We start from the raw sequence: 86,391 nt of genomic DNA on the forward strand, positions 1-86,391 counted from the left end.
CTTAATAACACCGCATCACAACCAATATGATGGGCATGTTGCAAAGAGACCGCATCATGACAAGCTGCGATAAAGCGCTTCCCAACGACCAAGCCAGCTTTACTGAAACTCATCAATTGTGATTGCTTCAAGTGAATGGTTGGAATCTTATCGCGCAATTCAGCATCCAGTTGCTGCCACAGATCGACATTGATCATCAATTTCTGCAATTGCGCATCGCTCAAGCTTAAAAGCTGCGACTGGATCTGATCAATATCAGCAGCATCAGTACGCCAATATAAGAGCGCCTGTTGTTGCGGCAAGGCATCAATTTGATCACTGATCTTGATGAGATGAGGCCAGATCAAACGTTGTAAAATGGCATCATTGGCTTTTGGAAAATTTAACTCAGCCAGTTGCTCACGTTTGTACCAGCCCCACGGTTGATGAATCAGTTCGAGCAATTCATCGGGCACATAGGCATGAAACAAATGCAGATTCACAATAATGTCGTCATATTCATGACGGATCACATCAAAAACATGCCAGTCCTTTAAACCGATGCCTACTTCTTCATAAATCTCACGGCGGCAAGCCTGCTCTGGTGTTTCACCGGCTTCAACTTTTCCACCAGGAAACTCATGTTTATTGCCCTGATGCTGGCTGGCCTGTCGCCAGCCGACCAATACTTTGGTTTTGTGTAATAAAATTGCGATTGCGACATCAACTGTAGCTTTGGTCATAACAGACTAAAATCTCTCATCTTTTATCCCGATTTTAAGGCGTTTAAACACGAATTCACATCACCAAAAACAAAATTAATCACTGATTTTGTAAATTGTTAAAATTTCCGTTGACAGGTCTATTCGATAATGATTATCATTTAAAACGTTAAAGAACACACCACGGAGCATAACAAATGAACGCACCATTCAACCTATTTACTCGTAGTACAGATGCAGCCCAATCATTGCCAATGTTGCATTCAAACAATCTTTTTGCCTTGGGACGCGAAATCCGCATTATGCATGCGGGTGAAGAATACCGTTTACGTCTAACGCGTAATAATCGCCTGATTTTAACGAAGTAATATAATAACAACCGCATAATAATAAACGTGGGAATAAGCAGTATGTCAGCGCATGCTGCTTTTTTTTATGTTGCTTATGAGAAAATTTATACAGGCAGCTGAATACTCACCTTGAGTCCGCCATAGCAGGATTGGGAAAACTTGATTTTGCCCTGATGCAATTCAACAATTTTTTTACAAATCGACAGACCTAATCCCGAACCTTGGGTTTTAGTTCCTAAGGCACGATAAAAACGCTCACCTAAACGTTCCAGAATTTCAACATCCACGCCTTGCCCTTCATTTTCGATCACAAGTTCTATTGCATCTTGTTGCTGCTTCAAACTGATATAAATCTGTCCGTGCTCAAGGCTATAGCGGATCGCATTATCAATTATGTTGCGGATACAGGTAAATATCAGTTGTTGATTAGCATGCAACATCTTGGGCTGCGTTGAGACATCCAGCTGTATTTGAATCTGCTTTTCCTGCACAAATAATGCCAAGACTTGCATTGCCTCTTGTATTACCGTATTTAGGTCAAACTGAGTTTTCGGCAGATTATTGGCATGCTCAGGATCGAGACGCGCCAACAGCAGTAAATTTTCCAGCGTTTGAATGCCGCGATTGACATCTTGCTGCATCTGGACAAAATCACCCGCCCGTTCAGGATACTTACGTTGTAACAACTGCAATCGAAGCTGAATTGCAGACAAAGGCGAACGCAATTCATGGGAGGCATCCGCAGTAAAACGCTGTTCTGCATGCAAGGATTGTTCGAGGCGCTGTAACAGGCGATTGAGCTGACCCAGCATGGGCTGTAACTCTTTCAGCTCTACCTCTCCAGTTGATATCGGGCTTAAATCATCTGCATTCTTTGCTGAGATTTCTGAAGATAACTGATGCATTACTTTAAATTGTCGTTTAATCAGGAAATGCAACATGATCCATTGCATCAGCCATACCAGCAGCAAGATCAAGGTATAACCTGCGAAATGATTCAGCAAATCTTTAAAACGTTCGCCTAGGGGTTGTAGAAGCAATACCTGCATAGGCGCATGCTCATCTTCGCCCGCATAACTCCGCCATAACTGACCTTCTTGCCAAATCAGGCCAAAGTTACCCTGCTTGGCTGCAATCAAGCTGTGATGCTGTGGATCAAGCTGAAAATCTGTGGATTGGGTCAACACCTGCTGCGAATTGCGCAACTGGTATTGGATATCAAATTCATCACTCAGTTCATCAATCTGCTGTCCTGAGGATTGGGTTAAGTCGGTTATCTGCAACATATCTGAAATCTCGTCCATGATCTCATCTTGCATCTGCATGGTTTGATACACCGAAATTGCCGCGAACAAAAGTAAGGCCACACATCCAGCAATGATTGAACTGATTAATGAAGTTTTAACCAGTCTGGTTTGTAATGACACGACTTTCATCCTATTCACCCTGATGCATGCGATAGCCTAAACCGCGAATGGTCTTGATATATTGCCCGCCAATCTTTTTACGAATCTGATAGATAAACACCTCGATGGCATTACTTTCAATTTCATCACCCCATGCATACAGGGATTCTTCCAGTTGCTCCCGTGTCACAATATGTTCAGGTTGCTGCATCAGCTTATATAGAATCTGAAACTCTTTGGCCGTAAGATTCACCGCTTTCCCCTCCTGAATCAGGGTCTTGGCTTGGGGATCAAGTTGTAAATTGGCAAAATAAAGATATTGGCTGGCTTGGGCTTGATGTTGACGCAATTGGGAACGAACCCGGGCAGATAATTCTTCCAGATTAAATGGCTTGACCAGATAGTCATTGGCCCCCAAATCCAGCCCCTCTACCCGATCATGAATGTGGTCTTTGGCAGTAATAAAAATCACCGGGGTTTTGCTATTTTGCCGGCGAATGCTTTTAAGAATTTCATCTCCTGACGCTTGCGGTAAGCCCCGATCCAGCAGAATACAGTCGTATTGATGCTGTTCGACTGCCAGAATCGCATGATCGCCACGTTCCACCCAGTCAACACTATAACCGTCCATTTCCAGCCAGGCCTTGATACTTTCCGCCTGTGAGGCATCATCTTCAGCCAATAAAATTCGCATTTAATCGCGCACCAAGTTGATCTTTCACATGATTTTAAAATAAATCATCAACAAAAAACCACATGATGATCATGTGGTTTTTTTATATTGATTCATCAATCTTTAGAATTGAACCTGATCGACATCTACTTCAACACGTTTCGCTGGCTTATAGTCGATGTCGATTTCACCAATTAAGGTCACTGGTGTTTTTGCTGATACGGGCTTACCTTGCCACAAGTCATCATCAATATCGACCGTCATTGAACCCGTCTGGTCGCTAAACTGATATTTCTCATCACCCGTTGCTTTGACCACATAACCTTTCAATTTGACTAGGGTATCATCTTTCAGGGTCAAAGCCTGTTTGACTGTGGTGATTTGAGTCGGCGCCAATGCTTGCTGATTTACCGCGGTGGTATTGGCTACAGCAAAAGTAGTTGCACCAACCAAGCCAGCAACGACTGCACATTTAGATAATACATTCATCTTGTTTCCCCTCATCGTGGTTTCATCATTTCGATGCAGTCATTAAAACAAACCAAGATGAGGTGAATCTGAAGATGATGCTGTATGTTAATTTAATGGTACCACGCGCAATACTTCTTCTAAGGTGGTTACGCCTTCAATCACTTTACGTGCACCCGCGATCCGCAAAGGCTCAACGCCTTCTTTTTTCGCTTGTGCTTTTAAATCATTGAGTGTGCCATGCGCACTAATCAGTGACTTGAGCTCCAGACTAACCGGCATAAATTCGTAAATCCCGACTCGGCCCTTATAGCCGGTGTGGCGGCAAGCTTCACATCCCACAGCTTTATACATGCTGGTCGGCATGTCCATCATATAATCAAAGGTCAGATGTTCCCACTCTTGCTCATGAATTGGCGTTTCCTGTTTACAATGCGGACAAAGGCGACGAACCAGACGTTGGGCCAGAACACCGAGAATTGTGGCAGCCGTGAGGAATGGCTGCACGCCTAGATCATGTAAACGCGTCAAACTGGACGGTGCATCATTGGTATGTAAAGTAGATAATACCAGATGCCCTGTTAATGCAGCCTGAATCGCCATATTTGCGGTGTCATGGTCTCGGATCTCACCGACCATGATAATGTCAGGATCTTGACGCATTAAGGCACGAACGCCATCTGCAAAGCCTAATTCAATGTTTGGATTGACCTGCATCTGGTTAAAACTCGGCTCCAGCATTTCAATCGGGTCTTCAATGGTACAGACATTGACCTGTTCGGTGGCCAGCTGCTTTAAAGATGAATACAGCGTGGTGGTCTTACCTGAACCTGTTGGTCCTGTGACCAAAATGATGCCATGACTATGTTGCGTCAGCTGCTGCCAGCTCTGCAATAAATGCCCTTCAAAACCCAGTTGCTGGAAACTCCGCACCAATACTTCCGGATCGAAAATACGCATCACCAGCTTTTCACCAAAAGCGGTCGGCAAAGTCGAAAGACGTAATTCAGTTTCCTGTCCTTTCGGGGTACGGGTTTTTAAGCGTCCATCCTGTGGTTTACGCTTTTCCGCCACATTCATGCGGCCAAGAATCTTGATACGGGAAATTACTGCGGTCAGTGTATTGGCAGGCATGTTATAGATGGTATGCAGCACTCCATCAATACGAAAGCGTACCTTACCTTTGTCTTTACGTGGTTCCAGATGAATATCACTGGCACCTTGCTCAAACGCAAATTGCAGCACCCAGTCCACCAGTTTGACAATATGCTGGTCATTGGCATCAGGATTCTGGGTATCGCCTAACTGTAATAAAGCCTCAACGCCTTTATTTTCGCGGTCATAGATACTGGCATTTTGTGAGGAACTGACTGCTCGACTGACCTGATAGTACTCAACAATATAACGTTGAAGCTGTTCAGGATTGAGCAAAACTTTTTCAATCTTTTTAGGTGCCAGACTCCGTTCCAGATTATTCAACCATTCGCTGATAAAGGGTTGATCGGTGCCAATCAGAATCCGGTCTGCATGTACTTCTACCGCCAAAATATGATTTCTGGCGGCAAATTCTTGTGACATGACGCTGGTTAACGCCGCAACATCGGCTTTAAGTGGATCAATGATAAATAAGGGAAGATCAGCTTTCTCAGCCAGCCATTGACACAAACGATTCAACGATAAGGTACTACCGGCATTCAGCTGGTCTTTGAGACTGAAATTGGCAATCCACTGCAAAGGATGCCATTTCAACTGATCCTTTTGCCGATGTGTGGTCTGTACCAGCAGTTTGTCCCGTTCCGTGATACGGCCATCCTGCACCAATTGTTCCAGACACCAGGTCACATCGATCGAAAAAGAAAAGTTTGCGAATTTTGCCTGAGCTTGCATCACCGTTGATTCCCCAAATTTTTAACGAAATTTATATTTTTAAAGTTTTAACTTTGTTCCACTGCAACAATGGTGACATCCTGTTCACCCACCGTGAAACGTACATTCAATACTGCAAAGCGCATTCCATACACACGTTCAGCATCATTTTGATAGGCAGGTCGAGGATCTAAAGATAACACTTGTTCAAGTTCATCGAATATCTTTTTATCCAAAATCCCCTGCTTTAATAACTGCTGTTGTTGCTGTTGTGCATTTTCCAACCAAACCACCGTTTTACGCTGTGGCTGCTCTTGGGCATAACCACTGACCGCCTCAGTCACCGCATCCGAATATTGAATATACGGCTTGATATCTAAAATCGGGGTACCATCCAGCAAATCACTGCCCGTGACATAGACCCGTACTGCTTTGCCATGCTTTTCAACGCGTAAAAACTGTACTACCGATAAACCAATCGGAGATGGGCGATACATGCTTCGGGTCGCAAACACCCCTATTTTCTGGTTTCCTCCCAGCCTAGGCGGTCGTACTTGTGCACGAAATTTAGGCATTTGATTCAAGGCGTTATCTGAATTTTTATTCTCATGAAACTGCCATAGCAGCCATAAGTGGCTAAAATCTTCAATGCCTTCAAATGCCAGAATATCGCTATAAGCCGTCGTCATCTCTATATATGACTCGACCTGCACCAGATTTGGCTGGCGCGGGATACCGAATTTCTCACGATAAGGCGAACACATATGACCAATGATTGGCATCACTACTGAACTGTTCATCACTTTTTCTTATAAACACAATTAAATATATTCAGTTTATCGAGAATGATTTTAGATTAGAATAGCGATCTGTTTCTTTTAACTGTGATCGAGACCTTTAATGGCTGCTTTTAACGTTGAACGCATTACTCATGTTCACCACTGGAATGACACACTTTTCAGTTTTAAAACTACACGCGACGTCAGCTTACGTTTTAAAAATGGTCAGTTTGTAATGATCGGCCTTGAAGTGAATGGTAAGCCTTTAATGCGTGCTTATTCGATCGCCAGTGCGAATTATGAAGAAGAACTTGAATTCTTCTCTATTAAAGTACAAGACGGTCCATTAACTTCTATTTTACAAAAAGTACAAGTGGGCGACGAAATCCTGATTTCTAAAAAGCCTACAGGCACTTTGGTACACGACGATTTACTACCAGGTAAAAATTTATATCTGTTATCTTCTGGTACCGGCCTTGCCCCATTCCTTTCTTTGCTTCGTGACCCGGAAACTTACGAGAAGTTTGAAAAAGTGATTATGGTGCATGGTACACGTTATGTGTCTGAACTTGCCTACCAAGATTTAATCTTGAATGAACTTCCGAATCATGAATTCTTTGAAGAGTTAGGCATCAAAGACAAGTTGATCTACTACCCGACTGTGACACGTGAACCGTTCCACACCCAAGGTCGTGTAACTACGGCAATTGAGACTGGCGAACTGTTTGAAAAAATTGGTTTACCACGTTTTAACCGTGAAACTGACCGTGCCATGCTCTGTGGTAGCCCGGCGTTCCTGAAAGACGTCGCTGCGCTGCTCGATCAACACGGTTTGGTTGAATCACCACGTATGGGCGTGATGGGCGATTATGTGATTGAACGCGCATTCGTTGAAAAATAATATTGCTCTATAAAAAGAACCGAGGATAAATCCTCGGTTTTTTATTTTAAGTTTTATAAAAATGTAATTTTATTTATCTAAAGGTTATTATTTAGCATAACTACAATAATAAGTTTTTATGCTGCATCTAAATGGATTAATCGCTCGATATAATACCAGCACTCTTCGATCTGGGCATGATCTTTATTTACTTTTGCATATGAGGTCATCCCGTCCAGAATATTAATATACATTGCTGTTAATACATGAGGCTGATAAACCTGTGCCTTTACAAACAAGTCTTCTACCAATGCCATTAACCACTCACGATATTCCATGATTGGACGAATAATGGAAGGATACTGTTGTAAAATTTCTAATGAAGCTTTTTGAAACATACAACCATGAAAATCATCTGAATTAAACCAGCCGAGATGCCAAAAATAGACGGCTTTAATTTTACCTAAATAATCATCTGCTGCTTTCAGGCTAATTTCGTTTTCGATAGACGCCTGGATACTTTTATTCCTTCGCGACAGACACTCTTCAATCAGGTTCTCTTTAGAAGGAAAGTATTTGTAGAACGTCATTTTGGCAACGCCCGACTCACTGATAATTCGATCCACACCCACAGAGCTGTAGTTATGACGGTTAAAAAGGTCTAGAGCCGTTACAATGATATCTTCTTTTTTTGACATTTTATTATCCTTTTAGAATTCTATCAAAAAACTTAACATATTATTAAGACATAGTTTACATGCTGGAAATTTCTGGCCACTATGTATATTTATCTTATTTTAAGAGCAGTATAGAAAAGTCATACTTTCTTTATTGTTCCTGTTATAGGGTATGAAAAAAACGGCTGCTACACAAGATGATTTGTAAAAAAATCTTTCTATTTTTTAAATAAAAAAATATACCGTGAATTACTTCACCTTTTATTTACAGTTAAGTTAAATAATAAGCTTTCTTGCGATTTTTTAGCCGCTTTAATAAATTGATTTCACAAAAAAATAATTTTATATTTAAATCATCCAATAAAAAGATGTTTGGCTGAAACAATAGTTATATTCATAATCAGCCAAAGAAAATCTAACTAAATAATTGGAAAAGCAATAATATTATTAATTCATCGAGTACAAGACTATGCCAAAAAAATTTGAAAACTTTAACAACCCGAGACAGAAAGCTATTGAAGGCATGAAAAATAGTATTTCTGCGGATCTATGGAACAAGAACCTGGATTTTCTGAACAAACTAAGAGCAGAAATTTCAAATCATCCTGTTTCAAGACATCCTGCCATTCAACTTTTAAATGACGGTGTAATTGACAAAGAAACTTTAAAACATATTCATCTTGAATATCGCCATGCCATTGTTCAGGTATTTACCGATGCCTTATTGATGGCTCAATTCCAGACCAAGCAGTTAGAACCACGTTTATTGTCCGGTTCCAAAATGTTCCCGCGCTTTTTATTGAACCTGAACATTCTGGACGAATTTGGTTTCCGTCCAGGTCTGGATCAGGAAGGTTATTATTCCGGCAATCCTGAATATGCACATTATCCATTATTTGAAGATGTGCTCAATGACTTTGATTTGAGCCAGTCTGAACGTAATGACTATCAACCTTCACTGATTGCACAACGGGTACGTCATTATCTGGAAAATTCGTTTAACAGCTATCAGGCAGTTTCAGCTTTGCTCGCCGTTGCAGAAGAAGAAGTGATTTTATTCAGTCCTGCGCTACGTCAGGCCACCAAAGCGGTCGGTTTTGATGTAGATAGTGGTTATTACTATGTCCATGGTGTTTCACATGATGCGACTGCCGAAGCGGCTGATGACGACCATGAAGATGATTTATGGTTTGTACTGGCACAGGCCTGCGTTGAATCTGAATACGATTCAATCCGTCAAATCTGTCTTGAATACTGTGATTTATGGGAACAGTTCTGGGATGAACAAATTGCTTACTACGGAACCTTCAAAAAACTGGCCTAATTTTCTCAGGAAAAGCCATTTCTAATTTTGGAAATGGCTCCCTTTATTTTTATTATTTTTCAAATGTTTATTTCTTTAAACCTGTATCTATAGATGAGAAAAAAGTGCTTTTTAAAATAAACCTCGATAAATTACGATATAATTCAACTTTATTTCCCTTCCCCATGCCCTGCGATGTTCTCTCAATTCGATATCAATTTAGTGGTGCTGCTGGTCTTATTAGGTTGCGGTATCTTTAGTCAAAACACGGCCGTCACTGTAGCAGCAGCGTGTCTGATCCTGGTCAAACTGACTCCTTTAAACCAGTTTTTTCCTTATATTCAGAATCATGGATTGAATATTGGTATTATTATTCTCACCATTGGCGTACTTGCACCGATTGCCAGTGGCAAGATCAGTGGCGAAAGCATTCTTAAATCATTTATCAGTATCAAATCTCTGGCGGCAATTGCCGTTGGCCTGCTGGTGGCATGGTTGGGCGGACGAGGCGTTAAATTAATGAGTAATCAACCTGATGTGGTTGCCGGACTTCTGATCGGTACAGTAGCAGGTGTCGCCTTGTTAAGAGGGGTTCCAGTTGGCCCACTGATTGCTGCTGGGATTTTGTCGCTACTGATCGGGAAATCTTAACGCGTATTACATCTGCATAATCACCTCATAAAAGTAAAGGGAGCGCATGGCTACCTTTATCATAAAAAGAACTTGAATTAATTTTCATAATACACGGCACGCATCTTGGAAAACTTTTCCAGTTGCTTGATAAAGCCTTCAAAATAGTTCTTCTCTTTATCCTCGACCCGATAACCCGCATACAATGTACGTCTGAGACCTTCCGAGGCGACACAATCCAGACGGCGGCTGACTACCCAGCCTTTTTGCTCATATTCATTGACCACCCAATCCGGCAATGCCGCAATACCGCGTCCACTTGCCACCAGCTGGATCAGCATTTGAGTCAGATCTGTAGTGCGGATGTGCTTCGGGTAAACATTGGCAGGAATAAACAGATGCGCCATGATATCCAGGCGATGTTTATCAACCGGATATGTAATCAGGGTTTCTTCTGCCAGATCCTGCACGCTCACCTGCTCGGCACGTGCCAAAGGATGTGTGCTAGAAAGAACCAAGCGTGATTCATATTTGAAAATTGGGAAATACTCAATTCCCTTCAATGCAATCGGATCTGCCGTGATCAATAGATCAAACTCGGCATTTTGCAACAGTTCGTGAGGATTCGACTCGAAACCCGCGGCAAAGTCCAGATCTACATCCGGATACTGATGACGATACTGATTCAATAACGGCATCAACCAGTCAAAACAACTGTGACATTCTGAAGAGAAGATAATCCGCCCCGTCTGGCCGTGCACGATACGGGTAATATCAGTCTGTGCGATCTGAACTTGCGGCAATACATCATCTGCCAGTTTAAGTAGACGTTCCCCAACATTGGAGAAGCTGACAGGACGACTACGGCGATTCACCACTTCTACCCCGTACCAATGATCAAGTTCCTTTAACTGGTGAGAAATTGCAGACGGCGTCAGGCATAAATCGGTCGCGGCAGCCACGAGTGAGCCATGTTCTCTTAGCGCAAGTAATGTTTTTAAATGACGGAGTTCTAGCACAACAAAAACCAAAATTGAATTTATTTCATCTTAACATAAAATTAATTAGCAAGCCTCAACTTAAGTTTGATTTCCATATTTTTCTGATACGTGAGGTTTTCTCATTAAAAGAAGCGATATTTTTTAACAAAACTCTACAACCTCATCTCAACAGAAAAGTTCTTTGATAATCGTATCTGTTTTTACGCTTTAAAAATTTTTCAGCTTGAACTGAGAATATTTCAGTTAATTCAAACGTTTTGCCAATTTAAAACTTTTACAATATCAAATTATTTTTATAGACCATGTCGCCTATGACCCGTCAAAGTCAAAAGACGCTTGAACGCCAAAAACTAAGCTTACCGGAAGGACATGACAAGTTACTGCTGCACTCATGCTGCGCACCATGTTCCGGTGAAGTTATGGAAACCCTGATTGAATCAGGTATCGACTTTTCGATCTTTTTTTATAATCCAAATATCCATCCGGTGAAGGAATACCTCATTCGTAAGGAAGAAAATATTCGCTTTGCCGAAAAACACAATATTCCGTTTATCGACTGCGATTACGATACCGATAACTGGTTTGCACGTGCCAAAGGCATGGAAAATGAACCTGAGAAAGGTATACGCTGCACCATGTGCTTTGATATGCGTTTTGAACGGACCGCCCTTTATGCCTATGAACACGGTTTTAGCCTGATCAGCAGTTCGCTGGGGATTTCGCGCTGGAAAAATATGCAGCAGATTAATGACTGTGGTGTGCGTGCTGCCGCGCATTATCCGGACATTCAATATTGGGATTATAACTGGCGCAAACATGGCGGTGCAGTGCGTATGCTGCAAATCAGCAAACGTGAAGAGTTTTATCAACAAGAATATTGCGGCTGCGTCTATTCACTCAGAGATACCAATCGCTGGCGTATGAGCAATGGCCGTGACCGGATTCAACTGGGTGTGAAATTTTATAGTAACGCCATGGATGATGAATCCAGTCAATAACAATGCAGTTGAAATAAAAAGGCTAATTCAACAGAATTAGCCTTTTGACATTTTAATGTACAGCTACACTGATAATGCTATAGAACTGATTGCTCGGCTTTTGTTTCACATCCACCGTTTCACTGACTTCAATCAAGTATTCCGCTGCTTTTGGAAATAACAGTTCAGCACTGCCATCCGCTGCCGTTTTCAAGCTGATTCCTTGCTTATCGGTTGCTCCTTTAGCACGAATCACCACTTCAGCATTGGCTAAAGCCTTATTGGCCTTCGATACTTTAATTTTTACCGCCTGATTGGCTTTTAATTCATTTGGATGGGTGAAGAACTCCACCTGAATCGGCGCTGTGCTGGCCTGAACGGGTGTATGTTTCTCCTTACTGACGTAAGTCAATAATGTCCATTCGCGCGTGATTTCAACTGGTTTGATATTCTTAGTGTTTAGATCGGCAGGAATCACAAAATCGCGCTCAGCTTTTGCAGGCGCTTTATCGGCCGGCATATCAAAAAACATCTTCCATTGTTTTTGATCTTGCACGTATTTCAATGGATATGAAGCTTTGGTTTGCACCAGATAAGTCCCTGCTTCAGGCAGTTTCAAATCAAATACGGTCGCTGAGTCCAGTTTAGTATTTGCTTGAATGGTGGTTTTGGTATTGTTCGGCGCAGTGATCTCAAATTTTGCATCTTTCAGGGCATATTCGCTATTTAGGGCTTCCTCTGCATAACCGGAAATAATCGCGACCTGAGTCTGCTCGGTCTGATAAGCAATCGGTGCCACATAGGGTTCATGTGCAGCGCTATACCCAGAAACAAGTAGCAATGAACTGATTAATAATTTTTTCACTTTTCCACCCCGAAAGTTGTCATTTAAAATGTATGACCTGCAGTATACACAAATGTAAATAATTATCATTAATATTATTATGATCATCCATTAATTTCACACCCTCTGCTGGCTATTTATATTGCAATACCTCCATTTTTTACGGTTTCAGTAGCACCGACACCGGTTACCAAGTCTTTACAAAATATGTCGTGATTGTTCAGAAGCCAGTGAAGCTTAACCCTATGCTTATTATTCGTGTTCTAACGATGGATTCATAATAATGAAGAAACTTTTTATTTTAACCACCCTCCTGCTTCCTTTAGCCCTCAGCGCCTGTAATGATGATTCCAAAGCCCAGCAAGGTTCTCAAAATAGCAGTGATACCCAGCAACAACAAACTGAGCGTAATAAATCACTGGTCACCAGCTACTATGAAGGTGTATTTAAGGACAAAAAAGTTCGAGAGTTCTCTGAACGTTATATCGCGGAAAATTATATTCAACACAACCCCTATGTAGCCGATGGCAGACAACCCTTTAATGATTTTTTCGAGAAACGCCTGGCAGATAATCCAGAAGCGCAATACAACATTTTACGCACCATTGCCGAAAATGATCTGGTGCTATTACAGGTCAAGGGTAAACTAAATGCAGATACGCCGACCAATGCCGGTTTCGATCTGTATCGGGTTGAGAATGGCATCATTGTAGAGCACTGGGATGTCAATCAGGCTGTCCCAGAGAATGACCGAACCAAAGCCAATCCGGAAGTAATGTTTGATGGCCGCAATAAAACGAATTTGTCGCCTGCAGAAACCGCTGCCAATAAACAGCTGGTCACGGCTTTTGTCAAAGGTGCCTTTGAACAACATCAGGTCAGGGAGTTTTCCGACCGTTATCTTGCCGATCATTATATCCAGCATAATCCTTGGATTGGAGATGGTAAAGAGCCCTTTGTGACCTTCTTTGAGCAGCTCTTCCAAAATGATCCGGCAGCTCAATACGAAGTCAAACGGGTCATTGCTGAAGGTGATCTGGTGGCGGTGCACCTCCGCAGCAAGCAAAGTAATAAGCCAGAAAATGCGGGCTTTGATATTTTCCGGGTAGAAAATGGCAAAATCGTAGAACATTGGGATACCAATCAGTCGGTTCCAGAAAACAGTGCCAATAGTAATACCATGTTCTAAGTCTCACCCACGCCACAACGCGATAACTCAGGATAAAGCTCATTTTTACAATGGGCTTTCTTTAGGTATTATTTCTCTACGCCGCTACAATAGCTACCCTATTCATGCCGCACCTAGCTTTTATGCCGTGCCTCCCTAATTTTATTTGAAAATTCCACTTTCCTCTCTATCGGTTTTGACAGAGGTATGAAAAAATAATCCCTGCTCCAGATATTATTTTTTAGCGACACATGACCTCTCCAAGTTCTCCCACACCCGTGGTGTCAACACCACCCCACTATTCCTTATTTCTGGTAATTTTCTCACTCGCCGTCGGTAGTTTCTGTATTGGAACAACTGAATTTGTGGCAATGGGACTAATTCAGGAAATCGCCACTGATTTAAATGTCAGTGTCCCGCATGCAGGCTATTTTATTAGTGCTTATGCATTGGGCGTGATGGTCGGCGCGCCGATTATTGCTATCCTCGGCGCTAAAGTTCCACGTAAGAGCTTATTGCTGGGCCTGATGCTGTTTTATGGTCTGGCCAATGCAGCGACAGCGTTTGCCACAACACCAGAAACCATGCTGGTATCCCGCTTTATTGCCGGTTTTCCGCACGGGGCTTACTTTGGTGTAGCGGCACTGGTTGCAGCTGAACTGGCAGGCAAACAACGCCGTGCCACGGCGATTGCACAAGTGATGATGGGTTTAACCATTGCCAATGTGATTGGTGTACCCATTGCCACATGGTTGGGGCAACAATTTGGCTGGAAAGCAGGCTTTGAATTTTCTGCCGTGATTGCCTTTATTACCCTGATTGGGGTCAGTTTATTTGTTCCGAATATTCCATTGCAAAAAACCGCCAGTATCAAAGCGGAACTGGCAGGTTTAAAGAATATCAATATGTGGCTGACCCTTGCGGTTGGCGCCATTGGTTTTGGTGGCATGTTCTCGGTGTATAGCTATGTTTCTCCGATTCTCACCGAATATACCCACGCCAATATCAGTGTCGTGCCAATTGCTTTAGCGATTTGGGGCATAGGCATGGTCATCGGTGGCTTGGTGGCCGGCTGGCTGGCCGATAAAAACCTGTTTAAAACCATTATCGGGATTCTGATCAGCTCCGCGCTCGCCTTTGTGGCGGCCAGCTTTATGATGTCTCATCTGTATACCGCGATTGCAGCCTTATTCCTGATTGGTTTTACCGTAATTGGTCTCGGTGGTGCCTTACAGACCCATCTCATGGACATTGCGGGCGACGCACAAACGCTGGCAGCTTCCCTCAACCATTCGGCATTTAACTTAGCCAATGCTCTGGGTGCTTTCCTGGGTGGATGGGTTTTGAGTCATAATATGGGCTGGTTAGCACCGATCTGGGTCGGCTTTGTCTTAAGTCTAGGTGGTTTAGCGATTTTATTGATTGCCTTGGCTTATGCCCGCTATTCACAGAACAATGAATCTGCTGTGTCTTAACAGCAGATTCCGCTATTGATATTAATGCATTAATTTCACAATCTGTCGATCATGCCATTTTGATAAGAGTAACAAGGCCGTGATCGACCCGATCAGGGCAAAAAACATATCCGATTGTGTATCCCACTCATCCCCTTGTGTTCCAATGAATTCTTCTGCACCCTGTCCCAATAACAATGCAGCAGCCCATTCAATCAGCTCATAACTGGCACTGATTGCCAGTACAATACAGATCACAATGAAACTGAGCATTTTGCCTTTGCTTAAAATATGATTGCGAATCAGGATTTCACGCGCAACCATAGCAGGTACAAAGCCCTGCATAAAATGCCCGATCTTGTCATAAGGATTGCGGTCCAGCCCTAACCATTGTGCCATCTCAAAACCCAACGGTACACGCGCATAGCTGCGCGCGCCACCGACAATCAATACAATGGCATGCAAGAAAATAAGCCCATATAACAACGGACTGAGCGGAAAAGCTTTATGTGTCGCATACAATATCGGTATCACAATCAATACCGGTGTGACTTCAAGCCACCATGTGGTCCGGTCAAAAGGCTGAATCCCAGAAATGACCAATAAAGAGATTAAAATCGCGGTGCCCAAATACAGTAAAGAAATACGCATCATCTTATAAGGCCGTGTTTATTTCCCACTATCATATAAAAAACCCGAAGCAAGCGCTTCGGGTTTGTTGTTATCACGCTGACAGACTGGATTTTACTTCACCGCATCGGCAACTTCTTTCAGCATGGCTTTCATCCCATCCAGACCATTGTTCATCAAATACCAGTTACTCGAATCCAGATAGACAATGTTGCCGTTTTTAGCCGCTTTAGACTGGTTAATGATCTGGTTATTTAACACCTGTTTTGCACCTTGCTGATTTTCAGTAATGGCTGCTCCACGGTCAATCACAAACAGGTAATCAGGATTTTTCTGGGCAATAAACTCATGTGACACCGCCATACCATGCAATCCCACCTTGATTGAAGGATCTGCTGGGGTAAAACCATAGAGGTCATGAATATTACCAAAGCGCGAACCTGGGCCATAGGCCGCAATCTTGCTGTTATTGACCAGAACCACCAACGCGGTTTTACCTTTGGTCTTGGCTTTTAAGGCTGCGATCTCTTTTTCTAAAGTTTGCAATTGTTGCTTCGCTTCAGGCTTTTTTCCCACCATTTCAGCAATATTCAAGGTTTGCTGTTTAAACGAATTGAACTGGTCGTTATAATCCACATCAACAAAGTAAGTCGGCGCAATCTGCTTGATCTGACCGACCAGATTTTCCATGCGTCCACTCATCAGAATCAGTTCAGGCTGACTGGCTGCAATCTTTTCCAGATTTGGCTCTTTCACCGTCCCTACATCCAGATATTTACCTTCACTGAAATTTTGCAAGACTTTCGGTAACGGCGTACCTTTTGGCAAGGCCACCACCTTATCATCCGCACCCAAGGCATGAATGGTATTTAAAGCACTGGTATCCAGTACAGCAATACGGGACACATTCGTAGGAATGCTAATCTGACCAGCTTTGCTGTTAAAACTTAAGGTATCCTGTGTAGCTGCAGTATGACTGTCCTGATTTGCCGAAGGTGTACTGGAATTACCACATGCAGCCAAAGCTACACTTAACATCATGACTGGCAATGTTTTTTTGAAAAGCATAACAAGCTCCTAACTAATAAAATACAAACCTAATTTATGTTGCTGAACCTGCTGGATCGGAATATGGAAATCGAAAATATCTTGCAGAATATGTTCATCCATCAACTGTTGTGGATGCCCTTGATACAGCAACTCACCTTCTTTCATGGCAATGATGTGATCGGCATAGACGGAAGCAAAGTTAATGTCATGAATCACCACAATGATGGATTTGCCATGATTCTCGGCCAGATCTTTTAACACCCTCATAATCTGGGAAGAGTGCTTCATATCCAGATTGTTCAAGGGTTCATCCAGCAAGATATAGTCGGTGTCCTGTGCCAGAATCATGGCGATATAGGCACGTTGCCGCTGCCCACCCGACAATTCGCTGATTTGTCGGTGGCGTAAGGCATCTAAATCCATATAGGCAATGCAACGGTCAATCACTTGATGGTCTTGTTCAGTCAGGCGTCCTTGTGAATACGGGAACCGGCCAAAAGCCACTAGATCCTCAATACTGAGACGCAGCTCGGTATGGTTGGACTGCTTTAAGATCGCCAGTTTTTTAGCAATATCGGCACTTTTCATCTGTTGCAAGTCCTGACCATCCAGCAAAACCTGCCCCTGATCTGCTTCGATTAAACGACTCATCATCGAAAGCACGGTACTTTTGCCTGCACCATTCGGCCCAATAAATGCGGTAAATTGCCCTTTGGCAATATTCAGCGATAGGTCATTCACGACCCGCTGTTGCTGATAGCTTTTACTTAAATGCTTGAGCTCTATTGCCATTTTTTATTTTCCTTCAATAAAATCCAGAAGAAATAAATTCCACCGACAAAGTTAATAATCACACTGAGCGTAGTTTTGAAATTCAGCACATGCAGCACCATGAACTGTCCAAGCATCAGACATAAAATGCTGACCAGAATGATGCCCAGTAGTAAAACATGATGTTGATGGGTCTTAAACAGTTCCAGGGTAATGTTGAGTACCAACAGACCCAGGAACATCATTGGGCCAGCCAAAGCTGTTGCAGAAGCCAGTGCCAATACCACCAGAATCAACAGCAAGCGACTGGTCTTGTCATAATCCAGTCCCAGATTCAGTGCATGATCGCGTCCCAACGCCATCACATCGAGCGTGTGATAATGCTTTAAGCCATACAACAGAATCGGCACAATGGTAAGTAAGGACAAGCCCACCGTTTCCATCTTCACCACATTAAAACTGGCAAAGCCGGCATAGGCAGCAATCTGGAATTCATCCGGATCGAGCAAGACCTGAAAAAAAGTGGTCATGTTGTCGAATAAAGTCGAACAGATCAGCCCTATCAACAGCAGGAAATAAATATTTTGCTGCGCCACTTTCTGGAAAATAAAGCGATACAGCAGCAAGGCAAAAGTCACCATGAGCAGCAGACTGATCAGATAATCCGTCACAAAATTCAGTGACAATAACGTACTGGCACCAAAGAAATAGATAATCGCCGTTTTGGACAGTTCATATAATTTATCCAGTCCCAAAGCCTGCGGTGTCACCACCCGATTATTGACAATGGTATGGAAAACCAGAGTCGAAACACCGACCGCAGTTCCCGCTACCACGATGGCTGCAACCGTTTTTAAACGCAGATTCAAGGCATATTGCCAGGCCACACCCAGATTCCAGCCAAGATAGAGTGCAATACTTGCAATCACAGCTACAGCTAAAATCATTAACTTGATTTTATGTGGCATAGCGATATCTCCTAAGCAGCAGCCATAGGAAAATGACACTGCCCACTACCCCCATAATCAGACTGACAGAGACCTCATAAGGGAAAATCACCACCCGACCAAATACATCGCAAAGCAGAACCAGCAAAGCACCCAACAATGCAGTATGAGAAAGGGTCTTCCGGATATTGTCACCGAGGTATAGGCTTACCAGATTCGGTACAATCAAACCGAGAAATGGAATCGCCCCGACGGTCACAATCACCACACCGGTAATCACTGACACCAGTAACAGGCCAATAAAAAGCGTCTGTTTATAATTCAGCCCCAGATTGGTGGCAAAATCCTGTCCCAAGCCAGCCAGAACAAAACGATTGGCAAAGAAATAAATCAGGATCAGAACGGGTACGCTGAGATAGATCAGCTCGTATTGCCCATTTAAAATGGTGGAGAAGTCGCCTTGAAGCCAACCCGCCAGGTTCTGTAATAAATCCAGTTGTAGCGCGATAAAGGTGGTAAAGGCTGAAATGATACTGCCAAAGATCATCCCCACCAGTGGCACAAAAACCGTATCACGGTGCTTGAGCGTCGCCAGAATACTCATAAAGGCCATCGCACCAATAAGTGTTACCGCAATGGCAAAACCGGTTTTAATAAAAATTGAAGCACTCGGCAGTAAAATGATTGAAACCAGAACACCTAAACGGGCACAGTCATATAGACCTGCGGTGGTGGGAGACACAAAACGGTTACGACTCAACGACTGCATGATCAGACCGCAGACACTCAGCCCCGCACCCGCCACCACAATTGCCATCAGACGCGGTAAACGGCTAGTCCAGAACAGTTGCCAGTCTTGAGGGTTACCCGCCCACAAGCCCGCGAGACTCATCTCGCCTACACCGACAAATAAGGAAATCATTGCCAGTGGAAGTAATAATAAAATCAGGTAACGCCGCTTAACCATGTTGGGAGAACTTCATAGGATGCGTAAACTTAAAATAAGCTTAAAAAATACAAATCAGATAATAAGAAACTATCACAAATGATAAAGATTATTGTTAAGTTTTTTAAATGGAATTTAATCTCAATGAAGTACAACTTAATACTGATCGAATTTTACTTTTAGGAATAAAAAGCGCTAAGCACTCACACACCGAAGTTATAGCGCATTAAAATTATTCAGATTTGGAAATGATTAAGAACTTGAGCTTAACCCTGCTCTACATTTCTATAATAAATTTTTGAATTATTCAGGAAGCTTTTCACCACAATGCGGGCAAAAATGGTAATGCTTCTTTTCCTGCTCCTGATCTTCAAGCAACTTTTCCCTGACCAGTTGCATGATAATTTCATGGGTCTGCTCTTTGGGTAAACCGACTTTCTTGCGAATCCGTTCAATTTCAATCTGATCATGCAGCAAGTCTAGCCCCTTGGCCTGCAAGACTTCACGAAACTCCTGTTCCAGTCGCTGATTTCGCATATTCAATTCATTGGCCAGACCCGAAGCCAGAATACCCGCGGGCAAAGCGGCAATACCGACACCGAGAATGGTAATAAATGCACCCAGTATCCGCCCCAAATTAGTCACTGGGGTCACATCGCCATAACCGACCGTGGTGAGGGTGACCACCGCCCACCACATCGATTGCGGTATCGAACTAAAGGCTTCGGGCTGGGCTTTATTTTCAACCACATAAATCGCAGATGCAGTCATGACAATCATAATGACCAGAATAAAGATGACCGCCTGAAATGAACCTTTTTCACGCTGGATGACACGTAATAGAATTTGCAAGGAAACAAAGTAGCGCGTCAGCTTGAGTAAACGGACTAAACGCAAGACCCGCAAGAAACGTAAGTCAATCGGCACAATAAAGTTGAGATAGGCAGGTAGAATCGCCAATAAATCAATAATGGCCCCGCCACTTTTCATCCAGCGAATGCGTTGCTTCCAAGCCGCCTCTTGTGGTTCCTGCTCAACAATACTCCACAGCCTGAGCAGGTATTCGCCACTAAAAATCATGATCGAGAGATTTTCAAAGATATCGAAATAAGGCTTATACAGTTGATAAAACTCGTTCACAGACTCCAGCAGAACGGCAGCAACGTTACCAATGATCAAGGCAATCAGCAGATAATTTACGCAGGTACTGACGGTACTTTTATAGTCATCATTATGCAGATTGTCATACACAAAACGTCTTAATTGCTGCCATGAAAGTTGAGTCATACCGTACTTATTGTCTGTTCAAGCAAGCTCAAAATGTAGCATGTTGTTTTCAAATTTGATAAGGGATTTTCACTTGAAGCCCTATTTTCAGGTTTAAAACAAGATCATTTGCCAATACATTGAGCTATCTGACGCTGTTTCAACAAAACTTTCTTTGCAGTTGGGCCTCCGCTTCAACCATAATAAAAGCTTCGTGGTTATTTCTTTAACGATTCATTCATAAAGAACTATAAATTTTATTAAACCCGTGACAACAAGGGGAATTTAACATGGGATTTAAAGCTCTCCCGACGCTGATCTCTTTATTTATTGCATTGATTATCTGGTTCGTAATTCCTGTACCTGCTGGCGTCGATCCTGATACATGGCATTTATTGGCGATGTTTGTCGGTGTGATTGCCGCCATTATTGGTAAAGCCATGCCGATCGGTGCAATTGCGATTATTGCCATTACTTTGGTCGCCGTGACCGGTGTCACCAACGATAGTCCAAGTGGTGCCATTCAGGATGCGCTCAGCAGCTTTGCCAATCCGCTGATCTGGTTGATCGGTATTTCGATCATGATCTCCAAAGGATTGCAAAAAACCGGACTGGGCGCACGCTTAGGCTATTTATTTATTGCGGTATGGGGTAAGAAAACCATTGGTATCGGTTATAGCATGGTGCTGTCTGAACTGATTCTTGCACCAGTGACCCCAAGCAATACGGCACGTGGTGGCGGGATTATTCACCCAATTGTCCGTGCAATTTCGACCAGTTACGACTCTGACCCTGCTAAAGGCACCGAAGGTCGTATGGGGAAATATTTAGCTTTGGTGAACTACCAAGCCAATCCGATTACTTCTGCCATGTTTATTACCGCAACCGCCCCTAACCCTTTGGTGGTGGATCTGGTAGCGAAAGCAACCAACAGCCAGATTTCATTGAGTTGGAGTACTTGGGCACTGGCGATGTTATTACCAGGTTTAATTGCCTTGATCATCATGCCGTTAATCATGTACTGGATGTACCCACCTGAAGTCAAGGAAACCCCAAACGCAGCGCAGTTTGCCAAAACCAAGTTAAAAGAAATGGGGCCTGTCAGCAAAAATGAAATCATTATGCTGGGTGTATTTGGGATTTTACTGCTGTTATGGGCAGGCATCCCTGCCATGATTTTCGGTTCAGCTTGGGCGGTTGATCCGACCACGACAGCCTTTATTGGTTTAGGCCTGCTGCTGATTACTGGCGTACTGACTTGGGAAGATATTCTGACGCAAAAAAGCGCATGGGATACCATTACCTGGTTCGCAGCTTTGGTGATGATGGCGACTTATTTAAATAAACTCGGTTTAATCACATGGTTCTCAGGCGTACTAGAAACAGGGATTGGTCATTTGGGGCTCAGCTGGATGCCTGCCTGTTTATTATTAATGCTTGCCTATCTATATGCACATTATATGTTTGCCAGCACCACGGCACACATCACTGCCATGTTTGCAGCCTTCTATACGGCTGGACTGGCATTAGGCGCACCACCGATGTTATTTGCCTTAATGATGGCAGCAGCGTCAAGCATCATGATGACCTTAACCCATTATGCAACAGGTACATCGCCTGTGGTATTCGGTTCTGGTTACACCACACTGGGTGAATGGTGGAAAGCTGGCTTTGTCATGAGTGTCATTAATATCATCATCTTTGTGGTGATTGGCGGACTGTGGTGGAAAGTGTTGGGTTATTGGTGATTTAAAAAGCAGAGGAACATTCTGTACAATTAGGAATGTTCCTCTAAATTTAGATTCCCAAATGTAGAACATATAAACTATTATTAGAATCAATGACCTTCTGCATAAGTTCTGCCAATATTTCAATTTTTTGTATAATTTCATTCTTTTGCATAATGATTTTTTCATAACCTGCTGTTTGTCTTAAAATACGATCAACATTTTCATTTGGGTCAATCACATCATCATATGCATGAATAAAAGTATACTCGCCTGTTAAGGTTAAAACTTTTGGCGATAACTTTAAAATATTAACTAGACTAGAAAACAATTGAAATGCTTCTTTAGCTCCATCTCCATCAATCACTGTTACACCATAATAATTTAAACCAGTATGCCTAACTTTTAAACTTGGATTATAGGCAGGTATCCATTTTAAAAAATCATTAAAATAAATAATAAGATCATCATGGATTGAAACATCATGAGAAACCTTACCGACTAGCTCGCAGCAATCATCATAAGAGAATTCATTTTTATTTAATAAAACAAAATCATGTAGTAATGCCATAAATAGAACCTCAATTTAAATGGTAGTTATCTCTATCTATGAAAGCTTTCCACTCTTCATGGCTATAAAGTTTAAGATTTTCTAGCTGAGTTCCTACCAACAAAAAACGATCATCCCATGTAAGAACCTCCCTATCATCTTCTAGTTTTCTTTCTGAAAACTTTGGACAAAAATTAGCATCAAAATCCATTATACCTATTTCAAGTAGATGCTTTACCTCTCTAGGATTTTCAGGAAGAGAATGAAATACAGGAATAATTTCTATTAATTTGCAGGCAATTTGATATGGCTCAGAATAAAAATCATCTAAATACCATTTCTGATCAGCCCCTTTCCATATATATGCATCTGAACCATTTTGCTCGATTAACAATGTCTCAGCAACAGCATTTGGATCTTGATACCAAACGATAAACTCTAAACTTTTAGTAGGAATAATTGAAAACGTTGGAGGTTTTAGATACGGATACGCTTTTAATATCTTAGAAAATAATTGTTGGATTGAGATTTTTAACTCTTCAAGATTTTGCTCTTTATAAAAAATATTTTCTAACTCAAGGATATTGTCTTTTAAATTTAAAATGCTTTTCATTTTATAAAAAATAAGGGCTGATTACTCAGCCCTTATTTTTAGCTAAATCAATAAATTAAGTCAATTGAACAAATTCAGGTTTCTTATTCTTTATCAAATTTCCCGCACTACACGAAAGCCCCACATGGTTGAGCTAGCTTGTGACGAATAATAGGCATTACGATAAGCAGTACGGACATTATGTACATTGTAAATCCATGCACCACCACGTAATACAGGGAAATGACATAAGCCATTATTCTCAGCACCCCAACGTACCTGAGTAGTCGGTGCACCTTGATAATTGGCATGCCAACAATCATCTACCCATTCACGGGCATTGGCAAGGACATCATATAGTCCAAAAGCATTCGGTAAAAATGAACCTACAGGTGCGGTATAAGCATAGCCATCACTACAGTTAAATGAACGCCATGCCGCAGTATTCTTTTCGGTTGAGGTCGTGGTGATATCCAGAACATTGGCATATTTACACGCTTGATCACGCTCAGGATCATTGCCCCAGTAAAAGGTCGTTGAGGTGCCTGCCCTAGCTGCATACTCCCATTCAGCCTCGGTCGGTAACCGATAGGTTTTACCTGTTTTTTCAGACAACCATGCAGCAAAAGCCTGTCCATCTTCGCGACGTACACATACGACCGGATCTTGGGCAGTTTGAGCAAATCCCGGGTTACTTGGATTCAGATCCTTTCGATACCACATGTTAAAATTGCCATCACGGACCTCCCAATTGCGGCAGCCTTGCACTTCCCAACCGGTTTCTTTCTGGAATTGCTGAAACTGGGCTACAGTGGTTTCGTGGGATGCCATTGCAAAAGGCTGGGTAATATTGACCTGATGTTGTGGCAATTCATAAGGTCTTGCCTGAGCTGGCACCTCTTCTCTTTCATGCTCGGCTGGTGTACCTCCCATCTGATAGCTGCCCTTTGGAATAACTGTTAACTCAGGGCAAAAACTATCTGAACAGTCCTTAAATTTAACCAAGGCCGCAGTATCTACATTTACTTTAGTATTTGTCAGTTTTGCTGGTTGAATTACCTTGTTCATTTGAGGAGGGTTATCTAACTGCCGAGTTAATAAATTAATGGTACCTTGCCACTCACTGACCATTTCACGCAGCATGGCTGGGCGCTCCATACTGACACCTGAACCATCATAATCTGGTGCATTACAACGTTGTTGAAGGAAGCTGGATTCTGACTCAAGTTGTAATAATTTGGGTAACATTCGCTGATCAATAAAAGCAGCCAAATTATTTTCGGAGCTGGTTAATGATGCCCTCAATTCTTGCAATGCTTTTTTTGCCTTAAGGTTTTGATCAAGAATCCCACTGTATACAGCATCACATTGATTATTTTGCCATACCAAACGTTCGCTCAGAACTTTTAATGCGGCACTGGTTTCCTGTCGCTTGTATTCTGAACCGATTTCATTTTTATCATCATTACAAGCAACCAGAAAATATCCTAAAAAAAGAATACTTGCTGCCTTGAGATAACTCTTGGATAAAGTTTCCATAAGAAGTTCCATTTTTAAATTGAACAAGTGTTTATAAGCTCAATAGAATGCGGATAAGAATCATCTTTTTAAGCCAACTAGCCGTATTTATTATTAACAAAAATTAATAATATTTTAAAAAATTATAGGTTCTTAATTATCTTATATAAAAAAATTTAAATATGATTTTGTTGATAAAAAATACAGAGAATGCTTATTCTGTGAAATAATTATTCATTTTCAATACAAACACTTGGCCTGAATTGTTAAGTATGGATTCAGCTTACTTTATCCCAAAAAATAAGGGCTGATTACTCAGCCCTTACGATGTACTAAATCAATAGCTTGTGCCAGGGAAAAGCCTTTCGGCTTTTCTTGATCCTAACTCATTAAGTCAATTGAGCAGCCTGGATTTTCTTGGTATCAATTTGATCAGCTTCTTTGGTATATTCGCTCATCTTGTCGAAGTTCAAGTATTTGTAGATATCAGCAGAAGCGCTGTCGATTTGCGACGCGTACTGTTGATATTCTTCAGGGCTTGGTAATTTACCAAGAACCGCAGCGACTGATGCAAGCTCAGCAGAAGCCAAGTAAACGTTTGCACCTTGACCTAGACGGTTCGGGAAGTTACGAGTAGAAGTCGATACACATGTTGTGTTCGGTGCTACACGTGCCTGGTTACCCATACACAATGAACAGCCTGGCATCTCGGTACGCGCACCAGCACGACCATAGATGTTGTACATGCCTTCTTCCATCAATTGATGCTCGTCCATACGTGTTGGTGGAGCCAACCATAAACGAGTAGACAATGAACCACCAGGTACTTTGTCAAGTAACTGACCCGCTGCACGGAAGTGACCGATGTTGGTCATACAAGAACCGATGAATACTTCATCAATCTTGTCGCCTTGAACATCAGAAAGAAGTTTCGCGTCATCTGGATCGTTCGGGCAGCAAAGAATTGGTTCTTTGATGTCAGCAAGATCGATTTCGTAAACTTTTAAGTATTCTGCATCAGCATCTGCTTTTAACAGGCTTGGGTTGTCTAACCACTTCTGCATGTTTTCAGCACGGCGTGCAAGTGTACGCGCATCGCCATAACCTTCAGCGATCATCCACTTCAACATGGTGATGTTAGAACGTAGGTATTCAGCAACTTTCTCTTCAGAAAGCGTGATTGAACAGCCAGCAGCAGAACGTTCAGCAGACGCATCAGAAAGTTCAAATGCTTGCTCAACAGTCAAGTCATTTTCCATTTCTGAAAGATCGATCTCAAGGATACGACCAGAGAAGATGTTTTTCTTACCTTTCTTCTCTACAGTCAAGTCACCCGCTTGGATTGCGTAGTAAGGAATTGCATGTACAAGGTCACGTAAAGTGATACCAGGTTGCATTTTACCTTTGAACTTAACAAGTACAGATTCAGGCATATCCAGTGGCATAACACCAGTCGCAGCTGCGAACGCAACAAGACCAGAACCCGCCGGGAATGAAATACCGATTGGGAAACGAGTATGTGAGTCACCACCAGTACCAACAGTATCTGGAAGTAGCATACGGTTTAACCAAGAGTGGATAATACCGTCACCTGGACGTAAAGATACACCACCACGGTTCATGATGAAGTCAGGTAATGTATGGTGAGTTGTTACATCAACTGGTTTTGGATACGCAGCAGTGTGACAGAAAGACTGCATCACCAAGTCAGACGAGAAGCCCAAGCACGCCAAGTCTTTTAACTCGTCACGAGTCATTGGACCTGTTGTATCTTGAGAACCAACAGTCGTCATCTTAGGTTCACAGTAAGTTCCTGGACGGATACCTTGACCTTCCGGTAAACCACATGCACGGCCAACCATCTTCTGAGCTTGGGTGAAACCTTTGCCAGTGTCAGCAGGTTGTACTGGAGTACGGAACAATGTAGAAGGTGCAAGACCTAATTCTTCACGTGCTTTTGCAGTTAAACCACGACCAATGATCAGGTTAATACGACCACCCGCACGTACTTCGTCTAAAAGTACAGGGGTTTTAAGGTCAGCTTCTGAAATTTGAGCGCCGTCTTTGAATGCAGTTACTTTTGCAGCAGCGTGGTCAATTTTCAATACAACTTCGTCGCCCATGTTCATGTTGGCAACATCGATTTCTACAGGTAATGCACCTGCATCTTCCATTGTATTGAAGAAAATTGGCGCGATTTTAGAACCTAAGCACACACCACCGTCTTTTTTGTTTGGAATGTGTGGAAGTTCGTCACCGAAGAACCAAAGAACCGAGTTAGTTGCAGACTTACGAGAAGAACCTGTACCAACAACGTCACCTACGTAAGCAACCTGGTTGCCTTTCGCGATGAGTTCTTTAATTTGGCTTAATGGACCAACTTCACCTGGTTTTTCAGGGTTGATACCATCACGCTCGTTTTTCAACATAGCGTTTGCGTGTAACGGGATGTCCGGACGGCTCCAAGCATCTTGAGCTGGAGACAAGTCATCGGTATTAGTCTCACCAGTTACTTTGAACACAGTGATTTTGATTTCTTCTGGAACATCTGGACGGCTTGTGAACCATTCAGCATCAGCCCAAGATTGTAAAACAGCTTTAGCCGCAGCATTACCTGCTTTGGCTTTATCTGCTACGTCATGGAATGCATCAAATACAAGAAGTGTTTTCTTTAACGCTTCAGCAGCTAGCTCAGCAAGTTCAGCATTATCAAGAAGCTCAACAAGTGGCGCTACGTTATAACCACCAAGCATCGTACCGAGTAAGTATACTGCGCGCTCTTTGGTTACGAGTGGAGAGGTTGCTTCGCCTTTTGCAACGGCAGCTAAGAAAGCAGCTTTTACATATGCAGCTTGGTCAACACCTGCTGGAACACGGTTTTCTAGCAAATCAACCAGGTATGCTTCTTCACCTGCTGGTGGATTTTTTAATAGGGCTACAAGTTCAGCAGTTTGAGCATCATCAAGCGGCTTCGGTGGGACTCCGAGTGCGGCACGTTCTTCAACGTGTTGGCGGTAAGCTTCTAGCACAGTGTTATTCCTCTTTTTTAAAAAATTACTTGTAAGTTCCAGCTTTGTACAAGCTTTACAAGCAATGTGGACAGCAAAATTTTACTAGACTTCGCGTCAAATGTTAATGCAACTACCGTATTTCTACGTGATGTCCATTATTTTATAGCGAAATGATCCCCTCTTTTAAATACCGCTTTGGTCTAAGGTTAATGTCTAATAAAACAATAAATTACATCTATAAAAAAAGACAAACGATGTTGTCTTTTTTATGAACACATTAAAAAAGTTTATAGTTCGGTAGCTTGTCATATGGTGTAGACAAGCATTCGTCCATAAATTTTTTCTTTAAATTTTCACGTAATGCTTCTGGATCTTTTTTCAGTTCATCAACCGGGATTGCATAAACTTTATCCAGAATATTAAAGATGAACTTACGTGTCATTTCATCTTCAATTTTGCCCGCATGTTCCGTTGCCTGCTTTTGGTCAATTCCATTTTGACGATCTAAAGTGATTGAGCGTGCAGCGTTCCCGACACTGACACAGTAACCGTGCCATTGTTCTTCAGGGGTTAACGGCTTTTTCTCAGCACAACCAGCCAAAACTAAACCTAGTGCAATCAACAAAACTTTTTTCATCTTCATACTGCGGCTAATTTGATGCCCACCATCATACTGAAACTTGTTTATTTTGCAAAAAGGAAGCAGCTAAAAGCTTGCTTTCCGTAATAAAAACATACAAATCATTTATTACATTGCATGTTATTGGCGATCTTTTGACACTTCCCTCCATGTGCTGAAAGATAAGTCGTGCCCGCCACTAAATTATAAGACTTGCCTTTTGTATCCCAACACCTTACGCCATTGCAGTTTTTTACGGAAATCAGGACTCCACTTGCTGCCGTCAGATTGCTGGCTGTGGCATTGCTTACGGGTTTGGATGTCGTTGCTGGGGTTGCAGTCATTGTGGCCGCTTTTGGTTCTTTGGGAGCATTTGACTGCTGTGCTGCGATATTGTTGTTGTTCTTGACCGGATCGAGTTGTGGTTCGGTTTTTTGTGCAGGTGGTGGCGTTGCTGAATAGGTGGTAACGCCTTTGGCATCGACCCATTTATAGTATTCCTTGGCATTGATTTGGAGTGTGGAACTGAGCAGTATCAAGCCAAGCACTGCCCAAAGCTGACCGAAAGTGACAGTTTTCATGTATTTTCTCCAAAAAATGTCTTAAATTCATTTATTATCAATGTCTTATAAAAATTCTATCATACTTTTATTTGCTAAAATAACGTCTTTTAGAAAAACTGTCTTAACAGATTAAAGCAGTTTTGTATTCAGTTCACACGGACTGTGGTGCTACAGCCAGAGTAATAGACATCACATTTTTTACTCGTTGCCTTTACGCAACGCTCAAGCGCTAGCTGCTCAGCTTCAGCTTGAGTTGGTGCACTATAAGAAAACGAGTTTATATTATTTGAGCCAACTGCTGCACATTGATTGTAATATGTGAGATTAACGTTGCATGCCCCACCACCTCTATTCTTGCACTCTTGAATAGCCGCCTTTGATGCTTTTCGCTTGCTTGTCATATCACTAACGATACCGTAGGTGCCCTTACCGTCACTAGCGATTGCACCCCAGCGATCAGCCCAAACTGGTGGCGGCGGTGATGCAGATGGTAGATTATTCAAAGGTGAGTTTTGATGATCGGGTGGTAGGCAAACTCCTCCCGGCAATTCAACCATGCCCGCAGGACAAGCATAGATAGAGCTACTTACTCCTAGAAACATAACGCTCAACACTATTAATCGCTTTATAAATTTGTTCATTTAATCTCTCCCGAGCAAAAAAGATCTCATGATCAGTTCACACGGACTGGCATACTGCAGCCAGAGTAATAGACACGACAATTAACGTCTTTCGCTTGACACTTCTGCATAGCAATTCGGGTAGCCTCTTCTTTCGACACAGTACCCTGTGATAGGTATGAATTATCCCCCGTTATTATGACTGCACATTGATTGTAGTAAGCTAAATCCACTTCACATTTCCCCCCGCCATTAGCTCTACATTCAGACAATGCAGCTTTTTCAGCTTGTTTCTTGCTTCGCATGTCTACAACTGTGCCTACACTAGCATTATGGCTGTCTGTAGCGATCGCTCCCCAACGCTTTGCCCAAACTGGTGCCAGAGGTTGATTACCTCCAGCATTCATCGTCGTACAGCCCATGGTCGTGCCATATTGCTGAGGAAATTGCCCCTCTGGACATCCACCCTCTGCTAACGCTAACGTACTCCAAGTCATACCCATCAAGATCAATAAAATACGTACACTATTTTTAGCAATCGTGCCTATAGAACTCGATATTCTTAGAAATATCACGCTCAACACTATTAATCGCCTAAGAAATTCACCCATTCCAAATCCTCCTTATCACGCACCTCCCTCTATTGTGCAGTTGTACAAACATCACAACAGATGCACTCAAAAAGTGGATTGATATATTCCACTATAGAAATCAACACGATTCGGAACAATGATTTTAATTTCTAACCAAGAGATAAAACGTCCTAAATGACAGGATCAAAACTTTAAATTATGAAAATAAAACAATGACTTGAATCTAAAATTTTCAGCATCACCCTTAGCATAGCCTCTAAAAAATTGGCATAGACTGTTAATAGATCTGTCCTCATTATTTCTTTGTGACGATCAGATCTTAAAGGTTTCAGACGTGATTTTAGCCCATAAAAAAAGAGGAACTATTTCAGCGAAATAATTCCTCTTTCCTGTTCTAAGCCTAGCTTAAAGAAAGCTTAGAACCGCCAGTTATAGAATACGTCAATTGCACGTTCTAAGGACTGACTTGCTTCCAGATATAAACGGCGGTTCATCTGATAACGCAAGGTCAACTTGTTCACTGGGGTAAATACACCAATACCATAACGAATAAACAGGTCTGGCGTGATATAGCCTGTCAGGCTGACTTGCGTATCATCACCGGTACCCTGTGCATCCAGCGCCAGACCACTTAAACCGAAGGTTCGGCCAATCTGGTTAGTCAAGGCACGAGTACCACCCAAGCCCATACTGATCCCTGCGGCAGCAATGGTATTGTTTACATCCGACTTAAAGCCCTCCGTATTACTTAAACCGCTGTTACCTTCATTAATACGGCCAGTCAGTAAGGCATTCAATGCTTCCTGTTCAGACAAGCCAGCATCGTTATAAATCTGAATATTCGGCACGGTTGCGGTACCTGTAACACGGACACCGACCATGCTGCCCTGAACCGGTTTATTGGCATCAATATCCAGTGTCGGGTTCGCCAACGGTCCGTTGAAACGCGCAATCGCACGATTCAGGTCAAGGCTTTGACCGTAGGCTTCGATCTTGACTTTCTGGCTAACACCAATGGCACCATTAGCACGCATGGCTGTTTCCAGACCACGTTGCGATAAATGTAAACGTCCGACCAGTGGAATAGTACTTTCGAAGCCCTGGAAGATTACCTGATTTCCAAGTGTCACGGTCATATCTGCACGAATATCCCAAGGCTTGGCCGCTTTCAGCGTAGCCAGCAAATCTTGTCCCTGTTGTACTACACGCACATCCGGTGAAAGATTGACAACACTTTCAGAGGTTTCTGGCATGGAAATACGCGCACGCGGAACATCCACCGTACCTTTCAGACTTAATCGCTTGTCAAATGGATAAACATCCAGACTCAGATCAGGCTTCACAATAGCCGTAATCATAGGCGCCTGACGAACCAGCAAATTATCGCCTTTCAAAGTCAGGTTTAAATGTGGATCATTCTTCCAGTCAAAGTTACCCTTTAAGCGCCCCACACCTTGTCCGCTGTTAAATGCACCATCAATCGTGGCATAGTCTTGGCGAATCGATGAATACAGCTGGATGTTGCTTAAATTGACCGGCAGTGAAATCATGCTGATTGCACCATTTTTCAAGCGCATCTCACCGGTAATCTGTGGCTGGGTCAAAGTACCATTAACTTTTCCGGCCAAGGACAAGGTGCCCGCCATCGAACGCACATCCTTGATAAATGGCTTGAATACTTTGAGCTGTACATCATCAAATGCTACTTCACCACGCATCGGCATATTGTTCTGGAATGGATCAATAATCACATTGGCATAACCCGTTCCGATATCCGGTGTCTTCATATCGACACGGAATAACATGCCTTCGCTGATACTTTTGGCAATCAGGCTCAGTTCATCATAAGTCACTGTCGTGGCAGGATCTTGCGGATCATCTGCCGCCAGACCAATCTCACCTTTACGTGTGACTAAACGCGCATCCAGTTTTGGATGACTGCCGTTCGCCCAGGATGCTTTGGCATAACCGTTGAGTTGACCTGTAACAGCCAAACCCTCTGGCATAAAGGCGGTAAAGTCTTTTAGATCCAGATTTTTGGTAATCAGCGAGAAGTTACCTTTGGCCTTACTGATACGGGCCGGTTGATCCAGACACAACTGACTGTTTGAACTCTGCCAGCAGTGCTGGCCAATATAGAGTTGCTGTTGTGCTGCGGTATAGATAATCGGCGCATTCTGGTTTTGCACCAGACTGATATTACGCGAGGTAAAGTTACCTTTCTGAACCAGTCCTAACCAGTCATTGTTTGGATTAAAGCCCCCCGCCAGTTGTACATAGAAATTAGATTGTCGGTTTTTACTTTCAACCTTCAATACATGCGCTTTACGCGTTCCGGCCAGATTTACGGTGGCATTCTGGATTTCACGATTACCGTTACGTAACTGGGTTAAGGTCGCCGTTAACTGGGTTGGAGTGGTTTCAGATGTCGGCAGTTCACCTTGTACACGTAATGACTTGATACTGACAAGATCATTAAAGGCAAAGTTATCGACCGCCATGTTCGCGGTTGCTCTTAAACGCGGTTGTGACTGGACGTTTAGGCTACCATAGGCACGGCCACGTAAGCCCGGATATAACTCATATAATGCAGGAGCATTAAGTTTAATTCTCAAGCTTTGTGCATTGCCAGTGGCCTGTAACTGATTCTGTGCATAAGCCAGGAATAGGTCGTTAGCCTCAAATTGCTGCGGTAAAAAACCTTGCTGATTTGAATCAAGTAACAGGCTAAGATTACCACGACCACGAACTGGCTTATTGTTGATGAAACCGGCTGCGTTAAGCTGGCGAATATCAATCCGTTTCAGCTTGTCGGACCAGACCCCTTGTGTTTTCACATGCCCGGAGACTTCACCTTTAACCGTAGAAACAAAGTATTGCGGTTTGAAACGTACCAGTGAGGCATCAATATCCCAGCCCAGCTTGTCTTTCAGATTCACTGAACCGGTCGCAAATACTTTACCTGCGACACCATCATGTTTTAATTCTTTAATATTAATGTATTCAGGCGTTCCGGCTACATTAATCTTTAATAAGCCATCTCCCTGATTCAAGGCGTTAAGCGAACCGTCATAGTCCACGGCAAAGCTCTTGAATCCGCCACCCGCTTTTTCATCATGGAAAATTAAAGCGGCTGTACTTTTACCTTTCAGCGCAATGGTTTCTTTCTGGTTGGCCTGTGCCAGCTGACCTTTTAAATCAATCTGTTCAAACTTGATCACTTGCTGATTCGGTTTGGCAAAACCATTGGCTTTGATTTCCCCATTGAGCACATTGACCGGTGCAGCTGCCGCAATCGTTTGCGGATTAAAATCTTGTGCCTTAAGCTGCGCTTGCCAAGAAAGTTGCTGCTTTTCGGTAGGTAATTTTACTTTGGCCTGACCAGACAAACTGCCTTTTTCAGCCAGATAACGGAAATTTTCAACATTTAACAGATTGTCTTTTAAATCCAAACGCGCTTCATATTTACCCGTTGGCAATAAACCCTGTTCATGCGGACGTACCGTGGTCGCAACATAAATATCCTGTTGACCCTCTTTTAACGCCACATTGGTATGACCTTCTTCACTGCTTAACCAGCCGATATAAGGCATGGCACGATCAATGCCTTTCCATGAAATATCCAGCAACATAGGCTGAGCTTTGTTATTTTTTTCTTCGGCCTGATCCAGCTTGAGTGCCCAGCTTTCATATTTGTCAAAAGCCACTTGAGCAGTCAGTGCCAGACCTTTTTGCAAGGAACCGGAAGAACTGATATTGGCATCCAGTTTCGGTGGTAAAAAGTCCTGTGCGATCTGCGGTACCGTAGTATTTTCAGGATCTAAATGGTCCAGACGCCCTTTCAGATCCCAGGTGACATGCTCATGCCAGTTTACAATACCGTTCAGGCTCACTGCACCTTTCATTAGCTGGCCATTTAAATCACGGATATTTAACTGATGCGTTAAATCGGTATCCATCAGTGCCGTATATTTACCTTCCGGAATCTGCTCACCTTTTAAATCCGTATCAAGATTCAACACCAGTTTTTGTATATCACCGTTAAACTTGACCACACCATCTTTGGCAAACAGCTTCTGGTCTTTCAATAAAGGCAAATGATAATTTTTTAAGAACAATTCGCCCTGCATCGGCACATGTTCACGCACCGGATGCAGAATCGCCCGACCTGTGAGCAGATCAGGAGTGGTAGTCGCAACCCCCAGTCTTAAGGTATCTAAAGAACCGCGCGCTGCCACCTTAATGGTTTCGATATCCAGACTTTTTAATGAAGGAATGATCAGATCAGCCTTGGCATTTAAAGGATATTTCCCACTGAAATCCATATGACCTGAAGCATTCTGGACAGCGAGATAACCCATGTCCATGCGCGAGTCTTCAAACTCCAGCTTGGTCTCAGACCATAAGGCATCTTTCAGATAGACATCGTTAAAATCAACTTTTGAAGTTGCGGTCTGGATTTGCAGATGATCCAGACTGGCTTCATCAATCCGTAAGACAAAAGGCAGCTTGATCGGCTCGAATCCAAAAGGTTCATCCGAAGGTGGTTTCTTATTGATAATTTTTAGGTTCCGGACATCGGCATGACTCAAATGTACTTCTTTATTTAGAATCGCGCGCCAGCCCAAAGAGACATCCGCCCGATCTAAAGAAACATCTACCGCCTGTAACTGCACCAGAATATTTTTCAGGATAATACCCTTGAGCAGATTACCGCCTTCATATTCATATTTAATAATTTTCTGGCTTTGCAATACGCGATCCAGTAGAAAGCGGCTACCTTTATCGGTAGACATCATCACAATTAAAGAACTGACCAATAACAAAAGAATGATCAGCACGATCAGCGCAATATTACGACCAAGGTGCCGTTTTTTTCTTGGTCCAGCGGGAGGTGTCAGTTGCTGTTCTACTTCCGTCATAATCAACCTGAAATTGTTTTGCCGCGTTAGCAGGCTAAATAAAAGTTTTTAAAGTTGTGGACCAATAAAGAAATGCAATCGAATCGGATGATTCTCATTGGAAATACCTGAAGCAACATCGAGACGAATTGGCCCAATTGGTGATCTCCAGCGAATACCGACACCCACACTATATTCTGTTGGATTGCTAAACTGTTTGTCATAAGCATTACCAAAATCCGAGAACACGGCCGCACGCCAACCATCTTTAAACTGGTAGTTATATTCGAGCGAGCCAACCCCTAAAGCCTGTCCACCCAATTTATAGCCATTTTCTTCTGGTGATAAGCTCTTATAGTCGAAGCCCCGTAGTGACTGATCCCCACCAGTAAAGAAGCGCAAGTTATAAGGTACTTTATTAAAGTCATCGGTAAAAATATAGCTGGCATCGCCACGACCGACAAACTGATGATTGTCATTTTCACCCAGTGAATAAATAAAGCGCCAGCCGGCACTCACAATCGCCATATTGGCGTCAGACAGCAGCGATTCTGTGCCCAGTTCAACTTTATAGGTCTGTTTAAAGCCTCGGGTTGGATTCAAACGGGTATTACTATTGGTTTTAGAAGCTTCATACCCCAACAGCAAAGACTCTTGTTCCGAATCAATACCAGATACTTTAAATGCATCAGGTAATTCATCAATATCAACATCGCCTTTTTGAGTTAAACGGTCTAGGCGGTAACGCAGGCCAAAAGTATGTTGCCAGTCTCCCAGTGGATTCTTGATAACACGTTCGCCACCCAGTACGGCTGACTCGATCAGCAAGTTGACATCCGGACCAATGTCATCACGCGTTTCACGCTCATAACCACCCACAAGGTTGAAATAGTCATTTAACGGATGTTTATAAGGAATGCTGTAACGACCATCAATCGACTGACGAATTTCGGAAACCTCGACGTTGGCATCAAAAGAATGACCATATTTATTGACAATAGCACGACGGTACTGGCTACGAATACGCGCCCCGGTATCGGTCCCATAACCAATACCTGTTTCCAGACTGTTTAAACGGTCAGCATTCAAGGTCACCACTACCGGAATCTTCTGGTCAATACGCGCTTGCTCTTCCTGCTTCTGACGTGTCTCGTCATCATCCTCATGCGTTGGCATCGGCATTGACCGGGCTAACGAATAGGTCTGTGCCTGTTCGGCCCCCGAGAATTGCGATTCGTCTACAACATCCTGAGTGACTTCTTCAGCAGAGGTAATTTTCGCACGGGCAAGATCCGCCTTTTGCTGGCTATTTAACAGCTGGGACTGTTCAATACGTTGCTGGTCGACCAAAGCTTGCAGATCAGGCGGCAACTCCAGCGGAGGCTGGATAGCATCCGGCTTGATGGTATCCACCAGCGTATAGTTAAAATAACGGGTATTGGTTAAGTTATTTGCCAGAGCATTTACACGCCAGAAGGCATAATCATCATCTTCATTCCACGGTGCCAGACTATCCAGCACTTTTTGGGTCAAAGGCAATGGTTTGCTCGGATCACTCATCCGGTATTCCACTTTCTTGAGTTTGTAACGCTCACCGGTTTCATATTTCAGATTAATATCGGCAGTCTTTTCCGGCTGGCTGATCTTCACGTCATGCAAACGCCAGAACGCATCAAAATAACCGTTATCTGAGGCGACTGTGGTAATTTTGTTCTTGGTTTCTTCATATTTGCCGTGGTTAAAAATATCACCTTCATCTTGTTCCGGAATCAAACTGATGACCTGGAACTGCGGAATGTTAGCCCCTGCACCGGTAAATTCGATATTCTGTTCTTTGATTTTCACCGGTTCATTCGGCACCACAATCACCTTGACCTTGTTGTCACTTTCTTTGACAAAAGTGTAAGTGGCATTGTAATACCCCACAGCCTGTGCTGCCTGATTGGTTAAAGCACGCAATTGCGGTAAGGCGACATTGAATTCTTCAAAAGATTCCTGTGTAAAGCTGGATAACTTGGCCTTGATATTTGCGGCCAGAACAGGTGGTGCCCCTGTCACATCGGCGGTAATACGCGGCACCTTATCTGGATTAAGCAAATTCTCTGGACGGAACCGATGCCAGATACGTTTAAAGAAACCTTCTTTTTCAGCATCCTGCTCAGTTTGAGTCTGAAATTCAGGTAAGGTCCGGCCGGCCTCGTTGGCTTCAACAACAATTTTACTGTCGGTCTGAATGTCGTGCATTAACTTGTCAATATTGACGGGTGCACTTTTAATCTCGGTCAGTTCGGTTTGAGAAACATCGCTCACCGAAACTTCGGGTGTTTTGGCCGTATTTTCACGATAATTTTTTGCTTCATTTTTTGCATCTTCTGCTACACGGAAGATTTCATTGGCCATACCTTGATCCACCGGAATCACCGGCAGATCTTCCAGATTATCGTCGAGCTGAATCGGTTTTAACTCGTCAATCTGGTTGGCCGCCTGCTCCTGATGTTTTAAGGCAGACAAACTGTCCTGCACAGACAACGGATTCTCCGGGCTATTGAGAAGCGCTTGCCGTTGTTTCATCAGTGCAGCTGCTGCATTCGCCTGTGGCTCAGTCTGATCCGCTGTCTGATTTTCAGGCGAGTCCGGAATTTGCTCTTGTGCACAAGCAACTGATATACAAGAACTAATTAAGAAACCGCTACAAATAAGTTTAGGAAAACCCTGCATTTTAAAGATTAAATGCATAGAATGAACCAGTGTTGACTGTTTAAACTTCGATTTAGATGGCATGTAGAACTCTAAACTTATTTTTTAATTTATCGTTTTTGATGGCTGAAATAACTTCAAATCTTTGATTTTTCATCCAATCAGACAGGGATATCATACATGCATTTCATCACATTTTTACAGTTCGTCACATTTTTTTATAAAACACAATGAAGTGAACACACGATGAAACAAGATGAGCGCTTAATGACATCACGTCGGTTTGCACCGATGTTTTTCACGCAATTTTTTGGAGCACTGAATGATAATGTTTATAAACAAGCGCTCTTATTGGTCATCACTTATGGCTGGATACAACAACAAAGTGCGCCAGTCAGTACTTTAAATAATTTAGCAGCTTTACTGTTTATTCTGCCTTACTTTTTCTTTTCGGCTACAGCCGGGCAAATTGCGGATAAATATGAACGTTCCCAACTGATTCGCTTCATTAAAATATTAGAAATCGTCATTATGCTGATTGGTACTGCAGGTTTCTTGCTGGGCAATCTGTGGTTATTGTTATTTGCGCTTTTTCTGATGGGAACGCATTCCACCTGTTTCGGGCCGATCAAATATGCCATTTTACCTGAGATTTTAAAGCCACAAGAGCTAATGTCTGGTAATGCCTTATTCCAGTCAGGTACATCGATCGCTATTTTACTGGGCATGATTCTGGGCGGCGCGGTAATTGCTTCTTCTAAAGGCAACCTGCTCTGGATCAGCGTAACTGTGGTGACTATTGCTTGCTTAGGCTATTTGTGTAGCCGTTTTATCCTGCCGCAAAAAGTTGCTGCACCTGATTTAAAAATTGACTGGAACTTTTTCCGCACCAGTTTCCAGACCATTGGCTATGCCAAAAGCATCCCGGTTGTGTTTGTGATTCTGTTAGGTAATTCTTGGTACTGGTTCTATGGTGCAACCTACCTGACCCAGATTCCGCAACTGACACAACAAAATTTACATGCCTCAGAAAATGTGGTCAGTCTGCTGTTAACCTTCTTCTCGGTCGGAATTGGCGTTGGTTCTCTGTTATGCCGACGTATTGGCGGTACGGAAATCAATATCAAGATGGTGCCCTATGGCGCAATTGGCCTGACGGTTTTTGCCCTTTATCTCGCTGCCAGTCTGGCATTTGTACCCGAACGTACAGGTGACCTGCTGACGTTGAAAGATATGTTTACACAAGGCGCAGTCTATTATCATGTGATGCTTGCCGTGACCTTATTGGGCATCAGCGGCGGTTTTTATATCGTACCGCTTTATGCCATGATGCAGGCCTATTCACCACGTTCTCATCGGGCGCGTGTGGTGGCAGCAAACAATATCCTGAATGCTGTATTTATGGTCTCTTCAGCAATTTTTTCAATTTTAATCTTAAGCATTTTAAAAATTGATATTAAAATCTTATTCACTATTACTGCTGTTTTAAGCGCAATTTTTTCGTTCTGGTTATTAAAACGACTCAAACCGTTACTGCAAAATGCGCCCAATACTCTAGAGGATTAATATATGCGTCAATACACAGGTCTCGATAAAGTTATTAATTCTTTTGATCAGGCTTTACGTAGTCTGGTACCGGGCGCGACCAGTGCCCAACGCGCCAATCCAGCCAGCGATGAACCTTCACAGCTGTGTGTCAGCGATGCACGCCATGTTGCAGGTTTGATGCGCGTTAACCATAGCGGTGAAGTGTGTGCCCAGGCGCTTTATCACGGTCAGGCATTGACTGCAAAACTGCCCCATGTACGTGAAGAAATGCAGCAGGCTGCAATTGAAGAACAGGATCATCTGGCCTGGTGTGAAGATCGTTTAAAAGAACTGGATAGCCATACCAGTGTCTTGAACCCGATCTGGTACGGCTTGTCTTATGGCATGGGTGCAATTGCAGGGATTGCAGGCGATAAATACAGTTTAGGTTTTGTTGCAGAGACTGAACGTCAGGTCAGCCAACATTTACAGGAACATATCCAGCAGTTGCCAGCGCATGATGACCGCTCCCGCAAAATCCTTGAGCAGATGAATGAAGATGAGTTGCATCATCGGGATACCGCATTGAATGCAGGTGGTGTGGATTTACCAGTGCCTGTGCGGATTACCATGACCGCGATTTCAAAATTAATGACAAAAACCAGTTATTATCTATAAATCATTCAAGGGAATTATGAATTTTTAATTCCCTTTTTTATTTTAAAATCTTCGTAAACACGCTTCTTCAAAGATCAGCGAAACACAATTTTTCCTTTATCTGTTGAATAACGGTCCGACCAGAAACTTTGTGGCTGCTTTTCCAGATCAGTAAAAATCGTATAGTTAATCTTGCCTTGCCTAAACTCAAACTGGCCATTTTTCTGAGTGGCTGCCACTCGGGTATCATTCACCCAGACACGTTGCTGCGGGTCAATTCGGATGGTCGCCAAGGTCGAGCCATCTGATCTTTCGGCAATCCATTGCGGTTGATTGACCGCAGGTTCCGGTGTCGCAACTGCATCGGGTATGCTAAAGCCAGCCTTGATATTTTCTTCTGCAGTCTTATTGATGTCACAGCCTTGCGCTTCACTGATTTGCGTACAGCCTGAACGTTCGAGTTGTTCTCTATATTTGGCATCAATGGCATAAGCGGAGTTCATGACTACATAGGCCATCACTCCAACCGTAATAAATTTGATGTGCATGCTGCATCCCTTGCGGTTGATTCAATTGAATATTTAAACATTGATCTCGGCATGGGTCTGTAATTTAAATGTTTAATTCACAAAGCAAAACGCCTGTGACCAAAATCACAGGCGTATGAGAGCAAGATGCTTGCAACTTAATTCAGGCCATGTTCAGCCTTAAAGCGTTCCATATTGCGGACTGCATTATGATAGCGTGACTGGACACTGCTGCTATTGATACGTAGATCATACAAACGCTTCTTATAATCATCCCGGACTTTAGAGGATAGATCAGTACGCTCCAGTTCCTTTAAGTAACGGTTCATCTCGCTCTGTGAGCGACTGAACTCTGAATCAGCCAGATAATATTCATTGGCAGCCTGATAATAAGGTCGTAAAGTCTGGCGCTTTTCCGCCGGACAGACCCTGTAATCACCCCGTCCATCCAAGGCTTCACTAAAGATATTCTCAGGCTGGCAGTAATAGCCCAGACCTTGTTGATAGCCTTTTTCATACAGGCTTTGATTGGGAACAATATTGGCTTTCTGACAAGAAGAATAATACTTATCTAGACGCGATTCATGCCCGGCCGAACCGTCTTTTTCACCCACACTCAACCAATTGGCCGTTTTACATTGCTCAACACTCATGGCTGCACAACCAGAAAGTAATACCGTCAAAGCCGATAAAATTAAAATACTTTTCATGAACAATGGTCCTAATTATTATGAGATTACATTCAAACAAATTACATTGTAATGACAGGATAGTTTATCTTTTGATCATAGCTTAAATCAGCATGTGGCCATAAATCAAATAAAGGAATTTTCACATCCAGCGCCAGAGGTAACTTCTTAGGATTAAACTGCATAGTGTCTAAATCCTTTCCCCAGGCAATTACATCAATATCTAGCGTGATCTGGTGTGATGGACGAATCCGTCCCGATTGCTGTTCCAGTTTTTTAAGCAATTCGATGACTTCATCAACGCCGAGTCGACTGCTTAACAGACATGCCGAGTTCCAATAATCTGCCCCAATTCCATCCCGACAAGGAATTTCATAAATCGGAGAAAATACCACTCTACCGAGCTGGGCAATCTGCTCATAAGCAAAAGTGAAATTTTGTTGCTGCTGAAGATTACTCGCCAGTGCGAGCGCAAAAATTGTTTCTGTTGCGTTCAAGGCGAATTCCTACTGCATTAGCTTGAGCAATAATGGCGGGTTTACGAATGGTGATAGTGATCGACTCGATCGAAGGAAAAGTGGTAAATAGGCATTCAAGCACCAGTTGGGCAGCATGCTCAATCAGTTTGGGTTGTGCCTCTTGAATGACTTGAGCTGCAAGCTCGCAAATTTGAGCATAGTTGAGCGTGTCTTCCAGCTCATCCGAGAGTGCAGCTTGGGATAGATCATTATGAATGGTGAGATCTAGCATTAAAGGTTGAATAATCTGGCGTTCCCAGTTGAAACAGCCAACGACCGTATCCACCTTTAACCCTTCAATAATAATGGCATCCATAATGACCTATTGAACCGATAAATAAATTAATGCTTTAAAAACGAAGCAGGTTCAATATTGTGAACCATTTTCAAACGTTGGTCAGCATAAATATCGGTATAAGGTGCGAGAACACGCATGAAACGATCAAAATATAACATTTGCTTGAATAATAACGCGAAGTCACGCGGGAACTTAATGCCATGACGTTCACCCACAGCCACCATATCCATCATGATGTCATTCAGATCTGCCGGATTCGAACTTAGAATTTCTTGTGGATCTGCCAGCAATACCCCACTAAACAAACGCTCCAGATCATCCGCCAATACCTGAGTATCAATTTTCTGATGGGTCATGCCCATCTTGAGCATATTCTCAGCCATTGCCACATAGTTGGTATGCTGTAACGCATCCATAAAGGCCATACATGCCGTCCAGACTTCCGGCTTTAACTGACCGACAATACCGAAATCGATAAAGCCAATACGACCGTCTTCCAGCAGCATCAGGTTACCGGCATGTAAGTCTGCATGGAAACTCTTGCACAACATCAAGCTACCAAACCAGGTATTCATGGCTGTAATCAGGACTTGGGTAGGATCTTTAGCATACTGCTTAACCACATCAAAGTCGGTTAATGGCACACCATATAAACGCTGCATGGTCAGTACACGACGGGTCGAAAATTGATGATAAACTTTGGGTGCAGTCGCAGCCTGATTGCCTGAAATGTTCAGGTACTGGATAAAGTCATCCAGATTTTGCGCTTCTTCAATAAAATCAACTTCACGTACCATGCGTGTCTTGATCTCATCCACAATTTCAGAAAGCGATGCAAACTTGATTTTCGGCACGGCTTTTTCCAGTAATTTGGTTGCCCAGTGCACGACATTCAGATCGGTATACAGAATCGTTTCCACACCGGGTTTCTGTACTTTTAAAACCACGTCTTCACCGGTGACCAGTCTGGCCGGATGTACCTGTGCAATTGAGGCAGACGCCAATGGTTTTTCATCAATAAAACTGAAGATTTCATTGAGGTTGCGACCTTCGAACTCTTCTGCCAAAACCTTTTGAATATAGCTAAACGGTAAAGTCGGTGTTTGATCTAGACAGCCCTGAAACTCCTGCACATATTCTCGCGGGAATAAAGACGGCGTACTGGCAATAAACTGACCCAGCTTGATATAAGTCGAACCAAGCGACTCAAAGGTTTCACGCATGAGTTTGGCATTGCTTGGTTTCTCAGTTGCATATTTCACACCTGCTTGTGCTGCAACCACCACTGTTTCACCGATACGTGCAACAGAGCGTAATCCATCGAATAAAATATTTCTTTTCATAATCTTTCTTGCCTCACAGATGGCATTAGTTTAGCAAATTTTGCTCATTTTACCGATCAAGTTGCCTGACAAACTGGACAATTTACATCTTTTTCAAATTTAAGAATACGTTGCGATAGGTTTAGGCCATTCCAGAGCAACAGTTTTTGCTTCAGTGGGGTTAAACCTAATCCTAAAAATAGCAAAGTGTGATGTGCTTGTAATGACGCGATCATTACAGGCGTAGTTGCCAACACGCCAGACTCGGCACAGCGTAACCCTTCATTGGCATGCTCTTCCTTTGGAAATAAGCATTCATAACAGGCTGAATCTGACTCAACCATAAACATTTGCCCTTCAAAGCCAATGGCTGAAGCACTAATTAACGGAACCTGATATTCTTTACATACTGCATTGACCAGATAACGGGTGGTAAAATTATCACAACCATCTAACACTACATCCTGATGCTGTACGAGTTCATGCGCATTTGTTGCATCGAAACGTATATTTTGATAGCTGACCTGTATATGTGGATTAATGGCTTGGAGATGTTTTGCCAAGATTTCAGCTTTATATCGACCTAAATCATTTGAGGTAAATGCAATTTGACGTTGTAGATTACTGATCTCAATGGTATCCGCATCGATAATCGTAATTTTACCTACCCCGGCACGTGCCAACAGTTCGGCACTGGTACAGCCGATTCCACCTGCACCGATGATCAGTACATTGGCAAGTTTCAGCCGTTCTTGTGCCTCGAGATCCCAACCATCCAGTAAAATCTGACGGCTATAGAGATGCATTTCCTCATTGCTTAGCTCAAATTCGTTTTCTAAATGGTCTGACACGTGGCTTTACTTCTTTGTTCAAGGGAATGCTGATTCTAAGTCGATGGAAGGTTGGAGGAAAGTAGTAAATTGGAACGAACCCTGTTTTCTTTTGGCGCAGCTTTATTTTTATCTCGCTAATTTCTACTTGTCTTAATGCAACTAAAAAGATTAATACTGCAAAATACATTTTTATTAACAGTTCATTCCATTATTCCACGTCCACTAAAGTAGATAAAATTGGGACCAACTCGCTATAGCATCTGGGTAAATCATCTTAATGTCCACTTGCCGCACTTTTTTTAAAAACATATTTAATTATTTAAAAACAAAAGCCTAACTGTTATAAAAAACTATTATTTATTACTCAACCCAGTTGTGTCCAGCACGAAATTATTTCGTCTTAAACAGCTGATATCCCAGTTCAACGCTTCTGCTCCAATTGACAAGCCTCCTCTCAATTTCTGTAATAAAGGATCATTTTAAGACCATCATGGAGTTGATATATGTCTTTGCTTAGGAATACTGCCTTTTTAATCTTGTTATTTTTGGCATTTGATTGCAGTGCAAAAATAATTCCAATCCCTACACAAGAACAATGGGTACATGCCAAGAAAAAAATACACCTCGATAATGGCATCAACCTGTCTTATATCGAAGCAGGTAACACTGACGGTAAACCGTTATTATTCATACACGGCTATACCGATAGCAGCCGCACCTGGTCTTTAATCATGCCCTATTTCAAAAACAGACATATTTATGCGATTGATTTACGTGGCCATGGCCAATCTGACGCGCCTACATGCTGTTATGCCTATACAGATTTAGCCAGTGATGCCAACCTGTTCCTTAAAAAATTAAAAATTGCCAAAGCCGACGTGGTTGGACATTCATTAGGTTCTTTAACGACTCAAGTATTAGCTACGGCTTATCCAGATCGCGTGAATAAAGTCGTCCTGATATCCTCTACATTGAATATTGGAATAAATGGGCCAGGTAATTGGTTATGGGATAATATTCACCCTCTTCAAGCGCCGATTGATCCCCATGGGAAGTTTATGCAGGAATGGAGATGGAACCCCAATCCGATTGATTCAAAACTTGAAGAAATATTAAGTCAGGAGAGCGCAGTTGTACCTCTGCATGTATGGAAAGGTGTATTGAGTGGAGCCATGTATGGAGATTTGAGCAATGCCGCAAAGCTGATGTCCGCTCCAATGCTGATCTTATGGGGTGATCAGGATCAACTTCTTGGAGCAGATCATCAAAAGAAACTTCAAGCAGCCTATCCTAAAGCCAAATTTATTGCTTTTAAAAATGTAGGCCATAATATTAATTTAGAGCAACCGAAACAGACCGCCGAACTGATCGAAGACTTTTTAAATACTCGTTAGAATGACTTCCCTATAAAAGATAAAGTGGAATGTTGATTCTGTCCAACTTAACTAAGCCTATTATTTGTATAGGGCCTAAACTGCTTTAGGCTCTATAAAATTCTCTCTAACCTCAATCTTGAATGGCTGATTTCAATACAGGTTATTCAAACGAGCTATTTCATTTGCGATCATGCATCATTTCATAAGATTGCGCTCTTAATAACTCTTCCTTGGTGGCAAAAGACTGAGTTCTTAACTGGTTAATCGACTGCTGTTTACTGGCATCACTCGCATTACTTTTTAAAATCTGGTCACGCTCAGCCAGATATCCATTGACCTGTGTTTGCCAGTCAGCTTCTTCCTGATCAACCTTTTCCAGACGGTCCGCAGCCTCTGGCCCCAATAAACTTTCACGCATATTGCGTAGCTCTTGCGCAGAGCCACCTTTCTCACGGATTTCCTGCGTCAATTGCTGTAATTCAGCAAATTGCATGGAAACCCGAACACCATCCGCCATGGTGGCAGGAAGTTGATCAATCAATTTTGCCAGTTCAGCCGCTTTTTGCTGTGCCGTTAAAGTCTTATTGGCATGAATACGCATCTGTTCAATATTAAACTGGTTCAGCTTACGTTCATTACCAAACAAGGCATTGATCTCAGCCGCATTAAAAAACTGCTGCTGGACTTTATACATCTGATCAAGAACTTTCTGAAAGCCCTCAATATCACCTGTTTTAAAATTACCATTGGGTTTTAAATTTTTGAGGGTATGGCTATACGCCACATATTGATCCAACAAATAAATGGCATAACCTGAAGCCGTCTCTGGTAATGTCCCGGTCAGATATTGACGAATATCAGCGATCAGTTCAGTTTCTGTTTTTTCACCCAGACTAGAAAAGAAATAATCAAAACAGCTACGGATACCAACCGTCAGTATCAGTTTACCGTTGGCATCCACCTGAATCGGACAATCAATTTCGGTGCCTTGTAATGAAGCCGCCAGAACAGGTAATTTTCCCTTTTGATGATCTTGTGTAGCACCGCCTGCAATATTGCTTTGTGCGGACTGTTGTTGAGCCTGCTGCCCTAAAGGATATGGAACCGCTTGAGTATCTGGTTTAAATATCCAGTAAATCAAAGCCAATATCAGCAATAAACCGATAATGACACACAAACTGATGGTTTTATTATTTAAAAATTTACCGTTCATCATCCCTTGCTCTATTGATCCTTTTTTAAAATCATCCTGGCTAAAGGAGCACAGATGCCCCTTTAGCGCATTGATTATAGCCCCTGATTTTTTAAACGGTTGGCTTGTGCACGGAACGGCGTAACCGGATTTTGCAAGAAACCGACCAAACCTAATACCTGATTCACCTCATCCAAATGGTTAAATGCATAGTTATCACGAATGACCGTGCCTAAATGGCTCGAACAACGCGGTACCAAGCCATCATTTTCACCTGAAATGAGTAAAGAAGTTGCCGTTAACGCATAGTCCATCGGATCAGCCGCATTGGTAAACGGGCTGGTACCACTCCACGAATAATAACGGACACCATTCACCAGTTCGGCGCCTGATCCACAGGCTGTGGTAGGTACACCTGCCGGGAAGCGCTGGTTAAAGTCTGCAGAACCCTTGGTGGTGAGTGAGTTTAACCCCGCAAGGGCATCCTGATCATAATAATGACCTGAGCCAATGCCGACCAAAGAGAAGAACGCATTAACGCCTGCTGCAATAACAGGTGCAAGTGCTGGACCAACTGGTGATTTCACCACTGAGTCGACCACATCTGCAACATCTGAACCTTTGGTTGGGCCTCCTACTGCTGTTACTGAAGCAATCTTATTCGGCAATAAGCTTGCCACATAACGAACCGACTGTGAGCCATGACTATGGCCAATTAAATTGATTTTTTCAGCACCGGTAATTGCCAGCACCTGTTTTGCCTGTAACAGTAGCTGTTCACCACGTACTTCCGATGAGTTAAAAGAAGCTTGCTGTGCCACAAATACACTGGCCCCGTTTCCAACCAGATCTTCAGTAATCCCGTTCCAGTATTGCAATGGGCCAACCGCCGAGAAGCCGGCCATACCATGCGCCAGCAGAATCGGATACTTGGTTTTTGCATAACTGGAAGTGATGTTCGTACTACCGCCGACTGAGCAACCGTTCACATTACAGTTTTGCCATGAGGCCTTGGGTGATAGAAAATCAAACAAACCTGCATGAACCACGGTACCACTACTCACAAACATGCCTGCCATTAACGCCATAGCATTTAAATATTTCTTTTTCACGTTTTTGCTCCGAGCATTTTTCATTTTTATTACAAAGTGTTAGTCCTATACTTTTGTATGTGGAATCATTCCTACCATACAAAAACAATGTAAAATTTCCCCTCCCTGTATATTGTTTGATTTTTAGACTAAAGCAAACTGCGCCAAAATCATAACAGTTCAGGCCAAAATTACGATCGATTGATAAAATTCCGATGAATGTACATGCGCAAAGCTGCAATAAGGGCGGTGCTCATCTGGACTACCGCATAAGAGTATAAGTCGTGATAGGTATGGTAATGAATTGTCTTTCTGAATGTTCTAGACCGGAAAATCTGAATCACGCTTCCATTTTTATTGCGTTTAACGTTATAAATACCGTAAAAATGAATCTTATTCCCTTAGAGATTATGCAACAATAATCCGTGTTATCTCCTTTCTGGATCGCGTATGAGTGCCCAACATATTACCGCCGTTGAACTTTCCAAAGCTTATCGTCTACTCAACCACGGCCCAACCGTACTGGTGTCGGCGCAACATAAGCAGGATACGGATGTCATGGCAGCAGCATGGGCATGTGCACTGGAACTTACCCCAGCAAAGGTCACGGTTGTGCTTGATAAAAGCACCAAGACCCGTCAACTGGTTGAACAAAGCGGCTACTTTGCGCTACAAGTGCCGTGTTACGCGCAAATTGACATGGTGCATCAACTCGGTACGATTAGTAAATTTGACCAGCCCACCAAACTGGCAGATTGCAAAACCGAACTGTTTTATCAGGACGCCTTTCCTGTACCGCTGGTCACAGGTAGTCTGGCATGGTTGATTTGCAAAGTGATTCCAGAACCACATAACCAGCAAGCACACGATTTATTTATTGGCGCTGTGGTTGCAGCCTGGGCAGATTCTCGCGTGTTTCGTGATGGGCACTGGTATTTTCAGGACGCTGCAAAAGAATTACGTAGTCTGCACTATATTGCAGGCGGAACCTTTTATTTGATTGGTGATGAAGTCAAAGCCAAATAATCAGCAAAAGCTCAGGCAATGATTTTCAGCATTGCCTGTGTTGTTTATTCAGCTTTCATCATTTCACGATACAAGGTATCCAGAAACTGCTGCTGTTTCTGGTTATGCTTAAAATAACGTTGATAATTGACACTACAACTTTCTACATCCGCAATATTGGCCTTGTTAAAAGACCAGTCGCTGGTGTCTTTGACAGTAATCCCGAGATCATCATCGCAACTCTGCCACAATTGGGCAAATCGACTGCGCTGACTGGCATCCAGTTGCTGAAATTCGGCATAAACAGAAAAACCATGCATCTCTGAATTAAAGAATTTCGAAATCATGCTGACAGGCACCCCGCCCCAGCGCATGGGTTGATCTTCCGGAAAACGAATATCGGTGAGTTTATCTTCCGGCATGATCTTATCTTGTTCACCTTCCTTCAAAAACTGAGTGTCATAGACTAGTGTAGTACCTGCAGGGACCAGAATTTTTTTCACCACACGGGCTTCACGGGTTTTGTAATAGGGATAATTCGGTGTTGAGTTTCCACCCGTTGGATTCATATTGCCAACACAACCGCTCAGACACAGGCCCAAGCATGCGGACAGAATCAATCTATATGTCATATCAATCCTTTTAGTATGATTATTTTTATCAAGCCACGGTCTATTACCTTAGAAGCAAAGCTGTTCACAGACAATATAAAATTTGAGCAAGAAAAGAAAAAACAGTTGTGAAGGTGAAGTCCACAACTGTTCTATGGCGTGATTAAATACTTTTAGCAAGGCTTATTTTGGTGCCATACGAATCGCTCCATCCAGACGAATCACCTCACCATTCAGATATGAATTCTCGGCGATATGGGCCACCAAGCGTGCAAATTCTTCTGGACGTCCCAAACGTGAAGGATACGGCACCATTTGGCCTAACGCATCCTGTACGTTCTGTGGTAAACCTTTTAACATCGGGGTTTCCATGATGCCCGGCGCAATGGTCATGACCCGTATCGCATGGCGGGCCAGTTCACGTGCAATCGGCAAGGTCATCGCGACAACAGCACCTTTCGAAGCAGAATAGGCCGCTTGCCCGATTTGCCCGTCAAAAGCAGCCACCGAAGCTGTATTGACGATCACACCACGATCTTCATCGCCTTCCGCAACGGTATTCCTGCTCATGGCATCCGCTGCAAAGCGCAGCATATTAAATGTCCCTGTGACATTAATCTGTAAGGTTTTCGAGAACATCGCCAGATCATGCACACCCTCTTTACCCACAACTTTTGCAGAGGGGCCAATGCCGGCGCAATTGATCAGGCCATGAACACTGCCATGTTTGGCAAGTACATCTTTAAAAAACTGTTCCGCAGCAGCTTCATCGGTCACATCCAGTTTTACAAATTCAGCCTGTGCTCCCAATGCCTGTGCCTGTTGTTCTCCTGCTTCAACATTCATGTCAACCAAGGTGACTGACGCACCTTTTTCAACTAAATATTCAGCTGTTGCTGCACCTAGACCAGAGCCACCGCCTGTAATAACAAAATGTTTTCCCTGAATTTTCATTTACGTTTCCTATCAAATTAAAGATATAAATTTTTATAACCAAGCCTAAAGGCAACTTTTTTCCGATACAATTTCAAAAAGTAGCAAATTGAATGCGACTTTTGAGCAGTCGATCTATTTATTCTCCTGTATATCATGTGCCTATGACCAAAAACCACAATCCCGATCTTAATGCGGCCAAGGATACAATTTCAAATGCTTTAATTCGGGAAGCATTAAGCGTTGCTGCCAGTCGCGGCTTAAATATTGTCAGTATTGCCAATCGGGCAGGCATTTCAGCTGAACTGTTAAGCTCAGGCAAAGCACGCGTTCCCGTTACCCAGTGTGCCCAATTATGGGTAGAACTGGCAGAAAGCATGAATGATGAGTTTCTCGGCATGGATACCCATCCCATGCGTAGGGGCAGCTATCAATTACTGGCAAAACTTGCCTTTAATGCAGAGAATCTGGAACAGGCCATTAAAGAAATTCTCAAGTTTTTAGCCCTGATTCTGGACGATATTCGCGGCGAACTGGTTCAAAAAGGCAATAAGGCCTATCTGATTCTGCATGATCGTGAACAACCGAAGCGGATGTTTACCTATTCAACCTTTCTGATGCTGGTCCACAGCTTGATGTGCTGGCTGAGCGATCAACGTATTCATTTTCATAAAATGAGCTTTAGGTGCCATCCACCTGTTGAGTTACAGGATTATCGTGTCCGTTTCTGTGAAAATATCCAGTTTCATGCCGCACAAAACAGCATAGAATTCGATGCACATTATCTGAAACATAAAATCAAAAAAGACAAACAGGCGCTCAATGATTTCCTGAGACATACGCCTTACAACCTGATCGTGCGTTTCAAGAATGAAAATTCGTTAAGCCTGCAAATACGCCGGCAATTACTGCTGCAAGCACCTTCAGAATGGGCAGAACTGAAAGATATTGCCCAACAGTTGAATATGTCGACTGCGACCATCCAGCGTCGTTTAAAACAGGAAGGTGTCAGCTACCAGCAACTGAAAAATGACATACGCTGTGATATCGCCATTGAACGACTGAGCAAGACAGACGACTCGATTCAGACTATTAGCGACGATCTGAACTTTCATGATCCCAGCGCTTTTCATCGTGCCTTTAAAAAGTGGAGCGGTGTCAGTCCGGGCAGTTATCGAAAAAGCTTACCCTTGCAGAAAAACAGACGCAACCTTGTTGATGAGTAAAAGGAGTTAAACCTATGTACCTTCCTGAAATATTTGAAGAAAAAGATCCTCAAAAACTTTATCAACTGATTCAGGATTATCCGTTTGCAACGCTTATCAGCCAGAGTAGCGAAGGTCTGGATGCCAATCATTTGCCTTTTAAACTGATACCGGATGAACAAAATCAAACGGCGACACTGCTTGCGCACATTGCCAGAAATAATCCATTACACATGCAAATCCCAAACGGCACAGAAGTCCTGATTATCTTTCACGGTGAACAGGGTTATATTTCACCGAACTGGTATCCCAGCAAACAACAGCACCATCAGCATGTACCGACATGGAACTATCAGGTGGTACATGTCAAAGGTAAAATTAATTTCTTATCTGATGAAAAAGCATTACGCGGCATTTTGGCGAAGCTGACACGGACACATGAAGCCAATCAGCCTGTTCCATGGAAAATGTCCGATGCGCCTGCCGAATACATTACTCAGCAACTACAAGGAATTGTGGGTATTGAAATTCAGATCACCGGGATCACGGGCAAATTTAAACTCAGCCAGAACCGGGAAAAAGTCGATGCCTTAGGCGTAGTTGAAGGGCTGGAAAAATATGGCCATCCCAATCTAGCAAAAGCCGTACAGCACTATATAGAAGATTAAGCAGACTTTTGGGCTAAACTGACCCGATCATTGCCGCCATAGTCCTTGATGGTCTGGATTTGCTCAAAACCCTGCTGCTCAAAGATTTGACGAACAGCCTCACCTTGGTCATAACCATGTTCCAGCACAATCCAGCCCTCTGGTTTGAGCCAGTCTTGGCCTTGCTGGATAATGGTTTCAATATCTGCCATGCCATGGTGATCTGCAATGAGCGCACGCTCAGGTTCAGACTTGAGCTTTTGCATATGCACATCTTCTGGATCAATATACGGTGGATTTGAGACAATTAAATCAAACTGCTGCTGATCCAGTGCCTCAAACCAGGCACCACAGGCAAATTTCACCTGCATAAGACCATGCCGTAGCGCATTTTCCTGCGCAACCGCTAAAGTAGGCGCATAAATATCAGTCGCCATGACCTGCCACTGCGGACGTTCACTCGCCAGTGCCAACGCAATTGCACCGGTACCTGTACCTAAATCAACAATATTGGCCTGTTGATCCAGCGGCAGCTTTAATACCGTTTCTACAAGAATTTCAGTATCTGGACGCGGTACCAAAGTATCATGCGTCACTTTCAGGTCTAAGGTCCAGAATGGCTGTGAACCGGTGACATAAGCCAGTGGTTCACCCTGCTCGATGCGGGCCAGTCCTTCCAGAAAAGCCTGCTCCTGCATGTCCGTCAATTCTTGCTCAAGTCGCAGTTTCAGTTCTAAGGCATTAACCCCCAAAAGATGCTCAAGTAGCCATGCCGCCTCTTGGCGCTCATAGCTATCAATTTCGCCTTTGATCTCTAACGCTTGAGCAATATTCATTAGCCGCCATTTTCCTGTGCAAGCATTGCCAGCTGATCGGCCTGATATTCACGATGCAAGCTATCCAGTAATTCGGTTAAATCACCTTCCATAATCGCATCTAACTTATATAAAGTCAGGTTAATACGGTGGTCGGTCATACGACCTTGCGGATAGTTATAAGTCCGAATACGCTCTGAACGGTCACCTGAACCGACCAGATCACGACGCATTTCTGAGGTTGCTGCATCGGCCGCTGCACGTTTGGCATTTTCCAGACGCGACACTAACAACGCCATCGCTTTGGCTTTGTTCTTATGCTGTGAACGCTCTTCTTGACATTCCACCACCACACCAGATGGGATATGAGTAATACGTACCGCAGAATCGGTTTTGTTAATGTGCTGACCACCCGCACCTGATGCACGGTAGGTATCAATACGTAAATCGGCAGGATTGATTTCCACGGTGGTATCTACATCCACTTCTGGAAGAATCGCAACCGTACAAGCCGAGGTATGGACACGGCCCTGTGATTCCGTTGCAGGGACACGTTGCACACGATGCGCGCCGCTTTCAAATTTCAGGCGACCATAAACCCCTTCACCATCAATCCGGCAAATGATTTCTTTATAACCGCCATGCTCGCCTTCATTTTCAGAAAGCACTTCAATACGCCAGCCTTGGGTTTCAGCGTATTTACTATACATACGGAACAAATCACCCGAGAAGATCGCAGCTTCGTCACCACCCGTTCCCGCACGAACCTCAAGATAAGCTGCATTGGCATCGTTTGGATCTTTTGGAATCATCAACACATTCAGCTGATCTTCAAGCTCAACCAGCATTGCCTTATTTTCTTTAATTTCTTCTTCTGCCATATCTTTGAAATCAGGGTCTGATTTCATCATTTCAGCAGTTTCGATATCTTCTTCCGCTTGACGATACTTACTCCAAACTTCGGTGATTTCAGTTAAATCATTATGTTCACGAGACAATTTACGGAAACGTTTATTGTCCGAAATCACTTCTACATCAGCGAGTAATGCAGTCAGCTCTTCATGACGATCACAAAGTTGATCGAGTCTTAAACGGAGTGATGCTTTCATGGGTGGAATATCTCAAAAATCTAAAGACTCAGTGCAGATGAAGCATGAGTAAAATCAAAAAATTGCGCATAGTTTACAGACTCTGCCACTTAAAAGACATAGTGAAATAGTGGAACTTACCATTCCCCCATCATTTCATCACAAATTGTTCAGTTTTAGTTTTTACGACTTGTTCTCTGCTCAGCGCTTGGCTATAAATAATACAGGACAAATAGAATGATAAAACAACAGGATAAACCATGAATAATTTTATTAACCGCCCCACATCGGCCTTTATTGCAGCAAGCTGGGTGGCCTTACTCGCCGGTGCTGTCGGCTTTATGATTGGGTTGTGGAATGCCAACATGCCCTTGCATGAAAAAGGCTATTATCTGGTGATTTTACTTTATGGACTTTTCTCGGCAGCCTCCCTTCAGAAAACTGTCCGTGACCAGCTCGAAGAGATTCCGGTAACGGCCATTTACTATGGACTGTGCTGGGCCTCCATGGCAGTGTGTATTGTGCTATTACTGATTAGCTTATGGAATGCTGAACTGAGCATGAGCGAAAAAGGCTTTTATATTATGTCTTTCCTGCTCAGTTTATTCGGTGTGGTCGCCACTCAAAAGAATATTCGTGATCTTAATTATTTACGCCTGCAAACAGAACCTCATCCCCGTCAACTTAAGCTAAATGAGGATTCTGTAAAAGATCAGCCACAGGATTAATAGATATTTTTCAATAAAGGCTTAAAAAATATTTAAGCCTTGCTTGCAACATTATTCATCTAAACCACTGTTTTTAAAAACATATACAGTTTAAAAAAAGATAATCGAAAACAAAAGATTACAATCTGGACACCAAAGAGTAATACTTCTGGCATGCTTCTCCACACTTTCATTCTCAAACTTTGTTACATTTGCAGCCATTACAAAGAGGTCCGATTTTTTGGCGGACACGGAGTCAAAAATGAAATTAAACGCTTGGTTATGTGGTGCAATCTTTGCAACTTCATCACTTGTTACTGTCGCTCATGCCGATAACGGAACTCGTGTGGCAGCAACATCTGCACTCGGCAGTGTCGTGGGTACGGCACTCGGTAAACAAATTGGTGGCAATAACGGCGCAATGATTGGCTCTGCGCTTGGTGGCGCTGGTGGGGCTGCTGCTGCAAGTAGCAAACGTACACGTACTGAAGCTGCGATTGGTGGTGGTCTAGGTGGCGTGGGTGGTTATACCGTAGGACGTAACCTTGGCGGTACAACAGGCGGTTATATCGGTGCTGCTGCGGGTGCGGCAGGGGGTTCAGCCTTAGGCCGTAAAGTAGGTCAAGACCGTTACTATGACAATCACCAATCTAAAAAATACAAGAAAAAGAGAAAGCATCGTCATCACTAATTTCTTAGAAAGCACCTTCGGGTGCTTTTTTATGCGCTGAGCTTTCTCTACACGACAATAAAATCCTGAGCAAAATGCTAGGTTGAATCCTGTTCCCGAACTTTCTAGAATAATTCCCTATTTTTTATATGCCTTTTTTGCATGATGAATACCGAATTACTCTCTCCTGCCGGTTCGCTTAAAAATATGCGCTATGCCTTTGCCTATGGCGCAGATGCGGTCTATGCTGGCCAGCCTCGCTATAGCTTACGCGTACGGAATAATGAATTTGACCATGACAATCTAAAAATCGGGATTGATGAAGCGCACGCCTTAGGCAAAAAATTTTATGTGGTGGTGAATATCCAGCCGCATAACAGCAAGCTTAAAAATTTTATCCGTGACCTTGCACCGATTATTGCCATGCAACCGGATGCATTGATTATGTCTGATCCAGGCTTGATCATGATGGTGCGTGATCATTTTCCACAGATGCAGATTCATCTCTCTGTACAAGCCAATGCCATTAACTGGGCCACAGTAAAATTCTGGAAAGATTACGGTCTCAGCCGCATTATTTTGTCTCGAGAATTGTCAATCGAAGAAATTGAGGAAATTCAGGCACAGGTACCAGATATTGAACTGGAAGTGTTCGTACATGGCGCACTGTGTATGGCCTATTCCGGACGTTGTCTGTTATCCGGCTATATGAATAAACGCGATGCTAATCAAGGTGCCTGCACCAATGCCTGTCGCTGGGAGTATAAAATCCACGAGGCACAGGAAGATGCCAATGGTGATGTGATACCTGTTCAGCAACTTGATACAAAAAACACTTGCTGCGCTCAGCGCCCTGATGCGGCGATTTCAGCGCAAACCGTTCTGGTACAGCGTAACGATGAAGATATGTTTGCGGCTGAAGAAGATGAGCATGGCACTTATTTCATGAATTCAAAGGATTTACGTGCAGTACAGCACGTGGATCGACTTACTAAAATTAGAGTAGCTTCACTCAAAATTGAAGGTCGTACCAAATCCTATTTTTATTGTGCCCGTACCGCGCAGATTTACCGTAAGGCCATAGATGATGCACTTGCAGGCAAGGCATTTGATACAAGCTTAATGAGCCAACTGGAAGGTTTGGCTAATCGAGGCTATACCGAGGGCTTCTTACGTCGTCATGTGCATCAGGATTATCAAAACTATGCAGATGGTTCATCTCAGTTTGACTACCAACAGTTCTGTGGTGAAGTGATCGGGCGTAATGGCGCCTATATTCGGATTGAAGTCAAAAACCGCTTTCTGGTCGGCGACTCACTGGAATTGATGACACCCAAAGGCAATATCAACTTCAAATTAGAACAGATGCGCGATCTTAAAGGCAATATCATTGAAAATGCTAAAGGCTCAGGCCATATTGTCGAAATTCCCCTCTCTCCAGAGATTGATATTGCTTATGGGCTGCTGATCCGTCATTTACCTGATGCCACTGAGCAATTACATTCGACAGCTTTAGCCTATTCGGCAGATTAAAATGGCTTTATTGATTACCAACGCTTGTATCAACTGTGATATGTGTTTGCCTGAATGCCCTAATCAGGCGATTGATGAAGGTGCAAAAGTCTATGAAATCGACCCACTCCGCTGTACCGAGTGTGTCGGTTTTTATGAAGTAGCCACTTGTGTGGCGGTGTGTCCGATTGACTGTATCAAACCCGATCCGCACTACTCTGAAACGCAAACTGAACTTTTGCAAAAGTTTAATCGTCTACAAATGGCATAAAAAAACAGCAATAAAAAAAGCGCCTGACGGCGCTTTTTTTAGCTATACAAATTAGTTTGCATATACCGGGAATTTTACACAAACTGCTTCAACTTTTGCTTTTACATCAGCGATAACTTTCTCATCACCTTTGCTATCGATCACGTCAGCGATCCAGCCAGCAAGTTCACGCACTTCCGCTTCACCAAAACCACGTGTGGTCACTGCTGGCGTACCAATACGGATACCAGAAGTCACAAATGGAGAACGTGGGTCATTTGGAACCGCGTTTTTGTTTACAGTGATATGCGCTGCACCTAACCATGCATCTGCATCTTTACCCGTTACGTCTTGTTTGATCAAAGACAATAAGAATAAATGGTTTTCTGTACCGCCAGATACAACATCATAACCACGTGCGATTAATACTTCAGCCATTGCTTGCGCATTCTTCACAACTTGTTGCTGGTAAGTTTTGAATTCAGCAGACATTGCTTCTTTGAAACAGATTGCTTTTGCAGCAATCGCATGCATCAACGGACCACCCTGGTTGCCCGGGAATACAGCCGATTGAAGTTTTTTCTCGATTTCTTCGTTTGCTTTAGCAAGGATCAAACCAGAACGTGGACCACGAAGGGTTTTATGCGTCGTTGTAGTGGTTACGTCTGCGATTTGTACCGGGTTTGGATATACACCAGCAGCAACAAGACCTGCAACGTGAGCCATATCAACAAAAAGGTACGCATCTACTTTGTCAGCGATGTCACGGAAACGCTGCCAGTCTACAACTTGGCTATATGCAGAGAAACCAGCAACGATCATACGTGGCTTATGTTCTAGTGCTAGACGTTCAACTTCTTCATAATCGATTTCACCCGTTTCTGGGTTTAAACCATACTGGATCGCATTATAAGTCTTACCAGAGAAGCTTACTTTAGCACCGTGAGTCAAGTGACCACCGTGCGCCAAGCTCATACCCAATACGGTATCGCCAGGGTTAAGAAGTGCAAGGTAAACAGCCGAGTTTGCTTGAGAACCAGCGTGTGGTTGAACGTTTGCGTAATCAGCGCCGAATAATTCTTTTGCGCGATCAATTGCAAGTTGCTCGATCACGTCAACATATTCACAACCGCCGTAGTAGCGTTTGCCAGGATAGCCTTCTGCATATTTGTTAGTAAGTTTTGATCCCTGTGCTTCCATCACAGCTGGTGAACAATAGTTTTCAGATGCAATTAACTCAATATGCGCTTCTTGGCGTACGCCTTCAGAAGCAATCGCTTGAGCTAATTCTGGATCAAATTCAGCAATAGAAATATTGGCAAACATTAGCGGAGGGTCCTATAAATTAGGGCTTTTAAGCCGTGCTAAAGATTGGTGCGTATTGTAGCACGAAGTTTGCCTTTTCACAGATTGATATTGATTAAATTCTTGCTGAATTTTACTGATCTTGCTTGGTATTCTATCAATCAAATAAAAAAGGATATGGAAATGGGATTTATTGACAAATTTCTTTCGAAGAAAAATCGTACACCAAACAACTCCGCTGAGAAGCAGATATTAGAAGTTCCTGAAAATTGGAATTTTTATATGTGCCAAATAGATGAACAGCCGGCCAGTTATTTCTTAAATCTGGCTTTAGCAGATGTGGCACCGCTACCAGAAAGATCAACCTTAGTATGGGTGGAAATACAAATGAACCACTCCAGAGAAGACGGGTTATCTTCCAGTGAAGAGTTCGATCATCTGGCCGAGATGGAAGATCAAATCATTCCCGCACTCACAAATCACTATCCGATGCTTTATGTAGGACGTTTAACCCATAATCACTTGAGAACATTTTATTTCTATGCTCAGGATGGCGTAGATGTCGAACATAGCATTCACCACATCATGCAAAGGTATCCAGACTATAGCTATCGACTCAGTAAAGAGAACGATTCAAGCTGGTCAACCTATTTGAATTATATGTTTCCCAGTGAAGAAATCATGCAAACGATTTCTAATAGAGCGGTCATTGAGAACCTTCAAAGTCACGGAGACAATCTTGAGCTTGCCCGACCTGTAGATCACTGGATTTATTTTCAGAATGAAAATGACAGTACAAATTTTTTGAATGTCGTTAATGGTTTAGGTTTTGAGATAGTGAATCAAACATACCTTGCGGAGCCAGCACATCACCCCTACCAGTTACAGATTTCCAGAATTGATCACGTAGACCTACACTCTATCGATGCATGTACCTTAAAACTCTGGAAATTAGCCCAGCAATTTAATGCAAAATATGATGGCTGGGAAACCCAGATCATTAAAAACTGATAAAACAAGCCCAATCATCGTGATACGCCGATTAGGCTTGTCAGGATACTGACTTAATTATTCGCAGGCATCGCAGTTTTTACATCATTGACAATATTCCCGATATTCAAGACATAAGCTGTACCGTGATCCCATTCGGCACTAGTAAGATATTGGATTTTGGAGCCTTTATTCTGAGCTAGCGCAACAAGTGCATCCGTTGCCACTTTAGGAACGGTAGTATCTTGTGCACCTTGATAAATCGTGACAGGCTGATTCAACTTCACTTGAGCGGGTTGCGAATCCTTTTCCAGAAATGTTTTCACCAATGGCACAGCCATAAAATTGGTTTGTGTACGAGGATAATTGGTTAAATTACCATTGCTCAGTGCATATTTCTGCATGGCGGCTCCAAACTTTTTACCTAGCACATCAAAGCAATCCGTTTCTGCATTGTTAGCGATCCCATCCGTTGGCGACTGGAATACATTGGTATAGCTAAAGCTTGGTTCAAGGTTTCTTAGTCCAGCGGTAATTAAGGCAGTAAATGTATCCAGTTGTGCATACATTTCAATTTTTTGCGGCAAAGGTGCATTTTCAACAGATGCATTCCCATTGACCAAAATGGCTGCCAAATTAGATGCAGGAGCAACAGCAATTGTTCCTTTATAATCCAGTTTGGCACGGCTTTGATATTGCGCTGCGCCCAATGCTGCTTGCCCACCTTGTGAATGCCCTACTGTCATCCATTGACGAGATACAACTTTACCTTTTCCAGCTAAATAATATCGTGCAGCAACTACAGCATCGGTAATAGAGAATGCTTCGCTTTTAACATTCAAAAATGGATGCAATTCTCGGCCACTCGGTTCTCCCAAGCCTTCGTAATCAGGCGCAACCACCACGTAACCAGCAGCAAGTAATTGCGTAATCATACTTTGAATGTAAGGGTTAGTTACATTACGACTTGGCGCACATTGATCTGCCACCCCTGTCGTACCATGTGCCCATGCAACAATTTTCCATCCCCCTTGGGGTGTTGGCCCGCCAGGTACGAACAACAGACTGGTTGCCATCGTTTCCTTACCATTCTGTCCCAACATCTTATAGGTCAATACCGAGCTTTCCGTAGCCACCGCGCTAAAATCTGTTTTAGTATATGCTACTGGAACCCCCACAACTGGATCTTTAATATTATTCTCAGGAACTTCGGGTTTCGGTGTATAGGTTGTATCGCCATCACCACCTCCACCACATGCCGTCAACAATAGGCTCGAACTCAGCATCGCAATGGATAATAATTTCATTTTCATACAGTTTTCCCTGAACTATTTTGTTTTTCATTTTAATACTTAGTATTTTTTTTACTAAGGCAATTCCTTCCATAAGAATGCGCTTAATATCAAATTGTTCAAGTATTTTTTCAATTTTCGCTGTTAATTTACCCAAACTCAATTTTATGTTTAAAAAAAATAAAGTGACCTTTATGGATTCAATCCTGTTTCAAATAAATTTCTTGTAAGATATTGGCATTCTCCACTCAGATCAGGTCGACTTTCATGCAAGCCATTATCCTAGATACAGAAACCCATACCTTGAATGGTTTGCCGATTGAAATTGCCTACGCTCCGATTGAAATAGAAAATGCAAAACTCAGTCTGGATAAAAAGCAGATTTTTGATCAGCTTTATCAGGTTGGACAACCGATTTCTTATGCTGCCATGGCAGTGCACCATATTTTAGAGTCTGATCTGGTGGGACAACCTTTTTATAATGAGTTTCAGCTTCCGACTCAAACCACCTATATTATTGGTCATAACGTTGACTATGATATTGCTGCTATTGCCCGTTGTGGTGTCGATGTATCTCAATTAAAGCCAATCTGTACTTTAGCCCTTGCACGCCATGTCTGGGAAAATGCTGAAGCACACAATATCTCCGCCCTCATCTATCTGATTTCTAAAGGTAGCGATAAAGCGCGTGAAATGCTTAAAGGTGCGCATCGTGCCGATGCCGACATTATCTTAACGGCCAATATCCTGATGCATATTATTCATCAGCTGAATATTCAAGATATTGAACAACTCTATGTTGCCTCAGAACAAGCACGCATTCCTAAAAGTATCACCTTTGGCAAACATAAAGGAACGGCCATTCAGGACCTTCCTGCCGACTATATTCAATGGTTGATGCGTCAGGAAGATCTGGACCCATATTTACGCAAAGCCTTAGAAGCAAAATGAGTAGAACAAACTCAAAGCCAAAGCAGCTTAACAGCCTTCGATCTTGATTTTAAAAGGCAGTAATATTTAATAAATTGTTAATATTACTGTCATTTTTTAACTCTATCTTAATTTCCGTATTATCTTGATTAGGGGGAAATTAAGAGATGTCACATTTTTTTAAAACTGAACTTGGGCAAAATGCATTACAACAACGCAGTATTGCTTTAACCGCCCGCCAACGTCGTTTATTACTTCTAATTGATCACGAAGATTTTAAAGAGCTTGATCAGGCGTATAAGCAACGGATCGCACCCACCGAACTGGTGCAACAACTGATTGATATGGGACTATTGGCGCAACAGCAGTCTTCACCCGTAAATAAACAACAAAGCCAAACAACGTTCACAATGGCTGCTTTTGATCAGGCCCTATCTACTCAATCTGCGCCAGTTCAAGAAAAGCAAATAATTCGACCGGCGCCTGCAGTTGAAGAAATGCTTGAACTTGAAAAACTTGCTTTTGTTGAAATCCAGCAGGTCATGGTTCAGACACTAAGCAGTTATTGTGGTTTGATGGCCCGCCCGCTAATACAAAAAATTCAGTCGATTGATTCATTAAATCAGCTGAAAGCTTGTCAGATGCAATGGATTACCTCATTGCAGGAATCACGGATTCCACCAAGTCAATTGAATCAAACCTTGAAACTGATTAATTATTCTGTACAGCATTTATCATAATTAAATAAAGTTTTGATTCATCATTTACGAGCTTTGAGTGACTGAACATACAAATGGAGCACCTCTTTCAAAAGGTTCTCCATCCAGTACAATCAGATATAGCCCTTCTGTTTTTAACAAGCTATTGTATTTTCGCCCTTGTGACGATGTCTCAAACTCTTTGGATAGTTGATTAAATACATCAGCAAAATTGGGATTCGCAAGTTTCAATAAATCCCGACAATATTTTAATGCCTCATTTTTTGAAGCCTGATAATCGTTCGGATATCTTGAAGAGACAACAACCTCACTCCAACTTTCGAGATCGGGTCGTTTTGATACTTTAATATCCAGCCAATGTTGCTCTGGCAAGAAAAAATAACTTGAGTTGGCATCTATATTATTAAATCTCACCTGATTCTTATCAGCCCGAACCTGAGTATCAAGATCAACCAACTGTTTAGCAAGTCTATCCACAAAAGTAGTCATCGCCAGATAATCTGATCTTTCAATATCTACGACCTTTTTATAAGAATCCGTACAACCTGCACTTAGAAGCAAACTTAATACTAATATTTTCTTATACATGTTTTATCCAACACACTGATGTTTTAGGTTATAGCGATTAGCAATAGGTTAATTTACCTGTGGACTGCAAAATTATCATAAGGAAAAAGCTGGATAGCTACAATTGATGAGAAGTATTAAGAGTTAACTGATTGAATAGATATAATATATGAGTAATTTTTTTAGTCTTAAAATGTAAATTTGGTGCGCTCAGCGGGACTCGAACCCACGCCACAGGCTTCGGAGACCTGTACTCTATCCAGTTGAGCTATGAGCGCATGCGAGCCACATCATAGGCAAAAAAAACATATTGGTAAACATGTAGGCTTAAACAAAAATGTTTTTTGCTTATTAAAACAACAATTTCATGTTTTTTATTACGATATTATTAGTTTTAAGCCCCAAACTGGATAAAAAACAGGACTATTCTCTTTTAAATCGGCTTGAATACACAACGTTCTGTTTTTAACACGCCATAAACCTATTTTTCTACTTGGTTTATTTTTTCATATCGCTCAAAATACCCGTTCTATTTAACAACGTGAGACGTTTATGACTGATGCTTTGGTGTTGAGCGATTTGTCCAAAACTTATCGTAATGGTTTTCAGGCGTTAAAAGGTATTAATTTAACCGTGCCTGAGGGTGAGTTTTATGCATTATTAGGCCCTAATGGTGCAGGAAAATCGACGACGATCAGTATCATTAGCTCTTTAGCCAAAAAAACATCTGGTTCAGTTGAGATTTTTGGACATAACTTAGATACCCATCCTTCTCAAGCAAAACAATGTCTTGGTGTTGTTCCTCAAGAATTTAACTTTGGTCAATTCGAAAAAACCTTCGATATTCTAGTGACTCAGGCCGGTTATTACGGCATTCCTAAAAAAGTGGCAGAACAACGTGCCGAACATTATTTAGAAAAGCTTGGCCTATGGGAAAAACGTAATATTCAATCACGTATGCTTTCAGGTGGTATGAAACGCCGTTTGATGATTGCACGTGCCATGATGCATGAGCCGAAGCTGCTGATTCTGGATGAACCTACTGCTGGTGTTGATATTGAATTGCGCCGTTCGATGTGGGACTTTCTCACTGAAATGAATGACAACGGTACCTCTATCATTCTGACCACGCACTATCTAGAAGAAGCAGAAATGTTGTGTCGTCGTATTGCAATTATCGATCGTGGTGTGATTAAAGAAGATACCACCATGAAAGGCTTCCTTAATCAGTTGAATGAAGAATCATTCATTTGTGATCTGGCTGAACCGATTAGTGGTTTTGACCTGAATATTATCGGCTTCAAATTTAATCTGATTGATCCTGTGACCCTCGAAGTCACCATGGATAAAGCCCACAGTATGAATGACCTGTTCCTGTTATTGCAGTCTCAGAACATTCAAGTAAACAGTATGCGGAACAAATCCAATCGTCTGGAAGAGTTATTCGTGAAAATGGTCGAGAAAAATCTTGCAGGAGCGAATGAATGAACTTCAGTCAATTAAAAACTGCACTCTGGACTTTAGTTGTTAAAGAAATTCGTCGTTTCATGCGCATCTGGCCACAAACCTTGCTGCCACCAGCGATCACCATGAGTCTGTACTTTGTGATCTTCGGAAATCTGGTCGGTTCACGTATTGGTGAAATGGGTGGCTTTAGCTATATGCAGTTCATCGTGCCGGGTTTGATCATGATGGCTGTCATTACCAATAGTTATGCCAACGTTTCTTCGAGTTTCTTTAGTGCAAAATTCCAGAAAAGTATTGAAGAACTGATTATGAGTCCCGTGCCACTGCATTTAATCCTGTGGGGTTATGTGATTGGTGGTGTCAGCCGTGGCGTTCTGGTTGGCCTGATTGTGACCATCATGAGTTTATTCTTTACCCATTTAGAAATTTATAATTTATTTGTGACGATCTACACCGTCATTATTACTTCATTATTATTTTCTCTGGGTGGCTTTATTAATGCCGTCTATGCGAAGTCTTTTGATGATATTTCCATTATCCCGACTTTCGTATTGACCCCGCTCACCTACTTAGGTGGTGTGTTCTATGCCATCAGTGCATTAAGCCCTTTTTGGCAAAACGTCTCTTTAGTTAATCCGATTGTATATATGGTCAATGCCTTCCGTTATGGCATTTTAGGACACAGCGACGTCAATGTGGCCTTCTCTTTAGGTGTTGTAACCCTGTGCTGTGTTGTCCTCTATGCAATTGCCTATCATTTATTAGCTCGTGGTTCAGGAATGCGTGAATGAGTGTTGAACTTTCTTTATTGGGTAAAGACACCCAATACCCGACTCAATATCAACCGGAAGTTTTATTTCCAATTGCCCGTGCTGAGTCTCGTCAACAATATGCGCATATTGAAGGCATTACTCAAGGTAAAGACTGGTGGCATGTTTTTGAAATTTCATGGTTGAATCAGCTAGGTTTGCCTCAGGTGGCGATTGGCCGTTTAACCTTGCCAGCCAGCTCACCGAACTTAATTGAATCAAAGTCACTCAAGCTGTATTTCAATAGCATGAACTTTACCCAATTTGATTCGAAACAAGCCTTTATTGCAACAGTTGAACAGGATCTGTCCAAAGCTGCGGGTGCTCAAGTTGAATTACAGCTATTTCAAGTTGATGACTTGGAGATTTCAAAACCGCAAGGCATTTGCATTGATGATTTGGTTCCTGAGCGTCTTTCAGAACATCCGGATTCAAGCTTATTGCAATTCGATGCTACGGCCGAAGAAAACCTAGAAATTGAACTTTACTCTCATCTTTTAAGAAGTAATTGCCCGGTCACAGGTCAACCAGACTGGGGTACAGTTTTTATTCGCTTGCAAGGTAAAAAGCCTTGTTATCGCAGCGTTTTAGCTTATATTATCTCGTACCGTCAGCATAATGGTTTCCATGAGCAGTGTGTCGAGCAAATCTTTGCCGATATCTGGCAACTTTTGCAACCTGAAAAACTGATGGTTTATGCAACTTATACTCGCCGCGGGGGCTTGGATATTAACCCATGCCGAGTATCAGATTTGTCATGGATGCCCGAGCCAATTCGCTTGGCACGACAATAAAACGAATAAATTTGATATATAGAGGACGTTCTTCAATGACCAGTTATTTCGGTATTCTTCCGTCAGCAAGTTTGAGTCAGGACATTCAGCTTGCACAAGCCAATCGTGACAGTAAAGAGCCTCAATACCCTTTACGTGACAAAATCTCTCTACAGCTTACTGATGAGTTAATTGACACCATGTTGGTTCACCTGGTTCAGCAGTTTCCACCAAGTGATAAACGGGATACCACCGAAGGTCTGGCGATTAAAATTCGCGGCATTGTTGAAACACTCATGAAACAGTTGTTAGGCAAAGCGTCAAATGATCAGGTGCGTGAATCTTTAGCCTTTATGGAAAAGAGCCTGTTCATTGACAATGACGGTAAACAACGTATCGGTACAGTATTACCGGATAGCCTTGTGACTGACATGAAAAAGAGCTTTGCCGAAGTGGCTGCCGGAAACGGTAAAGAGCAACGCGATGTATTAACACAACAGTTTAAGACTTTCGCTGATGCGCTGATTCACCACTTTATGACTGAATATAACAAGACACTGGGTCTGGGTATGGTCAAACGTGGCGTTGCCAGTGTGGCAACCAGTGGTGTTGAAACCGCCGTGCATATCGTGATCAAGAAATTGATTCCAAGCCTAAGCCAGGTCGAACTTGAAGTCTTCACCAAGCACTTTGATCAATTATTGGTTCAAAAATAAGCTTTGTCTCTGAAGACAAGCGACGATTGCAAAATCGTCGCTTTTTTTATGCCGATTTTATGCAAAATTAAGCGCTTATAAATGTCACAAATTCTAAATTTGCATTGTCTAAATCGGCGATTATGTTAGCATGCGCGAAGCGTTGATTTACTTGATTTAGAATCGCATGTCCCCAAGCTCACAATACAAATTTTTGCGTCAAGCACCACGTGATGGCTTGAGCACAGCCAATCAACTTTCCCGTTGGCAACAACTCCACCTTGATCCCTGGCTCTGTCTGTTTTTAATTCTCAATGCCATACTCGGACTGACGGTTTTATATAGTGCATCTGCCCAAGACGTCGGGCTTGTTACCAAACAGGCGATGAGTTTCGGGATCGGTTTTGCCGTGATGTTTGGTTTGGCTCAGATTCCACCCAAAGTCTATCAGGCATTCTCACCTTACTTTTATGTGTTCGGTGTCTTGTGCCTGATTGCAGTGATGGTCTTTGGTGAAGTGCGTATGGGTGCACAACGCTGGATTGATATTCCCGGCTTTGGTAGTGTGCAGCCGAGTGAGTTTATGAAAATCGGCATGCCAATGATGGTGGCCTGGTTCTTGTCACGCAAGGCCCTGCCGCCAAGCTTCTCCCAGGTTATTCTATCGTTAATGCTGATTGTGGTGCCTTTTCTCCTGATTGCAGAACAACCCGACTTAGGTACCTCCTTGCTGGTCCTTGCCAGCGGGATCTTTGTGCTTTTCCTTAGTGGCCTGTCATGGAAATTAATAGCAGCCGCCGCAGGTGCTGCAGGGATTGTTATTCCAATCGCCTGGGAATTCTTGCTGCATGACTATCAACGTCAACGCGTATTAACACTTTTTAATCCTGAGGCAGATGCCTTAGGTACAGGCTGGAACATTATCCAGTCCAAAACTGCGATTGGTTCTGGTGGTTTTTCGGGTAAAGGCTTCCTTGAAGGTACACAATCACATTTACACTTTTTACCAGAAGGTCATACTGACTTTATTATTGCAGCCTATTCAGAAGAGTTTGGCCTGATTGGTGTTACTCTGCTGATTCTTCTTTACTGTGCGATTATTTTCAGGACCTTCCAGATTGGCCTACAAAGCTTTCATAACTACGGTCGCTTAGTGGCTGGCGCCTTTGGTTTGTCATTTTTTGTTTATGTATTTGTAAACGCAGGCATGGTCAGTGGTATTTTACCTGTAGTAGGTGTGCCTTTGCCGTTCATGAGTTATGGCGGAACTGCAATTATTACTCTTATGTCAACTTTTGGACTGGTTATGTCTATTCATACACATCGATAATGAGGAATTTTATAAACTTATGTTTCTTCCTACTTTAAATAACACTTTTAAATTTTTAACTTTAAGTGCTGGTTTATTCTTGAGCAGTAATTGGGCACAAGCAAATGAATTTTATAATCACCCGAATTACTTTGCGTTTAAACAAAAAGCCATGACCACTTATGGCTTAAGCAGCGAACAAATTGATGCTGCCATGAGCGGTGCACGCAACCTGCCTAACATTCTAAATATCATGACCCGCCCGGGTGAAAGCAAACCTTGGTATCAATATCGCTCGATGTTTTTAGTCGAAGGTACCATTCAACGTGGTGTCCGCTTCAAAAACGAGTATGAGGATGTGCTTAATCGCGCAGAACAGCAGTATGGCGTCCCTAAAGCGGTCATTTTAGGTATTCTCGGCGTAGAAACCGGTTACGGCGCAAATAAAGGCTCTTTCATCACACGTGATGCCCTTGCAACGCTCGCTTTTGGCTATCCACGTCGTGCCGACTATTTTAGTGATGAACTCGCAGCGCTCATTTCCTGGACCTATAAAGAGGGTTACCCGACGAATAGCATCGTTGGCTCTTATGCAGGTGCAATTGGATATCCACAATTCATGCCAAGTAACATCCAGAAACTTGGGGTCGATTACGATGGAAATGGACACATTGATCTTAGAAATTCTGCTGCTGATGCGATTGGATCAATTGCAAACTATTTAGCTCAATATGGCTGGGAACGTGATCGTCCAATTGGCTTCCCTGCACGCTACTCAGGCAATAATCCTGACAGCGTAATTGCCAAGGACCTCACCCAGCCAACGCCTTATGGTGAGCTGAAAAGACTGGGTATTACCCCCGTTAACCCATTGGTAAAAATTGATGATCTAGATCTGGTCAATGTGATTCAGTTACAAGATCAGTTTGGTCCGATTTACTATATTACTTATCCAAATTTTCAGGTGATCACCACCTACAATAAGAGCCGTATGTATGCGACAGCAGTATGGTTATTAGGTACAGAAGTAGCTAGCCGATAGGCTAGCTTTTTTACAAGATTATGGAAAGTCAATAATTTTTTAATAAAAAACGAACACAGAATCAGCATAATTCATTTCTTGTTACAATATTGATTATTATTTAACCGCAAACTGTAAGTTTTTGCCCTTTTTGTAACTATTTATCGTTAAAGACTAGACACACTTCGTAAGCGATGAATATTATCGCCGCAAGTTAAAAGTAATTGCAAAAGTGAATAATTAGACATGTGCACTATATTTCAGGCAGTTTTGATGAAATAGAAAAGCATGTTCTCTAGGAGTTTATACAATGCAGTTTTCGCTAAAATATATTCTAGCGCTGACGGCAGGCTTAAGTTTAAGCCCGTTACATGCTGAAATGGTACAGTCTTCATCATTATCAAATGATGTGGATGGTTCTAATTTGGCTGCCCGCGTTCTAAGCAAAGATTCTCAAAATTTTAATTCTCGTTTCTCTAACGTTAATAGTCTTTCAATCACTGAGAGTTCAGGTGACAAAGTACGTCGCCAGACGATTGCTGCAAAGATCGATATCCCTGAAGAAGAGCCTTCAGTGATTGAAAAACTGAATACTGTTGCTTCGAACACAGTTCGTAAATTCAGCCAAAGCGGCGTTGCCTCATGGTATGGTCGTCAATTCCATGGTCGTAAAACAGCAAGCGGTGAAACATTCGATATGAATGCCATGACTGCTGCACACCGTAGCCTGCCTTTGAACTGTTACATCCGTGTAACTAACAAAGACAATGGCAAGAGTGTGGTTGTGAAAGTCAACGATCGTGGCCCATTCCATGGTAACCGTGTATTAGACTTATCTTATGGTGCTGCCAAGCAACTCGGTATGTCTAGCGCTGGTACAGGTAATGTCAGCATTGAACGTGTTGATGGTCCTAACTCTTAAGCGTTAAACCACAGCATTCAAAAAAAGTCGCTTCATGCGGCTTTTTTTTATTTTTATCGGCAATCTTTTTTAACGCTTTACGCCCTGTTCTTTTGTTCGGTATATTGAAGCCATAAAAATGAATATAGCGAGGAGCGCATTGTGAAATCGATAGATGAGTGGTTTGATGAGTATAGCGATAGCCATCAGAACCAGACCAACAAAAAAATTCACTGGGTTTGTGTGCCTGCCATCTTATTTTCGATTATTGGTATCCTTGCGCACTTTAGCACCTTACTTACCGCGTTATTGCTGGTTTTAACTTTAGTCTTTTATGCTCGTTTAGACCTGGTACTTGCAATTGCAATGGCAGCTTTATTGGCTGTGATGGCATGGCTGATTGTGATCTTGCCAGTCGGTGTCGGATTCTATATCGGGGTATTTGTAATTGCCTGGATCGGTCAATTTTATGGTCATAAAGTTGAAGGTAAGAAGCCTTCTTTCTTTAAAGACTTACAATTCCTTCTGATTGGCCCTGTATGGTGCATGGACGCGTATTTAGCTAAAGTCCTACCTAAATGGAAAATTCGTCAAAAATTGGCGCTTACACGCTAATTTAGCGCCTATCTTGCAAGTAACCTTTAAATATTCAGGAATAGGATTTAAATGTCATATCAATTTGTAGGCTTTTTTGCATTAACCGCGCAAATGAAAAGCCCTTTTTATCCTATTGACGGGACTACTTGGAAAGATATCAAAGAACCATTCCATGGCATTGGGATAAAGCTCTCCCCATCAATTAAAACGCCATCGTCACCAGATGAAATAAAAGCTCTTTTTAGAGCGATGAATATTAATCATGTTAGACAATGGCTTTTTATTGAATATGAGTGTTTTGGCGGCTCAATTGACTATATTTATGCACTTATTATGAAAAATGGTGAAATATATGGTCCAATTGAAGAGTCAGCACTTGAAAATGTTGAGAGAGTTTATATCAATTTAATGAATGAATTTGGCATCTCAAAGAAAGATGCTCTTCAATTTAAACCATTTGATCGAGATTTCTGGGATGAACAAATAACTCTTTCTCCTTAACTCTCTTATATTATTGATACATTTTCCCTTGATATTTTAGCCATCCATCCATGTGTTTTCCGCGTGGATCATGATGCGTCCAGTGAATCACGCCACCTTTCTGGCTATATTCATATTCACCATAGAACTCCACGACATCGCCCTTTTTAAGCCCCTCAATTCTTGGCGCCAAATCAATATTGTGCGCAATGAGAACGGTTAATCCATTGCCCAGCTTAAGAATCATTTTCTGATGTCTTGAGCCATCATTATCATCAGGCAAAATCGCTTTCACTACGCCCTGAGCTTGTACCTGAACATTACTGCGTTGCTGCTGATAAGCCTGCATGATCTTGTGCTGATCATCGACAGAAACAGTATTTTCGGTATTGGTGGTAAGAGCATCAGATCCGGTGTTTTGTTTTTGCTTAAGATCCAGACCAAAATAAGCAGCAACCAACAAGACGATGGCAACAATGATCAGATTATTTTTTTGATTTTTCATATTTCCCTTTTATTCAACTCAAGATAGCAAAATGCCAATCAAGGTGATTGGCATTTGCATCATACAAGGACTGGCTGGCTTAGAACAAACGATTCATACCATTTAAAGACGCAACACGATAGGCTTCAGCCATGGTTGGATAGTTGAAAGTAGTCTCAACAAAATACTTCAAGGTATTGTTCGGACTATGCATCACCACTTGTCCAATGTGGATAATCTCTGCCGCATTATTACCAAAGCAATGAATACCTAATACTTCTAAAGTATCACGGTGGAACAGAATCTTTAATTCACCCACCGTATCACCGGTAATCTGCGCACGCGCCAGATGACGGAAAGAAGCCTGCCCCACTTCGTAAGGGACTTTCTCTTCCGTTAACTCCTGTTCGGTCTTACCAATCGAAGAAATCTCTGGAATGGTATAAATACCAGTTGGAACATCACGGATTGGCTTGACATTTTTCTCGCCAACCATGTTCGCACCTGCGCAACGACCTTGGTCATATGCCGCTGATGCCAATGACGGCCAGCCAATCACATCACCCGCTGCATAAATATTTTCTGCTTCGGTCTGGTATTGATCATTCACCATCAACTGACCACGACCATTTGGCACCAGGCCTACATTTTCAAGACCTAAACCATCAGTATTGCCTGAACGGCCATTACACCACAAGATCGCATCTGCCTTGATCTTCTTGCCACTTAATAAATGCAGAACCACGTGATCATCAAACGTCTCTAAATGATCAATCTGCTCATTGTGACGGATCAACACGCCTTGCTCACGTAAGTGGTAAGATAATGCATCGGCAATTTCATCATCCAGATAGCTTAAAAGCTTTTGCTGGGTATTGATCAGATCAACCTTATGATCTAATCCAATGAAAATTGACGCATATTCACAACCGATCACGCCTGCACCATAAATGATGATTTTCTGGATAGCGAAATCAAGATCGAGAATCTTGTCTGAATCAAATACACGTGGATGATTAAAATCCAGACCTTTTGGCTGATATGGACGGCTACCCGTTGCAATCACAATCTGCTTGCAAATAATGGTGTCTTTAATACCATCCTGACCAAAAATCAGAACCGTGTTCTTATCCTGAATATAAGCACGTCCATGAAAGACTTCGATTTTATTGCGATCATAGAAACGTGTATGCGTGTCAACTTGCTGTTGAATCACTTTATGCGCATTACGTAATACCTGTTTCATAGTGAATTGTTTCCATTCACCGACTTTCTGAAACATTGGATCACGCTGATAACGAATGATACTTGAAACTGTTTGACGCAAAGCTTTACTTGGAATTGTGCCTACATGTGCGCAGTTACCGCCGAGTTGATCACGAACATCAACGATTGCAACTTTTTTACCTGCTTTTGCAAGCTTCATTGCCGCGCCTTCGCCAGCTGGGCCAGAACCGAGAATTACTGCATCATATTTAACAATATTCCCACCAACGACCTCTTTCTTACGTGGCATTCAAAGCTCCTTTGTCTCTTAACCGTTTTTGCTCTCTATATGATAACCAATATGCAGCGAGATGATGTATTTCACAACTATATATTTTTATATATTTACATTTTCAAAATGAATACCACTTTTCCTGCTTTAATGCGGTAAATTTGACTATAATATTCACATATCTCAAATCAAAGGCTGTAGGAAGTATATGTCTGAACACCGTAAACCTGAACAGGGTATAAAACTTCGTGGCGCGGAAAAAGTCGCAAGAATTCCTGTAAAAGTTATCCCTACGGTTGAAGTACCTCGCAAACCTGACTGGATTCGAGTCAAGATGACCGCTCCAGAAGAAGTTCAGCGTATCAAAACAACCTTGCGTTCACAAAAACTGCATACCGTATGTGAAGAAGCTGCCTGCCCTAACCTGCCTGAATGCTTCGGTGGTGGTACAGCAACCTTCATGATCATGGGCGATATCTGTACCCGTCGCTGTCCTTTCTGTGATGTTGCACACGGTCGTCCAAATGCATTGGACCCGGATGAACCGCGTCACATGGCTGAAACCATTTCTAATCTTGGCTTAAAATATGCCGTGATTACCTCGGTTGACCGTGATGACCTGCTTGATGGTGGTGCTCAACACTTTGTTGACTGTATCAAGGAAGCACGTGCATTAAGTCCAAAAACCTTATTGGAAATTCTGGTGCCTGACTTCCGTGGTCGTATGGATATCGCCTTACGCATCATGACTGAATGTCCGCCAGATGTATTCAACCACAATATTGAAACTGTGCCTCGCCTTTATAAAGCGATGCGTCCAGGCTCTGACTATCAGCACTCTTTAAACCTGTTAAAAATGTTTAAAGAATACTGCCCTGATGTACCAACCAAATGTGGTTTGATGGTCGGTATTGGTGAAACTGAAGAAGAAGTGATTTCGTTACTGGATGATCTACGTGCACACGATGTGGATTACGTGACTATTGGTCAATATCTGCAACCGTCTAAACAACATGCCCCAATTGACCGTTTTGTTACGCCAGAAGAATTCGAGCGTTATGCTGAACATGGCCGTAAACTCGGTTTCAGAAATATCTGGTCTGCGCCAATGGTTCGTTCAAGCTACTTTGCTGATCGCCAATATCATGGTGAACCAGTGCCTGCGGTACGTCGTAAGGCAGATCCTGCCAAGAAAATTGCAGTTCAGGCGATTGAAGCTTAAAGTTTCATAAGGCATAAAAAAACACCACAATCGTGGTGTTTTTTTATATTCTAGCCAAAAGCTTAAGCAATATGCTTTTGCACCACAATCGAACCGACTGAATAGCCAGCACCGAAAGAAGAAATTACCGCAAATTCGCCATTGTCGACCTGTTCACCGGTACGGTGCATCGCAATGATAACCCCCGCAGATGAAGTATTGGCGAACTCATCCAGAATAATCGGTGCACGTTCAAGATCAGCGTCTTTACCAACAACCAGTTTTAAAATCAGTTCATTCATGTTGGCATTGGCTTGATGCAACCAGAAACGCTTGATTTGTTCAGGCGTTAATTCAAGTTTTTCCAGCTGTGCAGTAATGATCTTCGCAACAAGCGGACAAACTTCTTTAAATACTTTACGACCGTCTTGACGGAACAGTTTGTCATCGACTACTGCATCTTCACTGCGATTCAAGAAACCAAAGTTATTACGGATATTATTTGAAAATTGAGTAAACAAATGAATATCTAAAATTTCGAAACCTGATTTGGTTTCAGTATCTTCAATAATCGACGCTGTCGCCACATCACCAAAAATAAAGTGTGCATCACGGGTACGATAATCCAGATGGCCCGACGTGATTTCAACATTGAGCAATAATACACGGCGAGCGCCACATTTCACCGCATCATAAGCTTGCTTCAAACCGAATGTTGCAGCAGAACACGCCACATTCATATCATAAGCATAGCCTTTAATCCCAAGAGCTGTCTGGATCTCGATCGCAACCGCAGGATAAGCACGTTGCATGTTTGAACATGCTAAAATCACTACATCGATGTCGTCAGCGGTTACACCTGCATTTTCCATCGCCTGTTTAGCCGCAATTACGCCCCACTCCGCTTGAAGTGAAAGCTCATCATTGCTACGTTCCTGCAAACGTGGACGCAAGCGGGTTGGATCTAAAATACCTGATTTTTCGACCACATAACGACGTTTAATTCCTGATGCTTTTTCAATAAATTCAGGGCTTGAACCACGTAAAGCCTCGATTTCGCCTGCTTCAATCTGAGCGGCGTTGTCTTGGTTATATTGTTCTACATAAGCATTTAAACTTTCAACCAACTCTTCATTGGAAATCGATTCGGTTGGGTGAAATAAACCTGTACCTGTTATACGGATGCCCATGTAAAACTCCTGTAAAGAATGCTTCTAACTTTCATATTTCTCAGTTTAACCGATTGCTAATCGATCCCATAGTTTTTGTAATCTAGTTGGTGAAATAGGCAGCTTTGTTTTCATCGGTTGAGAAAACAAGGAAATTCTGAGTTCTTCCAACATCAAATACAATTCTTTGATTTTAGGATCTTTTTTAAATTTAAATACTTTGTCCATCCATGGATCGACATCATCAATTGCAGCAAGATCACGTTGTAGATTATTTGGCAAACGGTCTAAACGCAATAGCAGTGCTTTCAAATAACGCGGGTATTCCTGCCAAATCTCGGACGATTGGCTATAAACAAAGTCTGCCAATGACATTAAATCAAGCTGATCTTCAATATCATCCACACTACGACCAAAGATACTTTGGTCGAGTACCAGCAATTCACGGCGAATTTGCTGCCATTGGGTAAATATTTCAGTTAAATCAGCTAATGTCTGTTGACCATTTGCTAAAAACTGCTTTTTGGTTTCAGTTAATAACTGCTGAAATTCATCGGCATTTTTAGGCAATTGCTGGATCGACACTTGTAAAGTTGCATAAACCAGCATCTGCTCCAGTTTTGCCCGCTCACCTAAAGGTGAATAAGCCAGAGCCAATGGCTTGGAAATCTGCTTTTTGAGTTGACGGATTAAATCCCCCAACTGCATATGCACCAGCCGGATCACCCCTTCACGATGCTGCTTGATTGCTTCATCCTGATCATTAAAGGTTTGAATCACCACACCAGACTCATCCTTAGCATCCAGCTCGGCAAAAAGCTTGGTTGGTACCAACGCTTGATATTGCTTGACCACAACGCCCGTGACCTTCTGCGAAGCTTCAAAGATGAAATTTTCAGGGAAGGTTTTAAACTCACCTTTTTGCTGTTTCACTGGACGATGGGTTTCAACACGACAGCGTGCTTTTAGCTCATCCAGATCACGCCCTTGCGCAATCAACTTGCCTTTTTCATCCAGCACCTTAATAAAAGGTACCAGATACTGGTCAATCCGTTCAAAAGAAAAATCTTTTTCCGTGATTTGCTCACCACGCAAAGCAAATGCCAGATAACTAAACAGATGTTCACGTAAATGCGTTGCATCGACGCCTTGCATCAGCTTTCTCGCAGTATCAGGAATCGGTACCAGATTACGGCGCTTATCTTTCGGTAATGCTTTCAGTAATGCTTCGATCAGGTCTTGACGCCAGCCTGGGATTCCCCATGACCATTGCTTTTCATCCACTTGCGGTAAAGCCTGCATCGGAATCTTGACCGTTGCCCCATCTTCATCATGGCTTGGGTCAAATCGATAGCTGGCCGCCAAGCGCAATTGACCATTATGCAAATAGTCAGGAAATTGTTGCGTGGTCGGACGATCGTTCATCCATAATGCATCATCTTCGACAAACAGATAACGGGGCTGATCAGGTTCAATGGTTGCACGCCAATCTTCGAAACTACGACGGCTGGCAATTTCCTCAGGCACCTTCGCAGCATAAAACTGGTAAATGGTTTCTTCATCGACCACCAAGTCACGGCGACGCAACTTATCCTCAACGCGCTCCACTTCTTCAAGCTTTAACAAGTTATGCTTCAAGAACGGTGGTGTAATCCCCAGATTCCCTGTGGTCAGAGCATCGCGTAAAAAGATTTCATGGGCCGCAGGCTGATCCACCTTTTCAAAGTTAATCAAACGCTTCGGCTCAATGATTAAACCAAACAGAGAAATCTGTGCATAGGCATTCACAATACCCGCTTTCTTGGACCAGTGCGGTTCGAAATAGTGGTACTTCAATAAATCACGGGCTGCCAGCAAAATCCATTCAGGATCAATTTTGGCCAAAGTCCGTAAATACACCTGAGAGGTTTCCACCATTTCAAAGGCCATCACCCAAGCGGTATTGGTTTTATGCAAGGTACTGGCTGGGAACACCTTGGCTTTCTGCTGGCGTACTGCCATAAAGGTATTACGTTCATCGGTTTTATTGGCGATAAATGAAAGTAGACCTGTTAACAGAGCACGGTGTAAATTTTCATAATTGGCACCCTTTTCATTAAAACTCAGTTTTAATCCTTCTGCCAGCTCAACCAGTTGCTGATGGGTCTGCTTCCATTCACGCAAACGCAACCAGCTTAAGAAATGCTGACGTGCAAATTGACGGCGCTTATTTTCCGTCTGGGTATCCGGACTGGTTTGTATCGTATTCCAAAGCTTTAAATAGAATAAAAAGTCTGAATCCGCTTCTTTGAATAACGCATGCTTCTGATCGGCCTGCATTTGTTTATCGGCAGGACGTTCACGCGGATCCTGAATTGCCAAAGCACTGACAATAATCAACGTTTCTTTGAGTACGCCAAAATGTGCCCCACCGATAATCATACGAGCTAAACGCGGGTCAATCGGCATACGTGCCATCATCTGACCGACTTTGGTTAAGCCCCCACTAGCTTTTCTTTTACCCTCATCCCAACCTTCTCCCACTGGGAGAAGGAGTTCTCCTCTCTCTTTGGGAGAGGAGTTAGAGGAGAGGGATGATAATGCACCTAACTCAACCAAGAGCTTCCGGCCATCATTGACCAGACGAAAATCAGGTGGCTCGATAAAATCAAAATCTTCAAGACTACCTAGTCCAAGGCTTTGCATTTGCAAAATCACAGAGGCCAAGTTGGTTCGTTTAATTTCTGGTTCGGTAAACTCAGGACGGCTTAAAAAGTCTTCTTCACTATATAAGCGAATACACACACCCGCCGCAATACGACCACAACGGCCTTTACGCTGATTGGCAGCAGCCTGTGAAATCGCTTCAATTGGCAGACGTTGCACCCGTGAACGATAGTTATAACGCGAAATACGGGCAAAACCGCTATCAATCACATAGCGAATATTCGGAACTGTCAGTGCTGTTTCAGCCACGTTGGTGGCAATAATGATACGCCGACCTTTACCACTTGGACTGAAAATCTTTTGCTGCTCTGCCAAGGCTAAACGTGCGTATAAAGGCAACACTTCGGTATGACGAGGACCATACTTCTGTAAGGTCTCCTGTAATTCACGAATTTCCTGTTCGGTACTGGCGAAAACCAGAATGTCGGCATGCTCAGGATGGCCCTTGCTCTCTGCATCGGCAAAACATTCTTCGACAGCCTGTACCACGGCACGCGGGAGGTTTTCTTCAAAGTCATCGAATTCATCATCATCACTGCCAACGATGCTCAGTTCTGAAATCGGGCGATAACGCACTTCAACAGGGAAACTACGCCCTTCGACTTCAAAAATCGGTGCGTCATAGAAATACTGGCTAAAGCGATTCACATCGAGTGTTGCCGAAGTAACAATGACTTTTAAATCAGGGCGTTTTGGTAAAAGCTGCTTGAGATAGCCCATAATAAAGTCAATATTGAGGGAGCGTTCGTGCGCCTCATCAATAATAATGGTGTCGTATTTTGACAGGAACCGGTCATTGGTCAGTTCAGCTAACAAGATACCATCGGTCATCAAACGAACAATTGAGTCTTGTGAGCCCTGCTCGTTAAAACGGATTTTAAAACCGATTGATTCACCGAGTTTCTCACCAACTTCTTCGGCGATACGCTGCGAAACACTACGTGCAGCCAGACGACGTGGCTGGGTGTGACCAATCATGCCCGTCAGTCCACGCCCTGCCAGCATGGCAATCTGCGGGAGCTGTGTGGTTTTACCGGAACCGGTTTCACCCGCCACAATAATGACCTGATGCTTTTGAATCGCTTCAATCAAACGATCTGCATACTGGGTGACAGGTAAATCCTGATTGAGTTTGATCTTTGGAAGGCGTGCAAGGCGTTGCTTAACCTTGTGATTAGACTGTTCAAACAGTTTTTCGATATCTGCTGGTTGTATTTTCTTATCCTTGCGCAGTCGATTTAAACGGTGACGGTCACGTGCCATAACCAATTGATCTACATTTAAATGACTCTGCACTGAACAGCTTTCCTGAAAAATAAACTAATCGGCTATTTTACGCCTTAAAGCCTTGCTATGCAAAGAAACTGCATCAATCTGTTCAGACTAAGCAGTAAAAATGAAGGCATGCTTCCATCATCGTGCTCTGTCACTGCTCTCATTCAAAGCCTTTATTGAATGAAGAAATTTTAATCGTATATCTTGGTTTTTTATATATTTTTAGATTTTTTCAATTTTACCCTTGAATTTTGATCACGTAGACTTCATGTTGTTATGCACATTAGTTTTCAGATGTTTTGTCATGTTGGCTTCATTTTTATGTCGTCAAATAGAGCAGATATCTTTGGGTGAAAGTCGTTTTTGATTGAGTTATTCAATTTTCCGATTTTAGTCATGTAAAAATACTATTTCCCCAATAACTAAAAATTATTTATTCTAGACCTCGTAAACAAGTAAGGCGTTAGCCTCTCAATAAAACCTCAATCATGGAGACAATGATGAGCTTAATTAATACTGAAGTTAAACCATTTAAAGCAACTGCGTACCACAACGGTCAATTTGTTGACGTATCTGAAGCAGATCTTAAAGGCAAATGGTCTGTTGTATTCTTCTACCCAGCTGACTTTACTTTCGTATGTCCAACTGAGTTAGGCGACCTTGCTGACAACTATGCTGAATTCCAAAAATTAGGCGTTGAAATCTATGGCGTGTCTACTGACACTCACTTCACGCACAAAGCTTGGCACGACACTTCAGACGTTATTGGTAAAATCCAATACCCATTGATCGGCGATCCAACTTGGACTCTTTCTAAAAACTTCGACGTATTAATCGAAGCTGCTGGTCTTGCTGACCGTGGTACTTTCGTTATCGATCCAGAAGGCAAAATCCAAATCGTTGAAATCAACGCTGGTGGTATCGGCCGTGACGCATCTGAACTTCTTCGTAAAGTAAAAGCTGCTCAATACGTTCACGCTCACCCAGGTGAAGTTTGCCCGGCTAAATGGAAAGAAGGCGAAGCAACCCTTGCTCCATCTATCGACTTAGTTGGTAAAATCTAATTATTTAGATTTTACCCAATGGTCCGAAACCACCCTTTTTAGGGTGGTTTCTTTTTGCCTGCGTTATTTTAAAAATTTCCCATTTCTTGTAGCCAAATTTTATAGCTAATTTTTTACAATTCTTATACTTATAAATTTATAGCCAGCTTCATTTATCAATTGTCACAGGGGCTGAGTTGGAGTACTGTCAAAGAATGAAGGATAAGAGTTGTTCAAAAATGTACTAAAAGATCAAATCAATATGGGGACGAATCTATGGAAAAATCTGTTGTTGTAACCTCCTGGAAATATGATGTTTCTTCACGCTATTTAAAAATCTTTTATAGCAATGGCTCAGGCGAGCTTTACCATCCAGTTCCAGAGTTTATCTACAATAATTTACTTCGTACCCATGATAAAACGGCCTTTGTACATAAATATCTTGAGTTCGATCTGCACTTTAAACGACTGTGTATTTCAGCTTGAAGTATAAAAAAATCAGCCCGCTCGGGCTGATTTAAGCTATTTCACTTGCCTATTCAGGCAGCATCATCCTGCTGACTATATTTTTCTAACATCTTCTGTCTGGCTTCAGGATGGACATTGATTCTGTCCAAGTGACCTTGATAGTGTTGCACCACCCGATCATCCATAATTTTTGACCACCACGCTGGAATAAAGGCGGGCAGAATCATGGCCCCATAACCTGCAGGTAACTGCGGCGCATCTTCAAAATGACGTAAGGTCTGAAAGCTTCGGGTCGGATTGGCGTGATGATCAGAGTGGCGTTGTAATTGATACAAGAATAAATTGGTCACCACATTATTATTGTTCCAGCTATGCTCAGGCAACGTCCGTTCATATTGGCCATTTTCTTTCTTTGCCCGCTTTAAACCATAGTGTTCAATATAATTGACCGACTCAAACAAGGTAATCGCATAAGCCGCTTGCGTGACTTGGAATGGGACTGAGCGCATACCAAACTTCGTAAACATGGCAGCATGGTACAGAGCCGACATGGCCCAACCATGGATCAACTCATTTTCCTTACATAAGAAAGGCAATTTCTTGCGTTGTAAACGATTCTTTTCAATCTCGATCGCCGATTTAAAGCTACCCATCACGGTACGCGGTAAAAACTTCCAGAAGCTTTCGCCAAATTGTGACGATGCCGGATCTTCAGGCGTGGCTACACGACGGTGGTGACCATAAGGATGCTCGATGCGAAAATGGTTATATCCCGATGGTGCCAAGGCCAGATGTGACAGATAATGTTCCAGCCGTCCTGATTTATGGCTCAATTCATGTGCGGTATTAATCGCAATACCATTGACCATCCCGACCAAGCTTCCCAGTAACAGTTGATCCGCAAGCGAAGTATCTTTACGACTGGCTAAATACGCGCCATAGATATTGGTCGCGTATTGCAAAGGAATAAAAAGTTTAACAATACGGGCATAATAAGGATCGGCTTCTAAATCTGCGATTGCATCGAGTGGCGGGGTTTTCGTGTCCTCACCAATCAATTTATCCAATGTCGGAATAACAACATGAATAAATAAGGGTCCAAATGAAGCGAAGAATTTTTTGGTTCTTTTAGGGCCAAACTGATAGCCTGCCAAACCACTCATTGCAATCGTAGGGACAGCCAGACCCAATAACCATAAATGCCGTTTTTTATCCTTAAATATTGTTGCCGCTTGCTCGACATCCAGTTGAGTATGCATATTCATTACAATCTCCTCAATCAAACACAAACTCTTTTGCTTGAGGTAATTGTGTAATTATACAGCAGCACTATATTATCATTTTAAGACTTGCTATTATCATTTTAAGACTTTACTGAGTTTTTCTTGTGCAAAAGCAACAGATTCCGGTGATTCCAGCACGCTACTATTTGCGTCTGATTGAAATTTTAATCGGCACACATCAATACGATAATCATGTGTTGAGTGCATTGCAGCAGCAACTGGCACAAACAGAGCTATTGTCTATTCAGCAGATAGAGCAATTTATTGAAATGGGTTTAAGCCTGCCTAATACCCATGATCTGGCCTTTGTACTTGGAAAAAATCTTAAACTCAGCTCGCATAGTCTGGTGGGTTATGCCCTGATGACCAGCCCGAATCTGGAACATGCACTCAGACTCATTGCACAATACTTTAGGCTGATTATGCCGAGTTTTAAGCTCAGTATTCAGTTTCCAGCAGGCTCACAAAAAGTCGAACTGTTATTTGAACCAATTTTGCAGATGAATAAACAATGTCTGGCTTTTCATATCGAAGCCATTGCAGTTGCCTTTTACTACAGTCTGCTAGAACTGGCCGGTCAGCAATTACAACGTTATCAAATCTATTTAAGTATCCCCGAACCGACTTATCAGGAACGTTATCTATCCTTAGTCAAAGCCAGTTTCCAGTTTAACTATAGCTGGCTATCCGGTATAAGGGTCGTGATTGACCAGCAACAATTGGCACTGCCCTTACCGTTGGCAGACGCGCATAGCTTAAAAGTGGTTGAGCAACGCTGCCAGGAACAAATCCAGAAGATCTACCATCAAGGTGAAATTGTGGAATGGGTCAGCATGATGTTGCGACAAGCCAATCAAGTGCCCACCTTAACCGAATGTGCCCGAGTCCTGAATATTTCGACAAAAACCCTGCAACGCTATTTGCAGCAACAAGGTGCTGAGTTTCAGGGATTAAAACAGAAGATCAGCACAGAACGCGCCATTGATTTATTAGAGAATTCTAGCCTTACCATTACAGCGATAGCGTATGAACTGGGTTATTCCAATCCTGCCAATTTTACCCGTGCCTTTAACAAGGTCATGGGTTGTAGTCCGCAAGCGTATCGCTTAAAACATCAGGATCAAATCCGTTCACTTTAACACCACCATACATAAGCCCGCGCCAATCGGCAAAATCGTACTCATGTAATCGTCATCTTGCTTAATCAATTCCAGAAAGCTTTTCACTTCGGCGGCATGAGAAATCACATTATCGATTACCAAGGTGCTACCAGATGTTTGTAATAAACGCTTTAAATCGGCCCAGTAACTCACATAATTGCCACGCTCTGCATCCAGTAAAATAAAATCAAACGGTTGACTGGCCTGAGCCAGAAAATCCGCCGCATCTCCTATCCAGAAATCAATGTGCTGTGCCAGCTCAAACTCTTCCGCATATTTTTTCGCCTGAGCACTGCGGAAAGAATCAATTTCTAGCGTTTGAACTTTTCCACTGACCGCTTGGGCAGCCTCAGCCAGCCATAAGGTTGAATAACCAGTCGAAGTCCCAATTTCCAGTATACGCTTTGATTGCTGACAACGAATCAGCATCGCCAATAACTTTGCCGACTCGGCTTCTATATTGCGGTAACGGCTCAGACGATCAGACTGTTGCGCATCGTGTTGCTTAAACTGATCATATAAATCAGCAATACGCTGTAAAAACACATTACTGGTCATCATTGACCCTCCAGATGTTAAGTCGGCAATTCCGCTTAAGTCGCCTGAATCAATTTAAAACGGGGCTGGATTTGACCATCCGCCAGTTCAACCGTTTCAGTAAACATTGCCAATGGGCGTACCCACATTGAATAATCGCCATATAAGCATTGATACACGACCAGTTGCTCTTCTGTTTCACTATGACGGGCAACATGAAAGACCTGATAAAGCTGCCCTTTATAATGTTGATAGATGCCGCGCTGTAATGCCATATTGCTTACCCTTTCTTTATGTCATGCAATGATTGCAGTTGTATAACAAGTATGATTGTACTGATTTTTTTATCGAAAGATATATTTCAAAATTCAACTGATGAATTAAAAATTCAAAAAACCGATCAAAACAATAAAAACATACTGTTTTACCTATTTATTATTTTTACGTAATATAGCCTCATTGAATGAATTGACCGATTTAAAAGTCTTAGGGTTTGGAGAAATACATGTTAGATCAAAATATCAAAACTCAATTAAAAGCTTATTTAGAACGTTTAGAAAGTCCGATCGAACTGGTTGCTGCTTTGGATGACTCAGACAAAGCAGAGAAAATCAAAGAACTGGTGACTGAAATCGCGGAACTTTCTGGTCAGGTTACGGCGCGTTTTGACGGTTCAAACGCTCGCCGTCCTAGCTTCGGTGTGGCCAAAGCAGGCGAACAACCACGTGTGTTCTTTGCTGGCTTGCCGATGGGCCATGAGTTTACTTCTTTGATTCTGGCATTGCTGCAAGTATCTGGCTATGCGCCAAAAGTCTCTGATGAAGTCTTAGCCCAGATCAAAGGCCTCAACCTGACTGCCAACTTTGATGTGTTTGTGTCACTGAGCTGTCATAACTGTCCAGATGTGGTGCAGGCACTTAACCTGATTGCAATCAACAACCCGAACACCACCGCAACCATGATTGATGGTGCTTTCTTCCAGGATGAAGTGGAAGAGCGCAAAATCTTGGCCGTACCAATGGTGTTTCAGGACAATGAACATATCGGTCAAGGTCGTATGACTTTGGAAGAAATCGTGGCCAAATTAGATACCAATTCTGCTGAGAAAGATGCAGCAGCCATCAATGCCAAAGATGCATTTGATGTGTTGGTGATTGGTGGTGGTCCTGCCGGTGGTACTGCGGCAATCTATGCAGCACGTAAAGGCATCAAGACCGGTATCGTGGCTGAACGCTTTGGCGGTCAGGTGATGGATACCATGGACATTGAAAACTTCACCACGGTGCAGAAAACCGTTGGTCCGAAGTTTGCTCAGGATATGGAAGCACATGTCCGTGAATACGGTGTGGATATCATGAACCTGCAACGTGTCAGCAAGATCACAGGTGCAGATCAAACGGCCAACGGTTTGGTTGAAGTTGAACTGGAAAATGGTGCCAAGCTGGAATCGAAAACCATCATTCTTTCCACCGGTGCACGCTGGAGAGAGATGAATGTGCCGGGTGAAGCAGAATACCGTACCCGTGGTGTGGCTTACTGCCCGCACTGTGATGGCCCATTATTCAAAGGCAAACGTGTTGCGGTGATTGGTGGCGGTAACTCGGGTGTAGAAGCAGCGATTGACCTTGCCGGTATTGTTGAACATGTCACACTGGTTGAATTCGATACCAAACTTCGTGCCGACCAAGTGTTGCAAGACAAGTTAAACAGCTTGCCAAATACCACCGTGATCATGAATGCATTGAGTACCGAAGTGGTCGGTGATGGTGCTCAGGTGACGGCATTGAAATATAAAGACCGTGCGACTGATATTGAGCATACGGTTGAGCTGGCAGGGATCTTTGTACAGATCGGCTTATTGCCAAACACTGATTTCCTGAAGAACAGTGCGGTTGAGTTGAGCAACCGTGGCGAGATCGTGATCAACGACCGTAACGAAACCAGTGTCAAGGGTGTATTTGCCGCAGGTGACTGTACCACTGTGCCGTACAAGCAAATTATCATTGCTACCGGTGAAGGTGCCAAAGCCTCACTGTCTGCCTTTGATTACATGATCCGTTC

Annotated in this window: 81 protein-coding genes, 1 tRNA gene and 1 pseudogene (1 of these 83 cut by a window edge); 35 read left to right on the forward strand and 48 right to left on the reverse strand. The window is 42.7% G+C overall.

Features of this window, described 5'->3' with window-relative positions:
• Window positions 1-722 carry the 5' portion of an NUDIX domain-containing protein gene (locus J699_RS15280; RefSeq protein WP_032869352.1) on the reverse strand. Its footprint begins 190 nt before the window's first position, so 722 of the gene's 912 nt are visible here — the first part of the coding sequence; it begins with the start codon at window positions 720-722; the stop codon falls past the left edge of the window.
• Between the two features lie 176 nt (window positions 723-898).
• Between J699_RS15280 and hemP the strand changes: the two genes are divergently transcribed.
• Window positions 899-1,069: a hemin uptake protein HemP gene (gene hemP / locus J699_RS15275; protein WP_004661888.1), complete on the forward strand. Its 171-nt coding sequence runs from the start codon at window positions 899-901 to the stop codon at window positions 1,067-1,069.
• A gap of 86 nt (window positions 1,070-1,155) precedes the next feature.
• Here the strand turns inward: hemP and J699_RS15270 are convergent, their stop codons facing one another.
• From J699_RS15270 to tsaA, 5 genes are all read right to left on the reverse strand, one after another.
• Entirely contained in the window at window positions 1,156-2,487 is a 1,332-nt protein-coding gene (locus tag J699_RS15270) for a sensor histidine kinase (RefSeq protein ID WP_032869349.1), read from the reverse strand.
• A gap of 1 nt (window position 2,488) precedes the next feature.
• On the reverse strand, window positions 2,489-3,151 hold the full coding sequence (locus J699_RS15265) for a response regulator transcription factor (protein ID WP_032869348.1): 663 nt from the start codon (window positions 3,149-3,151) through the stop codon (window positions 2,489-2,491).
• A gap of 102 nt (window positions 3,152-3,253) precedes the next feature.
• Window positions 3,254-3,619 carry a NirD/YgiW/YdeI family stress tolerance protein gene (locus J699_RS15260; RefSeq protein WP_032869346.1) on the reverse strand — a complete coding sequence of 122 codons (366 nt, stop codon included), beginning with the start codon at window positions 3,617-3,619 and terminating at the stop codon, window positions 3,254-3,256.
• 87 nt (window positions 3,620-3,706) lie between these two features.
• Complete coding sequence (locus J699_RS15255; protein WP_032869344.1) at window positions 3,707-5,485, reverse strand: GspE/PulE family protein; 1,779 nt, start codon at window positions 5,483-5,485, stop codon at window positions 3,707-3,709.
• A gap of 47 nt (window positions 5,486-5,532) precedes the next feature.
• Complete coding sequence (gene tsaA, locus J699_RS15250) at window positions 5,533-6,246, reverse strand: tRNA (N6-threonylcarbamoyladenosine(37)-N6)-methyltransferase TrmO (protein WP_171070869.1); 714 nt, start codon at window positions 6,244-6,246, stop codon at window positions 5,533-5,535.
• A 118-nt stretch (window positions 6,247-6,364) separates the two neighbouring features.
• Between tsaA and J699_RS15245 the strand changes: the two genes are divergently transcribed.
• Window positions 6,365-7,144 carry a ferredoxin--NADP reductase gene (locus J699_RS15245; protein WP_004772583.1) on the forward strand — a complete coding sequence of 260 codons (780 nt, stop codon included), beginning with the start codon at window positions 6,365-6,367 and terminating at the stop codon, window positions 7,142-7,144.
• Window positions 7,145-7,260: 116 nt separating this feature from the next.
• On the opposite strand, the gene J699_RS15240 is transcribed toward J699_RS15245, so the two are convergent.
• On the reverse strand, window positions 7,261-7,821 hold the full coding sequence (locus J699_RS15240; RefSeq protein ID WP_005230921.1) for a TetR/AcrR family transcriptional regulator: 561 nt from the start codon (window positions 7,819-7,821) through the stop codon (window positions 7,261-7,263).
• Window positions 7,822-8,269: 448 nt separating this feature from the next.
• On the opposite strand from J699_RS15240, the gene J699_RS15235 reads away from it, so the two are divergent.
• Both J699_RS15235 and J699_RS15230 read left to right on the forward strand, forming a co-directional pair.
• Complete coding sequence (locus tag J699_RS15235) at window positions 8,270-9,124, forward strand: hypothetical protein (protein ID WP_005230923.1); 855 nt, start codon at window positions 8,270-8,272, stop codon at window positions 9,122-9,124.
• 174 nt (window positions 9,125-9,298) lie between these two features.
• A complete protein-coding gene (locus J699_RS15230) occupies window positions 9,299-9,754 on the forward strand; it encodes a DUF441 domain-containing protein (protein WP_004772587.1) in 456 nt (151 codons plus the stop codon).
• 77 nt (window positions 9,755-9,831) lie between these two features.
• Here J699_RS15230 and J699_RS15225 read toward each other — a convergent pair whose 3' ends face one another.
• Entirely contained in the window at window positions 9,832-10,752 is a 921-nt protein-coding gene (locus tag J699_RS15225; protein WP_032869748.1) for a LysR family transcriptional regulator, read from the reverse strand.
• Between the two features lie 284 nt (window positions 10,753-11,036).
• Here J699_RS15225 and J699_RS15220 point away from each other — a divergent pair, with 284 nt between their 5' ends.
• Window positions 11,037-11,732, forward strand: coding sequence for an epoxyqueuosine reductase QueH (locus J699_RS15220; RefSeq protein ID WP_032869340.1), 696 nt, complete (start codon window positions 11,037-11,039; stop codon window positions 11,730-11,732).
• Between the two features lie 52 nt (window positions 11,733-11,784).
• Here J699_RS15220 and J699_RS15215 read toward each other — a convergent pair whose 3' ends face one another.
• Window positions 11,785-12,576, reverse strand: a complete 792-nt coding sequence (locus J699_RS15215; RefSeq protein ID WP_032869338.1) for a DUF4198 domain-containing protein — start codon at window positions 12,574-12,576, stop codon at window positions 11,785-11,787.
• A 262-nt stretch (window positions 12,577-12,838) separates the two neighbouring features.
• Here J699_RS15215 and J699_RS15210 point away from each other — a divergent pair, with 262 nt between their 5' ends.
• Together J699_RS15210 and J699_RS15205 are read left to right on the forward strand one after the other, a co-directional pair.
• Entirely contained in the window at window positions 12,839-13,744 is a 906-nt protein-coding gene (locus tag J699_RS15210; protein WP_032869336.1) for a nuclear transport factor 2 family protein, read from the forward strand.
• A 230-nt stretch (window positions 13,745-13,974) separates the two neighbouring features.
• Window positions 13,975-15,198, forward strand: a complete 1,224-nt coding sequence (locus J699_RS15205; protein WP_032869334.1) for an MFS transporter — start codon at window positions 13,975-13,977, stop codon at window positions 15,196-15,198.
• A gap of 21 nt (window positions 15,199-15,219) precedes the next feature.
• On the opposite strand, the gene J699_RS15200 is transcribed toward J699_RS15205, so the two are convergent.
• The 6 genes from J699_RS15200 to J699_RS15175 form a co-directional block, all read right to left on the reverse strand.
• On the reverse strand, window positions 15,220-15,828 hold the full coding sequence (locus J699_RS15200) for a DUF2238 domain-containing protein (protein WP_032882707.1): 609 nt from the start codon (window positions 15,826-15,828) through the stop codon (window positions 15,220-15,222).
• Between the two features lie 93 nt (window positions 15,829-15,921).
• Entirely contained in the window at window positions 15,922-16,875 is a 954-nt protein-coding gene (locus J699_RS15195) for a siderophore ABC transporter substrate-binding protein (RefSeq protein WP_032869330.1), read from the reverse strand.
• A gap of 9 nt (window positions 16,876-16,884) precedes the next feature.
• Complete coding sequence (locus tag J699_RS15190) at window positions 16,885-17,649, reverse strand: ABC transporter ATP-binding protein (RefSeq protein WP_032869328.1); 765 nt, start codon at window positions 17,647-17,649, stop codon at window positions 16,885-16,887.
• Entirely contained in the window at window positions 17,640-18,596 is a 957-nt protein-coding gene (locus J699_RS15185) for an iron chelate uptake ABC transporter family permease subunit (protein WP_032869326.1), read from the reverse strand. The genes J699_RS15190 and J699_RS15185 overlap by 10 nt, the downstream gene beginning before the upstream one ends.
• Window positions 18,586-19,542: an ABC transporter permease gene (locus J699_RS15180; protein WP_032869324.1), complete on the reverse strand. Its 957-nt coding sequence runs from the start codon at window positions 19,540-19,542 to the stop codon at window positions 18,586-18,588. Before J699_RS15180 ends, J699_RS15185 begins: the two co-directional genes overlap by 11 nt.
• A gap of 282 nt (window positions 19,543-19,824) precedes the next feature.
• Window positions 19,825-20,808 (reverse strand): ion transporter, encoded by a 984-nt coding sequence (locus J699_RS15175; RefSeq protein WP_032869322.1) that lies wholly within the window; start codon window positions 20,806-20,808, stop codon window positions 19,825-19,827.
• Window positions 20,809-21,077: 269 nt separating this feature from the next.
• On the opposite strand from J699_RS15175, the gene J699_RS15170 reads away from it, so the two are divergent.
• Window positions 21,078-22,535: a DASS family sodium-coupled anion symporter gene (locus J699_RS15170; RefSeq protein ID WP_032869320.1), complete on the forward strand. Its 1,458-nt coding sequence runs from the start codon at window positions 21,078-21,080 to the stop codon at window positions 22,533-22,535.
• 49 nt (window positions 22,536-22,584) lie between these two features.
• Here the strand turns inward: J699_RS15170 and J699_RS15165 are convergent, their stop codons facing one another.
• From J699_RS15165 to J699_RS15130, 10 genes and pseudogenes are all read right to left on the reverse strand, one after another.
• Window positions 22,585-23,085, reverse strand: a complete 501-nt coding sequence (locus J699_RS15165; protein WP_032869318.1) for a hypothetical protein — start codon at window positions 23,083-23,085, stop codon at window positions 22,585-22,587.
• 10 nt (window positions 23,086-23,095) lie between these two features.
• Entirely contained in the window at window positions 23,096-23,677 is a 582-nt protein-coding gene (locus tag J699_RS15160; protein WP_032869316.1) for a hypothetical protein, read from the reverse strand.
• Window positions 23,678-23,770: 93 nt separating this feature from the next.
• Window positions 23,771-25,195: a formylglycine-generating enzyme family protein gene (locus tag J699_RS15155; RefSeq protein ID WP_032869314.1), complete on the reverse strand. Its 1,425-nt coding sequence runs from the start codon at window positions 25,193-25,195 to the stop codon at window positions 23,771-23,773.
• A gap of 368 nt (window positions 25,196-25,563) precedes the next feature.
• Window positions 25,564-28,203 carry a bifunctional aconitate hydratase 2/2-methylisocitrate dehydratase gene (locus tag J699_RS15150; RefSeq protein ID WP_032869312.1) on the reverse strand — a complete coding sequence of 880 codons (2,640 nt, stop codon included), beginning with the start codon at window positions 28,201-28,203 and terminating at the stop codon, window positions 25,564-25,566.
• 259 nt (window positions 28,204-28,462) lie between these two features.
• Window positions 28,463-28,822 (reverse strand): hypothetical protein, encoded by a 360-nt coding sequence (locus J699_RS15145; protein WP_032869310.1) that lies wholly within the window; start codon window positions 28,820-28,822, stop codon window positions 28,463-28,465.
• 104 nt (window positions 28,823-28,926) lie between these two features.
• Window positions 28,927-29,385 (reverse strand): DUF4124 domain-containing protein, encoded by a 459-nt coding sequence (locus tag J699_RS15140; RefSeq protein ID WP_032869308.1) that lies wholly within the window; start codon window positions 29,383-29,385, stop codon window positions 28,927-28,929.
• A 128-nt stretch (window positions 29,386-29,513) separates the two neighbouring features.
• Window positions 29,514-30,008, reverse strand: a complete 495-nt coding sequence (locus tag J699_RS0218400; protein ID WP_032869306.1) for a DUF4189 domain-containing protein — start codon at window positions 30,006-30,008, stop codon at window positions 29,514-29,516.
• A 32-nt stretch (window positions 30,009-30,040) separates the two neighbouring features.
• Window positions 30,041-30,484, reverse strand: coding sequence for a DUF4189 domain-containing protein (locus tag J699_RS0218405; protein ID WP_228133436.1), 444 nt, complete (start codon window positions 30,482-30,484; stop codon window positions 30,041-30,043).
• Between the two features lie 512 nt (window positions 30,485-30,996).
• Window positions 30,997-35,502, reverse strand: coding sequence for a translocation/assembly module TamB domain-containing protein (locus J699_RS15135; RefSeq protein ID WP_032882699.1), 4,506 nt, complete (start codon window positions 35,500-35,502; stop codon window positions 30,997-30,999).
• A gap of 48 nt (window positions 35,503-35,550) precedes the next feature.
• Window positions 35,551-38,010: pseudogene (locus tag J699_RS15130) on the reverse strand (autotransporter assembly complex protein TamA); the annotation flags it as partial.
• A gap of 414 nt (window positions 38,011-38,424) precedes the next feature.
• Here J699_RS15130 and J699_RS15125 point away from each other — a divergent pair.
• Complete coding sequence (locus J699_RS15125) at window positions 38,425-39,744, forward strand: MFS transporter (protein ID WP_032869298.1); 1,320 nt, start codon at window positions 38,425-38,427, stop codon at window positions 39,742-39,744.
• Between the two features lie 3 nt (window positions 39,745-39,747).
• Window positions 39,748-40,383, forward strand: a complete 636-nt coding sequence (gene coq7 / locus J699_RS15120; protein ID WP_009509536.1) for a 2-polyprenyl-3-methyl-6-methoxy-1,4-benzoquinone monooxygenase — start codon at window positions 39,748-39,750, stop codon at window positions 40,381-40,383.
• Between the two features lie 74 nt (window positions 40,384-40,457).
• Here coq7 and J699_RS15115 read toward each other — a convergent pair whose 3' ends face one another.
• The 6 genes from J699_RS15115 to J699_RS15090 all read right to left on the reverse strand — a co-directional run bounded on the left by J699_RS15115 (window position 40,458) and on the right by J699_RS15090 (window position 44,522).
• Window positions 40,458-40,910 (reverse strand): hypothetical protein, encoded by a 453-nt coding sequence (locus J699_RS15115; RefSeq protein ID WP_005230965.1) that lies wholly within the window; start codon window positions 40,908-40,910, stop codon window positions 40,458-40,460.
• 137 nt (window positions 40,911-41,047) lie between these two features.
• Entirely contained in the window at window positions 41,048-41,599 is a 552-nt protein-coding gene (locus J699_RS15110; protein ID WP_005286468.1) for a DUF2799 domain-containing protein, read from the reverse strand.
• A gap of 41 nt (window positions 41,600-41,640) precedes the next feature.
• Window positions 41,641-42,075: a 2-amino-4-hydroxy-6-hydroxymethyldihydropteridine diphosphokinase gene (locus J699_RS15105; protein WP_032869295.1), complete on the reverse strand. Its 435-nt coding sequence runs from the start codon at window positions 42,073-42,075 to the stop codon at window positions 41,641-41,643.
• Window positions 42,032-42,412, reverse strand: coding sequence for a dihydroneopterin aldolase (gene folB / locus J699_RS15100; protein ID WP_005230968.1), 381 nt, complete (start codon window positions 42,410-42,412; stop codon window positions 42,032-42,034). The genes J699_RS15105 and folB overlap by 44 nt, the downstream gene beginning before the upstream one ends.
• 26 nt (window positions 42,413-42,438) lie before the next feature.
• Window positions 42,439-43,737, reverse strand: a complete 1,299-nt coding sequence (locus tag J699_RS15095; protein ID WP_004772617.1) for an ABC1 kinase family protein — start codon at window positions 43,735-43,737, stop codon at window positions 42,439-42,441.
• A gap of 56 nt (window positions 43,738-43,793) precedes the next feature.
• Window positions 43,794-44,522 (reverse strand): HesA/MoeB/ThiF family protein, encoded by a 729-nt coding sequence (locus J699_RS15090; protein ID WP_416202127.1) that lies wholly within the window; start codon window positions 44,520-44,522, stop codon window positions 43,794-43,796.
• A gap of 530 nt (window positions 44,523-45,052) precedes the next feature.
• Here J699_RS15090 and J699_RS15085 point away from each other — a divergent pair.
• Window positions 45,053-45,943 (forward strand): alpha/beta fold hydrolase, encoded by an 891-nt coding sequence (locus J699_RS15085; protein WP_032869292.1) that lies wholly within the window; start codon window positions 45,053-45,055, stop codon window positions 45,941-45,943.
• Window positions 45,944-46,103: 160 nt separating this feature from the next.
• On the opposite strand, the gene J699_RS15080 is transcribed toward J699_RS15085, so the two are convergent.
• Together J699_RS15080 and J699_RS15075 are read right to left on the reverse strand one after the other, a co-directional pair.
• Window positions 46,104-47,138, reverse strand: a complete 1,035-nt coding sequence (locus J699_RS15080) for a lipase secretion chaperone (protein ID WP_032869290.1) — start codon at window positions 47,136-47,138, stop codon at window positions 46,104-46,106.
• A gap of 74 nt (window positions 47,139-47,212) precedes the next feature.
• Window positions 47,213-48,229, reverse strand: coding sequence for a lipase family alpha/beta hydrolase (locus tag J699_RS15075; RefSeq protein ID WP_005286486.1), 1,017 nt, complete (start codon window positions 48,227-48,229; stop codon window positions 47,213-47,215).
• Window positions 48,230-48,658: 429 nt separating this feature from the next.
• Here J699_RS15075 and J699_RS15070 point away from each other — a divergent pair, with 429 nt between their 5' ends.
• Window positions 48,659-49,234 (forward strand): flavin reductase family protein, encoded by a 576-nt coding sequence (locus J699_RS15070; RefSeq protein WP_032869288.1) that lies wholly within the window; start codon window positions 48,659-48,661, stop codon window positions 49,232-49,234.
• A gap of 44 nt (window positions 49,235-49,278) precedes the next feature.
• Here J699_RS15070 and J699_RS15065 read toward each other — a convergent pair whose 3' ends face one another.
• Together J699_RS15065 and J699_RS15060 are read right to left on the reverse strand one after the other, a co-directional pair.
• Window positions 49,279-49,845, reverse strand: coding sequence for a hypothetical protein (locus J699_RS15065; protein WP_032869286.1), 567 nt, complete (start codon window positions 49,843-49,845; stop codon window positions 49,279-49,281).
• Window positions 49,846-50,007: 162 nt separating this feature from the next.
• Window positions 50,008-50,778, reverse strand: coding sequence for an SDR family NAD(P)-dependent oxidoreductase (locus J699_RS15060; RefSeq protein ID WP_032869284.1), 771 nt, complete (start codon window positions 50,776-50,778; stop codon window positions 50,008-50,010).
• A gap of 143 nt (window positions 50,779-50,921) precedes the next feature.
• On the opposite strand from J699_RS15060, the gene J699_RS15055 reads away from it, so the two are divergent.
• Complete coding sequence (locus tag J699_RS15055; RefSeq protein WP_032869282.1) at window positions 50,922-51,983, forward strand: AraC family transcriptional regulator; 1,062 nt, start codon at window positions 50,922-50,924, stop codon at window positions 51,981-51,983.
• A gap of 14 nt (window positions 51,984-51,997) precedes the next feature.
• A complete protein-coding gene (locus tag J699_RS15050; RefSeq protein ID WP_032869280.1) occupies window positions 51,998-52,630 on the forward strand; it encodes an FMN-binding negative transcriptional regulator in 633 nt (210 codons plus the stop codon).
• Here J699_RS15050 and prmC read toward each other — a convergent pair.
• Window positions 52,627-53,445 carry a peptide chain release factor N(5)-glutamine methyltransferase gene (prmC, locus tag J699_RS15045; protein WP_032869277.1) on the reverse strand — a complete coding sequence of 273 codons (819 nt, stop codon included), beginning with the start codon at window positions 53,443-53,445 and terminating at the stop codon, window positions 52,627-52,629. The genes J699_RS15050 and prmC overlap by 4 nt on opposite strands.
• Entirely contained in the window at window positions 53,445-54,533 is a 1,089-nt protein-coding gene (gene prfA, locus J699_RS15040; RefSeq protein ID WP_032869276.1) for a peptide chain release factor 1, read from the reverse strand. The genes prmC and prfA overlap by 1 nt, the downstream gene beginning before the upstream one ends.
• A 239-nt stretch (window positions 54,534-54,772) precedes the next feature.
• On the opposite strand from prfA, the gene yiaA reads away from it, so the two are divergent.
• The 4 genes from yiaA (at window position 54,773) to J699_RS15020 (ending at window position 57,672) form a co-directional block, all read left to right on the forward strand.
• Window positions 54,773-55,240, forward strand: a complete 468-nt coding sequence (gene yiaA / locus J699_RS15035; RefSeq protein WP_032869274.1) for an inner membrane protein YiaA — start codon at window positions 54,773-54,775, stop codon at window positions 55,238-55,240.
• Between the two features lie 241 nt (window positions 55,241-55,481).
• Window positions 55,482-55,910: a hypothetical protein gene (locus J699_RS15030; protein ID WP_005230980.1), complete on the forward strand. Its 429-nt coding sequence runs from the start codon at window positions 55,482-55,484 to the stop codon at window positions 55,908-55,910.
• Window positions 55,911-56,054: 144 nt separating this feature from the next.
• Window positions 56,055-57,422: a tRNA 5-hydroxyuridine modification protein YegQ gene (gene yegQ / locus J699_RS15025; protein ID WP_032869746.1), complete on the forward strand. Its 1,368-nt coding sequence runs from the start codon at window positions 56,055-56,057 to the stop codon at window positions 57,420-57,422.
• 1 nt (window position 57,423) lies between these two features.
• On the forward strand, window positions 57,424-57,672 hold the full coding sequence (locus J699_RS15020; RefSeq protein WP_032869272.1) for a YfhL family 4Fe-4S dicluster ferredoxin: 249 nt from the start codon (window positions 57,424-57,426) through the stop codon (window positions 57,670-57,672).
• Window positions 57,673-57,723: 51 nt separating this feature from the next.
• Here the strand turns inward: J699_RS15020 and glyA are convergent, their stop codons facing one another.
• Window positions 57,724-58,977 (reverse strand): serine hydroxymethyltransferase, encoded by a 1,254-nt coding sequence (glyA, locus tag J699_RS15015; protein WP_032869270.1) that lies wholly within the window; start codon window positions 58,975-58,977, stop codon window positions 57,724-57,726.
• A 162-nt stretch (window positions 58,978-59,139) separates the two neighbouring features.
• Here glyA and J699_RS15010 point away from each other — a divergent pair, with 162 nt between their 5' ends.
• Window positions 59,140-59,967, forward strand: coding sequence for a DUF695 domain-containing protein (locus J699_RS15010; RefSeq protein WP_032869267.1), 828 nt, complete (start codon window positions 59,140-59,142; stop codon window positions 59,965-59,967).
• Window positions 59,968-60,020: 53 nt separating this feature from the next.
• Here J699_RS15010 and J699_RS15005 read toward each other — a convergent pair whose 3' ends face one another.
• Window positions 60,021-61,259: an alpha/beta hydrolase family protein gene (locus J699_RS15005; protein ID WP_032869265.1), complete on the reverse strand. Its 1,239-nt coding sequence runs from the start codon at window positions 61,257-61,259 to the stop codon at window positions 60,021-60,023.
• Between the two features lie 246 nt (window positions 61,260-61,505).
• On the opposite strand from J699_RS15005, the gene J699_RS15000 reads away from it, so the two are divergent.
• On the forward strand, window positions 61,506-62,189 hold the full coding sequence (locus J699_RS15000; protein WP_032869263.1) for a putative quorum-sensing-regulated virulence factor: 684 nt from the start codon (window positions 61,506-61,508) through the stop codon (window positions 62,187-62,189).
• A gap of 146 nt (window positions 62,190-62,335) precedes the next feature.
• Window positions 62,336-62,908, forward strand: coding sequence for a hypothetical protein (locus tag J699_RS14995; protein WP_032869260.1), 573 nt, complete (start codon window positions 62,336-62,338; stop codon window positions 62,906-62,908).
• Window positions 62,909-62,932: 24 nt separating this feature from the next.
• Here the strand turns inward: J699_RS14995 and J699_RS14990 are convergent, their stop codons facing one another.
• On the reverse strand, window positions 62,933-63,475 hold the full coding sequence (locus tag J699_RS14990) for a hypothetical protein (protein WP_032869258.1): 543 nt from the start codon (window positions 63,473-63,475) through the stop codon (window positions 62,933-62,935).
• Window positions 63,476-63,656: 181 nt separating this feature from the next.
• Window positions 63,657-63,732, reverse strand: a tRNA-Arg gene (locus tag J699_RS14985).
• A gap of 274 nt (window positions 63,733-64,006) precedes the next feature.
• Between J699_RS14985 and J699_RS14980 the strand changes: the two genes are divergently transcribed.
• From J699_RS14980 to J699_RS14940, 9 genes are all read left to right on the forward strand, one after another.
• Window positions 64,007-64,942: an ABC transporter ATP-binding protein gene (locus J699_RS14980; protein ID WP_005230992.1), complete on the forward strand. Its 936-nt coding sequence runs from the start codon at window positions 64,007-64,009 to the stop codon at window positions 64,940-64,942.
• On the forward strand, window positions 64,939-65,712 hold the full coding sequence (locus J699_RS14975; RefSeq protein ID WP_004772656.1) for an ABC transporter permease: 774 nt from the start codon (window positions 64,939-64,941) through the stop codon (window positions 65,710-65,712). Before J699_RS14980 ends, J699_RS14975 begins: the two co-directional genes overlap by 4 nt.
• On the forward strand, window positions 65,709-66,524 hold the full coding sequence (gene queF / locus J699_RS14970; protein ID WP_032869256.1) for an NADPH-dependent 7-cyano-7-deazaguanine reductase QueF: 816 nt from the start codon (window positions 65,709-65,711) through the stop codon (window positions 66,522-66,524). Before J699_RS14975 ends, queF begins: the two co-directional genes overlap by 4 nt.
• A 35-nt stretch (window positions 66,525-66,559) precedes the next feature.
• The gene (locus J699_RS14965) at window positions 66,560-67,219 is read left to right on the forward strand and encodes a hypothetical protein (RefSeq protein ID WP_005230994.1); all 660 of its coding nucleotides are present in this window, start codon (window positions 66,560-66,562) and stop codon (window positions 67,217-67,219) included.
• A gap of 166 nt (window positions 67,220-67,385) precedes the next feature.
• On the forward strand, window positions 67,386-68,528 hold the full coding sequence (rodA, locus tag J699_RS14960; protein WP_005230995.1) for a rod shape-determining protein RodA: 1,143 nt from the start codon (window positions 67,386-67,388) through the stop codon (window positions 68,526-68,528).
• Between the two features lie 19 nt (window positions 68,529-68,547).
• Window positions 68,548-69,549 (forward strand): lytic murein transglycosylase B, encoded by a 1,002-nt coding sequence (mltB, locus tag J699_RS14955; RefSeq protein ID WP_005230996.1) that lies wholly within the window; start codon window positions 68,548-68,550, stop codon window positions 69,547-69,549.
• A gap of 289 nt (window positions 69,550-69,838) precedes the next feature.
• On the forward strand, window positions 69,839-70,450 hold the full coding sequence (locus tag J699_RS14950; protein ID WP_004772666.1) for a septal ring lytic transglycosylase RlpA family protein: 612 nt from the start codon (window positions 69,839-69,841) through the stop codon (window positions 70,448-70,450).
• Between the two features lie 141 nt (window positions 70,451-70,591).
• The gene (locus tag J699_RS14945; RefSeq protein WP_032869254.1) at window positions 70,592-71,044 is read left to right on the forward strand and encodes a DUF962 domain-containing protein; all 453 of its coding nucleotides are present in this window, start codon (window positions 70,592-70,594) and stop codon (window positions 71,042-71,044) included.
• A gap of 51 nt (window positions 71,045-71,095) precedes the next feature.
• Window positions 71,096-71,527, forward strand: coding sequence for a hypothetical protein (locus tag J699_RS14940; RefSeq protein ID WP_005230998.1), 432 nt, complete (start codon window positions 71,096-71,098; stop codon window positions 71,525-71,527).
• A 10-nt stretch (window positions 71,528-71,537) separates the two neighbouring features.
• Here J699_RS14940 and J699_RS14935 read toward each other — a convergent pair whose 3' ends face one another.
• Window positions 71,538-72,011, reverse strand: coding sequence for a DUF3465 domain-containing protein (locus tag J699_RS14935; protein WP_032869252.1), 474 nt, complete (start codon window positions 72,009-72,011; stop codon window positions 71,538-71,540).
• Window positions 72,012-72,090: 79 nt separating this feature from the next.
• Entirely contained in the window at window positions 72,091-73,506 is a 1,416-nt protein-coding gene (sthA, locus tag J699_RS14930; protein ID WP_005231000.1) for a Si-specific NAD(P)(+) transhydrogenase, read from the reverse strand.
• A gap of 190 nt (window positions 73,507-73,696) precedes the next feature.
• Here sthA and lipA point away from each other — a divergent pair, with 190 nt between their 5' ends.
• Window positions 73,697-74,710: a lipoyl synthase gene (gene lipA / locus J699_RS14925; protein ID WP_004772671.1), complete on the forward strand. Its 1,014-nt coding sequence runs from the start codon at window positions 73,697-73,699 to the stop codon at window positions 74,708-74,710.
• Between the two features lie 62 nt (window positions 74,711-74,772).
• Here the strand turns inward: lipA and J699_RS14920 are convergent, their stop codons facing one another.
• Together J699_RS14920 and hrpA are read right to left on the reverse strand one after the other, a co-directional pair.
• Complete coding sequence (locus J699_RS14920) at window positions 74,773-75,879, reverse strand: beta-ketoacyl-ACP synthase III (protein ID WP_009509568.1); 1,107 nt, start codon at window positions 75,877-75,879, stop codon at window positions 74,773-74,775.
• Between the two features lie 45 nt (window positions 75,880-75,924).
• Window positions 75,925-79,860, reverse strand: a complete 3,936-nt coding sequence (gene hrpA / locus J699_RS14915) for an ATP-dependent RNA helicase HrpA (protein ID WP_032869250.1) — start codon at window positions 79,858-79,860, stop codon at window positions 75,925-75,927.
• A 479-nt stretch (window positions 79,861-80,339) separates the two neighbouring features.
• Between hrpA and ahpC the strand changes: the two genes are divergently transcribed.
• On the forward strand, window positions 80,340-80,903 hold the full coding sequence (gene ahpC, locus J699_RS14910) for an alkyl hydroperoxide reductase subunit C (protein WP_004772679.1): 564 nt from the start codon (window positions 80,340-80,342) through the stop codon (window positions 80,901-80,903).
• 255 nt (window positions 80,904-81,158) lie between these two features.
• Window positions 81,159-81,368 (forward strand): KTSC domain-containing protein, encoded by a 210-nt coding sequence (locus tag J699_RS14905; protein ID WP_005231004.1) that lies wholly within the window; start codon window positions 81,159-81,161, stop codon window positions 81,366-81,368.
• Window positions 81,369-81,421: 53 nt separating this feature from the next.
• Here J699_RS14905 and J699_RS14900 read toward each other — a convergent pair whose 3' ends face one another.
• The gene (locus J699_RS14900) at window positions 81,422-82,615 is read right to left on the reverse strand and encodes an alkane 1-monooxygenase (RefSeq protein ID WP_032882700.1); all 1,194 of its coding nucleotides are present in this window, start codon (window positions 82,613-82,615) and stop codon (window positions 81,422-81,424) included.
• A gap of 122 nt (window positions 82,616-82,737) precedes the next feature.
• Here J699_RS14900 and J699_RS14895 point away from each other — a divergent pair, with 122 nt between their 5' ends.
• The gene (locus J699_RS14895) at window positions 82,738-83,772 is read left to right on the forward strand and encodes an AraC family transcriptional regulator (RefSeq protein ID WP_032869244.1); all 1,035 of its coding nucleotides are present in this window, start codon (window positions 82,738-82,740) and stop codon (window positions 83,770-83,772) included.
• Here J699_RS14895 and J699_RS14890 read toward each other — a convergent pair.
• Together J699_RS14890 and J699_RS14885 are read right to left on the reverse strand one after the other, a co-directional pair.
• Entirely contained in the window at window positions 83,764-84,351 is a 588-nt protein-coding gene (locus J699_RS14890; protein WP_032869744.1) for an O-methyltransferase, read from the reverse strand. The two genes, J699_RS14895 and J699_RS14890, sit on opposite strands and share 9 nt — an antisense overlap.
• A 35-nt stretch (window positions 84,352-84,386) precedes the next feature.
• Window positions 84,387-84,605, reverse strand: coding sequence for a DUF1653 domain-containing protein (locus J699_RS14885; protein ID WP_005286569.1), 219 nt, complete (start codon window positions 84,603-84,605; stop codon window positions 84,387-84,389).
• A gap of 230 nt (window positions 84,606-84,835) precedes the next feature.
• Between J699_RS14885 and ahpF the strand changes: the two genes are divergently transcribed.
• Window positions 84,836-86,391, forward strand: a 1,556-nt coding sequence (ahpF, locus tag J699_RS14880) for an alkyl hydroperoxide reductase subunit F (protein WP_032882702.1), incomplete at its 3' end; no start/stop codon positions are given.

It is taken from the genome of Acinetobacter sp. 1000160, from assembly GCF_000588715.1.
GTDB classification, from domain to species: Bacteria; Pseudomonadota; Gammaproteobacteria; order Pseudomonadales; family Moraxellaceae; genus Acinetobacter; species Acinetobacter courvalinii.

Bases quoted from the DNA above. Each gene is read 5' to 3' on its own strand.
- hemP (WP_004661888.1), top strand. From the start codon at position 899: ATGAACGCACCATTCAACCTATTTACTCGTAGTACAGATGCAGCCCAA.
- J699_RS15270 (WP_032869349.1), bottom strand. From the start codon at position 2,487: ATGAAAGTCGTGTCATTACAAACCAGACTGGTTAAAACTTCATTAATC.
- J699_RS15265 (WP_032869348.1), bottom strand. From the start codon at position 3,151: ATGCGAATTTTATTGGCTGAAGATGATGCCTCACAGGCGGAAAGTATC.
- J699_RS15260 (WP_032869346.1), bottom strand. From the start codon at position 3,619: ATGAATGTATTATCTAAATGTGCAGTCGTTGCTGGCTTGGTTGGTGCA.
- J699_RS15255 (WP_032869344.1), bottom strand. From the start codon at position 5,485: ATGCAAGCTCAGGCAAAATTCGCAAACTTTTCTTTTTCGATCGATGTG.
- tsaA (WP_171070869.1), bottom strand. From the start codon at position 6,246: ATGCCAATCATTGGTCATATGTGTTCGCCTTATCGTGAGAAATTCGGT.
- J699_RS15245 (WP_004772583.1), top strand. From the start codon at position 6,365: ATGGCTGCTTTTAACGTTGAACGCATTACTCATGTTCACCACTGGAAT.
- J699_RS15240 (WP_005230921.1), bottom strand. From the start codon at position 7,821: ATGTCAAAAAAAGAAGATATCATTGTAACGGCTCTAGACCTTTTTAAC.
- J699_RS15235 (WP_005230923.1), top strand. From the start codon at position 8,270: ATGCCAAAAAAATTTGAAAACTTTAACAACCCGAGACAGAAAGCTATT.
- J699_RS15230 (WP_004772587.1), top strand. From the start codon at position 9,299: ATGTTCTCTCAATTCGATATCAATTTAGTGGTGCTGCTGGTCTTATTA.
- J699_RS15220 (WP_032869340.1), top strand. From the start codon at position 11,037: ATGTCGCCTATGACCCGTCAAAGTCAAAAGACGCTTGAACGCCAAAAA.
- J699_RS15210 (WP_032869336.1), top strand. From the start codon at position 12,839: ATGAAGAAACTTTTTATTTTAACCACCCTCCTGCTTCCTTTAGCCCTC.
- J699_RS15205 (WP_032869334.1), top strand. From the start codon at position 13,975: ATGACCTCTCCAAGTTCTCCCACACCCGTGGTGTCAACACCACCCCAC.
- J699_RS15200 (WP_032882707.1), bottom strand. From the start codon at position 15,828: ATGCGTATTTCTTTACTGTATTTGGGCACCGCGATTTTAATCTCTTTA.
- J699_RS15195 (WP_032869330.1), bottom strand. From the start codon at position 16,875: ATGCTTTTCAAAAAAACATTGCCAGTCATGATGTTAAGTGTAGCTTTG.
- J699_RS15190 (WP_032869328.1), bottom strand. From the start codon at position 17,649: ATGGCAATAGAGCTCAAGCATTTAAGTAAAAGCTATCAGCAACAGCGG.
- J699_RS15185 (WP_032869326.1), bottom strand. From the start codon at position 18,596: ATGCCACATAAAATCAAGTTAATGATTTTAGCTGTAGCTGTGATTGCA.
- J699_RS15180 (WP_032869324.1), bottom strand. From the start codon at position 19,542: ATGGTTAAGCGGCGTTACCTGATTTTATTATTACTTCCACTGGCAATG.
- J699_RS15175 (WP_032869322.1), bottom strand. From the start codon at position 20,808: ATGACTCAACTTTCATGGCAGCAATTAAGACGTTTTGTGTATGACAAT.
- J699_RS15170 (WP_032869320.1), top strand. From the start codon at position 21,078: ATGGGATTTAAAGCTCTCCCGACGCTGATCTCTTTATTTATTGCATTG.
- J699_RS15165 (WP_032869318.1), bottom strand. From the start codon at position 23,085: ATGGCATTACTACATGATTTTGTTTTATTAAATAAAAATGAATTCTCT.
- J699_RS15160 (WP_032869316.1), bottom strand. From the start codon at position 23,677: ATGAAAAGCATTTTAAATTTAAAAGACAATATCCTTGAGTTAGAAAAT.
- J699_RS15155 (WP_032869314.1), bottom strand. From the start codon at position 25,195: ATGGAAACTTTATCCAAGAGTTATCTCAAGGCAGCAAGTATTCTTTTT.
- J699_RS15145 (WP_032869310.1), bottom strand. From the start codon at position 28,822: ATGAAAAAAGTTTTGTTGATTGCACTAGGTTTAGTTTTGGCTGGTTGT.
- J699_RS15140 (WP_032869308.1), bottom strand. From the start codon at position 29,385: ATGAAAACTGTCACTTTCGGTCAGCTTTGGGCAGTGCTTGGCTTGATA.
- J699_RS0218400 (WP_032869306.1), bottom strand. From the start codon at position 30,008: ATGAACAAATTTATAAAGCGATTAATAGTGTTGAGCGTTATGTTTCTA.
- J699_RS0218405 (WP_228133436.1), bottom strand. From the start codon at position 30,484: ATGACTTGGAGTACGTTAGCGTTAGCAGAGGGTGGATGTCCAGAGGGG.
- J699_RS15135 (WP_032882699.1), bottom strand. From the start codon at position 35,502: ATGACGGAAGTAGAACAGCAACTGACACCTCCCGCTGGACCAAGAAAA.
- J699_RS15125 (WP_032869298.1), top strand. From the start codon at position 38,425: ATGAAACAAGATGAGCGCTTAATGACATCACGTCGGTTTGCACCGATG.
- coq7 (WP_009509536.1), top strand. From the start codon at position 39,748: ATGCGTCAATACACAGGTCTCGATAAAGTTATTAATTCTTTTGATCAG.
- J699_RS15115 (WP_005230965.1), bottom strand. From the start codon at position 40,910: ATGCACATCAAATTTATTACGGTTGGAGTGATGGCCTATGTAGTCATG.
- J699_RS15110 (WP_005286468.1), bottom strand. From the start codon at position 41,599: ATGAAAAGTATTTTAATTTTATCGGCTTTGACGGTATTACTTTCTGGT.
- folB (WP_005230968.1), bottom strand. From the start codon at position 42,412: ATGGATGCCATTATTATTGAAGGGTTAAAGGTGGATACGGTCGTTGGC.
- J699_RS15095 (WP_004772617.1), bottom strand. From the start codon at position 43,737: ATGAAAAGAAATATTTTATTCGATGGATTACGCTCTGTTGCACGTATC.
- J699_RS15090 (WP_416202127.1), bottom strand. From the start codon at position 44,522: ATGCATCTCTATAGCCGTCAGATTTTACTGGATGGTTGGGATCTCGAG.
- J699_RS15085 (WP_032869292.1), top strand. From the start codon at position 45,053: ATGTCTTTGCTTAGGAATACTGCCTTTTTAATCTTGTTATTTTTGGCA.
- J699_RS15080 (WP_032869290.1), bottom strand. From the start codon at position 47,138: ATGAACGGTAAATTTTTAAATAATAAAACCATCAGTTTGTGTGTCATT.
- J699_RS15070 (WP_032869288.1), top strand. From the start codon at position 48,659: ATGAGTGCCCAACATATTACCGCCGTTGAACTTTCCAAAGCTTATCGT.
- J699_RS15065 (WP_032869286.1), bottom strand. From the start codon at position 49,845: ATGACATATAGATTGATTCTGTCCGCATGCTTGGGCCTGTGTCTGAGC.
- J699_RS15060 (WP_032869284.1), bottom strand. From the start codon at position 50,778: ATGAAAATTCAGGGAAAACATTTTGTTATTACAGGCGGTGGCTCTGGT.
- J699_RS15055 (WP_032869282.1), top strand. From the start codon at position 50,922: ATGACCAAAAACCACAATCCCGATCTTAATGCGGCCAAGGATACAATT.
- J699_RS15050 (WP_032869280.1), top strand. From the start codon at position 51,998: ATGTACCTTCCTGAAATATTTGAAGAAAAAGATCCTCAAAAACTTTAT.
- prmC (WP_032869277.1), bottom strand. From the start codon at position 53,445: ATGAATATTGCTCAAGCGTTAGAGATCAAAGGCGAAATTGATAGCTAT.
- prfA (WP_032869276.1), bottom strand. From the start codon at position 54,533: ATGAAAGCATCACTCCGTTTAAGACTCGATCAACTTTGTGATCGTCAT.
- yiaA (WP_032869274.1), top strand. From the start codon at position 54,773: ATGAATAATTTTATTAACCGCCCCACATCGGCCTTTATTGCAGCAAGC.
- J699_RS15030 (WP_005230980.1), top strand. From the start codon at position 55,482: ATGAAATTAAACGCTTGGTTATGTGGTGCAATCTTTGCAACTTCATCA.
- yegQ (WP_032869746.1), top strand. From the start codon at position 56,055: ATGAATACCGAATTACTCTCTCCTGCCGGTTCGCTTAAAAATATGCGC.
- J699_RS15020 (WP_032869272.1), top strand. From the start codon at position 57,424: ATGGCTTTATTGATTACCAACGCTTGTATCAACTGTGATATGTGTTTG.
- glyA (WP_032869270.1), bottom strand. From the start codon at position 58,977: ATGTTTGCCAATATTTCTATTGCTGAATTTGATCCAGAATTAGCTCAA.
- J699_RS15010 (WP_032869267.1), top strand. From the start codon at position 59,140: ATGGGATTTATTGACAAATTTCTTTCGAAGAAAAATCGTACACCAAAC.
- J699_RS15005 (WP_032869265.1), bottom strand. From the start codon at position 61,259: ATGAAAATGAAATTATTATCCATTGCGATGCTGAGTTCGAGCCTATTG.
- J699_RS15000 (WP_032869263.1), top strand. From the start codon at position 61,506: ATGCAAGCCATTATCCTAGATACAGAAACCCATACCTTGAATGGTTTG.
- J699_RS14995 (WP_032869260.1), top strand. From the start codon at position 62,336: ATGTCACATTTTTTTAAAACTGAACTTGGGCAAAATGCATTACAACAA.
- J699_RS14990 (WP_032869258.1), bottom strand. From the start codon at position 63,475: ATGTATAAGAAAATATTAGTATTAAGTTTGCTTCTAAGTGCAGGTTGT.
- J699_RS14980 (WP_005230992.1), top strand. From the start codon at position 64,007: ATGACTGATGCTTTGGTGTTGAGCGATTTGTCCAAAACTTATCGTAAT.
- J699_RS14975 (WP_004772656.1), top strand. From the start codon at position 64,939: ATGAACTTCAGTCAATTAAAAACTGCACTCTGGACTTTAGTTGTTAAA.
- queF (WP_032869256.1), top strand. From the start codon at position 65,709: ATGAGTGTTGAACTTTCTTTATTGGGTAAAGACACCCAATACCCGACT.
- J699_RS14965 (WP_005230994.1), top strand. From the start codon at position 66,560: ATGACCAGTTATTTCGGTATTCTTCCGTCAGCAAGTTTGAGTCAGGAC.
- rodA (WP_005230995.1), top strand. From the start codon at position 67,386: ATGTCCCCAAGCTCACAATACAAATTTTTGCGTCAAGCACCACGTGAT.
- mltB (WP_005230996.1), top strand. From the start codon at position 68,548: ATGTTTCTTCCTACTTTAAATAACACTTTTAAATTTTTAACTTTAAGT.
- J699_RS14950 (WP_004772666.1), top strand. From the start codon at position 69,839: ATGCAGTTTTCGCTAAAATATATTCTAGCGCTGACGGCAGGCTTAAGT.
- J699_RS14940 (WP_005230998.1), top strand. From the start codon at position 71,096: ATGTCATATCAATTTGTAGGCTTTTTTGCATTAACCGCGCAAATGAAA.
- J699_RS14935 (WP_032869252.1), bottom strand. From the start codon at position 72,011: ATGAAAAATCAAAAAAATAATCTGATCATTGTTGCCATCGTCTTGTTG.
- sthA (WP_005231000.1), bottom strand. From the start codon at position 73,506: ATGCCACGTAAGAAAGAGGTCGTTGGTGGGAATATTGTTAAATATGAT.
- lipA (WP_004772671.1), top strand. From the start codon at position 73,697: ATGTCTGAACACCGTAAACCTGAACAGGGTATAAAACTTCGTGGCGCG.
- J699_RS14920 (WP_009509568.1), bottom strand. From the start codon at position 75,879: ATGGGCATCCGTATAACAGGTACAGGTTTATTTCACCCAACCGAATCG.
- ahpC (WP_004772679.1), top strand. From the start codon at position 80,340: ATGAGCTTAATTAATACTGAAGTTAAACCATTTAAAGCAACTGCGTAC.
- J699_RS14905 (WP_005231004.1), top strand. From the start codon at position 81,159: ATGGAAAAATCTGTTGTTGTAACCTCCTGGAAATATGATGTTTCTTCA.
- J699_RS14900 (WP_032882700.1), bottom strand. From the start codon at position 82,615: ATGAATATGCATACTCAACTGGATGTCGAGCAAGCGGCAACAATATTT.
- J699_RS14890 (WP_032869744.1), bottom strand. From the start codon at position 84,351: ATGACCAGTAATGTGTTTTTACAGCGTATTGCTGATTTATATGATCAG.
- J699_RS14885 (WP_005286569.1), bottom strand. From the start codon at position 84,605: ATGGCATTACAGCGCGGCATCTATCAACATTATAAAGGGCAGCTTTAT.